General features: G+C 40.7%; 81 protein-coding genes, 8 tRNA genes and 1 rRNA gene. 29 read left to right on the plus strand and 61 right to left on the minus strand.

Annotated features, from left to right (window positions below; translation table 11 throughout):
• Positions 1-12: 12 nt before the first annotated feature.
• Positions 13-128, plus strand: a 5S ribosomal RNA gene (gene rrf / locus ACIPUA_RS15295).
• A gap of 62 nt (positions 129-190) precedes the next feature.
• A tRNA-Asp gene (locus tag ACIPUA_RS15300) sits at positions 191-267 on the plus strand.
• Between the two features lie 82 nt (positions 268-349).
• On the opposite strand, the gene ACIPUA_RS15305 is transcribed toward ACIPUA_RS15300, so the two are convergent.
• From ACIPUA_RS15305 to ACIPUA_RS15335, 7 genes are all read right to left on the minus strand, one after another.
• Positions 350-1,060, minus strand: coding sequence for an ArsR/SmtB family transcription factor (locus tag ACIPUA_RS15305; protein WP_042848416.1), 711 nt, complete (start codon positions 1,058-1,060; stop codon positions 350-352).
• The gene (locus tag ACIPUA_RS15310) at positions 1,020-1,445 is read right to left on the minus strand and encodes an amino acid-binding protein (protein WP_042848415.1); all 426 of its coding nucleotides are present in this window, start codon (positions 1,443-1,445) and stop codon (positions 1,020-1,022) included. Before ACIPUA_RS15310 ends, ACIPUA_RS15305 begins: the two co-directional genes overlap by 41 nt.
• Before the next feature lie 5 nt (positions 1,446-1,450).
• The gene (locus ACIPUA_RS15315) at positions 1,451-1,762 is read right to left on the minus strand and encodes an antibiotic biosynthesis monooxygenase family protein (protein ID WP_449059849.1); all 312 of its coding nucleotides are present in this window, start codon (positions 1,760-1,762) and stop codon (positions 1,451-1,453) included.
• A gap of 145 nt (positions 1,763-1,907) precedes the next feature.
• Positions 1,908-2,240 (minus strand): YfiM family lipoprotein, encoded by a 333-nt coding sequence (locus ACIPUA_RS15320; protein WP_094301226.1) that lies wholly within the window; start codon positions 2,238-2,240, stop codon positions 1,908-1,910.
• Positions 2,241-2,308: 68 nt separating this feature from the next.
• Positions 2,309-3,664, minus strand: a complete 1,356-nt coding sequence (pssA, locus tag ACIPUA_RS15325; RefSeq protein WP_042848412.1) for a CDP-diacylglycerol--serine O-phosphatidyltransferase — start codon at positions 3,662-3,664, stop codon at positions 2,309-2,311.
• Positions 3,665-3,823: 159 nt separating this feature from the next.
• Positions 3,824-6,469, minus strand: coding sequence for a bifunctional acetate--CoA ligase family protein/GNAT family N-acetyltransferase (locus ACIPUA_RS15330; RefSeq protein ID WP_048606336.1), 2,646 nt, complete (start codon positions 6,467-6,469; stop codon positions 3,824-3,826).
• A gap of 227 nt (positions 6,470-6,696) precedes the next feature.
• On the minus strand, positions 6,697-7,398 hold the full coding sequence (locus tag ACIPUA_RS15335; RefSeq protein WP_042848409.1) for a tRNA-uridine aminocarboxypropyltransferase: 702 nt from the start codon (positions 7,396-7,398) through the stop codon (positions 6,697-6,699).
• A gap of 172 nt (positions 7,399-7,570) precedes the next feature.
• On the opposite strand from ACIPUA_RS15335, the gene ACIPUA_RS15340 reads away from it, so the two are divergent.
• Positions 7,571-8,656 (plus strand): tRNA/rRNA methyltransferase, encoded by a 1,086-nt coding sequence (locus ACIPUA_RS15340; protein ID WP_131680476.1) that lies wholly within the window; start codon positions 7,571-7,573, stop codon positions 8,654-8,656.
• 89 nt (positions 8,657-8,745) lie between these two features.
• Here ACIPUA_RS15340 and ACIPUA_RS15345 read toward each other — a convergent pair whose 3' ends face one another.
• On the minus strand, positions 8,746-9,309 hold the full coding sequence (locus tag ACIPUA_RS15345) for an NAD(P)H-dependent oxidoreductase (protein ID WP_048606339.1): 564 nt from the start codon (positions 9,307-9,309) through the stop codon (positions 8,746-8,748).
• Between the two features lie 103 nt (positions 9,310-9,412).
• Here ACIPUA_RS15345 and ACIPUA_RS15350 point away from each other — a divergent pair, with 103 nt between their 5' ends.
• The gene (locus tag ACIPUA_RS15350) at positions 9,413-9,775 is read left to right on the plus strand and encodes a winged helix-turn-helix transcriptional regulator (protein WP_042848404.1); all 363 of its coding nucleotides are present in this window, start codon (positions 9,413-9,415) and stop codon (positions 9,773-9,775) included.
• A gap of 287 nt (positions 9,776-10,062) precedes the next feature.
• On the opposite strand, the gene ACIPUA_RS15355 is transcribed toward ACIPUA_RS15350, so the two are convergent.
• The 12 genes from ACIPUA_RS15355 to nrdH all read right to left on the minus strand — a co-directional run bounded on the left by ACIPUA_RS15355 (position 10,063) and on the right by nrdH (position 23,761).
• Entirely contained in the window at positions 10,063-10,236 is a 174-nt protein-coding gene (locus tag ACIPUA_RS15355) for a hypothetical protein (protein WP_230683844.1), read from the minus strand.
• Between the two features lie 109 nt (positions 10,237-10,345).
• Positions 10,346-11,881, minus strand: a complete 1,536-nt coding sequence (emrB, locus tag ACIPUA_RS15360) for a multidrug efflux MFS transporter permease subunit EmrB (RefSeq protein WP_042848401.1) — start codon at positions 11,879-11,881, stop codon at positions 10,346-10,348.
• A gap of 14 nt (positions 11,882-11,895) precedes the next feature.
• Positions 11,896-13,077 (minus strand): multidrug efflux MFS transporter periplasmic adaptor subunit EmrA, encoded by a 1,182-nt coding sequence (emrA, locus tag ACIPUA_RS15365; protein WP_042848400.1) that lies wholly within the window; start codon positions 13,075-13,077, stop codon positions 11,896-11,898.
• Between the two features lie 216 nt (positions 13,078-13,293).
• The gene (gene mprA / locus ACIPUA_RS15370) at positions 13,294-13,809 is read right to left on the minus strand and encodes a transcriptional repressor MprA (protein ID WP_042848398.1); all 516 of its coding nucleotides are present in this window, start codon (positions 13,807-13,809) and stop codon (positions 13,294-13,296) included.
• 663 nt (positions 13,810-14,472) lie between these two features.
• Positions 14,473-15,672 carry an MFS transporter gene (locus ACIPUA_RS15375; protein WP_042848397.1) on the minus strand — a complete coding sequence of 400 codons (1,200 nt, stop codon included), beginning with the start codon at positions 15,670-15,672 and terminating at the stop codon, positions 14,473-14,475.
• 135 nt (positions 15,673-15,807) lie between these two features.
• A complete protein-coding gene (proX, locus tag ACIPUA_RS15380) occupies positions 15,808-16,803 on the minus strand; it encodes a glycine betaine/L-proline ABC transporter substrate-binding protein ProX (protein ID WP_042848394.1) in 996 nt (331 codons plus the stop codon).
• Between the two features lie 94 nt (positions 16,804-16,897).
• A complete protein-coding gene (proW, locus tag ACIPUA_RS15385) occupies positions 16,898-18,061 on the minus strand; it encodes a glycine betaine/L-proline ABC transporter permease ProW (RefSeq protein WP_042848392.1) in 1,164 nt (387 codons plus the stop codon).
• A complete protein-coding gene (proV, locus tag ACIPUA_RS15390; RefSeq protein ID WP_042848391.1) occupies positions 18,054-19,253 on the minus strand; it encodes a glycine betaine/L-proline ABC transporter ATP-binding protein ProV in 1,200 nt (399 codons plus the stop codon). The genes proW and proV overlap by 8 nt, the downstream gene beginning before the upstream one ends.
• 727 nt (positions 19,254-19,980) lie before the next feature.
• Positions 19,981-20,967 carry a class 1b ribonucleoside-diphosphate reductase subunit beta gene (nrdF, locus tag ACIPUA_RS15395; RefSeq protein WP_261984780.1) on the minus strand — a complete coding sequence of 329 codons (987 nt, stop codon included), beginning with the start codon at positions 20,965-20,967 and terminating at the stop codon, positions 19,981-19,983.
• Positions 20,967-23,099, minus strand: a complete 2,133-nt coding sequence (gene nrdE / locus ACIPUA_RS15400; RefSeq protein ID WP_449059850.1) for a class 1b ribonucleoside-diphosphate reductase subunit alpha — start codon at positions 23,097-23,099, stop codon at positions 20,967-20,969. The genes nrdF and nrdE overlap by 1 nt, the downstream gene beginning before the upstream one ends.
• A gap of 12 nt (positions 23,100-23,111) precedes the next feature.
• Entirely contained in the window at positions 23,112-23,525 is a 414-nt protein-coding gene (nrdI, locus tag ACIPUA_RS15405; RefSeq protein ID WP_042848388.1) for a class Ib ribonucleoside-diphosphate reductase assembly flavoprotein NrdI, read from the minus strand.
• A gap of 8 nt (positions 23,526-23,533) precedes the next feature.
• Positions 23,534-23,761, minus strand: a complete 228-nt coding sequence (nrdH, locus tag ACIPUA_RS15410) for a glutaredoxin-like protein NrdH (protein WP_042848387.1) — start codon at positions 23,759-23,761, stop codon at positions 23,534-23,536.
• Between the two features lie 287 nt (positions 23,762-24,048).
• Between nrdH and ACIPUA_RS15415 the strand changes: the two genes are divergently transcribed.
• Together ACIPUA_RS15415 and cspE are read left to right on the plus strand one after the other, a co-directional pair.
• The gene (locus ACIPUA_RS15415; RefSeq protein WP_042848385.1) at positions 24,049-24,507 is read left to right on the plus strand and encodes a methylated-DNA--[protein]-cysteine S-methyltransferase; all 459 of its coding nucleotides are present in this window, start codon (positions 24,049-24,051) and stop codon (positions 24,505-24,507) included.
• A 217-nt stretch (positions 24,508-24,724) separates the two neighbouring features.
• Complete coding sequence (gene cspE, locus ACIPUA_RS15420) at positions 24,725-24,934, plus strand: transcription antiterminator/RNA stability regulator CspE (RefSeq protein ID WP_014657708.1); 210 nt, start codon at positions 24,725-24,727, stop codon at positions 24,932-24,934.
• Between the two features lie 156 nt (positions 24,935-25,090).
• Here cspE and lipA read toward each other — a convergent pair whose 3' ends face one another.
• From lipA to rsfS, 9 genes are all read right to left on the minus strand, one after another.
• The gene (gene lipA / locus ACIPUA_RS15425) at positions 25,091-26,056 is read right to left on the minus strand and encodes a lipoyl synthase (protein WP_042848383.1); all 966 of its coding nucleotides are present in this window, start codon (positions 26,054-26,056) and stop codon (positions 25,091-25,093) included.
• A gap of 124 nt (positions 26,057-26,180) precedes the next feature.
• A complete protein-coding gene (gene lipB, locus ACIPUA_RS15430; protein WP_370661216.1) occupies positions 26,181-26,795 on the minus strand; it encodes a lipoyl(octanoyl) transferase LipB in 615 nt (204 codons plus the stop codon).
• A 246-nt stretch (positions 26,796-27,041) separates the two neighbouring features.
• A complete protein-coding gene (gene ybeD, locus ACIPUA_RS15435) occupies positions 27,042-27,305 on the minus strand; it encodes a DUF493 family protein YbeD (RefSeq protein ID WP_042848378.1) in 264 nt (87 codons plus the stop codon).
• 135 nt (positions 27,306-27,440) lie between these two features.
• Positions 27,441-28,652 (minus strand): D-alanyl-D-alanine carboxypeptidase DacA, encoded by a 1,212-nt coding sequence (gene dacA / locus ACIPUA_RS15440; RefSeq protein WP_042848376.1) that lies wholly within the window; start codon positions 28,650-28,652, stop codon positions 27,441-27,443.
• Between the two features lie 188 nt (positions 28,653-28,840).
• Positions 28,841-29,812, minus strand: coding sequence for an endolytic peptidoglycan transglycosylase RlpA (rlpA, locus tag ACIPUA_RS15445; protein WP_048606341.1), 972 nt, complete (start codon positions 29,810-29,812; stop codon positions 28,841-28,843).
• Positions 29,813-29,825: 13 nt separating this feature from the next.
• Positions 29,826-30,938: a peptidoglycan glycosyltransferase MrdB gene (gene mrdB, locus ACIPUA_RS15450; protein WP_042848373.1), complete on the minus strand. Its 1,113-nt coding sequence runs from the start codon at positions 30,936-30,938 to the stop codon at positions 29,826-29,828.
• Positions 30,939-30,989: 51 nt separating this feature from the next.
• The gene (gene mrdA, locus ACIPUA_RS15455; protein WP_042848372.1) at positions 30,990-32,879 is read right to left on the minus strand and encodes a peptidoglycan DD-transpeptidase MrdA; all 1,890 of its coding nucleotides are present in this window, start codon (positions 32,877-32,879) and stop codon (positions 30,990-30,992) included.
• 32 nt (positions 32,880-32,911) lie between these two features.
• Positions 32,912-33,382 carry a 23S rRNA (pseudouridine(1915)-N(3))-methyltransferase RlmH gene (gene rlmH, locus ACIPUA_RS15460; RefSeq protein ID WP_048606343.1) on the minus strand — a complete coding sequence of 157 codons (471 nt, stop codon included), beginning with the start codon at positions 33,380-33,382 and terminating at the stop codon, positions 32,912-32,914.
• Between the two features lie 2 nt (positions 33,383-33,384).
• A complete protein-coding gene (rsfS, locus tag ACIPUA_RS15465; RefSeq protein ID WP_080750930.1) occupies positions 33,385-33,711 on the minus strand; it encodes a ribosome silencing factor in 327 nt (108 codons plus the stop codon).
• 321 nt (positions 33,712-34,032) lie between these two features.
• Between rsfS and ACIPUA_RS15470 the strand changes: the two genes are divergently transcribed.
• The gene (locus ACIPUA_RS15470; protein ID WP_230683845.1) at positions 34,033-34,704 is read left to right on the plus strand and encodes a YbgA family protein; all 672 of its coding nucleotides are present in this window, start codon (positions 34,033-34,035) and stop codon (positions 34,702-34,704) included.
• Here the strand turns inward: ACIPUA_RS15470 and nadD are convergent.
• Genes nadD through leuS form a run of 4 tightly spaced genes read right to left on the minus strand, consistent with a single transcriptional unit; the run spans position 34,692 to position 39,543 of the window.
• A complete protein-coding gene (gene nadD / locus ACIPUA_RS15475; RefSeq protein WP_042848367.1) occupies positions 34,692-35,366 on the minus strand; it encodes a nicotinate-nucleotide adenylyltransferase in 675 nt (224 codons plus the stop codon). The two genes, ACIPUA_RS15470 and nadD, sit on opposite strands and share 13 nt — an antisense overlap.
• The gene (gene holA, locus ACIPUA_RS15480) at positions 35,359-36,390 is read right to left on the minus strand and encodes a DNA polymerase III subunit delta (protein WP_042848365.1); all 1,032 of its coding nucleotides are present in this window, start codon (positions 36,388-36,390) and stop codon (positions 35,359-35,361) included. The genes nadD and holA overlap by 8 nt, the downstream gene beginning before the upstream one ends.
• Positions 36,390-36,929, minus strand: coding sequence for an LPS assembly lipoprotein LptE (lptE, locus tag ACIPUA_RS15485; RefSeq protein WP_042848364.1), 540 nt, complete (start codon positions 36,927-36,929; stop codon positions 36,390-36,392). The genes holA and lptE overlap by 1 nt, the downstream gene beginning before the upstream one ends.
• A gap of 31 nt (positions 36,930-36,960) precedes the next feature.
• Entirely contained in the window at positions 36,961-39,543 is a 2,583-nt protein-coding gene (leuS, locus tag ACIPUA_RS15490) for a leucine--tRNA ligase (protein WP_166685904.1), read from the minus strand.
• A gap of 374 nt (positions 39,544-39,917) precedes the next feature.
• Between leuS and ACIPUA_RS15495 the strand changes: the two genes are divergently transcribed.
• A complete protein-coding gene (locus tag ACIPUA_RS15495; RefSeq protein WP_042848361.1) occupies positions 39,918-40,334 on the plus strand; it encodes a GFA family protein in 417 nt (138 codons plus the stop codon).
• 310 nt (positions 40,335-40,644) lie between these two features.
• Here ACIPUA_RS15495 and ACIPUA_RS15500 read toward each other — a convergent pair whose 3' ends face one another.
• The 4 genes from ACIPUA_RS15500 to ACIPUA_RS15515 all read right to left on the minus strand — a co-directional run bounded on the left by ACIPUA_RS15500 (position 40,645) and on the right by ACIPUA_RS15515 (position 43,801).
• Positions 40,645-41,370, minus strand: coding sequence for an amino acid ABC transporter ATP-binding protein (locus tag ACIPUA_RS15500; RefSeq protein WP_449059851.1), 726 nt, complete (start codon positions 41,368-41,370; stop codon positions 40,645-40,647).
• On the minus strand, positions 41,367-42,047 hold the full coding sequence (gltK, locus tag ACIPUA_RS15505) for a glutamate/aspartate ABC transporter permease GltK (RefSeq protein ID WP_042848358.1): 681 nt from the start codon (positions 42,045-42,047) through the stop codon (positions 41,367-41,369). Before gltK ends, ACIPUA_RS15500 begins: the two co-directional genes overlap by 4 nt.
• Before the next feature lies 1 nt (position 42,048).
• The gene (locus tag ACIPUA_RS15510) at positions 42,049-42,789 is read right to left on the minus strand and encodes an amino acid ABC transporter permease (RefSeq protein WP_042848357.1); all 741 of its coding nucleotides are present in this window, start codon (positions 42,787-42,789) and stop codon (positions 42,049-42,051) included.
• 118 nt (positions 42,790-42,907) lie between these two features.
• Positions 42,908-43,801 carry an amino acid ABC transporter substrate-binding protein gene (locus ACIPUA_RS15515; RefSeq protein WP_042848356.1) on the minus strand — a complete coding sequence of 298 codons (894 nt, stop codon included), beginning with the start codon at positions 43,799-43,801 and terminating at the stop codon, positions 42,908-42,910.
• Positions 43,802-44,451: 650 nt separating this feature from the next.
• Here ACIPUA_RS15515 and ACIPUA_RS15520 point away from each other — a divergent pair.
• The 5 genes from ACIPUA_RS15520 to ACIPUA_RS15540 all read left to right on the plus strand — a co-directional run bounded on the left by ACIPUA_RS15520 (position 44,452) and on the right by ACIPUA_RS15540 (position 49,134).
• Complete coding sequence (locus tag ACIPUA_RS15520; RefSeq protein WP_042848354.1) at positions 44,452-44,862, plus strand: hypothetical protein; 411 nt, start codon at positions 44,452-44,454, stop codon at positions 44,860-44,862.
• Between the two features lie 48 nt (positions 44,863-44,910).
• Positions 44,911-46,989: a protein-disulfide reductase DsbD family protein gene (locus ACIPUA_RS15525; protein ID WP_449059852.1), complete on the plus strand. Its 2,079-nt coding sequence runs from the start codon at positions 44,911-44,913 to the stop codon at positions 46,987-46,989.
• Positions 46,986-47,717, plus strand: coding sequence for a DsbA family protein (locus ACIPUA_RS15530; protein WP_042848351.1), 732 nt, complete (start codon positions 46,986-46,988; stop codon positions 47,715-47,717). Before ACIPUA_RS15525 ends, ACIPUA_RS15530 begins: the two co-directional genes overlap by 4 nt.
• Before the next feature lie 278 nt (positions 47,718-47,995).
• Positions 47,996-48,496: a protein disulfide oxidoreductase gene (locus tag ACIPUA_RS15535; RefSeq protein ID WP_042848350.1), complete on the plus strand. Its 501-nt coding sequence runs from the start codon at positions 47,996-47,998 to the stop codon at positions 48,494-48,496.
• 110 nt (positions 48,497-48,606) lie between these two features.
• A complete protein-coding gene (locus tag ACIPUA_RS15540; RefSeq protein ID WP_048606353.1) occupies positions 48,607-49,134 on the plus strand; it encodes a hypothetical protein in 528 nt (175 codons plus the stop codon).
• A gap of 48 nt (positions 49,135-49,182) precedes the next feature.
• Here the strand turns inward: ACIPUA_RS15540 and ACIPUA_RS15545 are convergent, their stop codons facing one another.
• Positions 49,183-49,896: an NUDIX hydrolase gene (locus tag ACIPUA_RS15545; protein ID WP_042848348.1), complete on the minus strand. Its 714-nt coding sequence runs from the start codon at positions 49,894-49,896 to the stop codon at positions 49,183-49,185.
• A 151-nt stretch (positions 49,897-50,047) separates the two neighbouring features.
• Between ACIPUA_RS15545 and ACIPUA_RS15550 the strand changes: the two genes are divergently transcribed.
• Together ACIPUA_RS15550 and ACIPUA_RS15555 are read left to right on the plus strand one after the other, a co-directional pair.
• Positions 50,048-51,067 (plus strand): SPFH domain-containing protein, encoded by a 1,020-nt coding sequence (locus ACIPUA_RS15550; RefSeq protein WP_042848346.1) that lies wholly within the window; start codon positions 50,048-50,050, stop codon positions 51,065-51,067.
• Positions 51,067-51,990: a sugar kinase gene (locus ACIPUA_RS15555; protein ID WP_042848345.1), complete on the plus strand. Its 924-nt coding sequence runs from the start codon at positions 51,067-51,069 to the stop codon at positions 51,988-51,990. The genes ACIPUA_RS15550 and ACIPUA_RS15555 overlap by 1 nt, the downstream gene beginning before the upstream one ends.
• 49 nt (positions 51,991-52,039) lie before the next feature.
• On the opposite strand, the gene lnt is transcribed toward ACIPUA_RS15555, so the two are convergent.
• From lnt to miaB, 5 genes are all read right to left on the minus strand, one after another.
• Positions 52,040-53,572, minus strand: a complete 1,533-nt coding sequence (gene lnt / locus ACIPUA_RS15560; protein ID WP_449059853.1) for an apolipoprotein N-acyltransferase — start codon at positions 53,570-53,572, stop codon at positions 52,040-52,042.
• On the minus strand, positions 53,572-54,456 hold the full coding sequence (gene corC / locus ACIPUA_RS15565) for a CNNM family magnesium/cobalt transport protein CorC (protein ID WP_042848343.1): 885 nt from the start codon (positions 54,454-54,456) through the stop codon (positions 53,572-53,574). The genes lnt and corC overlap by 1 nt, the downstream gene beginning before the upstream one ends.
• A gap of 242 nt (positions 54,457-54,698) precedes the next feature.
• Entirely contained in the window at positions 54,699-55,172 is a 474-nt protein-coding gene (gene ybeY, locus ACIPUA_RS15570; protein ID WP_042848341.1) for an rRNA maturation RNase YbeY, read from the minus strand.
• Positions 55,173-56,225, minus strand: a complete 1,053-nt coding sequence (locus ACIPUA_RS15575; RefSeq protein WP_042848420.1) for a PhoH family protein — start codon at positions 56,223-56,225, stop codon at positions 55,173-55,175. It lies immediately after the preceding gene.
• 44 nt (positions 56,226-56,269) lie between these two features.
• The gene (gene miaB, locus ACIPUA_RS15580; RefSeq protein WP_042848340.1) at positions 56,270-57,700 is read right to left on the minus strand and encodes a tRNA (N6-isopentenyl adenosine(37)-C2)-methylthiotransferase MiaB; all 1,431 of its coding nucleotides are present in this window, start codon (positions 57,698-57,700) and stop codon (positions 56,270-56,272) included.
• Positions 57,701-58,144: 444 nt separating this feature from the next.
• Here miaB and ubiF point away from each other — a divergent pair, with 444 nt between their 5' ends.
• On the plus strand, positions 58,145-59,332 hold the full coding sequence (gene ubiF / locus ACIPUA_RS15585) for a 3-demethoxyubiquinol 3-hydroxylase (RefSeq protein ID WP_042848339.1): 1,188 nt from the start codon (positions 58,145-58,147) through the stop codon (positions 59,330-59,332).
• Between the two features lie 52 nt (positions 59,333-59,384).
• Here the strand turns inward: ubiF and ACIPUA_RS15590 are convergent, their stop codons facing one another.
• The 11 genes from ACIPUA_RS15590 to nagB form a co-directional block, all read right to left on the minus strand.
• Positions 59,385-60,761: a dicarboxylate/amino acid:cation symporter gene (locus ACIPUA_RS15590; RefSeq protein ID WP_048606364.1), complete on the minus strand. Its 1,377-nt coding sequence runs from the start codon at positions 60,759-60,761 to the stop codon at positions 59,385-59,387.
• A gap of 567 nt (positions 60,762-61,328) precedes the next feature.
• Positions 61,329-61,403 (minus strand) — tRNA-Gln (locus tag ACIPUA_RS15595).
• A gap of 31 nt (positions 61,404-61,434) precedes the next feature.
• Positions 61,435-61,519 (minus strand) — tRNA-Leu (locus tag ACIPUA_RS15600).
• Between the two features lie 6 nt (positions 61,520-61,525).
• Positions 61,526-61,602 (minus strand) — tRNA-Met (locus ACIPUA_RS15605).
• A gap of 51 nt (positions 61,603-61,653) precedes the next feature.
• Positions 61,654-61,728 (minus strand) — tRNA-Gln (locus tag ACIPUA_RS15610).
• Positions 61,729-61,759: 31 nt separating this feature from the next.
• Positions 61,760-61,834 (minus strand) — tRNA-Gln (locus ACIPUA_RS15615).
• A gap of 31 nt (positions 61,835-61,865) precedes the next feature.
• A tRNA-Leu gene (locus tag ACIPUA_RS15620) sits at positions 61,866-61,950 on the minus strand.
• 6 nt (positions 61,951-61,956) lie between these two features.
• Positions 61,957-62,033: transfer RNA gene (locus ACIPUA_RS15625), tRNA-Met, on the minus strand.
• Between the two features lie 374 nt (positions 62,034-62,407).
• Positions 62,408-63,631: a DNA-binding transcriptional regulator NagC gene (gene nagC, locus ACIPUA_RS15630; RefSeq protein WP_042848335.1), complete on the minus strand. Its 1,224-nt coding sequence runs from the start codon at positions 63,629-63,631 to the stop codon at positions 62,408-62,410.
• A gap of 11 nt (positions 63,632-63,642) precedes the next feature.
• Positions 63,643-64,806, minus strand: a complete 1,164-nt coding sequence (gene nagA, locus ACIPUA_RS15635; RefSeq protein ID WP_449059854.1) for an N-acetylglucosamine-6-phosphate deacetylase — start codon at positions 64,804-64,806, stop codon at positions 63,643-63,645.
• A gap of 76 nt (positions 64,807-64,882) precedes the next feature.
• The gene (gene nagB, locus ACIPUA_RS15640) at positions 64,883-65,686 is read right to left on the minus strand and encodes a glucosamine-6-phosphate deaminase (protein ID WP_042848332.1); all 804 of its coding nucleotides are present in this window, start codon (positions 65,684-65,686) and stop codon (positions 64,883-64,885) included.
• A 416-nt stretch (positions 65,687-66,102) separates the two neighbouring features.
• Here nagB and nagE point away from each other — a divergent pair, with 416 nt between their 5' ends.
• The 11 genes from nagE (at position 66,103) to ACIPUA_RS15695 (ending at position 79,506) form a co-directional block, all read left to right on the plus strand.
• Complete coding sequence (gene nagE / locus ACIPUA_RS15645) at positions 66,103-68,130, plus strand: N-acetylglucosamine-specific PTS transporter subunit IIBC (RefSeq protein WP_042848330.1); 2,028 nt, start codon at positions 66,103-66,105, stop codon at positions 68,128-68,130.
• 207 nt (positions 68,131-68,337) lie between these two features.
• Positions 68,338-69,696: a colicin E3/pyocin S6 family cytotoxin gene (locus ACIPUA_RS15650; RefSeq protein WP_225832868.1), complete on the plus strand. Its 1,359-nt coding sequence runs from the start codon at positions 68,338-68,340 to the stop codon at positions 69,694-69,696.
• A gap of 13 nt (positions 69,697-69,709) precedes the next feature.
• Positions 69,710-69,967, plus strand: a complete 258-nt coding sequence (locus tag ACIPUA_RS15655) for a colicin E3-like toxin immunity protein (protein WP_449059855.1) — start codon at positions 69,710-69,712, stop codon at positions 69,965-69,967.
• 175 nt (positions 69,968-70,142) lie between these two features.
• On the plus strand, positions 70,143-70,958 hold the full coding sequence (locus ACIPUA_RS15660; protein ID WP_449059859.1) for a sulfite exporter TauE/SafE family protein: 816 nt from the start codon (positions 70,143-70,145) through the stop codon (positions 70,956-70,958).
• Positions 70,959-71,122: 164 nt separating this feature from the next.
• The gene (gene glnS, locus ACIPUA_RS15665) at positions 71,123-72,790 is read left to right on the plus strand and encodes a glutamine--tRNA ligase (RefSeq protein ID WP_042848325.1); all 1,668 of its coding nucleotides are present in this window, start codon (positions 71,123-71,125) and stop codon (positions 72,788-72,790) included.
• A gap of 616 nt (positions 72,791-73,406) precedes the next feature.
• A complete protein-coding gene (locus tag ACIPUA_RS15670) occupies positions 73,407-74,201 on the plus strand; it encodes a class I fructose-bisphosphate aldolase (RefSeq protein WP_042848324.1) in 795 nt (264 codons plus the stop codon).
• A gap of 13 nt (positions 74,202-74,214) precedes the next feature.
• The gene (locus tag ACIPUA_RS15675; RefSeq protein WP_042848322.1) at positions 74,215-74,772 is read left to right on the plus strand and encodes a glycerol-3-phosphate responsive antiterminator; all 558 of its coding nucleotides are present in this window, start codon (positions 74,215-74,217) and stop codon (positions 74,770-74,772) included.
• Between the two features lie 38 nt (positions 74,773-74,810).
• Complete coding sequence (locus tag ACIPUA_RS15680) at positions 74,811-76,364, plus strand: FGGY-family carbohydrate kinase (protein ID WP_166687358.1); 1,554 nt, start codon at positions 74,811-74,813, stop codon at positions 76,362-76,364.
• A 15-nt stretch (positions 76,365-76,379) separates the two neighbouring features.
• On the plus strand, positions 76,380-77,141 hold the full coding sequence (locus ACIPUA_RS15685; protein WP_042848319.1) for an SDR family NAD(P)-dependent oxidoreductase: 762 nt from the start codon (positions 76,380-76,382) through the stop codon (positions 77,139-77,141).
• Between the two features lie 17 nt (positions 77,142-77,158).
• The gene (locus tag ACIPUA_RS15690; protein WP_449059856.1) at positions 77,159-78,154 is read left to right on the plus strand and encodes a 2-hydroxyacid dehydrogenase; all 996 of its coding nucleotides are present in this window, start codon (positions 77,159-77,161) and stop codon (positions 78,152-78,154) included.
• Between the two features lie 95 nt (positions 78,155-78,249).
• Positions 78,250-79,506 carry a PTS galactitol transporter subunit IIC gene (locus ACIPUA_RS15695; protein ID WP_042848317.1) on the plus strand — a complete coding sequence of 419 codons (1,257 nt, stop codon included), beginning with the start codon at positions 78,250-78,252 and terminating at the stop codon, positions 79,504-79,506.
• A 54-nt stretch (positions 79,507-79,560) separates the two neighbouring features.
• On the opposite strand, the gene ACIPUA_RS15700 is transcribed toward ACIPUA_RS15695, so the two are convergent.
• The 7 genes from ACIPUA_RS15700 to kdpF all read right to left on the minus strand — a co-directional run bounded on the left by ACIPUA_RS15700 (position 79,561) and on the right by kdpF (position 87,905).
• Positions 79,561-79,950 carry a DUF5329 family protein gene (locus ACIPUA_RS15700; protein WP_071547830.1) on the minus strand — a complete coding sequence of 130 codons (390 nt, stop codon included), beginning with the start codon at positions 79,948-79,950 and terminating at the stop codon, positions 79,561-79,563.
• A gap of 83 nt (positions 79,951-80,033) precedes the next feature.
• Positions 80,034-80,717, minus strand: coding sequence for a two-component system response regulator KdpE (gene kdpE, locus ACIPUA_RS15705; protein ID WP_071547831.1), 684 nt, complete (start codon positions 80,715-80,717; stop codon positions 80,034-80,036).
• Positions 80,718-80,733: 16 nt separating this feature from the next.
• On the minus strand, positions 80,734-83,421 hold the full coding sequence (gene kdpD / locus ACIPUA_RS15710) for a two-component system sensor histidine kinase KdpD (protein ID WP_449059857.1): 2,688 nt from the start codon (positions 83,419-83,421) through the stop codon (positions 80,734-80,736).
• Positions 83,422-83,429: 8 nt separating this feature from the next.
• Entirely contained in the window at positions 83,430-84,023 is a 594-nt protein-coding gene (gene kdpC / locus ACIPUA_RS15715; protein WP_042848309.1) for a potassium-transporting ATPase subunit KdpC, read from the minus strand.
• A gap of 10 nt (positions 84,024-84,033) precedes the next feature.
• A complete protein-coding gene (gene kdpB / locus ACIPUA_RS15720) occupies positions 84,034-86,097 on the minus strand; it encodes a potassium-transporting ATPase subunit KdpB (RefSeq protein ID WP_449059858.1) in 2,064 nt (687 codons plus the stop codon).
• A 13-nt stretch (positions 86,098-86,110) separates the two neighbouring features.
• Complete coding sequence (kdpA, locus tag ACIPUA_RS15725; protein ID WP_042848305.1) at positions 86,111-87,814, minus strand: potassium-transporting ATPase subunit KdpA; 1,704 nt, start codon at positions 87,812-87,814, stop codon at positions 86,111-86,113.
• Between the two features lies 1 nt (position 87,815).
• Entirely contained in the window at positions 87,816-87,905 is a 90-nt protein-coding gene (kdpF, locus tag ACIPUA_RS15730; RefSeq protein WP_042848304.1) for a K(+)-transporting ATPase subunit F, read from the minus strand.
• Positions 87,906-88,327: 422 nt separating this feature from the next.
• Between kdpF and ACIPUA_RS15735 the strand changes: the two genes are divergently transcribed.
• Both ACIPUA_RS15735 and ACIPUA_RS15740 read left to right on the plus strand, forming a co-directional pair.
• The gene (locus tag ACIPUA_RS15735) at positions 88,328-88,534 is read left to right on the plus strand and encodes a YbfA family protein (protein WP_042848302.1); all 207 of its coding nucleotides are present in this window, start codon (positions 88,328-88,330) and stop codon (positions 88,532-88,534) included.
• A gap of 257 nt (positions 88,535-88,791) precedes the next feature.
• Positions 88,792-89,535: a type 2 GTP cyclohydrolase I gene (locus ACIPUA_RS15740; RefSeq protein WP_042848301.1), complete on the plus strand. Its 744-nt coding sequence runs from the start codon at positions 88,792-88,794 to the stop codon at positions 89,533-89,535.
• Positions 89,536-89,851 lie beyond the last annotated feature (316 nt).

The raw sequence follows: 89,851 nt of genomic DNA on the forward strand, positions 1-89,851 counted from the left end.
AAACCGAATTTGTCTGGCGGCAATAGCGCGGTGGTCCCACCTGACCCCATGCCGAACTCAGCAGTGAAACGCCGTAGCGCCGATGGTAGTGTGGGGTCTCCCCATGTGAGAGTAGGGAACTGCCAGACATTAATTAAAAATTTATTGCTTATAAGAAGCAGTAAATTGCCGAAAGGCGAAAAGAATAAGTGGAGCGGTAGTTCAGTTGGTTAGAATACCTGCCTGTCACGCAGGGGGTCGCGGGTTCGAGTCCCGTCCGTTCCGCCACTTAATCAAGCCCCGTGATGAAAATCACGGGGCTTTTTTACATATATGAACCGAAGAATGCTAATAATATTAAATAGTTAAATTAGGTGATATCAATTTCAAAATAGCGCTTTAAGGCTTTTTTGCCCGTTGATGTAAAACTTACTTCCCTATAGCCTTTTATTCTGTTTATCCATCCGTTTTGCTCAAATATTTTTAATAATTCAGCGCCAGCGACTCCACTCAGATGCATACTTCGTTCGCTCCAGTCTAAACATTCACACACCATTTTTTTTGTTGTTTTTATTGGTAATTTGATGCCTAGCTGTTTAAAACCGTCAATGCCAAATGTAGAAAGTTTGTTCTCTTCGATTAATATCCAGCCTCTTTTTTGCATAGATTGATAGATTTTTACTGCGATTTCTCCTGCTAGGTGGTTATAACAGGTGCGCGCTTTGCGTAAGGTAATAGGTGTGGTGGTGGGGTGTTGACTCTTCATTTTCATTGAAACCCCCATTAAAGTTTCAATTAGAGCTGCGATATCTGTACCAGCGAGGCGATAGTAGCGGTGTCGCCCTTGAGACAGATAGGTAATTAATTGACTATTTAACAATTTTGCCAGATGGGCACTGGCCGTTGAAGGTGTGACCCCTGCAACGGTACTTAACTCTGTTGCAGTCCAAGCCTTGCCATCCATTAGCGCACAAAGAATACTGACCCTTGAGGGGTCAGCAATTGCAGAGGCAACATTTGAAATTGAGCGTTCTAAGTGTTCATTTTCCTCGGTTAGGAGGTCTGGCTGGGTTGATCTCACGGGGAACACTCCATTTTTTCGTGATTTTAATAGCGAGCTCATTGTTATCGGTTAATAGTATCAACCTATTGTTGTGATCACTATATTGCACAAGGATATTAATATGATAATGAGCGAGGTGTGCAGCTATTTTGCCAAGCTCTCCTGGGCAATCTTGATTGAGTTGACAAATTACAGGTTGTGAAATGCTTTCAAGCTGTAAACCTACGGAGAATAGAGCTTGATGAATATTTTCTGTGTGCTCAATTAAAAAATGTGCATGGCTTTTGCCCTCGACAGAAAAAACACCGCCACCTTCGAGACTGATGCCATGTTGGCCTAATGTAGCGCCAAGTATCGCTAATTTGCCCGGTTGATTATCAAGGATCACATAAATATCATACATAAAGGTTAGTCTCTTTTATTTAATGAATAATCTCTGATAACTTGTGCTACCCGAATATGGTACTGTGAAAAAATGGTGCTTTTCCCTTCAAATTGAGCATGTTGGTGTTGTATATTGTTTTTCCATTCAATTATGGCTTCTTCATTTTCCCACCACGATAGAGACAAAATCTTCCCAGTGGTTGTTAGGCTTTGAAAACGCTCAATAGAAATAAATCCTTTAATATTTAGCAACTCTGACTTGAGTTCAGCGGCTAGCTGAAAGTAACGGCTTTGTTGTTCAGGAATTGGATTTGCTTCAAATAGTACTGCGATCATAAAACCCCCTTCAGTTAGAAAGCCTTAATATAGTCAATTTTTTTAGGGATGCTTCGATAGAGAACGAAATGTATAAGATAGTGAAGAGGGGGCATCCGGTAAGGAATGATTTAGTGAAAGGGGACGATAAAGATGAAACCAAAGATTATTTAAATGATTGATATAAGCTATATCCTGCTACAGCTCCAGCAACGTCATAAGTGAAATCATGCCAGCTCCAACCTGTTCCTTCTGGCCGACTATCATATAATTCTTTTGCAGCACCTAGTGAGACTGAAAATAAAATACCGAATTGTGCTGCGTCTCTATGTCGCATATTTTGCCTATCAGCATATGCATTTCCTGCTGCAGTCATTGCTGCGGAAAATGCGAAGTGTTGGGCTTTATCTTTGCCTTTCCAGTTATCATTAGACCAATGATAACCACTACACCCAGTGATTAACATTATGAATATACTAATAATGAATGGCTTAAACATAGTAGGTATCATCACCGAGTCAACGGCCATAAAAAGCGCCACTAAAGTGACGCTGACTTGGACTGGGGTTATAAAATCCGGCTAATTAGCCTATCCACACGTATTCGACGTAATCTGCGGATAAGTTTTTTTACTTTTACTGGGTAGGTTTGAATGCTATCAAGTTCCCGAAAATGGCCTACCACTTTTGTGTGCGTGCGGATGCACTCTAATTCGTGGCTACGTTGATCTTGTAATTCTTGTTTTGGATCGTGGATAAGCACTGCATTTTCAAGATCTAGCCCCCATGCCCGAGGATTCAAGTTATTACCTGTTATTAACTGCCACTGATTATCTACCCACATCCCTTTTAGATGATAGGTATTTTCACCATCTTTCCACAGCCTAACGGTCAGTTGTTGATTATCGATAAAACGTTGCAGACGGCTTACAAAGCGGCGCAGGTTTATCTCATAGAGATAAGGTAGTGCACCTATAATTTTAAATGGTTCTTCAGGTGGGATATAGAAATCATTAGCTGTCTTATCACCAATAATAATTTCGACTTGCTTACCCTCTCTTAGCAACCGACTAATAATTCTAACTAAAACTGCTGGTAGATTAAAATAGGGCGTACAAATTGTGAGTTTTTTATTGGTAGAGCCCATTAAATGAGTGATCACACGGTTTAAATCATTCTTTTTACCAAGACCGACAAATGGAGTTACGGATAGCTCATCGTTTGAGGCATTCCCGATAAATTGATAAGAAGAACCCCTTAACCCCAAACGAAATTGTTTGATTAAGTGTTTAAATTCAGCTGTTTTAGGGCGAGTTGTTGTATTTAGTAAATGAACAGCCTCGGCTTGTAATAACGAGTCATCAATAAATTTTTTCATTGATGCGGTAAGTTGGCTATTTTTGATCAAATGATACCGATCATAACGGTACTTATCATGACGTTGTAAGTAAACATCATTAATACTTGCACCGCTGTACAGTAAAGTATCATCAAACAAGAAACCTTTTAGGTGCAACACACCTAAGGCTTCCCTAGTATTAACAGGAATGCCATAGACTGGAATATCGATATTAGGATAATGCTGAGCAACGTCATAGTACCAATCGGCGTTAGTTGCATTTGCTGCAACGCCTATTCTGCCACGTTGAGCACGGTGCCAGTCTACGAGAATTTTGATATCCAATGATGTATTAGCTTGTTTTGCAGCATATAACGCATGAAGTACGTCTTTGCCTGCATCATCTTTCTCTAAATACAAAGCGGTTATGTAGATAGTATTTTGAGCCTGAGAAATTTGTTTCAGCAGTTCATCACGAAAATCTTCTGTCTTATATAGCGTTTTTACATCAGCAATTTCTTGAGACAGTTTAGGTAAACTAACCAAATATTGTTGATGTTTTGCTTGTTTTAATTTTGACAACATCACAGTGTGAATTTTCTCTTATTAGTCCAATAGCAAATCGCTTTACGCACATTTTCAAGCGAATGATCTATGGATGATAGCATATTTAGCCAAACCATTTAGTACAAATTAACAGCCTGTTTAATTACCATACAAGTTATGTAGTTATACCCAGTTTTTTTACAGATAGAGTGTTAGGTTTACGACCCCATCCTCAAACTGAACATCAATTTCAAAGCCTAATTTTTTTGCCAAGCTGATCATATTTCTATTTTCAGGCATGGTTATTGCCGTCAATTTTTTTATACCGTGGTTACGGGTGTAATTAAGCAGCTTTTGCATTAGCTGGTAACCAAGAGTTTGCCCTTTCATATCTGAGCGCACTAATACAGCAAATTCAGCTTCTTGGTTATCTGGATCGGCCATTGCACGGGTAACGCCAATAATTTCAGGATTAGAACCTTGGTTTTTGACGGCCACGAAAGCCATTTCTCTGTCGTAATCAATTTGAGTCATGTTTGCGAGATCATCATGGGTGAATTCGCTGATCTCGCTAAAATAACGATAGTAAAGATCTTCTTTGGTGACTTGTTCGATAAAGGACTTCAGTAATGGTTCGTCTTCAGGAAGAATAGGCCGTAGCAGGCAGGTTAGGTCTTCTTTTAAGGCGATAGTTTCTTCGAGTTCGCTCGGATAAGGGCGAATAGCAAGCCTCGATGTTGTTGCACTATCTGTTGGACTTAATGTCATAGAGACATCAAGCAAGGTAAATTCGTCACCTGAAGCTAACAATGGATGAATGTCTAAACGTGTAATATTCGGGCAATCAATAATTAGATTTGAAACACGGACCAATAAGCTAGATAGCCCTAGTATATTTAAAGGTTCTAGGGCACTTCTGGATTTGATTTTATATCCTTTAATTGCATTGATTACCAGATAACGGGCCAAAGCCATATTAAGTGGCGGCAAGGCGACGGCTGCTTGGCTTTCTTGTTGCCATTCAATACCGCCTTCTCCTAACATAATTAAGGGACCAAATACGGGGTCTAATTCAACAGCAATTCTTAGCTCTTGGGCCCCAGCTCGGTTTGCCATACTTTGTACCAGTAACCCTTCAATGCGTGCATTAGGAAAATTAGTGGAAACACGCTCAATAATTGCTTTTGCGGCATCCTCGACTTCTTTCGCATTACGTAAATAAAGCATAACCCCCTGTACTTCAGATTTATGGACAATATCTGGAGAACGTAGTTTTAATGCAACGGGATAACCAATTTTTTCTGCAATTTCAATGGCCTCATCACTTGAATGGGCAATCCATGTTGGAAGGCTGTTTAAGCCATATGCCTTTAAGATAGGCTGGACTTCATGGGTATCTAAATGAAGGTTGTTGTTAGTTAATGCTTGTTGGATGTATTCATGAGCTTGCTGAGTGTTTGCCGTAATACCCACAGGGAGCGCTGGAGTTTCTTTGAGTTGTTTTTGATTACGGCGGTATTCCACCATATGCATATAGGCGGTAATAGCCCCTTCAGGAGTACGATAAGTTGGAATACCAGCTTCACTGAAAAGTCGGCGTGATTCTTGAGATGAATATTCGCCGCACCAATTGGTTAGGATGGTTAGCCATTTCCCCCTAGGGTGCTGCTTTATGGCCTTAATAATTTTTTCTGCCATTATTTTGCTTTCAGTGATCGCACTCGGTGTGTGGATCAATAACAAAGCATCGTGGTCGTGGCTATCAAGCATTTTATTTAGCACATTGATGTAGCGTTCAACCGTTGAGTCATCCCCTAAGTCGATAGGATTTTGCGTTGATAAATCAAGAGGCAATAAAGAGCTTAATTCATTTTCGGTTTCAATACTTAGCTTAGCCAGCTTACCATTACGTAACAGTAGTTCATCTAATGCCATCGCTGCGGGTGCTGAACCATTGCTCATGATAGACAGGCGTTCCCCCCGTAATGGCGTCATATAACTTAATGTTTCTACGGCGGAAAACATTTCATGAGTGTCTTGTACACGTAAAAGCCCTGCCCGTTGGATAGCCGCATCATAGGCGGCGTCTAAGCTAGGTTTATCACCGAGTAGTTCTTGTGCTTTACGCGTACGACCACTTTTTATGACTAAAATTGGCTTATTACGTGATGCACTACGAGATGAAGACAAAAAGCGCCTTGCATCACTGATGTTCTCAAGATAAAGCAAAATAGCACTTGTTTTACTGTCCCGAGCTAAGTAATCCAATAAGTCATCGATATCGATATCGATGCTATCACCAAGGGCAATAAAGTAGGAAAAACCGATTTCTCTGTGCCTGGCCCAGTCAAGAACAGTGTTTGAGACCGCGGCAGATTGAGAGATAAAGGCGAGTTTTCCTTTTAAAATTGGAATAGGTGAAAAACTGGCATTTAGCCCTTGCCATGGGGCAAGGAAGCCTAAGCTATTTGGGCCAAGTAACCGCATTTGGTACTGTTGAGCAACTTTTTTAAGTTCATTAAATTGAATAGAAGGGGATGATAAAACAATCACAACCTTACAACCAACAGCACCTAATTGATGCAAACAATCGATATTCCGTGAGTAATGAGTGCAAATTACAGCAAGATCAGGTTTAAGAGGGAGTTCATCAACTGATGGATAAGCAAATACACCAAGTACTGAATGACGGTTTGGGTTAACAGGAAGGATTGGCCCTTTGAAGCCACTGGTTAGGAGATTTTTCATCATCACCGAACCTGCACGGTTCGGATTTTCAGATGCCCCAATAACAACAATAGACTTTGGTCTGAATAAAGATTCTAGCTGACTCACTAAACCCATGATTGGTAACCTTCCGTTTTGCTGGAACGAACTAAAAGCTCAATAGATAAAATAGGCTGAGTAATACTTATGAATACTATGCCCTAACTTTGACTTTGCGCTAGTTTATCCTGCCAATTTAATTAATTTATACAAGCACGTTCACGTTTTATGATGATGATGGTCCGAAAGTTAAAATTTCTTGGTACTACGTGCGTAAAATAAATTAAAAAATTACCCAAAAATAGTTAGAGCGAGGTTTCATTTAGCATCATTTGTGCCATTGGATGGTGAGGTTTACCTTCAAGATATTTGTGGCGAAATAGGTTGAAGTGGCTGAACAATTGTTGAGATGCGTTGGTATCCCCAGCTAATTCTAAAACTGTTGCAGCAACTTCCGCTGTACAGTGTTGTTCTTCCCTTGATGGCGTCCGTAATAAATAATCAGTTCTTGCTTTGGTATTGATTGAAAGCATTGGAAGATTATTGAGATAAGGGCTTTTTCGAAACATTTTACGGGCTTCAGGCCAAGTGCCATCCAATAAAATAAACAACGGGGGTTTTTCAGAGATATTTGGTTGATTTACCACGGTGCGTTCACTTTCAGCGTAGCTCTCTGGAAAAATAAGATATGGTTGTTTTGTGGTGTCTTGTAATATAGCTAATAACTGCGCGTCCGGTTCAGTCCTTGACCATTGGAATGCGAGGGTATTAGGCAAAATATCTGCAATCAATTTCCCAGTATTACTTGGTTTAAATACTTCGCCATCAAACATAATTAAGCAAAATTGGCTTTTTGCTTGTGATGATACCGTGTCTTTGCATAAGCATTGTGGAACAGGTAACAAGCAATATTCACAGCGTTTTACTCGACAACCTCTGGCTTTAAAAGGCTTAGTTGATAATGCAAGGCGCTGCTGGCGAAGGTGATAAACTGCATTCGGGGTCATGGTTAATTAAGGTTTTTAGGGGGATTTAAAATGAGGGGCTTATTGTACGCAAAACGATTTCTATACGATAGAAGTATATTCAATAAGTTTTCGGTGAGATAATAGCGTGAATCGGTGGCGTAGCCTTGCAACATCATGTAATCTTCGCGCCATAGCTTAGTAGGGGATAGTGATGAACGACTCGAATGAATTTAGTGGTAAAAACGGCAAAGTAAAAGTGATGTATGTCCGTAGTGAAGAAGCGGACAACAATAAAAATAATGATAAACGCCGTGGCGGTCGTGACGGAGGGCGTGACGATAGACGTGGTAATGATAAACGCAGTAATGACCGACGTGATGGAAGAAATGACCGTGGTGGGCGCCCTAATCGTCCGGAGCGTCGTTCTGATAGCCGCGATGATGTATCTCGTGAGCGTTCACCATGGCGCACTGTTTCTAAACCAGATAGCGAAGAACTGGTTAACGACCATGGTGGAATTGCGGGTAAAAGCCAAATAGACCCGGAGCAATTACGTAAGCAACGTCAGGAAGAAACGCGTATCTATGGTGAAAACGCATGCCAAGCTATGTTTAAGAACCGGCCTGATGCGATTGTTCGTGCGTGGTTCTTACAATCTGTGACGCCACGTTTTCGTGATGCATTAAAATGGATGGCGGCAAACCGTAAAGCTTACCATGTTGTTGATGATGAAGAGTTATCAAAGGCATCGGGCACTGAACACCATGGTGGTGTCTGTTTTATCATCAAAAAGCGTGGTGGAATGAGCGCAGATGCTTATATACAGCAAGCGGCAGAGAAAGATTGTGTATTAGCACTAGAAGATGTAGGTAACCCACATAATCTAGGCGGAATGATGCGTAGCTGTGCCCACTTCGGTGTGAAAGGCGTTATTTTGCAAGATGCTGGCATGCTAGAGTCTGGTGCAGCAATTCGTACCGCAGAAGGCGGCGCTGAGCATATTAAAGCGATTGATGCTGACGGTTTAACCTCAACGTTGGATAAATTTCGTCAAGCAGGTTATACCATTGTGACTACCTCTAGCCATAAAGGAAGCCAAGATTTAGCGAAAGCTAAGTTACCCGCTAAAATGGTCTTAGTATTAGGCCAAGAAAGTGATGGCTTAAGTGATAGCACGTGGGATCAAGGGGATATGAGTCTGTATATTGGCGGTACAGGTAAAGTAGAAAGCTTGAACGTGTCTGTTGCAACTGGAATTATGTTGGCGCAATGGTGGCAGCAAAACCAAGTTAAGTAATAGCGCACTGAGTAAAAATTAAATCCAGGCTAGCTAAATATAAAGCTAGTTCTGGATTTATATTTAGCTCGTATAAAGTGAGAGCTAACTTAACAATTTATTGATTCAATAAATTCTAAATATTGGGTCATTTGTTTATCCGTAATATTCCCTTCAGGTGATAATTCAGTTAGTCCTTTTTCGTCATATGTTTCGGTACCATAAAACCCAAAAAAGCCGCCCCATTTAGCATTAATGTATAAGACGGTAACTTCGAACGGCCGCAATATCTCAGCGAGTGTATACTGATATTTTCCTTCAGCATGGTAGTCCTCATCCCTAATTCCAGCGGTAACGGCTAAAGCGATCGTTTTTTCTTTCAGTCTGTCGTGACTTTGTGAACCATATGCCCACCCATAAGTAAATACATCGTCTAGCCATTTTTTAAGTAATGGCGGAGAGTTAAACCAATAAATAGGAAATTGTAAGATCACATTGTCATGGGCTTCAATTAGCGCTTGCTCTCTAGCAACATCAATATTCCAATCTGGATAAGCTTCATAAATATTATGGATCGTAAAGTTATTGGTTTGTTTGGCGGCTTGTTCTAATAGATGACGATTAATAACAGAGTCTTGTATATTAGGATGAGCGACGACGATTAAAGTTTTCACTAAATTATTCCTTTGTTTGAAAGTATTGGCAGTATAAAATCCAATTTCAAAAAAGAAAATACGCACACTGACGACACATACTTACCTAAAGGATAGTGATAATATGAAAAATAGAGAGGAAATATTATGTGCTTTGAGTGGTATTAACCCGCAAGAAACTGGCTTCGGGTATACGCTTTCCGTTATCAATGGCAAATATAAAATGATCATTTTGTATTGGTTAGCCCAACATAAAGAAGTGATCCGTTTTAATGAGTTACAACGTTGTATCGGAACGATTACTTACAAGACATTAAGTTCGACGCTTAAAGAGTTAGAAAAAGATGGTTTAGTATTTAGAGAGGAATACCCTCAAATCCCCCCTAAAGTAGAATATAGTTTAACTCCCCGAGGAAAAACGTTAATTCCAGTTCTCAATATGATGTGTGAGTGGGGGGAACAAATACGTGACGAAATAGCAAATTAAAAGTCATGCGGGCTTAACTTCTATTATGGGGGGTATTTTTAGCAATAGCCGATTAATTATTTATGGCTTAATGAGTTTCACTCGTTGAGTTGTTATTGCGCTATAAGCCTATGACTGAGCAAATATGTAATATTTTTTGTATAAAGAATATTATTTATGCAATAAGCAAACTAGCTCAGTTAATTTAGGGGCTAAAAATTCCTCTTCGGAATAATTACATGAATAAGCTTCTAGCAAATGATTTGCGAATTGAATAAGGTCTAAGCGGGTTAATGGTGTTACTTTTGTCACGATTTTATAAGCTGCAGATAAGCCTGAACATCGTCCAATATATCGAAAGGGTAAATTTCTTGGTATTGATTGACATAGCAAATAAGTTTTTTGCGGTATTGCTCTGCTTGGAAGTCATCTAAGGTGTTGATCAGTTCTACTAGCTGGCTATTTTCAACCCATGATTTCATGATAATTTACCTGAGCAATCTGATTAGTGAATTAGTGTATTGGTTAGAAAGGCGATAAGCAAAAAAATAACCCCACATAAAAAGTGGGGCTAGGATGATAAAGCGGGGGCTAATGTGCACCACCACCTTTTGAACCTGCACCGAATGGGGGTTTTGCAAACCAAACAATGACCATTAATAAGATAAAAATCCCTGCGGATAACCAAAAGATCTCATTTGCGGAGATAATAAGCCCTTGGTCTGTAATGGTTTTCGCTAAATATGCAGCACTTTGTTGCTCATTCAAACCAATCTTTGCCAGTTCATGATACATATATTGGGCATTAGGGTTGTAAGGGTTGACAAACTCTGTGAGGTTTTCATGGTGCATTGATTCCCTTTGTGTCCACATCGTGGTAGTAATCGATGTCCCTATTGCCCCTGCTAATGTACGGGTAAAGTTGGATAGGCTGGATGCTGAAGCCATTTTCTCAGGCGGTAGGCCTGATAAGGTAATGGTTGTTAGTGGCATAAAGAAACAGGCGATGGCTAGGCCTTGTACAAATTGTGGCCATGCTGCTGCTGCGAAACTCATATCCGGTTCAAAGGTATAAGCTCGCCAATAGTAACAAACAGCATAGATAATAAAGCTGAATGTAACCAGATAGCGCATGTCAATTCGGTTACCAAAACGACCAATTATTGGGGTAATTAACAAGGGTAATAAACCAACGGGTGCAGAAGCCAAGCCTGCCCATGTTGCGGTATAGCCGTAAACCTCCTGCAATAATTGGGGCAGTAATACAATGGTCCCAAAATATAGCATGTAAGCGAGGCTTAGGGATAAGCAGCCAATAGTAAAATTCCGTTCTTTAAATAGTGAAAGGTCAATTACGGGGTGTTCATCCGTGAGCTCCCATACGATCAGGAAAGCAATAGCAACAACGGCAATTATGGTCAAAACAATAATTTCGGTAGAGTTAAACCAATCGAGTTCTTTGCCTTGGTCAAGCATGATTTGTAATGCACCAATCCCTACTACAAGCAATACTAAACCAATAGTATCAATGCGTTGTATCGATATTTTTGTTTCACGACCTTTTAGTGTTTTCATGATGGCAAAAATAATCGCGATACTAAATGGTACGTTGATAAAAAATATCCAGCCCCAATGATAGTTGTCACTAATGTACCCACCAAGAATTGGCCCGCAAATAGGCGCAATGACAATGGTCATTGACCAAAGAGCTAATGCCATATTTCGCTTAGCTGGTGGGTAGTTATTAAGAAGCAGGCTCTGAGATAATGGGATCAGTGGTCCCGCAACTAAGCCTTGTAATACACGGAATAAAATTAGCATTTCTAAACTACTAGAAATGCCACATAGCCATGAAGTTAAAGCAAATAGCCCTGTCGACCACAAAAATAATCTTACTTCGCCTATCCGGCGAGCTAGCCAGCCAGTGATTGGAATTGAAATTGCATTAGCGACACCAAAGGAGGTAATTACCCAAGTTCCCTGTGAGTTAGAAGCACCTAAGTTACCCGCAATAGTTGGGATCGCTACGTTAGCAATCGTAGAGTCAAGTACTTGCATAAAGGTTGCCAATGAAAGGGCAATAGTCATCCAAGCAAGTTTTGATCCTGTTAACGGTGCTGGCGTCACGGTTGCTCCCTCACTTATTTATTCCCTGAGTTATTATTAATTATCTCAGTAACTATTTTATCGGCAGGTGACATATCAACGGCTAATGCTGCAGTATGGTATGCAGGTGTATCGCGCATGCCTTTAGAAAGTACTTTGCCATCTTTATTTAAAGTATCGACGGTCACTTCAGTTGATAACCCTATGCGCAGGGGATGCTCTTCAACTTGATTAGCATCTAAGGCGATACGAACGGGGAGACGTTGTACGACTTTGATCCAATTACCGCTCGCATTTTGTGCGGGGAGTAATGAAAATGCACTTCCTGTCCCCATATCTAAACCGACGACGGTTCCATTGAAAACAATATCTTTACCGTAGAAATCAGTGGTGACCTTTGCAGTTTGGCCAATACGCATATCCGCAAGTTGAGTTTCTTTAAAATTAGCGTCAATCCACATGCCACTAGAAGGGACGATAGCCATTAATGGTGTTGAAGGCGTAATCTGTGAACCTACTTGTACACTGCGGCGGGAAACATAACCATCGACGGGGCTGACGATTTTAGTTCGTTGTAAGGTTAACCAAGCGTTTCTCACTTGTGTTGCGGCTTGTTCTACAGCGGGTTGTTTTGCTATTGGGGTGTTAAGAACAATGGCTTGATTGGCATTGTACTGTTCAATTGCCATATCTAATGCGGCTTTTGCACTGACGACAGCCTCTCTGGCATGTTGTAGTTCTTCTTTGCCGATAACATTGCTACTACCTAGAACTTCTCTGCGTTTTAAATCATTTTGTAATCGGTTAAGTTCTGAACGCTTAACGGCAATGTTCGCTTGCAATTGGCGGCTGTTAATTATGTGTTGGCGTGTTTGGCGCACACTATTGGCAAGTTCTGTTTTTGCTTTTTCAAGTGCTATTTCTGCATCCCTAGGGTCGAGCGTGACTAGCGTGGTCCCACTTTTGACGAAGTCAGTGTTATCAACATTGACCGTCATGACACTTCCAGAAACTTGAGATTGAATTTGTACTTGGTTACCTGCGACATATGCATTGTCTGTAGACTCATAATGACGAAGTACGAGATACCAGTAAACAGCCCAGCCAACGCCAATAGCAATAAAAATAATGGTTAAAAACACGAGCGCATTTCTACGTTGTCTTTTTTTATTTGGTTGGGGAGTCTGCGTTTGTTGCATTTCCTCAGGGGAACTCATACTCATATTCTCCATGTTCGATGGATAGGGATCACAATTGTTTCCAGTAGTTAGGGATTAACCACTGGAAACTAAGACTACAAATGATTTTGCTGCTCGATGGGATATCGCAAAGCATAAGAATGAAAGGATAACGAAATATTGTTAGCTGAAAAGTTTTTTTTCACCTTTGAGCGTAAGAATGCCTCAAATACATTAACCCTACAAAGATCATGGTTAATCTTTTATCGTATCCAGTTTGGTGAGTAATTTACGCATCAGCATATCCAGCTGTTGTTTTTCATTAGCATCCAAAACAGACCAAATATCAATAAGGGCGCCATGCTGAGGTGGCAATAAACCATTTAAGAATTCAGTTCCTTTCTCAGTCAAATGCAAGTGTAGGCAACGTCTGTCGTTATGGCTTTCTTTACGTTCAATCCAACCATTTTTTTCAAGCTCATCGGCTATGCGTGTGGCGTTGGTTCGTGAGGAACCGAGTGCTGCACTAAGTTCAGAGGGCTGGATACTACGGGAGTCTTTTGTATCAAGGATCATTAATGCCATGAATAAAGTTTCATTAATACCTTGAGCTCTTAACATGTTATTACGTGATTCAAGTAGCTTGCCATGAACATGCATACATAGGCGTGTTAAGAGAATTTCTTGATACGGAATCGGTGCTTCATGTGAATCTTGCTGTGCAACACGAGCGTTTAGTAGTTCTTCAGTCGGTGTAAATGAACTTTCCATTATTTGGATACCTTATTAGTTTCAGTTGGTAAGATTACAACTGTCATCAACCACCTAAATGGTATATTAAAAGATAGAATTAGCAATTATACTTACTTAATACCGTCGATTTTATTTTGATTATGATACATCATTCATAAATTTTATGAATGTAATTTACAGGTTTCAGTATAGCGTAACCAATCATTTTTGCTTTTTTAGACATGATTGGTTATGAAGCAACCAAAAATAAATCGATTTAGGCACTAAATATAATCATATAAAACAATATATAATCACATCACATTAACTCAATACCACTTTTTTTATTACTCAATAATTACAAGTTAGATGGAACATTTTAATTATTACGTATAAATACCGAGTTTTGTTTAATTTATATATTATTCTATGTGTTAATAATTGCCACAACTAACTATTAGTATACCTTTTAATTAAGATATAGTATTTGTTTAACAGTGTCATTTGCTAACTTTCGCCTTAGTTATTATAACAAATAAAACTATTTAATGAATATATGAATATTTATTAATTCAATATTCAAAATATTTATTTGATAAACTTATAGGGTATCACTTTGATATGTTAGGTTTGTTTATGTGTTAAAGCACTGCAGCTAGCATTTTGTCTGAAATGTTAGCTGCGTTTTTATCTGCAGAAACGTTATTGATCCTGCGCGGTGATGGTAGGGTCAAAACGAATACCAATTGCCCAAATAATTAAACTGATTGCAGTTAAGATAACACCGGAAATGGCTACGCCTTCCCATCCTGCATGTTCATAAGCATAACCCGAAAGTAGTGAGCCTAGCGCTCCACCAATAAAATAACTGGTCATATAACCGGCAGTAAGCCGATTACGAGCCTCTGGTAAAATACGGTATAACGTACTTTGACTTGTTACGTGAACAGCTTGTACTGCAAGGTCGAGAACTAAGACGCCAATAATAAATGCAACGAGAGAGTGTTTAGCTAACCCTATAGGTATCCACGATAACAACAACAAAACGAGCCCAATTGTGGTCAGGAGTTTGCCTTTCCCTTTATCAACAAGATGTCCTGCCTGAGATGCCATGAATGCTCCAGCAGCCCCAACCAGACCAAATAAGCCAATAGTGCCTTCAGAGTAATTAAACGGTGGGCTTGCCAATAAAAAAGCCATCGCTGTCCATAGTAAACCAAAATTAGCAAATGAAAGTGCTCCGAGCGAGGCTCTTACGGCAAGCACGGGAGTACCAAAAAATAAGCGACCGATAGAGCCAAGTAACTGAAAATAGTTCAGATTGGTTTTTTGGTGATAGCGAGGCAATTTGATGGCTAGCACAATCATCAATAGGATCAATAAAGCGAAAGCTACCCAATAGATAGCTCTCCAGCCACCCACCATGGCGACAGCCCCTGAAACTGTCCTTGCAAGTAAAATTCCAAGCAGTAACCCACTCATAATGATACCAACCGCTTTACCGCGTTGATGTGGTTTGGCGATAGATGCTGCTAGTGGAATAAGTACTTGAGCGACCACTGAAAATAAACCAGTGAGAGCTGTACCTAATAATATTTGCCATACATGATTTGATAAAGCTGTAATTAGGAGACCTAACGCGGAAAGAAAGGTCATAACCAAAATTAAGCGTTTACGTTCAAATAAATCCCCTAAAGGGACTAAAAATAGTAAACCAGCAGCGTACCCCAACTGGGCAGCGGTCACAATAAACCCAGCCATATTGGTGGTAAGGTTAAATTGCTCGGCAATAGTCTCTAACAGAGGTTGGGCATAGTAATTACTAGCGACAACTAAACCTGTTGAAATTGCCATTAAAATGGTTAGGCCAGTAGTGAGTTCAGCCGTTTGTGGTTGTTTCATTTTTTATTACCAATCATCAATTAGGCAAATACTATAAACAAAATTCAAAAGCTTGGTTTATTTCTTTTCGCTATTTATAAAAAAAAACCATCTTCAAGAAGAAGATGGTTTTTAGTTTTTGCTAAGTAGTTTAACTTATTTGGCAGCTTGTTTTGCTTCTTCAACCCAGCCATCGAAAGTGGATTGGTGTGCTTTAATCCATCCATTCACATGGCGTTCAATATCAGCTTGAGAAGCTTCTCCATTATGCATCCTTAAGTTTTGCGCATTCACATCGGCAATAGGTAATTTCATAATGGAAAACAATTTCGCCGCAGCAGGGTTATCGGCAGCCCATTTTTTATTCGCTACAATGTGCATTGTGTTTGGTGGGAAACCATAGTTTTTGCCATTAGGAAGCGTAGTATCTGTTTTTTCACCATTCGGCATTGCCGAGAAAGGCACTTCTAACCAAACTACATCACGGCCTGGTTTTAACACATCACTGATCCAGTAAGGGGTCCAGGTATAATAGAAAATAGGTTTCCCTTCTTTGTAGCGCGTGATGGTATCGGCCATCATAGCCGCGTAGTTTCCTTGATTGTGATCGATAGATTTTTCAAGGTCGTAAGCTTTTAAATGTGTATTGATCGCAGCTTCACAGCCCCAACCGGGGTTACAGCCAGTTAAGTCCGCTTTACCGTTACCGTTAGAGTCAAATAATTTTGCGATTTTTGGGTCTTTTAATTGCTCAATGTTGGTAATGTTATATTTATCAGCGGTTTTTTTATCAATTAAATAGCCTTGTGCTGCATTGACAACATAGTCCCCTTGGCGATAAAAGGCTTTATCACCACCGGCAGCTTCATATTGTGCATCATGTAAAGGTACCCAACTTACGGCTAGGAAAGTTGCGTCTCCATTGGCAATAGAGGAATAGGCAACGTTGTAATCCACTTCTTTGATAGGGTTAATATCATAGCCGAGCTTTTCAAGGGCTTTTGAGACAATTAAGGTTTGGAATGTTTCCTCACTGATGGTGCTTTGTACAGGGTTTATTTTAATTCCTTTACCCGGTAATGACTCCGCATACGCGAGTGAAGAGCTAAGAATAGCAGTCAGGGCAGTTGCAAGAATAATTGGCTTTCTCATTATGTTTATCCTTCTATTTTGGTTCGTCGCTTGGCTTTGCAAGCGAAGAGCCAAATAATGGCTCTATCGTGGATGGAGGATGTGTTGAACGTGTTTATTTTTTACTGAATGGGCGAGTGATTAACCCAATAGGGCCTTTTTGATACCAGCGTGATAGTGCTTTGCCACGTGTATCTTGGCCTAACGATTGTGTAAAGCGGTCTAATACGATAGCAAGGATGACGATCCCAACCCCACCAACAGAGGCTAATCCCATATCTAAGCGTCCTATCCCGCGTAGTACCATTTGTCCTAAGCCCCCGACAGCAATCATAGAGGCGATCACCACCATGGATAGTGCTAACATCAATGTTTGGTTTACCCCTGCCATAATTGTCGGCATAGCTAAAGGTAACTGGACTTTGAATAGCATTTGGCTAGGGCTGGCTCCGAATGACTCTGCGGCTTCAATTAAGTCTGCTGGGACTTGTTTAATACCTAAAATGGTTAAACGAATGATCGGGGGTAATGCAAAAATAATGGTGACCACCACGCCAGGTACATTACCAATACCAAATAACATCACAATGGGGACTAGGTAGACAAACGCGGGTGTTGTTTGCATGGCATCGAGTAGTGGACGGACTACTTTTGCTGCTCTATCACTACGTGCAAGCCATATTCCGAGGGGTAACCCGATAACAATACAAAATAACAGAGACGTTAATACTAATGATAATGTGACCATGGCTTCTGACCATGCTCCGATTGCCCCGATAACAATCATTGAAACGAATGTTGCAATACCCATTGCTCTTCCTGCGAATTGCCATGCTAATAAAGCAAATAAAATAATGGCAACGGGAGAGGGCAGGGAGGTTAAAAATTGCTCGAACCCACTGAGAATAAAATCAATTGGTGCACGAATAGCTTGGAATACTGGGCGAAAATTTTGTACTACCCAATCAATACCGTGAGTTACCCACGAATCTAATGGTAACAATGTGTGCTGAAATGGGTCCATAAAGTTAAATTGATCAATTGATACGCCATCTGTTGGCGCTGCATCTAACCAGTCGTTGCTGCCAGATTCCGCTGGTGCATCTGTTGTTGGGGCATTACCCCATGGGTCATCTGAAGATGTTTGGCTATTATCGGAGCTCGCAGCCCATGGATCATCAGCAGCAGTTTCTGGGGTTTGTGTCGGGGCTTCTTGCACTGAAGCATCCGCCCATGGATCTTGCTGGTTAGTTGTTTGTTCTTGATTATGTTTACTCATTTGGCGTCTCCTTATCCAGTGCTTGCAACAGCATTCCTTTTGAAATTACCCCCAAATAACGATTTTTTTCGTTAATGACTGGTACCGCACAAGGAGCTTGCGCTACAGTTGAGATAACTTCATTCAAAGATGTATCGCCTTGAATAGGCTCGATATCGGTTAAAATTGCAGATTCAATACCGGCTTTTTCACGGAGCGCTTTTTCGAGGGATTCAACAGAAACGACACCGACAAAGGTATGACCTCGAGAGATCAAATAACCATGATAGCGGTCCTCGTCATTTAGAACTTTAAGGGCAGAACGCGGACCAAAACCCGGTGCGATATGTAAAAGAGCATCAGGTCGCCGACGAGCAATATCTTTGGCGCTAAAGACTTGGCTAATATCAACGCCACGGAAGAATGTTTTGACGTAATCATTCGCAGGGTTATTCAGAATTTCATCTGGAGTGCCTATTTGAACAACGACTCCCCCTTGCATGATGGCAATGCGATCACCAATTCTCATGGCTTCATCAAGGTCATGGGAAATAAAAACAACGGTGCGCTGTTTATCCCCTTGTAAAGAGAGCAACTCATCTTGCATTTCAGTTCGGATCAAGGGATCTAGCGCAGAAAAAGCCTCATCCATTAATAGGATATCAGGGTCATTGGCTAGTGCTCTTGCCAACCCTATACGTTGACGCATACCTCCTGACAGTTCATCAGGGTATGAGTTAGCCCATTTCTCTAGGTTGACTTGTTGAAGGGCATCCATTGCTTTTTTATGCCGTTCTTCTTTCGAAATACCAGAAAGTTCCATACCAAAAGCAGTGTTATCAATCACGTTCATATGCGGCATAAGTGCAAATGATTGAAACACCATACTGATTTTAGTTCGTCGAACTTCACGCAGTGCTTTGTCAGTAATACCGGAAATGTCTTCTCCATCAATCATGACTTGGCCACTTGTCGGTTCTATCAGGCGATTGAGGAGGCGTACCAACGTGGATTTCCCTGAGCCAGAAAGCCCCATCACGACAAAGATCTCGCCTTCTTCAATCGTCAGATTAACATCTTGAACACCTACGGTTAGGCCTGTTTTTTCAAAGATATCATCTTTACTCATTCCTGATTTCAGTAGCTTGAAGGCCGGATCAGGATTTTCCCCAAAAATTTTATATAAATTTTTAACTTCTAATTTTGTTGCCATATATTATTTACCCAACTTTCAATCAATAAGGAAGAATGATTGCCCATATTGAATGTGATTAATTCTGTCGTGATAGCTTAAACAATATTTTAAAATTGCGACTATCGGTTGAAAATTATTAGGGCAGAAATTCCTATTTTAGTTTAATGGGTTCGATCATTATGGTTTAAATTTAATTATTCCTGTTTTAGTTATTAGCAAAACTTGCAAGCAATAAACCCTAGCATAATAAAATCGACTGACAACCCTCGGTTAAGCATAATTAATCAAAAAAATCACATGCAGAAAAGACGAATTATTCTTGCTGATTAAAGAAATAATTAGCCTAATTCGTTAGTGCGTTAATTTAAGATCCTATAGGTTAACTAACTGGTGAGACTGAATTTATTAGATAGCGCATTTAATACAATCTATTGGAGTAATAAGTTTTTAATTTATTATTAATACGGATAAAAATTAACATTTAGAGTAGAAAAATAAATGTAATATACACTAGTTTATATTAATTTATCTTATTAAAAATAATTGAAATATGGATTATTTTCAAATAATTTGCCAGATTGACTCATTAAAAATGAGTAATTAAACAGATATACATATAAAAAACGAAATAAATTGTCTGTTTTTTGAGCCAAAAAATATCATGATAAATAAAATCATTATTATTCATCATGATATAGTTTTTTAGGGGATTTGCCTTGATAGATAAACTAAATTTACTGGTTTATTAGAAGTTCCAATCATCATCCTCGGTACTTACTGCCTTCCCAATAATATAAGATGAGCCAGAGCCCGAAAAGAAATCATGGTTTTCATTCGCATCTGGGGATAATGCGGATAATATTGCAGCACTAACATCTGTCACTGTATCTGGGAATAATGCTTCATAACCTAAATTCATTAATGCTTTATTCGCATTATAATGAAGGAATTTTTTTACATCTTCTGACCAACCCACCGAGTCATACAGTTCTTGCGTATACTTAACTTCATTTTCATATAAATCAAGTAATAATGAAAAAGTGAAATCTTTAATTTCTTTTTGTACTTCATTATCATATTGTTGTAATGAGTTTTGAAATTTATAGCCAATATAATATCCATGTACAGCTTCATCCCTAATAATTAATCGAATGAGGTCTGCGGTATTAGTTAATTTACCTCGACTTGACCAATACATAGGTAAATAAAACCCTGAATAAAAAAGGAATGATTCTAAAAATACACTCGCAATTTTTTTCTTCAGTGGATGTGAATTGCAATAATAAGAAAGGATGATTTTGGCTTTATTCTGTAACGCTGTATTTTCTTCACTCCAACGGTATGCGTCATCGACATCAGTGGTCGAGCACAATGTTGAAAATATTGAGCTATAAGACCGAGCGTGTACCGCTTCCATGAAGCTAATATTAGATAATACGGCTTCTTCATGAGGGGTTTGAGCATCAGGCATTAAACAAGGAGCACCAACCGTATTTTGGATGGTATCGAGTAACGTTAAGCCAGTGAATACTCGAATAGTGAGCTGTTTTTCTGCCGCAGTAAGCGTGTTCCAAGATGGTGTGTCATTGGAGAGCGGGATTTTTTCAGGTAACCAAAAGTTGGTGGTTAACCGGTTCCAAACTTCTAAATCTTTATCGTCTTGAAGTCGGTTCCAGTTGATAGCTTTAACAGGTGTATAAGATGTGCTGGTGGTCATTTGATTTTTTCCTATTACAGAGTGCAAGATACGCAGCCTTCGACTTCGGTTCCTTCTAGGGCGGTTTGGCGTAACCTAATGTAATACAGTGTTTTTATCCCTTTTCGCCATGCATATATTTGCGCACGATTGATATCGCGGGTAGTGGCATCATCTTTAAAAAATAGGGTTAAAGATAAACCTTGGTCAACATGTTGAGTGGCCATTGCATAGGTATCAATAATTTTTTCTGGCCCGATTTGGTAAGCATCTTGGTAATACTCTAGATTTTTGTTATCCATAAAAGGAGCTGGGTAGTAGACGCGCCCAATTTTACCTTCTTTACGAATTTCTATTCGTGAAACGATAGGATGAATGCTAGATGTTGAATTATTAATATAGGAAATTGAACCTGTCGGAGGGATAGCTTGCAGATTTTGGTTGTAAATTCCGTGGGTCATAATTGACTGTTTCAAGGCTAGCCAATCTTCACGACTTGGAATTTCGATACCCGAACGTCGGAATAATTCCTGCACATTCTGTGTCTTTGGTAACCAAAGGTTGTTGATATATTTATCGAAATATTCACCAGAGGCATATGTAGAGTGTTCAAAGCCAACAAATGCAGTTTTTCTTTCTCTGGCTAATTGGTTGGATGTTTTTAGCGCATAATAAGTGACACAGTAAAAATAAATATTGGTAAAATCCAACGCTTCTTCAGAACCATAATGAATGTGCTCCCTTGCAAGGTAGCCATGTAAATTCATTTGCCCTAAGCCAATGGCATGGGATTGGCGGTTACCTTGTGCAATAGAAGGGACTGAGAGTATATCACTCATATCTGAAACTGCACTTAAAGCCCGCACAGCAGCCTCAATAGACTGAGCAAAATTAGGGGAGTCCATTGTTTTAGCGATATTCATTGAACCTAAGTTACAGCTAATATCTTTACCAATCTGTTGGTAGCTTAAATCATCTTCATAAGTACTAGGGCGATTAACTTGCAGTATTTCCGAACACAAGTTGCTCATATTAATTCGCCCTGCGATTGGGTTGGCCCGGTTGGCAGTGTCCTCGAAGAGAATATAGGGATATCCCGATTCAAATTGAATTTCAGCTAAGGTTTGGAAAAATTCTCGCGCATTAATTTTGTATTTTTTGATCCCCTTGTTATTTACCATTTCATGGTATTTCTCTGTCACACTAATTTCGGACATTGGAACACCATATATGCGTTCAATATCATAAGGAGAGAACAAATACATATCTTGATTATCTTTTGCCAACTGGAAAGTGATATCAGGAATAACAACCCCTAGAGAAAGCGTTTTGATGCGTATTTTTTCATCGGCATTTTCCCGTTTAGTATCAAGAAAACGCATAATGTCAGGATGATGCGCGTGTAAATAAACGGCTCCGGCACCTTGACGAGCCCCTAATTGGTTAGCGTAGGAAAAGGCATCTTCTAGCATTTTCATGACAGGGACTACACCAGATGATTGATTCTCAATCAATTTTATTGGAGCGCCTTGTTCACGTAAGTTGCTCATTAAAAATGCGACACCACCGCCGCGCTTGGATAATTGTAATGCTGAATTTACGGAGCGACCGATGGATTCCATGTTGTCTTCGATTCTCAAAAGAAAACAAGAAATTAGTTCACCTCTTTGCTTTTTACCGCAATTCAGGAATGTGGGGGTAGCAGGTTGAAAACGACCGCTGATGATCTCATCCACATATAACATCGCGAGGCTTTCTGAGCCTTGTGCAAGTGTTAATGCCACCATACAGACACGATCTTCATAACGCTCTAAATAACGTTTACCATCAAAGGTTTTTAGGGTATAGCTGGTGTAATATTTGAAGGCACCTAAAAAAGTCTGGAAACGAAATTTATGCGCATAAGCTTGTTTAAATAATGATTTAATAAACTCAAAATCATATTGACCTAATACGCTACTTTCGTAATAGTTTTCTTGCACTAAGAAATCTAATTTTTCTTTTAAGTCATGAAAAAATACAGTGTTTTGATTTACATGTTGCCTAAAATAATGATGTGCAGCTTCCTTGTCTTTATCAAATTGAATGTGGCCTTTGCTATCATATAAATTCAACATAGCATTAAGTGCGTGATAGTCTATATCAGTGGTATTTTGCATTTTATCCATTTTGAAATAACTCTAGTTGTCAGTACGCTGCCAAAATATTTGAAGGCCTTGCTTAACGGATTGAACATCTTTTTCTGTGCCAAGAAGCTCAAAACGGTAAAGGTAAGGAATACGGCACTTTTGCGCGACAATATCCCCAGCAATGGCATAGGCATCGCCAAAGTTGGTGTTACCCGCAGCGATCACTCCACGGATAAGTGAGCGATTGGCTTCAATATTTAGAAATTGGATCACTTCTTTTGGGACGGCACCCTTTAAGCCTCCACCACCATAAGTAGGCAGCAACAAAACATAAGGTTTTGTTGCAATTAGGCTGTTTTCTTGGCGACCAATGGGGAGCCGTGTTGCTGGAAGGCCTAACTTTTTAACAAAGCGATGGCAATTTCCAGAACGACTGGAAAAATAGATAAGCGCTTCCGTTGCCATAAGAACCTCTAGGCCGCTAATAAGCTAATCATATCTGGACGAAACCCAGACCAATGTTTGTCCCCAGCAATGACTACTGGGACTTGTTGATAGCCTAATTTTTTAACTAGCTCAAGGGCTTGGTCATCTTGAGTGAGGTCAATTACCTGATAGGAAATTTGTTTGCGATCTAGCGCTTGGTATGTTGCATTACATTGAACGCAATTAGGCTTACTATAAATGGTAATCTCAGTCATATTATTTACCTTTTGATTTTTTAACGTGTCATAGCCAACAAGATTAATAAGTGAATACTATATATGGGTGAGTTATTTATCAACCACACAATATGTAGTGGATATGAAAAGTTGAATGATAATTATTCTAATTATTTGCTAGGTTGTTATTAACATTGAAAATAAAAAATAAGTGGATTTAGTGATTCAGTTGGTGACACTAAGAAAAAAGATTATTGCAAAGCGGAAATAATTTACTCTATAACTGTATATACAATCAGGTAATTGATTCCTTTTAAGGAGATACTATGTACCATCAATATTTAGAAACACCGGAAAAGTTTCCTAAACCGTGGATCCATATTACGGCTGATGATGACGGAATAACGAGCCTGTACTTTGTTGAAGAAAAAACAGAAAAAGAAATTAAGAATGAACACTCCAAACTTTGCGTGAAAGAGTTAAAAGAATATTTTAGTCATAAAAGAAAAGTTTTTACGGTTGCTTTAAATCCTCAGGGAACTGAGTTTCAAAAGAAAGTTTGGAAGCATTTATGTGGGATACCTTATGGTGAGCGATGGAGCTATAAGGATTTGGCTTTAAAGTTAGGTTCTGTAAATTACTGTCGTGCTGTTGGAATGGCTAATTCACGTAACCCCATTTCTTTAATTGTACCTTGTCATCGTGTATTAGGGCATGATGGAAAGCTAGTCGGTTATACTGGCGGCCTAGATATTAAAGGTTGGTTACTATTGCATGAGAAGTAATATCTAAATAATTCACTATAGCTAATACTATTAGTTGTAATAATTGCTATTTGTAAGAATTATGGGTGGAATTTGCACAGATAATACCGATAAATAATATATTTTTACTTTTTTAGTCAATTTTCGTGATCTAGGTTGTAGACAAGTAACTTAGATATCTGATGTACTGAGCTTGATACAGATGGTGTGTCTATTTTATTTTAAAGGTAATAATTTGATGTCTAAAGTTAAAGGTAACGTTAAGTGGTTCAACGAGTCTAAAGGTTTTGGTTTTATCACTCCAGAAGATGGTAGCAAAGATGTATTTGTGCACTTTTCTGCGATTGCAAGCGAAGGTTTCAAAACCTTAGCGGAAGGCCAGAAAGTCGAATTTGAAATCACTGAAGGTGCTAAAGGCCCATCTGCTGTTAACGTTGTCTCTCTGTAATTTTAATAATTAACAATTAGAAACTAACAGCTATAAACTCGCTCTGGTTAACTGGGGCGAGTTTTTTATTAAGCAGTAAAAGACAAGAGCCGGATTTAAACAAATAGGTTGAATCCGGCTTTATAGAAATAATGTAGCGTACCAAAAAGCTAGGGGTTATTTGACCTCTTCACCTTTAGCTTGTAAGTCTGCATGGTAAGACGAGCGTACAAAAGGCCCACAAGCTGCGTGGGTGAAGCCCATTGCCATTGCCTCTTCTTTCATTTCGTCAAACTCTGCTGGGCTAACATAGCGTTTTACAGGCAGATGATGGCGACTCGGTTGCAAGTATTGACCAAGCGTTAGCATTGTTACGCCATGACGGCGTAAATCACGCATAACTTCAATAATTTCGGCGTTCGTTTCGCCTAACCCAACCATTAGCCCTGATTTAGTTGGGATATCAGGGTGCGCTTCTTTAAATTTTTCGAGTAATTTTAATGACCATTCATAATTCGCGCCTGGGCGAACTTGGCGATAAACGCGTGGTACGTTTTCAAGATTATGGTTAAAGACATCTGGTGGCGTTGCGGTCAGGATTTCTAGTGCGCGATCCATACGCCCACGAAAGTCAGGGACTAATGTTTCAATTTTAATTGAAGGGTTTTTTTCGCGAATAGCACGAATACAATCCGCAAAGTGCTGTGCGCCACCATCACGTAGGTCGTCTCGGTCCACAGAAGTAATAACGACATACCGTAATGCCATATCTTTGATTGTTTGCGCTAATTTTTCTGGCTCATTGGCATCTGGCGCGTTTGGACGACCGTGGGCAACATCACAAAATGGGCAACGTCGAGTACAGATAGCACCTAAGATCATAAAGGTTGCTGTACCATGGTTAAAGCACTCGGAAAGGTTTGGGCAGGAGGCTTCTTCACATACCGAATGTAGACCATTTTTACGCATAGCGGCTTTAATGCCTTGAATACGAGTTGAGTCAGCGGGAAGCCTAATTTTCATCCAGTCAGGTTTACGTAGAATTTCTTCTCGTTCAGTCACAACGTTTTTGACAGGGATCAGCGCCATTTTGTCGGCGTCACGATATTTAATTCCGCGTTCTATCTGAATTGGTTTACTCATAATATGACGGTTCCAGTTATCTTTTATGCTGATGGATAATTTTTAATTCTAAATAAAACCGAATGGAAAGCCGTAACCCATTCATTAAAAAATAGTTTAAAAATGTTAAAAAATTATAGCATTATTATTGAACAATATGAAATCCTAGTGTGTCACAGAATTGACGGATTAGCACAGGCTGAACATCAGATAATGACACTTTGGGAGCAAGATCACTAATCTGAGTCATCTTTAATTCACTGTAACCACAAGGGTTTATACGGTTAAATGGCTCAAGGTCCATATCGATATTTAAAGCAAGCCCATGGAAAGAACAGCCTTGCCTAATGCGTAAACCAAGAGAACAAATTTTGTCCCCGTTAACATATACACCGGGCGCATCGGGGCGAGGGTAAGCTTCGATATGAAAATGGGCGAGGGTATTCACAACCGTATTTTCTAGTGCGGTGACTAACTCACGCACACCAAGTTTATTGCGTTTTAAGTCTAGCATAACATACATGACTTGCTGGCCAGGGCCATGGTAGGTAACTTGGCCCCCCCGATCACTTTGAATGACTGGGATATCGCCAGGAGCAAGTACGTGCTCGGCTTTACCGGCTTGGCCTTGAGTAAATACTCGGGGGTGTTCAACGAGCCAAATTTCGTCGCAGGTTTCAGGCGTACGGCATTGCGTAAATTGGTGCATCGCATCAGAAACGGGTTGGTAAGGCGCGAGGCCAAGTTGGCGGATGATTATACTTCTGTCTGACAAAATTAAGCGTCCACGTTGTCATTATCGTTAGGTCAGTATAACGCCTATGTTTGTTACACATCAAGTTGTCAAGGTATTAGCTTGTTGTATATAAGTGAGTAGATACAGAATTAATGGTTAGCAATGATAATTTTTAAATCTCGGCTGTATTTTGGCATAAAAAACCCCCAGTAATTGGTTGTCCAGCTATTGGGGGTCACTTCACTATTTGGTTTTTTATTTTCTCGTTGATTAAAGCACAACTTTAACTAATTCTAATGCGCCTAATTCGCTATACAAGGTTTCAACCTGTTCGATATGTGTTGCATTAATAGTAATAGAAACTGAGTGATAGTTGCCTTTGCTACTTGGTTTCACATCGGGAGAGTAATCACCAGGCGCATGACGCTGAACAACTTCAATCACTTGATCAACCAACTCAGGCTGTGCCAAGCCCATCACTTTGTAAGTTAATGGACATGGGAACTCAAGCAGTTCACCTAATTTCGTTTTCATGGGCACTCCTAATTTTTTAAATTGTGTCGCTGGTTGAAAAAGATTGGCTGGTATTAAACCAGCCAATCAAAAGTATTCATCCAACAAACATTTCGATGCTTACTATATGGGGGTGATTTATTTTTGTTTCAAGCCCTAGCCAAACCAACGGTGAAATAATAGTTTGATATAGTCAATTAATCGGCTGAAAAAGCCACCTTCTTCAACATCTTTTAGAACGGCTAAAGGGTGTTGTTCTATAGTTTTTCCATCGAGCTGGAAGCTGATCGTACCGACTTGCTGACCTTTGGTCAAAGGCGCTTGTAATTCTGTCGTTGACAGTTCATAGCTGGCTTTTAAATCTTTTAACCGTCCCCGAGGTATCGTTAAGTATAGGTCATCCACTACACCTAATTTCACTTCATTTTCATCACCAAACCAAACAGGAACACTCGCAAAATCAACGTTAGCTTGTAATGGTTTAACTGTTTCATAGAAACGGAAACCATAAGTGAGTAATTTTTTACTTTCAGCATCACGTCCTTTGCTGCTTTTCCCACCCATCACAACGGAAATTAAACGCATATCACCATCTGTTGCGGATGCAACAAGGTTGAAACCTGCGGCATTTGTGTGACCTGTTTTGATCCCATCAACAGCAAGGCTCTTATCCCACAACAAACCGTTACGGTTAATTTGGCGGATGTTGTTAAAGGTAAATTCTTTTTCTTTGTAAATGGCATATTCTTCTGGTACATCACGTACTAAAGCTTGACCAATAAGCGCCATATCACGTGCGGAGCTATACTGGCCTTCTGCATCTAAGCCATGAACAGTTTCAAAATGGGTGTTTTTCAAACCTAATTTATTCACATATCCATTCATTAATTGAACAAAATTGGTTTGATCTCCAGCGATATAATCAGCCATTGCAACACAAGCATCGTTACCTGATTGCAGGTTAATCCCACGAGTCAGTTGAGAAACGCTGACTCGATCTCCTGGTTTTAAGAACATCAAGGATGAGCCTTTAAACACAGGGTTACCGGTTGCCCATGCATCATTACCCACGGTGACTATGTCATTTGCACCAATTTTACCTGATTTAATCGCCTGACCAATAACATAACTGGTCATCATCTTGGTTAAACTGGCTGGGTCACGACGCTGATCCGCATTACTTTCAGCGAGGACTTTTCCTGAATTATAATCAATGAGTATATAGGCTTCAGCATCTATGGCTGGTGCTGCGGGAATTGAAGTATTTGGAAAGCTGTCATTGGCATTTGCAATACTGGCAGTCAAAAGAAGCAGAGCAGAACCCAGCACTGTATAACGCACGATGCGTGATGGAGCGACATTATTCATGGTTTTACCATTTACATCCGAAATTCGGTTAACACAAGGAGGCGCAGTTTAGCAAAAGAATAGGGCAAGAAAAAAGCCACTTTTGCGCTCCACCAATTATTTTTGTCAGTTTGATACAGTCATACTTTAGGCCCCATCAACATCATCACAATGTTGAGAGACCTAAAATGTTTGGTATGTATTCAGATTTAAGGTGCGACTACCATCGAAGTTTGGTTTTTTTCTGATTGTAGACGACCCTGTACTTCAACAGCTTGTTGTCGAGTACTAAACGGCCCTAATTGAACCCGGTAGATACCATTGTAGGGTTGTAAACGCCCAGGAACATTAAATTGTGTTTTTAGTTCATCCAGCATTTTTTGTGCGTTCGGTTGGCTGCTAATTGCACCCGCTTGGACTAAAAAGCCACGCTCAGGCACCGCTTCTTCGGCCGCGGGTTGTGGCTCTGGCGTAGGGGTTTGTAAGCTCATATCTGGCATCACTGGTTGCATAGGTTCTTTGGGCTGTTGGACAGGCAACGCATTTTCTGGCGTTGGTAAGTTTTCCATCACAGGCGTTCCCATAGGGCCTGAACCTAGCTGTGGGCGCCCAGGTAGTGCATAGCTCTGCTTAACAAAATTAGAGCCGACAGTACCGGTACCAGAAAGTGTACCGTCTTGGGCGACTTGGATAGCGTCTATTTTAATCTTAGTGGTTGGTAATAAATTTAAGCGGTCAGCCGCAGCCCGAGAAATAGCAATGCTTTTACCTTGCATATAAGGGCCACGGTCGTTGACTCGAACCACCATCATGCGGCCATTCATCATATTGGTAATACGCACATAACTAGGGATTGGCAAAGTCGGGTGTGCTGCGGTTAATTCTACGGGGTTAACTCGTTCACCAATGGCAGTCATATTGCCTGTTGATTCAGCACCATAAATTGAAGCGTAGCCAACTTGGCTAAATTGTGCCGGGTCACGTACGATTTGGTATTGCTGGCCATTACGTGAGTAATCACTATTTGCTGTTGGGTGATATGGCTCATAATGAGGTTCAGCACCTAATACATCTTGAGTGGGCACATTGGTTGGCACTTGGGCGGGTTGCTTAACCTCTTCTGTAACACAGCCACTAAGTAGCGCGGCAGTGACACCAAGCATTATCCATTGTAAACGCATACTAAGCCTCATTTTATAAACTTTTTGAAAGGAATCTTCGGTGTGTATGTATCGACATGATAATACCGAATCCAGCCATTAAAACAATTAAGGCAGAACCGCCATAACTCACTAAGGGGAGGGGAACGCCAACGACAGGTAATATACCACTGACCATGCCGATATTCACAAACACATATACAAAAAGGATTAAGATCAAACCACCAACCATCACTCGACCAAAGGTATTTTGTGCGCTGGCGGCAATATAGAGCCCGCGGATAATCAGCAAAATATATAAGCCAAGAAGGATAAGAACACCGACTAAGCCAAGTTCTTCGGCTAATACAGCAAAAATAAAGTCAGTGTGCCTTTCAGGTAAAAATTCAAGTTGTGATTGTGTACCGTGCAGCCAACCTTTCCCCATTAACCCACCAGAACCAATCGCAATTTTTGATTGAATAATATGGTAGCCCGCACCTAATGGGTCAGTTTCTGGGTCCAATAACATCATGACACGAGCCCGTTGGTAGCCATGCATCAAGAAGAACCACAGCAATGGAATGAAGGCCGCTAGGGCGATAGCAGCAATAGCAATCAGCCGCCAACTCATCCCAGCAAGAAATAAGACAAATAACCCCGAAGCCGCCACAAGGATTGATGTTCCAAGGTCAGGCTGCGCAGCCACTAATAATGTCGGTACAAAAATGAGGACGAGTGCAATCAGTGTATTTTTAAATGAAGGGGGACACAAATCACGATTCATAAAGCGGGCAACCATAAGTGGCACCGCTATCTTTGCAATTTCTGAAGGTTGGAAACGAATAAAACCGAGGTCTAGCCAACGTTGGGCCCCTTTACTGATTTGCCCAAACACATCGACAAAAACTAATAAAATGACACAAAAGATAAACAGATGTGGAGCCCAATTTTCATACATTCGAGGGGGAATTTGAGCCATAACGATCATTACAATAAAGCCAGAAGCTATTTGCCCTAGCTTTCGCTCCATCATTTCAGGGTCTTGACCACTAGCGCTCCACATAATAAACGCGCTATAGGCAAGCAATGCCATGATAATTAATAGCATAGGCACATCTATGTGCAGACGTGTTGATAATGAAATTTTTTTCTTATCGTCTGTCATCTTTTTTATAGCTCACTGTATTTGGTTGAAGCTGATAGCTTGAACGGGACATCAGCGGTCCTCCCCAGCGCTAGTTGGTGAGGTGGCAATTTCTGTACGGTTATCACCAAGAAGAACATGGTCAAATATTTGCCGCACTATATCCCCTACAGAAGGACCTGCGCCGCCATTTTCTAAAATAATAGTGACAGCGATAGTTGGCTTATCATAAGGCGCATAAGCAATCATCAATTTATGGTCACGCAAGTGCTCGGCGAGTTTACTTGCATTATAGGTTTCATAACTAAAGACTTGAGCCGTTCCAGACTTCGCGGCAGCTTTATAAGGGGTACCGATAAAACTACGACGACCTGTACCATTAGGTGCATTGGCTACGCCATACATCCCCTGTTTAGCGAGTTCCCAATAACCCGAATGAATGTCCCCAATTTGAGTGGTTTCTTTATCTTCATAAGGCACCATGGCATTACCAAGTTTGGTGCCATAAAGTAAGTGAGGCGTTTTGACCTGACCGTCATTGATTAAGGTCATTAAGGCCTTTGACATTTGAATTGGGGTAGCAGTCCAATAGCCTTGGCCGATCCCGACTGGAATAGTATCCCCTTGGTACCAAGGTTTCTTATAACGTTTTTGTTTCCACTCACGAGTAGGCATAATGCCTGAACGCTCTTCGGCAAGGTCGATCCCAGTGTACTCGCCAAAGCCAAAGCGGGTCATCCATACAGAGAGACGGTCAATACCCATATCATAGGCAACTTGGTAGAAGAAGGTATCTGCAGACTCAATAATAGATTTCATCACATTCAGCTTACCATGGCCCCAGCGTTTCCAATCTCGGTAGCGTTTTTCTGAGCCGGGGAGTTGCCACCAACCGGGGTCGAATATTGTGGTGTTGGGCGTGATGACTTTTTCACTCAATGCGGCAACAGAAATAAAGGGTTTTACGGTTGAGGCAGGGGGGTAAAGCCCTTGGGTTGTTCGGTTAATCAACGGCCTATCAGGGTTATTCAGTAACGCTTGGTAATCTTTGTTTGAGATACCGTTGACGAACAGGTTTGAGTCATAGCTTGGGTTAGAAACCAGCGCCAGTATTTCCCCGTTGCGTGGGTCTGTCACTACGACAGCAGCACGGCTAGTGGTTAATAATTTTTCAATATAGATTTGTAACTCGAGATCAATCGTTAAATAGATATCCCGGCCGGCTTGAGGCGGTTGTTCATGAAGCTGGCGAATAACCCGCCCTCGGCTGTTAACTTCGACTTCTTCATAGCCTGTTTTACCGTGTAATACACTTTCATAATAACGCTCGATGCCTAATTTACCAATATCATGGCTAGCCGCATAGTTAGGTAATAACCCGTCTTTATCAAGGCGCTCGATGTCTTTATCATTAATTTTAGCGACGTAGCCGATGACATGGGTCAATGCAGAACCATATGGATAGGAGCGACGTTGATAACTTTTAACTTCTAAACCGGGGAAGTGGTATTGGTTTACGGCAAAGCGAGCCACTTGAACTTCATTTAATTGTGTTTTTAAGGCGATAGAGGTAAAACGACGTGAGCGCTTACGTTCTTTTTCAAAATTAGCAATATCCTCATCGGTTAAATCAACGATATCACGAAGTTTGTCTAAGGTTTCTTGTAGGTTATCGACTTTCTCTGGCACGATTTCTAACTGATAAAAAGTGCTATTTAGGGCGAGCTGTGTTCCTTGCCGATCGTAGATAATGCCACGGCTTGGTGCAATGGGCACCAATTTGATTCGGTTATCATTAGAGCGAGTTTGGTAATCCTCATGGCGAACAATTTGTAAATGGTACAAATTGGTCACGAGGATCGAGGTTAAAATGACAATCACGCCGAAAGCAATAAGCGCTCGGCGGATAAACAAAACAGATTCTGCGGTGTGGTCGCGAAAAGGGGTGCGTTGTGTTTTCATCCCATTGCCATTTTGAACTTATTCAAACCAAACTATTCCCTATGATAAGGGTGATTAGTCGTAATACTCCATGCGCGATAAAGACTTTCGGCAACAAGGACACGAACTAGTGGGTGAGGAAGCGTAAGTGGTGATAATGACCAACTTTGCTCAGCCGCCGCCTTACAAGCGGGAGCTAGCCCTTCGGGACCACCGATCAATAAGCTGACATTACGGCCATCTTGTTTCCACTTATCCAATTGAATGGCCAGTTTGGGAGTATCCCAGCGATCTCCTGGAATATCCAAGGTGACAATACGGTTTCCTTTACCCACGGCTGCGAGCATTAACTCGCCTTCTTTTTCTAAAATGCGTTTTATATCTGCGTTTTTCCCGCGTTTCCCAGCGGGGATCTCCGTTAATTCAAACGGCATATCTTTAGGGAAACGGTGGAGGTAATCCATAAAGCCGGTCTGGACCCAGTCCGGCATTTTTGTTCCAACGGCGATGAGTTGTAATTTCAAACTCAGCTCCAGAGTTTTTCTAATTCGTACATGCGGCGGCTTTCGTCTTGCATAATATGCACAATAGCATCACCTAGGTCTACTACGATCCAATCAGAAATGCCTTGCCCTTCAACACCTAATGGCATTAAACCATTTTTACGGCAGGCATCTATTAACCGGTCAGCGACAGACATCAGATGGCGGCTTGATGTCCCTGTACAGATGATCATCTGATCGGTAATACTTGATTTCCCTTGAACATCGATAGTGATAATGTCTTCTGCTTTGGCATCATCAAGCTGATCGATAATAAATTGTTGGAGTTCAGTTCCTTGCAAAAGGTTCACCTTTCATTCAAATAAACAGAATATTACATTAAACACTGTTTGTAGTTTGTAGATAAAGCGTTTGCTGATAGCTAATGAATCAAAATCATTCTCAGCGAAGCCATTTTACCCTAGATTTTAAGAAAAATCGGCTAAATTCTTTTTTATTCATTATGGAGTGAAATTTATAGGGATATCTGCTCACTTGAGCAAGAGGTTTGTGTTAACTTTACAAAATAACTCAACAAATTCGCACCCTAGCAAATATTTTAGAGTGAGATGGATATTGTGCAAATAATGAAGCCAAATATTTTCGTATTTGAAGGGGTTAGTCATCTCCCCATGAAAATTCAACCATGGGTAGAGCCTATTGTGGAATACCTAACGGCTGATGTTGTCAATTCAGCCCACAACCGCGTAGATGGCATTATTTGCACTGCGCAAGATAGGCTTCAATTGGCTGGGTTATTTCCAGCGAGTATTGCGGTGATCACTGACGAGCAATGGCATGATGTCGACTACTGGGATAGTTTCTTAACGAAACTGTATGTTTTGCAAAGGCTTAATAACTTATGCCAGCACCTAACACAGGCTGAAATCATCCAATTTCATAGCCGCCATAAATATTTGATAATGGCATATTCTCCTGTGGGGTATCAATTAACTGGTCGCTTAGTGGCAAGTATTCGTAAGGGAAGCGATCTCCACGGTTTTTTTAACCACTACAAAGCAGGGCTAATGGAAATATTTTCGTCCCTTCCAGCTAGAAATATTCAAGTAAATGCGCTTAGCCATATGCAAGGATATTTTAAACGTAAAGCAACCTCAGATGAAAAAAAACGGTTGTTATGGTTGATCAATGATTATCGAGAAGGGAATTTACCAATAAGCCAGCCGTTAGCAATGATGCGCCAATTATTGGTGCAATACCCTGATAACTATTTGAGTGAACAATATTTTTTTGAACCTTACCCTAATTGCATCCCCATAAGAGAACTTCCTTATCGTTGGTAAAGGTGCTGTTGGTAAATATATTGAAGAACGGTTTCAGGGATAAGCTCGCTACAGGTGTCCCCTGCATTTAGTTTTTCACGTATTTCTGTGGCAGAAATATTGATAAGAGGGGTGTCACCAATAAAAATATAACCATTGGCAGATTGGCTTAGTTGCGAGGGTGTTGTGGCTTGATGTTGTGCCAGCCAAGCTTGCATTTTGGGGTCGGTAAATTGCGTAGCATATCCTGGGCGGGCACAAACTAATAAGTGGCAATTATCAAGAATTTTCTCCCATTCGTACCATGTATTAATAGATAACAAGGAATCTTGCCCAATGATAAACGCAAGGGGTTGGGTTGGTCCCATTTCTTGGCGTAGTTGAGAAAGTGTTTCTATCGTATATGAAGGGCTATCTTTTTCTAGCTCACGAGTGTCGATGGCAAATAACGGGTTATTTTTAACCGCTAATTTTACCATTTCCAAACGCTGTAATGGGGTAGCCTCTGGTTGCGGACGGTGTGGCGGGACATGATTGGGTAATAAAATAATTTTTTCTAACCCAACTTGTTGAGCTAGAACCTGAACAGGGCGTAAATGACCGAAGTGGATCGGGTCAAATGTCCCACCAAATAACGCTTGAAGGTGATTGTGTTTATCTTTAGGCGAAAAATGGTCAGTCATGAATAAAATTCTCTGCAAATGCTTTACCACATAATAACATAGATAGTGATTGTAGGTCAGGCCATGCTGAGTGACTAAAATCTTGTTTAATATGGATTTCAGCTTGTGTTAATAACATTAGTGCAGATTGTAATTGATGCAACGTTAAACGCTGTAGTGCTTCAGAGATCATTCCACGGCGGTTTTGCCAAACTTTGTGTTGGTCAAATAACGTTTTCAATGGTGTTGTGACTGATTGGCGTTTTAACGTAATAAGCAGTATTAATTCACGTTGTATTGAACGTAACAAAATGACGGGTTCAACATCTTCATGTTGAAGTTGTTCTAAAATATGCCATGAACGGCGTGATTTACCTGCAAGTAACGCGTCGACCCAATGGTACGGTGTAAAATGGGCAGAATCATTAACTGCATTTTCAACTCGGGGGTAGGTGAGTTTGCCATCAGGGTACAGTAATGACAGGCGTTCAAGGGCTTGCGCCAAACCTAGTAAATTACCTTCGTAGCAATAACAGAGCAGTTGGTTGGCTTCGGCTTCTAAAGATAAGCGCATACTGTACGCGCGTTTCGATACCCACTGAGGGAGCCGTTGGTATTCAGGCGTCAGGCAACTGACATACACGGCCTCTTTACTGAGGGCTTTAAACCACCCGCTGTTTTCTTGGGCTTTTGTTAGTTTATGTCCACGTAGCACAAGGAGTAGATCTGGGTGAAGTAACTGCGACAACTGGCTTAATTTTTCCGCCATTGCTGCGTTGGGGCCATTTTCAGGTAATAACAGCGTCAGAGTTTGACGACTAGCGAATAAGCTTAGCGCCTGACATTGGCTAAAAATTTCATCCCAGTCAGTGTTCTGCTCAAGAGAATACACAAAATGTTCCTCAAAGCCTTGTTGTTGGGCAGCTTTGCGGATGGCATCTTGGCTTTCTTGAAGTAGAAGGGGCTCATTGCCCCAAATCAAATAGCGGCCTCTTAGCGTTTCTTGTAACGAAGAGGCCAGCTGTTCAGGGTAAATACGCGTCATTATGGTTGCGTGTTCGTATCAGCCGCTTGGTTTTTTGCTTTTTCAAGTTCGGCTGAGTGGACAAGCAGTAACTTACGAACTAAGTTACGTGCAGCTTGCTCCTGCATTTCTTGCCTAACAATTTCTTTTTCTGCATCTTTCGCAAGTGCTTCTAAAGGGTTGTCAAAGAAAGTACGCTCAACACGACTTTGTAGCGGGTAAATAGCGCCATCAGGCATCAATACTTGCGCATTCATAACAAGTGTAAGTTGCTTTTCTGCTGCTTTACCATCTTGATAAATCGAAACGGTTTCCGTGTTTTCATTGGAACCGAGGACTTTCAAAATAGGGACACTTGCGTTGCCTGTTTCAAGGATTGTTACGTTATTCAGCCGTAACTGCTCCCTAAGTGCCCTTGTAGGATAGCCATATGGGTCACTTGAACTCAGCTGCAACGTTTTCAGTTCTTCAGGAATTTGGGTGGTTCCTTGAAGGCGAAAACCGCAGCCTGCGGTGACTAGCACCGCCAGGCTCAAAAATAAAGTTATCAGATAACGCACCTGGCCTCCTTATCAGCCATCAACCTAACTATTAACCTACAACAAGGTTTAGCAATTTGCCTGGAACATAGATTACTTTGCGGATGCTAACACCTTCAAGGTATTTCGCTACGCTAGACTCTTTTTGTGCCATATCCAGTACAAACTCTTGGTTTGCATCAGCAGGAACTGTTATGCGACCACGGACTTTACCATTAACTTGAACAACAACCAGCTTGGTGTCATCAATCATCGCTTGCTCATCAGCAACTGGCCAAGAAGCAAAATCAATATCTTCATTATGCCCAAGCGCTTGCCACATTTCGAAGCAAGCATGTGGGATAATCGGTGACAACATTAACGTAATTGCTTCTAGAGATTCTTGAACTAACGCACGGTCCTGTTCGCTCTCTTGTGGGGCACGAACGAGTTTGTTCATGAACTCCATCACAGCAGCAATAGCAGTGTTGAATGCATAGCGGCGGCCAACATCGTCGGTAACTTTAGCAATCGTTTTGTGCAGGTCGCGACGTAAGTCTTTTTGCTCTGGCGTTAACGTGCTGATATCTAAAGGTAAGGTTGCCCCTTTTTGTGAGTGTTCGTGTACTAAACGCCAAACACGGCGAACAAAGCGGTTCGCACCTTCTACGCTAGATTCTTGCCATTCAAGGGTTAATTCAGGTGGTGCGGCGAACATCATAAACAGACGAACGGTATCGGCACCGTATTTTTCGACCATTAATTGTGGGTCAATACCGTTGTTTTTCGACTTAGACATTTTGCTCATACCGGTATAAACCAGTTCATGGCCTTCTGCGTCTACAGCTTTAATAATACGGTTCTTATCGTCACGTTCAACAATCGCTTCTGCTGGAGAAACCCAAACGCGCTGACCGTCACTCCCGGTGTAGTAGAATGCATCAGCTAATACCATGCCTTGGCACAGCAGACGTTTAGCTGGCTCATCGGAGTTTACTAAGCCTGCATCACGCATTAATTTATGGAAGAAACGGAAATACATTAAGTGCATGATAGCGTGTTCGATACCACCAATGTACTGATCAACCGGTAACCAATAGTTAGCCGCAGTTGGGTCTAACATACCCTCATTGTGTTGTGGGCATGTATACCGAGCGTAATACCAAGATGATTCCATGAAAGTATCGAAGGTATCTGTTTCACGCAGGGCTGGCTGACCATTAATCGTGATTTTAGCCCACTCAGGGTCGGCTTTAATCGGGCTAGTAATACCATTCATTACGACATCTTCAGGTAAAATTACTGGCAGTTGATCTTCAGGAATTGGAACGACTGTGCCATCTTCTAATGTTGCCATTGGGATAGGTGCACCCCAATAACGTTGACGTGAAACCCCCCAGTCACGTAAACGATAATTTACTTTACGTTGACCTGCGCCAAGAGCAACCAGTTTGTCTGATATCGCATTGAAACCAGCTTCGTGATCTAACCCGCTAAATTCACCTGAATTAATCAGAGAACCTTTATCCGTCATAGCTTCTTGCGATAAATCAGGCTCGTTGCCTTCTGCATCAGCAATAACGGCTTTGATAGGTAAGTTGTATTTGTGTGCAAACTCCCAGTCACGTTGGTCGTGAGCAGGAACTGCCATGACAGCACCCGTACCGTATTCCATTAAAACAAAGTTAGCGACCCAAATTGGCAGTTTTTCTTGGGTTAATGGATGCACAACGAATAACCCTGTTGCCATCCCTTTTTTATCCATGGTTGCCATATCCGCTTCTGCGGTTTTGGTATTACGGCACTCATCAATAAATTGAGCTAATTCAGGGTTGTTAGTCGCTGCCTCTTTAGCTAAAGGGTGACCTGCGGCAACAGCCACGTAAGTCGCCCCCATAAAAGTGTCTGGGCGGGTAGTATAAACGGTTAATTTTTCATCACGTTCGGCTACATTAAAGGTGATTTCAGTCCCTTCTGAGCGGCCGATCCAGTTACGTTGCATCGTTTTAACTTGCTCTGGCCAATCTTCGAGTTTATCGAGGTCATTGAGCAGTTCTTCTGCGTAATCTGTGATTTTAATAAACCATTGTGGGATTTCTTTGCGTTCAACTGGGGTATCACAACGCCAGCAGCAACCATCAACAACTTGCTCATTGGCGAGTACAGTTAAATCGTGTGGACACCAGTTAACCGCTGAGGTTTTTTTATACACTAAACCTTTTTCATATAATTTAGTGAAGAACCATTGTTCCCAACGGTAATACTCAGGGGTACAGGTTGTGACTTCACGGTTCCAGTCGTAACCAAAGCCCAACATTTTTAGCTGGCCTTTCATGTAATCGATATTGGCGTATGTCCAAGGTGCAGGAGCTGTGTTGTTTTTAACCGCAGCACCTTCAGCAGGTAGGCCAAACGCATCCCAACCGATTGGTTGGAGTACATTTTTCCCTAACATGCGTTGGTAACGAGAAATAACGTCACCGATGGTGTAGTTACGTACGTGGCCCATGTGTAGTCGACCAGAAGGGTAAGGTAGCATGGACAGGCAGTAGTATTTTTCTTTGCTGTTGTCTTCTGTCACTTTGAAAGTTTCTTTTTCATCCCAGTGACGCTGTACTTTAGGCTCTATATCTTCTGGACGATATTGTTCTTGCATGGCACCGATAATCCTATGGTGAATATAAATGCTACATCTGTAGCGTGGATGTCTATCTTTATTTAGATCCGCATAGCATAGCGGATCTGTACCGAAAACAACAATAGTTGATTAGCTGAACCTGCGGGGGGAAGCTGAATATTGCTTTTCGGGGAACGGGATCAGCATATTTTATGCCGATAACCAAACAACTTAACTAAAAAAACAGCTAAATGGTAGTGGTTTCTTGAACTATTTTGAATTCAGCAAGTTGTTGTTTATTTCTATAGAAAGAGTATTGTCTTTATTGTCCCGAATGAAAAAGCATGAATTCCTTAAATAAGATGAACTCATTGAACGTAAATTAGAGGTGATACCGATAAAAGGGGAAACAAATGAACGCGATTAAAGCTCAATGCCACTGTGGGGCAATAAAGTTTACAGTGAAATTAACCGATGGGTTAAATACGGCTAGGCGCTGCAATTGTTCTTTCTGTGCGATGAGAGGGGCTGTCGCTGTTTCTGCACCATTATCAGGGATTAAACTTTTGGAAGGAAAAGATAAGTTAACAGAATATCGTTTTAATACTCATCAAGCTGTTCATTTTTTTTGTTCGGTGTGCGGCATTTATACCTTTCATCAACGGCGATCAAACCCAGAGGAATACGGGGTAAATGCTGCCTGTTTAGAAGGTGTCTCACCATTTGATTTTGCATCTGTGAATGTAATGGATGGTGTTAACCACCCAAATGATGGTGGCGGTGGCGTAATGGGGCAGTTAATATTTAAAAAAATGACTAAAGAAGAATGACGAGCTAAAGCGCTTTATACCAAAATAGTGCGGTTTCATGAGCGTTTTTTGGTGCAACGGTATAGCGCTTTATTATAACCCTCGACACAACAATTCTTGTGTACATAATTCTTGTGTAAATAACGTGGTGAAATCGCAGTGAGTACAGTCTAATTCGTCGGGGTGAGTAATCTATAAGATGGAAATATTTTGTCGGTTGATTTTCATGGTTGTTAAGAAAAATGCGGTTAGACGATAAATTATGGAAGATTACGTGACAGCGACTCCAAGGGAGCCCTGCCACGTTGTTTAGATATATTATTGAGATGAATTAATGAAGTATTTTCGCAAGGAAATCTTTAGCACGTTCAGATTGTGGGTTAGCGAAAAAGTCTTCTTTTTTACTGTCCTCAACAATTTTCCCTTCATCCATAAAGATCACGCGGTTTGCTACTTTTTTGGCGAAGCCCATTTCATGGGTAACCACCATCATGGTCATCCCTTCATGAGCTAATTCAACCATGACATCAAGTACTTCGTTGATCATTTCAGGGTCAAGAGCAGATGTTGGTTCATCAAATAACATTGCAATAGGGTTCATACAAAGTGCGCGGGCAATGGCGACACGTTGTTGCTGTCCCCCTGATAATTGAGCAGGGAATTTGTTCGCATGGCTTGTTAAGCCAACTCGTTCTAAGAGTTTCAACCCTTTAGCTTCAGCGGCTTTTTTATCTCGGTTTAATACTTTGACTTGTGCCAATGTTAGGTTTTCTATAATTGATAGATGCGGAAATAGCTCGAAGTGCTGGAACACCATTCCCACCTTAGAACGCAACTTTGCAAGGTCAGTTTTTTTGCTATTAACTTGAATATCATTCACAAAAATTTCACCCTGCTGAATAGGTTCTAAGCCATTCACTGTTTTTATTAATGTGGATTTACCAGAGCCAGATGGCCCACACACTACCACGACTTCGCCTTTTTTGACTTCAGTTGTGCAGTCTGTAAGCACCTGAAATTGGCCATACCATTTAGATACATTTTTCAGGGTAATCATGAAACAGTCCTTTTCTTAAGATAATTCACTAACATGGAAGCGCCAAAACTGATTATAAAGTACACCAGACCTGCGAATAGTACCATTTCCACCTGTGTGCCATCCCGTTCGCCAATGTTAGTGGCTGTCCGGAAGAAGTCCGTCAAACTTAGGACGTATACCAATGAGGAGTCCTGAAATAAGACAATACCTTGAGTTAGTAGCAATGGTACCATTGCTTTGAAAGCCTGTGGTAATACAACTAGCCTCATGGTTTGCATATTTGTCATACCAAGTGCTAATGCTGCTGATGCCTGACCTCGGGAAATACTCTGTATACCCGCACGAATAATCTCTGAATAGTAGGCCGCTTCAAAAAGGGAGAAGGCTATCATTGCTGAAATTAAACGAATATCATTTTTTGGTGATAAGCCTAGAACATTTTGTAATAAGCTAGGCACAATCAAATAAAACCACAATAAAACCATGACTAACGGGATAGAACGAAAGGTATTAACATATAAGGCAGCAAACCAACTGATAGGCTTGAAAGGCGATAGCCGCATAACAGCTAAGACTGTTCCCCATAAAATCCCGACGACAATGGCGGTAAGTGTAATTTTAGCGGTGACAATAAAGCCATCAATTAAGAAGGGGATACTCGGTGCAATTGAGCTCCAGTCAAATTCGTAAAGCATCTTATCGCCCTCCAATAGTGCCAGGTAAACGAACTTTTCGTTCGAGTAGCGACATTAAAATCATAATGATGACGTTAATACCAACATAAGCTAATGTTATGGCTGTAAATGATTCCCATGCATGAGCAGAGTAATCCAGTAGTTTCCCCGCTTGTGCAGCCATATCAACTAAGCCGATTGTTGATGCGATTGCTGAGTTTTTGACCAAATTCAACATTTCTGAGGTCATTGGTGGCAATATTACTCGGTAAGCATTCGGCAATAAAACGTAACGATATGTTTGTGGGAGAGTTAGCCCCATCGCCAGAGCTGCGCTTTTCTGCCCGCGAGGGAGCGATTGAATAGCGGCTCGAACTTGTTCGGTCATCCGTGCGGCTGTGAATAACCCAAGGCATAACATTGAAGAAATAAAAAATTGGTAGTTAGGGTCTAACTCCATTTTAAACCAATCCCCAATGGAGCGAGGCAGCAGCTCAGGGATCACCAAATACCATGTAAAGAATTGCACAATCAATGGTACATTACGGAATAACTCAACATAGGCAGTGCCAATAAAGGCTAAGTAACGATTAGGTACGGTACGTAGAATACCAAAAATTGAGCCGACTAAGAATGCGATAATCCATGCACAAATAGAAAGTGTAACGGTGACTTCAAGGCCAGATATTAACCACCCTAGATAGGTGGTATTCCCAAACGGGGCTTCCTGAAGGAAAATCCCCCAATTCCAATCAATAGACATAATGTTGACTTCCTGTGGGCAATTAGATCCCCGAATACTGTTATCGATAAGTATGCAAGGCGGGGAACGACCGCCTTGCCACTATCTACTTCACAGTAATACCCTGTTTGTCTTTTTATTAGTTTAATGCTTTGTCATTCGGTGCTTTAAATAGGGCTTTCATTTCATCGGATAACGTAAATTTCAGGTTGAGATTTTTGGGTGGAATTGGCTGGTTGAACCAACGCTCAAAGGACTTCTCTGCGACGCCTGATGTTTGTGCATTGGCGATAGTTTCATCAACGAGAGCTTTAAACTGAGGGTCATCTTTACGTAACATGCAGCCATAGGCCTCTTCAGTTTGCGGTGTACCGACTATCTCCCAGATTTCAGGTTTTTTAGCTTTAGCACGCTCACCCGCTAACAGCGCATCATCCATCATAAAGGCAACTGCACGACCGGATTCTAAGGTACGGAATGAATCACCGTGGTCTTTGGCGCTAATAATGCGCATCTTCATATTTTTTTCGTCATTTAACTGATTGAGTAGAATTTCAGAGGTGGTACCAGAGGTAACCACGACGTTTTTCCCAGCTAAATCTGCGAAATCTTTCACACCTGAATCACCTTTGGTTAACAAGCGTGTGCCGACCACGAAGATAGTGTTAGAGAATGCAGCTTGTTTTTGTCTCTCTAAGTTATTGGTGGTTGAGCCACACTCGAAATCAAATGTGCCATTTTGCAGTAATGGAATACGATTTTGTGAAGTAATCGGGATCAGTTTGACCTGTAAATCAGGCATATTGAGTTTTTTCTTTACTGCATCGACAATTTCGTTGGAATAATCTTGTGAGTAACCAACGACTTTTTGGCTATTATCATAGTAGGAAAATGGGACAGAGGATTCACGGTGACCAACAACAATTACACCGTTGTCTTTGATTTTTTTCAGAGTACCGTTTAGCTCTTCTGCTTGAACAGCGCAGGTTGCACCTAAAATCATCATTGATAATACAAGCTTACTTATACGCATAATTACAGCTCCTTTAGACCATCGGTGTAAACCCATCGTATTTCAAACGCTATCTTGACGGGCGAGCGTCAGTTGGGCTAATTGCGGTTAAAGCTGCTGTTAGCTAAACTGTTGTTCTTCCGTTAGATACCCCTTGAATGACTTTGGCTTTGTTGTGTTGTGTTTGCGGATATTTTGCTGATTTAGACAATGCCGCGATTATCCGCTATATGTTTTATTATTGTTAAAAAGTAATTAAATTTGTTAATTAATGAAAACAAATTGTTTCAATTTCGGGAGCTGTCTCGCATATTATTTGGCGATTTCTTGAATTGCTGCACTAACATGATAAACAGCGGCTAAAATTTGTTTAAATCCGACAATCATGCACCGTTAGAGTGCAAATCATTTCGTTTTCACTCGATGATTAAAATAAAGCAATTTTTGTGCCTACTTTTAGATGTGTTTAGATTTTCATTGAGCTAAAAAGGAATGTTTTTTTGTAAAGTTAGATGATGATACTTGTACGGAATGTTTTGCTGTGTAAGATGTAACCTCTATTTAACTTATAGATGGTGTAATGGTATTAATCAAAGCATGGTTTTTATCATTGCTACTAGCGTGTAAACCATATAATTGGTGTTATTTCAGGAAGATATACCGAGATACGCATGAACAGGCATTTGAAATTAGGTAAAGGATTAGTGATACTCGCCTGTCTGATGGTGTTGGTTTGTATGAACCAACGTGCTGTCGGAGAGCGTCTGTTCGCCAATTTTTTTGTGCCTAATGTGTTAGTACAGGCGCAAGACCCTACCGGGTATAGCTTTAGCTATGTCGAACAACCTCAAATAGAACAGAGTGATAACAGTAGCACTCAACTTTCCAGTTGTGAACTTAGCGCGAAGTCATTAATGACATTGTTGCCTGCTGTTATTGAACCATTCTTCTTTATGTTTCTTTCTTTAGCTGCATTAACTCTATTTTGCACTAATCTATTTATATCTAGAGCTAACAACGAAGAGAAACATGCCCCCCCTCGTGTCAGACGACATTTACAGTTTTGTAATCTTCGGAATTAGCACACAACAAATAGGGATCTGTTTGTGTAATTTATTCTGGAGGAAACAATGCGTTTTTTGATTAATTCATTTTTAATTTTATTTGCTCTTTTTTCGAGCAGCATTCATGCTGCGGATACGGGGTGGTTGCAACCAGCGAATAACGGGTGGATGAGAGATAACACCCCAAGGCATGCACAAGTGAGGTTACTCAGTTCTACCCAAGAACAGGGTAAAATCGATATTTTGCTTGATGTGAAACTGGATGATGGCTGGAAAACTTATTGGCGCTCACCGGGAGAGGGGGGCGTTGCACCTGAAATTGTGTGGTCATCACCTGTAGAGTCCACCGATTGGCAATGGCCAACGCCTGGGCGTTTTGATGTCGCAGGGGTATCAACTCAAGGCTATATGGGGGATGTTGTTTTCCCTATTACAGTCAAAAGTACTGAAAAACTAGATAAACTGGCTGGGACATTAACATTATCGACTTGTAGTAACGTTTGTATTTTAACGGATTATCCGTTTGAGCTCGATTTAACTGAGCCTGTTCCTGCTGATTTTACTTGGGCGTTTAACCAAGCGAAAGGGGCAGTACCGCCAACAAGTGGTTTAGTTGAGCAAACTAAAGTTGGTTTTGCCCATGACAAGCTCGTTATTGAATTACAAAAAAATTCAGGTAGCTCGTGGGGGAAACCGAATATCTTCACTGATGTTGTTGAAGGTGCCACATTAGGGGTGCCTGAGATTGAAGTCTCAGGGGAACATTTAACAGCAACTATCGACGTTGGTGATGATTGGGGTGGGGAATCCCCAGATTTAACCGGTAAAACTGTTTCATTTGTTGTGAGTGATGGTGATATTTCTCAGCAAATTAATAGTCAAGTTGGTTCATTTTCAGGAACTATTGGTGGAAGTAGCGCTGGAAGTGCAATTTCCTTATGGCAAGTGGTGGTATTTGCCTTGGTTGGTGGGTTAATCCTTAACTTAATGCCATGTGTTCTTCCTGTGCTTGCGATGAAGCTGGGCTCTGTATTGATGGTGCCTCAAGGTGAACAAAAAACCATTCGTCGCCAATTTTTATTATCTTCCTTAGGAATTTTAGTTTCCTTCTGGTTACTTGCTTTACTCATGACGCTGTTACGTGTTGGGCAACAAGCCGTTGGCTGGGGAATTCAGTTTCAAAACCCATGGTTTATTGGTTTTATGGTGCTAGTTACAGCACTGTTTACTGCTAATTTATTTGGCTTATTTGAAATTAATTTAGGGAGTAAGGCTAACACTCGTCTTGCAACCGCTGGTGGGCATGGAAACAGTGGGCATTTCTGGCAAGGCGTTTTTGCAACCCTGCTAGCGACCCCTTGCTCTGCACCATTTTTGGGCACCGCAGTTGCTTTTGCACTTACCGCCCCGATGGAAGAGTTATGGTTGATTTTCACGGCTCTGGGAGTCGGGATGAGTTTGCCTTGGTTATTAATCGCCGCTTTCCCAGTAATATCAAGGTTATTACCAAAACCTGGCATGTGGATGCTAAAATTACGTGCTGTGCTTGGGGTGATGATGCTCCTCTCCAGCTTGTGGTTAATTAGCTTATTAATTCCTCATTTTGGTGTCACAGTATCAACAGCTATAGCGGTAATTTTCTTAGTACTGCTGGTGGTTTTTATTGCGATAAAAAGAGGGGTACGAGCTGCGTTCTTGCCATTGTTGTTATTTGCTGTTTTCGCTATTGGTTTTGTGTGGATGACGCAAGAGCAACATACCGGAAGCCGTTCTTTAGTAAAGGATAGTGTAGATTGGCAGCCATTAACTGAGCAGGCAATTACAGATGCACTGGCCGATAATAAACGTGTCTTTATTGATGTAACCGCTGAATGGTGTGTGACTTGTAAGGCGAATAAATACAATGTGTTATTGAGAGATGATATTCAGCAGCTTCTTAGTGAGCCTGACGTCGTCGCTTTACGTGGTGATTGGACGAAACCATCACCAGAAATTACTGCCTTCTTACAAAAACGTGGGCAGGTAGCTGTTCCATTTAATCAAATTTATGGCCCTAACTTGGCCGAAGGCGAAGTACTGTCAACTATACTTGACCGTGAGTCGTTAATATCAGTTATGAATCAGGCCAAAGGAGCCACAAAATGAATAAAACAATTTTAGCTGTTCTATTTTCATCACTTATGTTTGGTGCAATGGCACAAGCCGCGCCACTAAATGCAGAACAGGAAGCACAAGTTCGTAAGTTAGTCAGAGATACGTTAGTAGAAAACCCTGAGATTTTAGAAGAGGCGATCGTCGCACTGCAAGCCAAACAGGGTGAGAAGCAACAAGCGCAGATGAAAGAAACGCTAAAAATGGAAAAAGAGGCATTATTTAATGACCCAACTAGCCCAGTTTTAGGTAATAAAAATGCGAAGCTAGTTTTGGTCAACTTTACTGATTTTAACTGCCCATTCTGTAAACGTTTTGACCCACAACTAGAGGATATCGTGAAAAAATATCCAAATGATGTTGCTGTGGTTATCAAATATCTGCCATTTAAAGGCCAGACTTCAATGGATTCGGCTCAATTAACGATGACATTATGGCAAGAGAATCCAAAGGCGTTTGAAGCGTTACATCATAAATTTATGCAAAAGCAAGGCATGCTGTCTGATGCGAATATCAAAGAAGCGCTGAAAGCGACGGGTAATGATAAACTGAAAGCGAGCGAAAAAAGCCGTGAAGGTATTCGTACTAATATGATGTTAGCTGAAAAACTGGGAGTTAATGGGACACCAGCGACACTAGTCGGTGAAGAAATGATCCCAGGGGCTATTGATGCGCAGCAGTTTGAAGCGATAGTGAAAGAGCAGTTGGCTAAGCTCAAATAATATCCTTGTTATACTTCGCGCTGTGGCGTTGTTGGCTTGGCATACTAACCCTAGTCACATACTGATGTATGCTCCTAGGGCTTAGTTTCACTTGCCGCCTAGCCACAACACGAATTATTTAGGGGATAAAGCTAAGCTTAAGATTGACTTAGAAAAGTATTAGCGAATCAGCAAAGAAAGCATTTTAACTTAATGACAAAGCATTAATTTCGATTAAATGCTTTGCTTTGCTACACTTTAAATTTGTACTATTTGATAACAAATAGGTTAATAACCGTATGAATAGACTGAAAAAGTGGTCTAAAGAAATTATCGTTTTAGCCATTATATTGTTTGTTGCCTTTACAGTAATGGACTTGTGGCGTAAACCACAAACTTTAGCCCCTGCATTGTTGGAACAACATACTTTAGTTAATGGTGAAACGGTTTCATTAGCTGAGTTAAGTAAAGAAAAACCGATATTGGTTTATTTTTGGGCTACATGGTGTGGTGTGTGCAATCTAACTTCGCCAACAGTTTCAGATTTAAATCAATCAGGTATGCCGATTATTTCTGTTGCCATACGTTCCGGTGAAACGGCTCGCTTAGTCTCAGGGATGGAAAAAAAGGATTTAAACTTCCCTGTTATCAATGACAGTAGTGGGCAGCTCTCGAATGCGGTAGGAGTCAGTGCAACACCGACGTTTATGGTAATTGATAACGGCGAGTTAGTTAGTTTTACTTCAGGCTGGACTAGCTCTTATGGTTTAAAAATGCGTATGTGGTTAGCCTCATTTTAATATTTTTATGATCCCCTCGCTCGTTAAAAGGGGATTTTTCTGTCTATAAGTTTAATTTATCATTATGGTAAACTCATCCTGCTATATAAATAATAAAATAGGTGGATGGGATGGTAGTGTTCAAAAAAACAGTATGCTTACTGTTAGGTGCAGTATTAATGGTTGGGTGCTCGCCTGATACGGAAGAAAAAGCAAAATCTGAGCCGTCTTCTGTAGCAACTGCGAATTCAGAATTAAAACAGCGCGTTGATGAAATTAAAAGCAATTCGACAGAAGATAAAATCAATGCATTTAATGCCAAGTCAGATGATGACCCGACAATGCTGCGTGGCATTTTTTTGTCTGAAATGGCGAAATCATTACCTATGTTGATTGATGATGTAACATTATTAACAGAGGTGACAGAAAAAAATGGCATGTTGTTTTATCAATATACTATCAAAGGGATCCCTGACAATGTGCTAGAGAGTAATAGCTGGCAGCAGAACATGCGTAAGGTCTTAGATATAAATTACTGCGGTAAGGATGCAGGAATGAAAATTTTACATGAAATGTTCCCTGATGGGATCACACATAATTATTATAAATCCAATAAATTAATTTTTACCTATATTGTTACTCCTGCTATTTGCCTCTGACCTTTATCATTGCGCCTGATAATCGCTATTTATCAGGCGTACTCATGATTAAAACTCTAAATTACGAATAAAACGGTATTCAGCCGATTGGGGTTTTAAGCGGTATAAATTGGCTGGTCGGCCGCGTTCATGGCGTTTTTCCCCTGTATCGATAAGCAAGTCTGCTTGTTCTAAACGACGTCTAAAAGACTTATTTTGCAAAGTCTTACCAATTAAAACCTCATGGACATGCTGCAATTCAGACAGTGTAAAAACGTCAGGTAAAGCAAAGCCGGGTACGATGGAATAAAGTGATTTTTGTTGTAAGCGCTCACGAGCCTGTTGATAGAGTTGTAAATGGTCAAATGCCAGAGGCAATGTAGCGATGTCATCAATAGATACCCATTTTACTGATTCGACGGTCTCAATATGAGCTTCACAATCTTGATAAGCAATTAAAGCGGTATAACAGACAGTGACAGACCAACCCCGAGGATCACGTTGTTTATTACCTACCGTACAAAGTTGTTCAACATAAGGCGGAATAACCCCAGTTTTTTCTTTTAGCTTACGTAGGATTGTCTCTTCGATAGTTTTATCATTTTGTTCATCAACGAAGCCACCAGGTAACCCCCATTTCCCCTTTTCAGGGAAATTTGCCCTTTCGACTAATAAGACTTTGAGTGTGTTTTCATGATATGTGAACAAGACGGCATCAACAGTCAGCAGTGGTGAGAGATATTCATTTTTGTTATATCCTGCTAAAAATTCTTTTTCATTCATATTGTTACCTACTTTAAATTGCACTCAAATCAATAGAGCTATCATACGCTAAAAGCCAATTAATGTCATTAAGACATTTAGTGCTTGACTTGTTTGTGTCTATAGGACAATAATTAATTAAAGTCATAAGGACATTAATGAGAGGTGGACTATGTTCAATTTTAAATATTTCAAAGCAGACTCATCTACATTTGTTATTCAGTCAGTGAATGGGAAAGTGCGTAAGCAAGGAAAGGGGATTAGTTTTTGGTATAACTCGGATAAGACATCTATTGCGGCATTACCGTTAAGCGCTCAAGAAGCTCCTTTTATTTTTAATTTACAAACTGCGGATTTTCAAAGTTTACGCATTCAGGGGCAAATTTCATTTCAAGTGAAGAACCCAGAAAAAACAGCAAATGTATTAAATTTCAATTTAACTAAAGATGGAAAAAATCACGCTTCTGAAGACCCACTTAAATTGAGTGATAGAGTAGTGAGGGCTGCGCAAACTATTATCCAAGCCAGAATTCAAACGACTTCATTGCGTGATGCATTACTTATTAGCCAATCATTAGTGACTTTAGTCACTCAACAACTGGCAGAACAAACGCTAATTGAATCATTAGGCCTTGAAATTTTAGACGTCTCTTTTGCTGCAATAGCGCCTTCACCTGAAACTCTTAAAGCGTTAGAGGCGCAAGCGAGGGAGTCAATTCTAAAAGAAGCGGATGATGCTATTTACGCAAGACGCAAATTTTCTGTTGAACAAGAAAGAACGATTAAAGAAGCGGAATTAGAAACGGATTTATCTGTTCAAGCAAAAGAACAACAAATTGAAGAAGCTCGCCTTGATAATGAACGTAAGCTATTACGTGAACGAGCAGAAATAGAGCAAGAAGAGTTGGTTGCGCAAGTTAGTGCGGAGGCAAAGCGCCAAGAGTTAGTCACACTCAGTGTGGGAAACCAGCGTATTCAATCAGAAGCAGATGCTTATGCTATTGAAACCAAAATGAAAGCCTATAGCCAGTTACCCGTTGAAAATTTAAAAGCGCTAGCGCTGGCAAAAATGAACCCAGAACAATTAATGGCAATGGCTTTTGAGTCACTGGCTCAAAATGCAGGGAAGATAGGGGAACTTAATCTATCACCTGATCTATTTGGTCAATTAATGAAAAAAGGAGGGAAGTAATGGAAGGAATGGATAATGCTAGATTTGTATTAGTAACACGTAAGACGCGCTTACAGGAATTGATTGAACGCTTTAATACATGGCCACAAGCGAAATTCTATTTAGAGCATAACCATGTGGAAGTTGATGATTATCTTAATGAGCATGATCTTTATCAGAGGCAATTAATCCAAGCTGAATCAATATTAAAACCATTAGGTAGGTTTCAATTATTAGAAAGAAAACTATTACCCAGTTACCAATTTTCTAAGCAAGATATTGTGGTTGTGATCGGGCAGGATGGCTTAGTTGCCAATACGTTAAAGTATCTGAATGGGCAGCCTATTATTGCGATTAACCCAGACCCAGCGAGATGGGATGGCAAATTATTACCTTTTGAAATAGGCCAACTAAAGGAAGTTGTACAAAAAACAATACAAGGCAAGGCAGAGCAAAAAACAGTTACTTTTGCACAAGCAACAACCAATGATGGTCAATCATTATTAGCGGTGAATGACTTGTTCATTGGCCCGAAAAGCCATACCTCTGCGCGTTATTTATTGAATTGGAAAGGGGAGAAAGAGTTTCAATCTTCTTCTGGAATTATAGTTTCAACAGGGTTGGGTTCAACGGGGTGGTTTCAATCTATTTTAGCTGGAGCTAAAGCGATTACAGGCGTGGCACATCATCCCCTTTCTAATGGATTTGGTTGGGGAGACAATAAATTGCAATTTAGCGTTAGGGAGCCTTTTTTAAGTAAAACAACGGGCACGAAATGGGTGTTTGGCACGATAGAAACAGAATCACCTTTAATGCTTGAATCGTTGATGCCTGATAATGGCGTTATTTTCTCAGATGGAATAGAAGATGATTTTTTACAGTTTAATGCGGGCTGTATTGTTACAGTGAAAATCTCAGATTTACGAGGGTTACTTGTTGGTTAGTTTAGTTTCATCAGCCTCAATATTTTTGCTTATTGAGGCTGATGACAGATTAAATTTTTCTACGTCGGTTCATTGTGAAACCTAGTAAGCCAAAGATGACAACCACGGCCCACATTGGGTAATTGCTCCAACGTGCATAAGGCGTTAACCCTGTCGTCGGGATGACATCAGTGGCAAGTACCGCTGTTTTAAACTGAGGCAGTATATCTTGGATTGTCCCGTCAGCGCTGATCACAGCAGTAATTCCATTATTGGTTGAGCGTAGTAATGGGCGACCTAATTCTAACGAACGCATTCGAGCCATTTGGAAATGCTGCCATGGACCAATCGATTTTCCAAACCATGCGTCATTCGATACGGTAAGTAAGTAATCGCTATCTGGCTTAAAGTTATCTCTAACTTGCGTACCTAAGATTATCTCATAGCAAATTGCGGCTGTAAGATGCATATTCCCTACCGCTAGCTGAGCTTGTTGATAATCACCTCGGCTAAAACCTGACATAGGTAAGTTAAAGAAAGGGGCAATAGGGCGTAGTATATCCTCTAAGGGAACAAACTCGCCAAATGGAACTAAATGGTGTTTGTTATAACGATTTTTAGAAGGGTAAAGATACGGCGTTTTATCACCTAATACGATAATAGTATTAAAAAATTCATACTCACCATTCGCTGGCCTTGCATCGACAATTCCGGTTATTAAGCGCGTATTAGAGCCTGCCAGCAGTTGATCGAGGGATTTTAACCAAGCTTGGTTATCGAGTTCAACGGAAGGGACGGCAGATTCGGGCCAAATGATCAGTGAAGCTTTACCTATATAAGGCCTTGATAACTCCATATAGGTGTCTTTGGTCTTTTGTAAAAAGCTGGCTTCCCATTTCATCGATTGGGGAATATTGCCTTGTACTAAAGCGACTTGCATTTTTTTGGCTTCAAGAGGGGTGAACCATTGAATATTTTTGGCAAGTAGGGGGGCAAACAATAAAACCGCAGCCGCTATTAAGGCCATAAAACTGCGGCGTATTATCGCTAGCACTAATAGGCCACTGATACTAAATAGCAACAAGGTAACCATTTCAACACCAAAAACTGGTGCTAATGCTTTCATTGGCCCATCAATTTGGCTATAACCAAATTGGAGCCATGGGAAGCCAGTTAATACCCAACCTCGTAGGAATTCAGTTAACTGCCAAAGTGCAGGTGCAAGGAAGACTAAACGCCAGATATTGGCACTGGGAGCAAATTTAGTGAGTAATGCCCCAAATAGACCGGTATAAAGAGAGAGATATGCCGCCAGAAGAATAACGATAAGTACATTAACAGGGCCAGGCATTCCACCAAAGTCAGCAATACTCACGTAAACCCAATTGACACCGCTACCAAATAAACCAAACCCCCAAGCAAAGCCAATCGAAAAAGATTGCTTAACCGTCCGCTGTAAGGTGAGTAATTGAAGGAAAAGAATAGAAAGTAGTGCAGCGGGCCAGATATCAAAAGGCGAAAAAGCCAGTGTTCCACTGGCTCCAAATAGTAAAGCCAGCAGTAACCGTAACCGCTGACTTTTATAAATAGACGTTGAATTCATTAAGTCTGTTCTTCTTCCAAAGTCGGAACTGGCGCGTCATCTGGAATTTTCACGTGAAGCAGAAGAATTCGACGACTGTCTGCCATGGCAACTTTAAATTGGTAATTGTCTATAGTGATAACTTCACCACGGGAAGGTAAGTGACCAAAGGCTTGCATAACTAAACCGCCCACGGTATCAACTTCTTCATCACTAAATTGTGTATTAAAAGCATCATTGAAGTCTTCTATCTGCGTCAGCGCGCGGACAGAATAAGAATGCCGACTGAGTTGACGGATATCAACGTCATCTTGGTCGTCATATTCGTCTTCGATTTCGCCAACAATAAGCTCTAAAATATCTTCAATGGTAACAAGCCCTGACACACCACCAAACTCGTCAATGACGATAGCCATATGGTAGCGTTGAGAGCGGAACTCTTTGAGTAGCCTGTCTACTCGCTTACTTTCAGGTACAACAACTGCTTGACGTAAGACTTTATCGATACTAAAAGGTTCTGCGTCAGTGCGCATAAATGGCAGCAAATCTTTTGCCATTAATAAACCTTCTATGTGGTCTTTATCTTCACTAATAACAGGGAAGCGTGAGTGGGCTGAATCAATAATGACATCAAGGCACTCATCAAGCGTTTGATTGCGTTTTAAGGTAACAATTTGGGAACGCGGGATCATAATATCGCGTACGCGTTGATCCGCAATGTCCATTACCCCTTCAAGCATTTCGCGGGTATCAGGATCAATCAAATCGTTTTGTTCAGAGTCGCGGATTAATTCGACTAAGTCATCACGATTTTTAGGTTCACCGTGGAACAGGTGATTTAATAGTGCAAAAAACCCTTTCTTAGGACCAGGGTTATCGCTACTCGAAGAGTTATCGTCGCTCATGGCGGTTAATTTTGTATTCCTCAATAAAATACTCGACATACTTTGAACTACAGCGCTGTTAGCTGTACTCGGCTATGGGTTTAATAGCACAAGTTAAAGTATTTAGAGCTAGGTTAGTTAATAAAAACAACTTGCTTGATTCTTTTTTAGCATAAAACTGACGGTTTATCCTCATAATTACCGTCAGTTTTTTGTAAAATAATGCTTTTTTATAAAAGATAACTAGAAAAATTATAGTTAGATCATGCTTTCTCTGCAAGATAGGGGTCGTCATAACCTAATTCTGCTAAGATTTCAGTTTCTAAGCTTTCCATTTCTTCAGCTTCATCATCTTCAATATGGTCATAACCTAGTAGATGTAAGCAACCGTGGATCACCATATGTGCCCAGTGCTCTTCAGCACTTTTTTGTTGTTCAATCGCTTCTTGCTCAACAACTTGACGACAAATAATTAAATCGCCTAATAATGGCAGCTCAATTTCCGGCGGTGCTTCAAAAGGAAAAGATAATACATTTGTGGGCTTATCTTTTCCTCGGTAGGTTAAGTTTAAATGATGGCTTTCCGCTTCGTCTACAATGCGAATGGTGACTTCACTTTGCGCTTGAAATTTAGGCAGTACTGCGGCTAACCAGCGTTCAAATAAAGCTTCAGAGGGTAAGCCGTCCGGATTTTCACATGCAATTTGTAAATCGAGAATAATATCGATGCCACTCATTTATTGGTTTTCCTGCTTTTCAAATTGCTGTTGTCGTTCTTTTTCTTCACGTAACTGCTGGCGGCGCTTATTGTCTTGCTCTTCCCATGCTTCATAAGCCATAACAACTTTAGCCACTACTGGGTGACGAACAACGTCTTCACTGTGGAAAAAATTAAAGCTTAAATCATCAACCCCAGAAAGGACTTCTATGGCGTGACGTAAACCCGATTTACTGCCGCGCGGTAAGTCAACTTGAGTAATATCCCCTGTTACCACCGCTTTGGAATTAAACCCAATACGCGTCAAAAACATTTTCATCTGTTCGATGGTCGTGTTTTGGCTTTCATCTAAAATAATAAAAGCATCATTTAAGGTGCGGCCGCGCATATACGCCAATGGCGCAACTTCAATCACGTTTCGCTCAATCAGTTTTTCAACTTTTTCAAAGCCTAACATTTCAAATAAGGCGTCATAAAGGGGGCGAAGATAAGGGTCAACTTTTTGGCTTAGATCCCCCGGTAAGAAACCGAGCTTCTCACCAGCCTCAACAGCTGGACGAGTTAGCAATATTCGGCGAACTTCTTGGCGCTCTAGTGCATCAACAGCAGCGGCAACAGCTAAGTATGTTTTCCCTGTCCCAGCAGGGCCAATCCCAAACGTAATATCATGGTCTAAAATATTTGCGATATATTGCGCTTGGTTTGGTGTACGAGGCTTGATTACACCACGTTTTGTTTTGATATTCACGGCCTTACCGTAGTCTGGCACGCTGTCAGCGGATTGCTCTAAGACACGGCTATCGAGTATCGCTAAGTGAATGTTTTCAGGGTCTATATCCGGAATAACACCGCGCACAGGGGAGGTATCCACATACAGCTGGCGTAAAATTTTACTTGCCGCTTGTACATTAAGTGGTTTGCCCGATATTTTAAAACGGTTATCGCGTCGGTTAATTTCGATGGCAAGACGGCGTTCAAGTTGCTTAATATTGTCATCAAATGGCCCGCAGAGGCTCATTAAACGCTGGTTATCTGCGGGTTCTAGAAAGATTTCTTGTGTTGCGATTTGCAAAGTTGTTGTATCGGTCACTGAATATCCTATCGTTAGATTATTACTTAGGGTTGATAGTTGCCAACACCTAGCTCATCTTCTTTACGAGTACGTGCAATGACAGATGCAGGGGATTCGTGAACACGAAGATCCATTTGCTCCTCTGTGCGGATCACTTTGCCGCGTAGGGAGTTTGCATAGACGTCCACGATTTCTACATCCACAAATTTACCAATCATATCCGGTGTGCCTTCAAAATTCACAACGCGGTTATTTTCGGTACGGCCAGAAAGTTCCATGAGGCTCTTACGTGAAGGGCCTTCCACTAAGATGCGTTGTACAGAGCCTAACATGGCACGGCTAAAGCTCATGGCTTGTTGGTTAATGCGCTGCTGTAATAAGTATAGACGCTGTTTTTTCTCATCTTCACTGACATCATCTGGAAGGTCGGCCGCAGGTGTACCGGGACGCGCTGAGTAAACAAAGCTAAAACTCATATCAAAATCCACATCAGCGATTAACTTCATGGTTTTTTCAAAATCATCGTTAGTTTCGCCAGGGAAGCCAACAATAAAATCTGAACTAATAAGAATACCAGGGCGAGCTTCACGCAGTTTGCGAATAATGGCTTTATATTCTAGTGCGGTATGAGCCCGTTTCATCATGGTAAGAATACGGTCAGAACCACTTTGCACTGGAAGGTGTAAATAGCTCACCAATTCAGGGGTATCACGGTATACTTCAATGATATCATCTGTAAATTCAATTGGATGACTGGTTGTAAAGCGTACACGGTCAATCCCATCGATAGCAGCAACGAGGCGTAATAATTCGGCAAATGAGCAAATTTCACCATCAAAGGTTTCACCACGATAAGCGTTAACGTTTTGCCCTAACAAGTTAACTTCACGGACACCTTGTGCTGCTAATTGTGCTATTTCAAATAAAATATCATCACAAGGGCGGCTAACTTCTTCGCCTCGTGTATAAGGCACTACGCAGAAAGTACAATATTTATTACAGCCTTCCATAATTGAAACGAATGCGCTTGGGCCTTCTGCTCGTGGTTCAGGTAAGCGATCAAACTTTTCAATTTCAGGGAAACTGATATCAATCACAGGGCTACGGGTACCTTGCACCTGATTAATCATTTCAGGCAAGCGGTGTAAGGTCTGTGGACCGAAAACAATATCAACACTTGGTGCACGCTGACGGATAAAGTCCCCTTCTTGTGAGGCTACGCAACCGCCGACACCAATAATGATATCTGGGTTTTTATCCTTAAACGTTTTCCAACGCCCGAGTTGATGGAAAACCTTTTCTTGCGCTTTTTCACGAATTGAGCAGGTATTTAGCAGTAATAAATCAGCTTCTTCTGCAACTTCAGTGAGTTGGTAACCATGGGTGTTTTCCAATAAAGAAACCATTTTGGATGAGTCATACTCATTCATTTGGCAACCCCAAGTTTTAATGTATAGCTTTTTATTCGTCGACATGTCGTATATCCGGTGTTTTCGAAGCGGCTAGTGTAATGGACCTCGAAACTCGTTGTAAATCCAAAGTCCTACCCTCTTTTTGGGAACTTGCATGCATTTTGATGAAGAACATCATTGTATGATGGGATAAATGCAAAGATATTTAAAATAATATCACTACACCAAATTTAAGGGCAGGCAATTTGCCTATTGTTTTAAAGTTAGGGCGTATTGTATTCATTTGAGGCATCAGTGACTAGAGGATGTTGAGTATTTGTGGTTAATTTTTATGCAAATTAACGGCTTTTAAGCAAAACAGGCCACTTATGGCGTCGCGGTATTCACTCAATGTAGCACTCTTATGGGTTTCTAACATGGATATTTTCTGTGAGAGCCGCAAATATTGGGTACAATAGCTTAATCAAATAATAATCCCATCAAACAATGAATAGTGTAGCTAATGTGATGAATAAATTAATCGAATCTTATGATGTTGTCGTGGTGGGAGCCGGTATGACGGGTGCCGCGGCAGCATTGGGCTTTGCCCAAGAAGGCATGCGAGTCGCTTTGCTTGAAAAGGCAAAACCAGCGGCATTCGATCCACAAAGCGCACCTGATGTCCGTATTTCTGCGATTAGCCGTGCATCCGTTGAATTATTGCAACAATTAGGTGCTTGGCAGCATGTAGAGGCCATGAGGAGTGCCCCTTACAGGCAGCTAGAAACATGGGAAGAACCGGGTAGCAATGTTCTTTTTGACGCTCAAAGCCTTGGGTTGCCAGAACTCGGGTTTATGGTTGAAAACCGCGTACTGCAACTTGCACTATGGCGTGAGTGTGAAAAATACGACAATTTAGAATTGGTTTGCCCTGCGCAGTTGGTTAATTTATATCGGCCTCAGAACCAAAAAACGTGGTGTATTGAATTAGATGATAACCGAACTATAGAAGCGCAACTTGTTGTGGGAGCCGATGGCGCTAACTCCCAAGTGCGTAAAATGGCGGGGATTGGCAACCGTGGTTGGCAATATCGCCAATCATGTATGTTAATTACTATTCAAACACAGCAACCTCAGCAAGATAAAACATGGCAACAGTTTTTTCCATCGGGCCCTAGAGCATTCTTGCCTTTATATGATCACTGGGCTTCTTTGGTTTGGTATGATAGCCCTGACAAAATTAGGCGTCTGCAAGGGATGTCGATGGAACAGTTAACAGGGGCGGTTTCAGAGGCCTTCCCTGAACGTTTAGGGCCAATAACCGCAGTGGCTTCAGGGGCTTTCCCATTAACACGTCATCACGCGAACCGCTATGTTCTTGATGGTCTAGCACTGATTGGCGATGCGGCGCACACCATTAATCCATTAGCGGGGCAAGGCGTCAATCTTGGGTACCGTGATGTAGATGCGTTGTTAAAAGAAGTCATTTATGCACGTGAATATCTACAGCCTTGGTGCTCCATTGAGGTATTAAAACGTTATCAGCGTCGTCGTTTACCTGACAACTTAGTTATGCAAGCAGGGATGGATGTTTTCTATATGGCATTTAGTGAAAGTTTACCGGGGTTGAAAATGTTAAGAAACCTCGGGTTAATGGCAGCTCAGCGCGCTGGAGAAGCTAAAAAACTGGCATTGAAATATGCCTTAGGGTTATAACGTTGATGTGAAATGGACAATAAAATAGGCCGCTACCAGCGGCCTATTTTATTTAAGGTAATAAATGTGGTTTATTGTTAACTAGATCAATAGGTTGTATATCATTTGATTTATTGATATTGATAATGCTATCACCTTCAGTTAGCTCTGGGTCAAATGTCGCATTTTTATCTGAAAATGCATGTGCTAACTTTTCGGTATCTAATTCTTTTTCCCAACGGGCGACGACAATACAGGCGCATGCGTTACCAACTAAATTAGTTAAAGCACGGCATTCTGACATAAAACGGTCGATACCGAGGATTAATGCCATACCTGCAACAGGGATGCTTGGTACTACCATTAATGTTGCTGCGAGAGTAATAAACCCTGCGCCAGTCACCCCTGCAGCTCCTTTTGAGCTGATCATTGCGACAAGCAGTATAGAAAGTTGCTGCCAAATTGTGAGTTCAATATTAGTGGCTTGGGCAATAAACAGTGCAGCCATGGTCATATAGATATTGGTACCATCAAGGTTGAATGAATAACCTGTTGGGATCACTAAACCTACAACTGATTTTTCACAGCCAGCCCGTTCCATTTTTCTCATCAAACTTGGTAGTGCAGCTTCAGAAGAAGAAGTCCCTAAAACGAGCCAAAGTTCATCCTTGATGTATTTAATGAGTTCGATGATTGAGAAGCCGTTGTATTTTGCGACAGCGCCAAGAACAACTAAGACAAAGAGCAGGGAGGTAATGTAGAAAGTTACTATCAGCATCATTAAGTTACCGATAGATGAAATACCATATTTACCAATGGTAAATGCCATTGCCCCAAATGCCCCGATAGGTGCTAGTTTCATTAGCATCGCAACCATTTTGAACACAGGTTCAGAAAAGTTTTGCAGCAATTTAACTATTGGCTCACCATGTTTACCTGTTGCGGCTAATGCTAACCCGAAAATAATCGCAATAAATAAGACTTGTAGGATATTACCATTCACTAATGGGCTAATGACCGTATCTGGAATGATGTTCATCAAAAAGCCAACAATGGAAGACTCATGGGCTTTTTCGACATAGCTAGCAACTTTTGTGCTATCGAGCGTTGCTGGGTCGATATTAAGCCCAGAACCTGGGCGGATGACATTCGCGACAATAAGGCCGATAAATAATGCAATGGTTGAGAAAGTCAGAAAGTACAGCATAGCTTTACCAGCGACACTGCCGACCGCTTTCATATTAGACATCCCTGAAATACCGGTTACTACGGTTAAAAAGATGACGGGTGCGATGATCATTTTTACTATTTTGATGAACCCATCACCAAGTGGTTTTAATGATTCTCCGGCCTCAGGGAAAAAGTGACCAAGTGCAATACCGAGCAAGATGGCTACGATCACTTGAACATATAAAATCTTATATATTGGTTGCTTTATCATGTTTCGCATAAATTTTCTCTGTAAAAATGTTACGTTTGGCAATTTATAATTATTAGGTTTTAAAACTTTTATTAGAGTTTTTGAGAGCTAATCAATTGGAATGGAAGATGGGATTGAATGTACTAATGACCGCAGCTAGAAAGGATCTTACCCGCCATTAATCACACCTAACTACAATTCGTCGGAAGATTATCACTTTCACTGGTTAATAAAAAATGACTTAAGTCACATATTTGATATAAAAGTTAAGCAAAGGTAAATTTTATGCGTTAAATGTTGACCTATTTTAACTGTAAGGAACTAAATTTGTTATTTGTCGGATAATGATGATTTGTAAAAGGCAGGCAATGAAAAGAAATTTTTCAGCTAATAACCAGCATGAAAATATGGAAAATTTATAAAAATAGCGTGTGTAGAAAGAGATGTATGGATTTATTCGTGGAATGCCAAATTGTTTCTATTTAAGTTTTTAATAAAAAGAATAAACCAAAATAGCATGGCATCGAGTTGATATTATAGGAGAAAATCAATCAGTAAACTGAGATAGGAAAAATGAAAGAAGGAAGTGAAGAAAGATGGCTGGGGTACCAGGATTCGAACCTGGGAATGCCAGGATCAAAACCTGGTGCCTTACCGCTTGGCGATACCCCAATCTTAAATTTTGTTCTACCAAGAAGGTAGATGGTGCGGGAGACAAGACTTGAACTTGCACACCTTGCGGCGCCAGAACCTAAATCTGGTGCGTCTACCAATTTCGCCACTCCCGCAAACAATGGTGGCTATGACGGGATTCGAACCTGTGACCCCAACATTATGAGTGTTGTGCTCTAACCAGCTGAGCTACATAGCCATTTTATGTTTTTCAAAATGAAGTTTTTGACAATCTAGATAGGATAGTAGATGGCTGGGGTACCAGGATTCGAACCTGGGAATGCCAGGATCAAAACCTGGTGCCTTACCGCTTGGCGATACCCCATCCGGGAATTCTACTACAGATTGTATTAAGATGGCTGGGGTACCAGGATTCGAACCTGGGAATGCCAGGATCAAAACCTGGTGCCTTACCGCTTGGCGATACCCCAATCTTAAATTCAATGCTACCGAGAAGGAAAATGGTGCGGGAGACAAGACTTGAACTTGCACACCTTGCGGCGCCAGAACCTAAATCTGGTGCGTCTACCAATTTCGCCACTCCCGCAAATAATGGTGGCTATGACGGGATTCGAACCTGTGACCCCAACATTATGAGTGTTGTGCTCTAACCAGCTGAGCTACATAGCCATCTTTTTTTGCATAACCTTCGTCGGCGTTGCGGGGCGCATTATGCTAATTACAGACACGACAGTCAACAGCTTTTTGCACTATTTTTCAGAAAATGCGTCTGTTTGTCTGATGAATAATCATTTTGTCGATAAAGCCAGCAAAAAACAAGCCCATATTTGAAAAAATCTTTTTCGGGAGGATCAAGATGGAAGGGGAATTATTCGAATGATAGCAGCGTTGAAAACGTATACTTAGTGAAAACAGAGTGGAACCCAGCTTTAAAATTTAAGTTATTTAAGTTTAATCAATCCAATGAATTGCTGAGTTTTCGCGTTAGGGGAAAACAAAAAAGCAGGCATAAAACCTGCTTTTATGAAAAATAAACGGAGAAATTAATTTTCAAATAATTTTTGCAGTAACTCACCATTAAGCATAGCTCGTTTGGTGAGGGCAAATGCGCCTATTGCTGAGTTATGGACAAGTTGTGATGTGACAATAGGTAAGTTTTCTCTAAAACCTTTAAGGGCTTGAGTGTCAATGCAGCTTTGGATCGCCGGAATAAGAACCAATTCGGCTTCTGTGATGTCACCTGCAATAACCACTTTTTCAGGGTTGAAGAGGTTTATTGAAATAGCAATGGCTTTACCGATCTGACGACCGACATGTTGGATGACTTCAGTCGCTAGCGGGTCACTTTTGTTGGCCGCTTGGCAGATATGAGAAATTGTACAGGTTTCTGCGGTCAGAGAACTTGAATAACCTTGTTCTAGGCGCTGTCTTACGCGGGCTTCGATAGCTTGGTTTGAGGCAATGGTTTCTAAGCAACCAAAATTACCACAGTGGCATAGTTCACCCAGTGGGTCTACTTGGATGTGACCAATCTCCCCTAAGTTCCCACGGTGATTGAGCAGGATTTCTTTGTTAATAACTAAGCCTGCTCCAGCGCCTCTGTGGATACGTACTAGAAGTGAGTCCTCACAATCACGGGTTGCACCAAAATAGCTCTCAGCAAGGGCTAGGCTGCGAATATCGTGGCCAGCATAGCAAGTGATATTAAAATGTGATTGTAAATTATCAATAAGGTGCCAGTTATCAACTTTAATATGCGGCATGTAATAGACAATACCGCTGTGAGGGTTAACCAACCCCGGAAGGATAACAGAAATTGCGATTAACTCTTTAAGGCGACGATGGTTTTTATCAATAAAGTCTTCAAGGGCAGCAATTAACTTTTCTTCGACAGCCTGCTGAGAAGGCGCTGTAATAGGATAATGACCATCAATAATCATTTTACCACCTAAGTCGTATAAGGCTATGGTGGCATCATAGCGCCCTAAACGGACACCAATAGTATGGAAATTTTTATGTTCAGAAACAATTGAAATGGCACGGCGGCCCCCAGTGGAGGCCTGCTGGTCAACTTCCTTGATTAAACCACGTTCGAGTAGTTGGCGAGTGATCTTAGTCACACTGGCTGGGGCAAGCTGGCTTTGCTCCGCTATTTGAATTCTTGATATCGGACCTTGTTGGTCAATCAAGCTATAAACGACGGCACTATTTAATTGTTTGACGAGATCAATATTACCAATTTGCTTTAGCGAGTGGCTTTGATTCATTAGCTAGTTACTCATTTTTTGTAGACTTCGTCTCCGTTAACGTAGGTTGCGAGGACGTTGAAGTCGTGGTTAAACGCGGTCAAATTCGCAATTTTACCAGGAGCAATCGACCCTAAGGTGTTATCAACTCCAATGGCTCTTGCGGGGTAGAGCGTTGCCATTCTAAGTGTTTCATCCAATGCAATGCCGACGTGTTCTACACTGTTTTTGACTGCATCAATCATAGTCAGTGATGAACCGCTGAGTGTGCCATTTTCATCCACACATAATCCATTACGGTAGTATATGGTTTTACCTGCAAAGATAAAATGATCCATTTCACCAGTTTGCGGATCAATCCCTGCTGGTGCAGTTGCATCTGTGACTAAAATTAATTTATCACCTTTTAAATGCTTACTGTTGCGAATATTTGCCCATTGTACATGTAAACCGTCAGCAATAATTCCAGCATACACTTCCGGTGTGTCATAAATGGCACCGACTAACCCTGGTCCTCGGCCTGAAATATATGGCATAGCATTGAAAAGGTGGGTTGAGAAATTTATACCCGCTTTAAAGCCCAGTCTGGCTTCTTCATATGTGGCATTAGAGTGCCCTGCTGAAATAACGATACCCGCGTTTTTTAATTGACGGATATAACCCTGTTCAACCATTTCAGGTGCTAAGGTGATTTTAGTGATAGCGTCTGCGTGAGAAGCTAAGTAATCAATCATTTGTGCTGTTGGTTGACGAATAAACTCGGGGTTATGTGTGCCTTTTTTGATGACATTAATGTAAGGGCCTTCTAAATGAAGCCCAAGCGCTTGGTTTTTATGTTCTTTTAAGTATTCAGTCATGACTTCAACGCCATGTTTCATTAGCTCATCTGAACAAGTGATCAATGTCGGTAAATAACTTGTGCAGCCTGTGCGCTCGTTGGCTTTTTGCATGATATCCAAGTTTTTCAATGTAACATTTTCTTTATTATCATTGAATTGAACACCGCCACAGCCATTGACCTGCAAGTCAATAAAACCAGGGGAGAGAATAGCCCCTTGTAAATCATGCTGTGGAATATTGGCAGGCAGTTCAGCGACAGGACAAACATCCTTGATGATTTTACCATCAATGATGACAGCATGGTTATCCAGTCTTTCATGACCTGTATAAATAATGCAATTAGTTAGTGCATACATGGCTTAAAACTCCTGACCTCTGGGGATTTGGGTCACCGACCAGCTTTCGCTGATCGGGTGATTGATAAATATAATCTTAGTTAAACTTCTCAAGAATTTCAGATTCTAGCTGTTTGAAATATTTAAGTGTTTTGACTTTCAATTCGAGTGTTGCGGGTTCATCACAAACAATCAGTGCTTTCGGGTGCATTTGCACACAACTGATTGTCCACATATGGTTAACAGAGCCCTCAACGGCAGCGTGTACGGCATTCGCTTTATTGGCACCAGTAGCTAAGACCATCAGTTCTTGGGCATCCATTAATGTGGCAACACCTACGGTTAATGCAAACTTAGGTACTTGGTTAATATCATTGTCAAAAAAGCGCGAATTTGCTTGGCGAGTTTCTGGTGTTAACGTTTTAATTCGCGTGCGAGAATTCAAAGATGAACCGGGTTCATTAAAAGCAATGTGGCCATCATTGCCAACGCCGCCCATAAACAGGTTTATTTTACCAAAAGATTTAATTTTATCTTCGTAGCGTTGACATTCGGCATCAACATCAGGGGCATTGCCATTAAGTAAGTTGATATTTTCAGCTTGGATATCAATATGATTGAAAAAATTTTCATGCATAAAGGTATGGTAGCTTTGAGGATGATTAGCTGGAATACCAATATATTCATCCATATTGAATGTTACTACGTGCTTAAAACTCACTTTACCCGCTTTGTATAAAGCAATCAGTGCCTTATATGTTGCTAGGGGGGTACCACCTGTTGGCAAACCAAGTACAAAAGGTTTCTCTGCAGTTGGGTTGAATGCATTGATTTTATCAGCGATGTACTGTGCGGACCAGATTCCGACATCATGTGCATTGTTAAGTGGGATTAGCCTCATGTCTCTATTACCTCTAATAAGTCTGTGAAATCTTTCATGTATATATGTATCCCTGATGTTATTCATTAGATATAGGAATACTCGTTATACTTCAAATTTATTGTGCGTTATCACTTGGTTGCCATGTTATTTTTATCTCATAACATCGTTTCAAGTGTGCTGAGAATATACAGGTTAATGGCTTAAATAAGTTATTTTTAATCATAAAATAAGTTTTCAATAATAGCTACTAATTTAGTCATATCAGGAACTATTTCGTTGACATTTATCACAAATCACACCTATTTATTTTGCATCGCGAAACAATTAATTTAGACTATGAAATTGATACTCTCAATAACCTAAATTATGATTTAGGTGTGTGAACAAGAAGATCCCGTAAATGGGGCAAAAATAGGGCGATAAAGGGGGAGTTTGTGAATATTCTTAGCTACTTACAGCGGATTGGTAGGGCACTTATGGTGCCAGTTGCTGTACTACCAGCCGCAGCAATCCTTATGGGGATTGGCTATTGGATCGACCCAGATGGTTGGGGAGCGAATAGTGCAATCGCGGCGTTACTGATTAAATCTGGTGCGGCAATTATTGATAATATGTCCGTACTGTTTGCAATTGGTGTTGCTTATGGAATGTCAAAAGATAAGGATGGTGCAGCTGCACTGACCGGTTTTGTCGGCTTCTTAGTGGTGACAACACTGTGTTCTCCTGCATCTTATTCCATGATTATGAATGTTCCGTTGGAAACGGTTCCTGCGGCATTTGGTAAAATTAATAACCAGTTCGTCGGTATCTTAGTTGGGGTACTGTCTGCTGAATTGTACAATCGTTACAGTGGTGTTGAGCTACCGAAAGCATTGTCGTTTTTCAGTGGTCGTCGCCTTGTCCCGATTTTAACTTCTTTCTTAATGATCATCTTAGCCTTCATACTGATGTATGTTTGGCCGGTGGTGTATAACGGTTTAGTGTCTTTCGGTGAAAGCATTAAAGATTTAGGCTCAGTTGGTGCCGGTATTTATGCCTTCTTCAACCGTTTATTAATTCCTGTTGGTTTGCACCATGCACTTAACTCTGTGTTCTGGTTTGACGTTGCAGGGATCAATGATATTCCAAACTTCTTAGGCGGTGCTAAGTCTATTGAAGCAGGTCTTGCAACTGTGGGTATTACTGGCCGCTACCAAGCTGGTTTCTTCCCAATCATGATGTTCGGTTTGCCGGGTGCAGCATTAGCGATTTACCACTGTGCACGTCCAGAAAACAAAGCAAAAGTAGCGGGTATCATGATCGCGGGTGCATTCGCGGCATTCTTTACTGGTATCACTGAACCTCTTGAATTCTCATTTATGTTCGTGGCGCCAATACTGTATGTTGTTCATGCATTATTAACGGGGATTTCGGTATATATCGCAGCCACCATGGAGTGGATTTCTGGGTTCGGTTTCAGTGCAGGTTTAGTCGATATGCTGTTGCAATCACGTAACCCATTAGCTGTTCAGTGGTATATGTTGATTGTCCAAGGTTTAGTATTCTTCTGTATTTACTATGTCATTTTCCGCTTTATGATCCGCAAATTTAACCTGTTAACGCCAGGTCGTGAAGAAAGTGCGGGTGACGAAACCATTGACGGTTATGACGAAAGCATTAGCCCTGCTGATAGCAGTGACAGCGATATCCAAAAAGAAGCGCGCCAATATGTTGCCGCAGTAGGTGGTAGCGACAATATCGTCAGTATTGATGCCTGTATTACGCGTTTACGTTTAGGCGTTAAAGATTCAGCAGTTGTTAATGATGCCATGACCAAACGTTTGGGCGCTTCAGGTGTTATCCGTTTAAGCAAACAGAATGTTCAAGTGATTGTGGGGACTCGAGCTGAATTGGTCGCAAAAGCAATGACTGAAGTGATTGCAAAAGGCCCAATTGCAGGTTCTGCGCCAGTTGCAGCGGCAGAAGAGAAAAAAGCCGCAGAGCCTGAGAAAGCAAAAGGTAATGCGATTCTATCCTTAGTTGCGCCAGTAAGTGGTCAAGTTTTCTCCCTTGACGACGTACCAGATGAAGCATTCTCTAGCCGCATTGTGGGTGATGGTATTGCTATCAAACCAACAAGCAGCGAAGTGTTAGCGCCGGCATCAGGTACGGTGGTGAAAATTTTCGAAACTAACCACGCATTCTGCCTTGAAACAGAAAACGGTGTCGAACTCATCGTTCATATGGGGATTGATACGGTTGCACTGAAAGGCGAAGGTTGTGCTCGTTTAGTGGAAGAAGGTGCAGAAGTGACTGCGGGTACACCTATCCTGAAATTAGATTTACCGTTCCTTGAAGCTAATGCTAAATCAATGATTAGCCCAGTTATCATCAGCAATATCGATGATTTTGCTGGCATCGAAATTTTAGTTGAAGGTGACGTGAAAGCAGGTGAAACCGTTATTTATAATGTTCTGAAATAATTCAGTTTAATATTATAAGTGAGTAAGAGGGTGGCTTAGGCCACCCTCTTTGTTTATGCAGTTTAAATAAGAAAAAGATAATCATATAGGGCATAACAAATAATGATAATCAGTATCAATTGAGTCCAGTGTATAAAGAAAATATAATTAATTGTTAGCTTTGTGGGCAGTGTTTGGGATAACACACTCTTTTGATAAGGAACATCTATGCAGCAAAATGATGACATCATGAACATATTGAAGTGTAACCTTTGCCCTAGGTGTGGGGAACAAGATTGCCCTTTTCTGACATATGATAAGCGTGCTAAACAGATGATGGATGCATTTAGGCGAGGTGATTTTTTAGAAGCACAAAAAATATATATAAAAACATTTGCACAAACACTATCTATGCTCAGGGAGGATTTTAAAAGTAAAATAAAAATATATGAGTCAGTAACAGACAGCCTAAGATATAAAATTTTTGATAATCAAGCAGTAACAATTCCTCCTGTACTTACTTCAGCATTAAATGCTTCTTTATCAACCTTAAAACCGTCCCCTCTAATAATCAGCCATGCTGCACCAGTCAGTACTTTCAAACTCGGTGTCACCCCTCTTTCTAACAGTGACCCTCTAGGTACTGTTATTGGGCGGTCGGTGGGATTAGGTATTGGATTACTAACATATTCGCCACCAGCGGGTGCACCCGGAATAGATACATTACATGGCTTTTCAAAACATGATTTTGATTATTTAACAAGGAATACAAATACAGCAAGGACACCCGTTGGGGAACAATTAAGAGTACCAGAGGAACGAATATTAAGAGAGGTGAGTCGTAACAAGGGCATTGTTGAAACTTATGCCGTTCCTACAGAGCATATAAGTAATGGACAAAAAATTATTGAATTAACACCAACAAATTCACCAGTCGAGACTCGAGTTATACCAGCAATCCCCACTGAACAAAAAGGGCTTTTTAGTTATTCACTGCCAAATGAACAAAAAGATAGATATATACAGATAGGAAAACCTGAGGTTTTCACAGGTACTCCCTTACCTAACCCGAAGAGATTGAAATCGTTACCTGGTGAAATATATGATATTCAACGGCCTTCAGGCATCCCGATTAGTTCACCTTCTTTTCCAACTTCCGTTATAAATTCAAGTTCTAACCCGCAATCTCCTTTTATTATTGTTTTTTCTGAGAACATCGGTGTCAAGCCAATTTATATTGCGGCAAGCAAAGGCGGTAAGAAAAATAAAGGGAAGGGAAAAGATGATGAAAGAAAAGGTGTTAAAGAAAAAGGTCATTCTTATCATCCTGCACCTAAAGTTGATGAAATAAAAGGCTTAGGTGAATTAAAGCCAGTGCAAGGAAAAACGCCAAAACAAGGTGGTGGGGGACGGCGTAATCGGTGGGTTGGTGACAAAGGGCGTAAAATCTATGAGTGGGATTCTCAACATGGAGAATTGGAGGGATATAGAGGTAGTGATGGGCAGCATATAGGTGCATTCGATCCAAAAAGTGGTAAACAATTGAAACCAGCAGATCCTAAACGTAATATAAAAAAATATCTATGAAGAGGAATAAACAATGGGATTAAAACTACATACTCAATGGTTTGATAAGCAAACTGGTGAATTTATGGGTGAAGAATATTCAGAAGATTTTGGAGATGATGATTTTCTGATAGATAAAACAATTGCTCCTAAAGATGAAAATATTATTAACAACGGAGTATTTGATTTGCAAAAAGAATGGGTAATTGAAATTCAAAGTCATGTCATTCATCAAATTGATTTAGATAAATTTGTGTATCAAGTTTCATTTGATTATCGGAACGAATGGTAATTATTATTCATGTTTGAATGATGTTAAATAAAGGGAGTTGAGCTCCCTTTATTTGTATTCATCAAGTAGTGTTAATCATATTGGCGAAATCTCAAACTAGGTTGTCTAATTTGCATAAGCAAGGGGCTTTTTTCATCGATAAGATAACTTTTCAATGACTCATGAGGACTTATCTGTGGATTGGCTACTGTGTTTGTTTGGATTTATTTCAGGAATAACAACGGCATTATTCGGTTTTGGTGGCGGTTTTATTACGGTTCCACTGTTATATGCTTTGATTATTTTAGTGTGGGGGCCGCAAAGCGAGGCAAGCAGTGTAGCAATGCAAATTGCGGTAGCAACATCAACCTGTGTAATGATCTTTTCATCGGCGCTTTCTAGCCGTACTCATTACCTTAAAGGCAACCTGAGTTGGCCGATTATACGTCCCTTTGTTATCCCTATTTCAATTGGTGGAATTTTTGGGGCAATAGTGGCGCTATCAATAGATAGTGCGTTGATCCGTTGGATATTTATAGGTTACTTAGTCATTACTATTTTAGATTGCTTTATCCGCCCTGGTTTTATGAATACACAGGCAAATGGTGTAACCGCATCACAAGGGGGCATTTTTGCAGATACCCCCATTGGGGTGGTGATTGGTGCTGTGGCTGCATTTCTTGGGGTCGGTGGGAGCGTGATGACAGTCCCTTTAATGCGACGTAGAGGCGCGAGTATGATCCAAGCGGCTGCATTTGCCAATCCATTGACATTACCAATGGCGATTACAGGAACATTGACGTACTTCTTTTTTGCTATCGACCAACACATTGACCTTGGCGCGGGTTTCCTTGGGATGATCTACATTAAAGGTGCATTGATTTTAATCGCAGCGTCATGGCTGGGAATTCGCTTTGCTGGTTTACTAATGCCTTATCTTAGTGATAAACGTCATGCACAAAGTTATCCGCTATTATTGCTAGTGGTGTTAATGGTGATGTTGTTCACTTAAAAATGAATTGGGCTGATGTCGGGAGTTTTTTGCCCTAAATTCCAGTTTGTTGCACCTTTTGGTGGCTAAGCGCAATCAAACGGTTGTTTCCTGATTGATTATGATAGAATATATTCAGATACTACACGCTTTTAGCGCGCTTTTGGCATTGAGGAATGATGACAATGAATGAGGCAGATGCTCGCCCAACAAATTTTATCCGTCAGATCATAGATGAAGATCTGGCGAGCGGAAAACACACATCAGTGCATACACGTTTTCCACCAGAACCGAATGGCTATTTACATATTGGTCATGCGAAATCAATCTGCTTGAATTTTGGCATTGCCAAGGACTATCAGGGACAATGTAATTTACGTTTTGATGATACCAACCCTGTAAAAGAAGATGTCGAATACGTTAACTCCATTCAAGAAGACGTTAAATGGCTAGGTTTTGAATGGACGGGGAATGTTCGTTATTCCTCTGATTATTTTGATACTTTGTATCAATACGCAATTGAACTGATCAACAAAGGTCTTGCTTATGTTGATGAGCTCAGCCCTGATGAAATCCGTGAATATCGCGGGACTTTGAAAGAGCCGGGTAAAAATAGCCCATACCGTGAGCGTTTAATTGAAGATAACTTAGCATTATTTGAAAAAATGCGCGCAGGTGGCTTTGAGGAAGGTAAAGCGTGTTTACGTGCTAAAATTGACATGGCATCCCCATTTATGGTGATGCGCGACCCGGTTTTATATCGTATTAAGTTTGCGGAACATCACCAATCTGGTAATAAGTGGTGCATTTATCCGATGTATGACTTCACACATTGTATTTCTGATGCGTTAGAAGGTATTACACATTCTTTATGTACACTTGAGTTCCAAGATAACCGTCGTTTATATGATTGGGTATTAGATAACATCACGATTGATTGTCATCCACGTCAGTACGAGTTTTCTCGTCTGAATTTGGAATATACGGTGATGTCTAAGCGTAAACTGAACCAATTAGTGACAGAAAAACATGTCAATGGTTGGGACGATCCACGCATGTTAACCATTTCAGGTTTGCGCCGTCGTGGTTATACCGCTGCTTCTATCCGCGAGTTCTGCCAACGTATTGGTGTCACTAAGCAAGACAACAACGTTGAAATGGCATCATTAGAGTCCTGTATTCGTGATGACCTGAATGAGTCAGCTCCGCGTGCAATGGCGGTTATTGATCCAGTGCGTGTGGTGATTGAAAACATGCCTGCTGGTGAAGAAATCTTAACGGCACCAAATCACCCAAATAAACCTGAGATGGGCACTCGCCAAGTGCCATTTAGCAATGAAATTTATATTGACCGTGCAGATTTCCGCGAGGAAGCAAATCGTCAATATAAACGTTTAGTTTTAGGTAAAGAAGTTCGCTTACGTAACGCTTATATCATCAAAGCTGAGCGTGTTGAGAAAGACGCAGAGGGCAATATCACGACTATTTATTGTACCTACGATGCAGGTACATTAAATAAAGACCCTGCGGATGGGCGTAAAGTCAGAGGGGTTATTCACTGGGTTAGCGTAGCACACGCACTGCCAGCGGAAATTCGTTTGTACGACCGCTTATTTACAGTACCAAACCCGGGTGCAGAAGAGGATTTCCTGTCGGTAATCAACCCAGAGTCATTGGTTATTCGCCAAGGGTTTGTTGAACCAAGCTTAAAAGATGCAGCCCCTGAAAAAGCATATCAGTTTGAGCGTGAAGGGTATTTTTGTGCAGATAACCGTTTAAGTAGCGCGGATAACTTGGTCTTTAATAGGACGGTAGGGTTGCGTGATACTTGGGCTAAAATAGAGTCCAACTAAAAAATGTTGTAAGCCAATGCACATTAGGTGCATTGGCTTTACCCTCTAACCCTAGTCACATACATATGTATATTTCTAGGGGGGATTTTTTGTTTTCTCTGTGATATTGAATAGAGAATAATAAAAAATAATCAACAGAAAATGAGGTTATTTAATCAGTTATTACCCTTGTAAATAAAGTGGTTTATTGCTGTATAGAAAGAACTACGCTAAATTAATTATGGTTTCTTGTGGTTATTAACCAATAATATCTGAAAATACTGAAATCAAAAATTGATTACGGGATTTAAATCACAAAACAATAAAATCGGTTAGACAGTTTGAAAGATTGTATGATAAAGATATACTCCAGTTAAGATTAATAAAGATATATAACACACAAAGTGATTAATTTGTTTTTATTAATCTTAATAACTAATGTTTTTTCAGGTTAAATTGAAAAACCATTAGTTAGGTTAAATATAAATTGAATTTATATTTTTAAAAAAGATCAAATAATCTATTACTTGGTTTTAATAATTAAAAATATAAATAACAGGGTCAGTGAACTGAAAGCCCTCAGAGATCTTAATCAGATCTCTGAGGGCTTTTTTTGTTTTTATTCTAAGGAAATATTATGTCAAAACAACGTCGTTTATCTAAGATTTTTGCTCAGGATGGGAAATCCGTTACGCTAGCATTAGATGGTTATTTTTTCTCGACAAAAACAGAAGGTATCGATAATACAATAAAACAAATGCCAGAATTAGTCGCTAATGGGTTGGATTGTGCGCTGGTAACTTACGGTATGGCAAGGAATTACCAGAAGGAGTTTAAAGACATTTCGATTGTGCTGCGTGTTGATTCAACGGTGAATGTATATGATAACAGTGTACCTGACACGCAACAGGTATTTACGACAGAGGACGCACTAAAAATAGATGCTGATGGCATGGTTTGTATGACCTTTCCTGGCGCATTTAATGAAGAAAAAACCCACGCTATGGTCGCTAGATTGGTAAAAGAAGCAGAACAATGGAATATGCCTTTCATTGTAGAATCATTGCCTTATGGTTACCCAGTGACTAGTCCAGAATCCAATGAAGCCAAAGTTATTGCGGATGCCGCCCGTATTGCCGTAGAGCTGGGTGCTGATGTGATCAAAACGCGTTTTTCAGGTACCGAAGACGACTATCTGATTGTTGAAGCTTCGATGGTCCCTGTTTTAGCTTTGGGTGGACCAAAAACAGATACACTTGGCTACTTTAAATTTGTAGAGCATTGCATGAATATGGGGGCTAAAGGTGTTGCGGTTGGGCGTAACATTACACAAGACCCTAAACCTATCGCAATGGTTGCAGGTTTAAATGCCATTATTCACCAAGGGGCATCACCTGAAGAAGCTTATGCTCTATATCAAAATACAAAATAATTGGAATTAAATAATGAATTTAAATAACACCGTTATTCCATCAGTCAGAAATTACAAATATTTTGAGAAGGCATTAAATTGTCGTTCTGAATATATTTTATTACCAGATGCCGATATTGGTAATTTGCAATCTATGATTGGAAAATGCCATAAGGCAGGGAAAAAAGTTTTAGTCCATTTAGAATTATTAGGTGGATTTAAACCTGACCAATCAGGTATTACGGTGCTTAAAAACTTTTATAAAGTTGACGGTGTTATTTCTTCAAATTTTACAGCTCTACGTTATGCAAAAAAAGAAGGGTTAGACACAATATTCAGAGTATTACTAGTGGATTCTCGTTCATTAGAGCAAGCAAGTAATATGGTTAAAAACAATTCAGTTGATGTTGATGCTATTGAATTATTACCAGCTGAATATGCCTGTAGTTGTTTTGATTTATTAAAAAGAAGCTTTAATCAAAGTAATAAACCATTCATTGCAGGTGGATTTGTAAAAAGAAAATATATTGTCGATAAAATTTTCTATACCGGCTTTAACGGAATTACAACCAGTGAACATACCCTTTGGTAAACAACAATTATAAAAATCCGATTACAAAGAGGCTCATAATGAAAACACAATATGTCATGGGCATTGATAATGGTGGAACCGTCACCAAAGCAGCTATCTATAACCTAGAAGGCCAGGTCGTCTCTATTGCTTCAAATACGACACGAATGATCACTCCAAAACCTTTTTTCACTGAAAGGGATATTGCAGAACTTTGGCAATCAAATCTTTTAGTTATTAAAGAGGTGCTAAAAAAATCCGCTATAGATGCTGAGGATATTATTGGTATATCTGTGACAGGTCACGGAAATGGGTTGTACCTCGTTGATGAACAGGGAAATGCGACGCGTAATGGTATCGTATCCACAGATAATCGAGCAAAACAATATGTCGAAAACTGGTATCGGTCACCTCGATTTGAAAGTGATATTTTGCCAAAAACGATGCAGTCCATCTGGGCAGGGCAGCCTGTTGCGTTGCTTGCATGGTTGCGTGATCATGAACCTGAGAGCTTACAAAAAGCCCGTTATATTTTTATGGTCAAAGACCTGATCCGTTTTTATTTAACAGGTGAGGCATACCAAGAGCTGACAGATATTTCAGGGACTAACTTAATTAATGTACGTGACCGTTGTTATGACGATGAAATTCTTGAATTTTGGGGCGGTTTAGAGTGGAAAGACAAGCTGCCACCAATCAAATTATCAACAGATTGTTGTGGGTATATCACCCCCGAAATTGCTGAGTTGACGGGGCTAAGTGCGGGTACTCCTGTATCAGGGGGGATATTTGATATTTCAGCATCATCTTTAGCATCGGGTGTTAACCAAATTAATAAATTAGCGATTGTGGCGGGGACGTGGAGTATTAATGAATACGTAACAGACAAGCCAGTCGTTGATAAAAACCTATTTATGACATCTATTTATCCAATGGAAAATAGATGGCAAATTACAGAAGCCAGCCCAACCTCTGCCAGTAATTTAGAATGGTTTATTACACATTTTATGGCAGCGGACAAACAACTCGAAGAATCGAAGGGTGGTTCAGTTTATGAGCTTTGTAATCAACTCGTTGCTGCAACAACACCAAGCGAAAGCCAACTCATGTTTTTTCCTTTTGTTTTTGGTTCCAATACCATTCCAGATGCAACAGCAGGGTTTGTTGGTGTCACTAGTTTTCATCATCGTGGGCACTTTTTGCGTGCTATCTATGAAGGGGTCGCGTTTAGTCATCTTTATCACGTTGAAAGGTTAAGAAAGATTAACCCACAACTCAGTGATGTGGTTCGTATTGCTGGAGGGATAACGCATTCCCCAGTTTGGCTACAAATTTTTGCTGATATCTTCCAGTGCCAGCTTGAAATTGTAGATGTTCAAGAACACGGCACACTGGGTGCGGCCATGACAGCGGCCGTGATGGAAGGGCATTTCCCAGATGTATTTGCTGCCTGTGAAGTGATGGTCAAAGTAGCCGATATCATCAAGCCGGATACAGCGAATAAAACCGTTTATCAGCAAAAGTACGCACTGTATAAACGCATGCTTGATGATATGCAAGCTACATGGAAATCCCATAGTCGTTCACCAATGCATATGTTAGCTACTGAATAATAAAAGGAATTAATTATGAAACTTCACTTACAAGGAAAAAACGCATTAGTGACAGGTGGGGCGACAGGGCTTGGACGTGAGTTTGTTCGTTCATTAGCACAAGAAGGCGTTAATGTCTGTTTTACTTACCGCAGTCATCCTGACGATGCAGAGTCATTAGTGAAAGAAATCAATGGGAAAAGTGGTGTAAAAGTCCAAGCCATTAGAACCGATTTAAGTGATAGCGAAGCTATCGATACCCTATTCGATAGTGGGTTAAGTGAGTTCGGGCAGTTTGATATTTTGGTCAATAATGCGGCTGTTTGGCTATCAGGTAAAGTGAGCGAAATCTCATTGGAGGATTGGGATAAGGTGATGAATGTGAATTTGAAATCAGTTTTTCATCTAAGCAAGCTATTTGTTAACCAATGTTTAGCTAAGGAAATAACAGGTTCGATTTTGAATATCACCTCACAAGCAGCTTTTCATGGTTCAACAACTGGGCATTCTCATTATGCGGCCAGTAAAGCAGGGTTAGTGGCTTTTTCAATCTCATTAGCTAGAGAAGTGGCAAAACAAAATATTAATGTGAATAACATTGCAGTAGGCATTATGGATACGGAGATGATCCGCGAGAATTTGCGCAATAATGCGGAATATTATCTTAATCGTATACCAAATGGTCGCGTCGCTTCTCCATCCGAAATTGCAGATATCGGGGTATTTTTAGTTTCACAAAAAGCGAGTTATATGACTGGTGCAACCATTGATGTGACCGGTGGCATGTTAATGCGTTAAGTAAAAGGGGAAAGAAAATGAAATGCCTTGCGATTGCCGATTTATTCATTAAAAAGAATACGATGGATTTAGGCTTAGAGAAATTACGTAATAACGGTATTGATGTGACGGTTAATCAGTGGACTCACGGCTCCATCGAAAAGCTTCAAGAAGATAACTTACAAATTGAGCAGCATGGTTCAGAAGCGGTAATTTTACCCGTTGAACTGTATACAAGTGCACAAGATGCTGAATTAGTGGTCACCCAATTTGCGCCAATAAATAAAGCGGTGATTGATAGTTTGCCAAAACTAAAATATATCGGGGTACTGCGTGGCGGTATTGAAAATATTAATGTTGAATATGCGAAAAGCAAGGGAATTAAGGTGTTCAATACACCAGGGCGTAATGCGCGTAGTGTCGCTGAGTTTACTGTCGGGTTAATGTTATCTGAGACGCGTAATATTGCCCGAGCACATGACGCACTTAAAGATAAACATTGGCGTAAAGATTTTCCTAATGCAGATGTTATTCCCGAAATAGGCGGGAAAATAATAGGATTAGTCGGTTTTGGGCATATTGCACAGTTAGTTGCTAAATTTTTATCCGGTTTTGGGTGTACAATTTTATATTATGATAAATATGTGAGCGATATTGCTGGGTTTACTAAAGTTGAAACCTTAGAAGAATTAGTTTCCCAAGCGGATATTATTTCCTTACATGCAAGGCTATCCAGCGAAACACAAAATTTAATTAATAAAAAACATTTTGATTTAATGAAAAAGACCACCACTATTATTAATACGGCGAGGTCAGGTTTAATTAATGAAAGTGATTTGATTGAAGCATTAAAGAATGGAAGAATCATGGGGGCGGCAATTGATACCTTTGATGATGAACCACTAAAAGATAATAGTGAATTTTATTTATTAGATAATATCACTATCACACCTCATATGGCGGGGAGTACTCTTGATGCATTTAGCAATACACCAAAATTATTTTCAGAGTTATTTCTGAAAGAAATAAAATAGAGTTATTAAATTAAAATAAAAATTTAATATTAAACGATAGAATGCGTGCTATTACCATGCATTCTATTTCAAATCCTTTTACGTGAGAAAATGCTATGGATATTATCAATAGTATTATAGGCCTTGGTGCATCTGTCATGATGCCCATTATTTTCTTTATTATTGCATTATGTTTTGGCGTAAGAGTAGGTACAGCATTTAAAGCAGGAATGCTTGTGGGAATTGGCTTCGTCGGCGTTGGATTGGTAATTAATTTATTATTATCTAATCTTGGCCCTGCATCGCAATCAATGGTAGAGAAAATGGGATTAAACCTAACGGTTGTTGATACAGGTTGGCCTACGGCATCAACGATTGGGTGGGGTTCTCCGATTATGTTACCGGTAGTCGTAGGCTTTATTGTGATAAACCTATTAATGGTTGTTTTTAAAATGACAAAAACCATTAATATCGATATTTTTAATTATTGGATCTTCTTACTTGTTGGTTCAGTCGTTTACGCAGGTACTGAAAGTTATTGGCTCTCAATTGGTATCACCTATGTTATTTTTATTTTAACATTAGTTGCTGCGGATATTACTGCGCCTTATTTACAGCGAAACTATAATTTAAAAGGAATTTCGTTCCCGCATTTAACTTGTATCATGTATGTTCCCTTTGGAATAGCAACTAACTATATTATTGAAAAAATACCGGGGGTTTCTAAAATTAATTTAGAACCCGAAACGATCAATAAAAAATTTGGTGTTTTTGGCGAGCCATTAACACTCGGGTTTATTCTTGGTTTAGTTTTAGCATTAATGGCAGGTTATAGCATTAGTGAGTCTGTTGCGTTGGCCGTTACTGTATCTGCTGCAATGTTATTGCTGCCTAAAATGATCGAAATATTAGTTCAAGGTTTATTAATTGTAAGAGATGCCGTTGAAGCTAAATTGAAAAAAGTATTTCCTAATCGAGACTTCTATATAGGAATGGATACCGCTTTATTAATTGGGGAGCCATCAGTATTAGCGACAGGGCTTTTACTCATCCCAATGGCAATTGTGCTCGCATTTATTTTACCGGGTAATAAAGTATTACCTTTCGTTGACCTTGCTTCATTAATGTTTTTATTAGCAATGGTTACGCCTTTCTGTAAGCGTAATATGTTTAGAATGTTTATTTGTGGAACACTTGTCCTTACATCTATTTATTATGTTGGGACAGATATTTCTAAAGAGTATACACAGGCGGCAGTTAATTCAAATATCCCTGTCCCAGAAGGTATTTCTGAAATGACAAACATTGTCGGTGGGGCAACAACACCAGCAGGTTGGGTGGCTGTTAAAGTCGGGGAGATGATAGCAAACTAGTCAATCATCCAGTAGGTGTTTTTATTTATGGTTAAAAACACCTACTGTGACTTCTTAATTTTTATCCACACTGTTTTTCAATAAATCATGTAAATATTGATTGGCAGGGAAAACATTACCTTGTGCATCCTTGACTTGGTATTCTTCCCCTGTAACCGATGATTTTGAAGCAACGTTATCGATAAATTGTTCAGTAGTATTGAGGCGTTTCTCAGTTTTACGCAGTTTTAATCTCAAGTGAGATTCAGCATCAGTTGCAGAATGCTCCGTACCATTACGAGTAAAAGTCAGGTTTTGTTGTTTACCGAGTTCTGCTAATAATGATTCAGTACGAATTTTTTCTTCAGGGCTTAATGCTAGAGCTTGAGTGGTGACAAAAACACTTAAAAAAAGCACTAAAGCAGAGGAAAAGCGGTTTGATAGTTGGGCTGTAAGTGATTGCACGAATTTCTCTCCATAGAAAAAAGGTGAGTGAATTATAAGCAGCCGTTTAATTTAAACTATCGGTAAGATTCCTAGAATTCAATTTAAGGCATAAAGCGATAACCAATGCCTGTTTCTGTAAGTAAATGAATTGGGCGAGTTGGGTCATTTTCTAATTTTTGCCGCAAATGGCCCATATAAATTCGCAAATAATGGTTATGCTCAATATAGCTCGGCCCCCATACTTGTAATAATAAATGCCGTTGGGTTAATACTTTGCCGCTGTTAGCAACTAACTCGCTGAGCAAGCGGAATTCAATGGGAGTAAGGTGTAATTCTTCATTTTGCTTAGTGACAACCCGATTAATAAAATCGACCGTAATATCACCAAATTGAAATTGTGAGTTTTCTTGTGCCGCTTTGCCAAAACGACGCAAGGCGACACGGACTCGTGCGAGTAATTCGCTGATGCCAAAAGGCTTAGTCAGATAATCATCAGCACCTGCATCAAGGGCGGCAACCTTTTGAGATTCGTCTTCTCGAGCGGATAAAACGATGATAGGAATACTGCTCCATTTGCGTAAATCACGAATTAAATCAAGCCCATCGCCATCAGGCAACCCAAGGTCTAAGATAAGCAAGTCGGGTTGCCGTGTCCCAGATTCAATCAACCCGCGTTGGTAGTTTTCTGCTTCAAAAACTTTCCAGCCTTCACCTTCCAGCGCAAGGCGAACAAAGCGGCGGATCTCTTTTTCATCTTCAACGATCAGGATTTGATGAGTACTCACAATAGTGGTTGTGCTCCTAAATTTCGGTTTCAATATCAGGTAGTTGTTTTAAAGGTAAAACAAAGTGGAAGCTGGCTCCACCTTTATTATTGTTCTGAGCCCATATTTCCCCTTCATGTAATTGAATAATGGCACGACAAATAGCAAGGCCTAAGCCAACTCCGGGAATGGCTGATTCTTTTTGCGCTCGAGAGAATTTATCGAAAATAGTTTTTTCTTGTCCATCAGGGATTGCATTGCTGGCATCCCAAATTTCAATATGAATTTTTTGCCCTTCAACCCTCGCCTTAATACCAATTGGGGTATCTTCATGGCTATATTTTACGGCATTTTCTAATAGGTTGATAAGCACCCGCTCTATCAAATTGGCATCACAATAGAGTAATAAATCAGCTGGGATATCAATATCTAAAGGATGACTATGTAAAGTATAGTCTAATGTTCTGACAGCGCTACTGGTAATTTCTTGTAGTGATTGCCACTCTAAATTAGGTTGAATGCCACCAGATTGCAGCCGTGCCATATCGAGTAAATTATTGACTAATCGCGAAGTACTCAGAACTTGTTGGCGCATTTTATTAACTTGCTCAGTAAGTGGCGAGTTTTCAGCAGACAAATTCAACATTAATATTTCAGTTTGCCCAAATAAAACGGTTAATGGTGTTTTTAGGTCGTGTGAAAGGGCCGCGAGTAATGAATTACGCAATTGCTCACGTTCAATATCTAATTTTGCGGATTCGGCTTGTTTGGTTAGCTCTAACCGAGCAAGGGCACTGGCAATTAACCCAGTGAAGGTTTGTAACATACGTTGTTGTTCTGGGATCAACAACTGGCGCATATTTCTAGGTTCAATCGCTAAGACGGCAAGTGTTTGATCTGCGGTTGTTATAGGTTGCAATTGATAGGGGACGCTGGGAAGAGTATCGGTGCCAGCTCCTGCGGGTTGGCGTTTATCAAAGCTCCATTTGGCAATTGCATTATCAATTTGCATTGCACTGTGCCCCTCACATTTTAAGGGCAATAATTGCCCCTCAGCATTGGGTATTAATAAACAGCTTTTGGCTTGGAACGCGTTATTAAGGAAGTGATAGCCTGTTCTGTCGATGTCATCGGTGCTGAGTGCTTGCCCTAATTCTTTTGTCATTTCATATAAATGTCGCGTTCGTTGTTCACGATAACGGGCAATTCGGGCTTGATAGCGCATGCCAGCAGTTAAATTCCCCACAACGACGCCAACAATTAGCATAACCGTAAAGGTGACTAAATATTGCATATCCATTATAGCAAGGGAAAAATGGGGCTGAACAAAGAATAAATCAAAGCTAATAACATTAATTAGTGCCGCAAAGACAGAAGGGCGCCTGCCATAAAATAGCGCGATAAGTACCACGCCGAGTAGATAGAGCGTGACTAAGTTGGCTTTATCTAACGCTAACAAAAATGTGCGTGAGAACACGGTAATTGCAGCACACATCACAATCGCCATCAAATAACCGTTCATGTCTGAACGCCATTTTTCAGAGAAAGGTTTTCTCTCTGGTTCTTTATCCCATTCGCTTTTTTCTTCTAGCGCGACGATCACCAAGTCAAGGTCTGGCCCTAATTTGCCAAGACGGTCAGCAAAGCCAGGACGTAAATTAAATATGGGCCATTTACGTTGCTTATCGCGACGACCAATCAGTATTTTGCCCAAATTATGTTCTCGAGCATAACGTAATATGGCTTTTTCTTCAGAAGGGTCAGATAACGTGGCGGTTTCAGCGCCTAAATCTTGAGCAAGACGTAATGCCTTTAAAATGGCTCTGCGCCGAGCCTCGGGTAATTGATGGAGCGCAGGAGTTTCCACATATACAGCATGCCATACACTGCCAAACTTTGCGGCAAGGCGAGCCGCGGTGCGAACCAACTTTTCATTACCCATATTATGACCAATACATAATAGAAGGCCATCCCGGGTATGCCAGACAGGGGCTTGTCCCTTACCATCACGAAATTCCCGCATCTGGTCATCAACGCGATCGGCAGTTCGACGTAGAGCCAGCTCACGTAGCGCGATGAGATTCCCTTTACGGAAAAAATGTTCGATTGCTCGCTCTGCTTGCCCAGAGATATAAACTTTGCCTTCTTTTAGGCGTTGCCGTAAGTCATCAGGAGGCAAGTCAACTAATACGACTTCATCTGCGGCATCAAAAATATGATCAGGAACCGTTTCACGCACTCGAATACCAGTAATGCTTCCGACGATATCATTTAAACTTTCAATATGTTGAACGTTAATGGTCGTAAGGACATCAATACCAGCATTTAATAGCTCTTCGACATCCTGCCAGCGTTTAGGGTGTAGGCTGCCATTAGGATTACTAAATGCTAATTCATCCATTAAAATAATGGCTGGGTGCCTAGCAATTGCGGCGTCAATATCAAAAGCAGTTAAACGGCGTCCCCTATGTTGGATACGCTTTGGTGGTAACTGTGAGAGACCTTCAAGTAACGCAGCTGTTTCTTCGCGTTCATGGGTTTCTACTACACCAATAAGCACATCTAATCCTTGTGACCTTAGTCTTTGGGCTTCTTGAAGCATGGCATAGGTTTTCCCGACGCCAGCACAGGCGCCGAAAAAAATTTTTAATTTGCCACGGCCTGTTTCATTGGCCTTTACCAATAAATCGTCGGGATTAGGGCGACTAGGTTCCTGATTTTTCATAATAGGCCTTAGTGAGTTTGGCTATTGGCTTGTTGCTGATATTCATCAAGAGCAAGGTTTAACTTTAAGACATTAATAACAGGCTCGCCTAAAAAAGCGAATACACTATTTTCAGTATGAGTATTAATTAATGATTTTACCTCTTCTAGTGGGATCTGTCTGTGTTTAGCAATTCGCGGGGCTTGATATAACGCCGCATCAACAGAAATATTGGGGTCTAATCCACTGGCAGAGGCTGTTAATAAATCAACAGGGATGCTCTTGTCAGCCGCTGGGTTTTCTGAGCGAAGTTGGGCACTTCGTTGTTCCATTGTTTGTAATAGTAATGGGTTGCTAACGGCTAAATTACTACCGCCAGATGCTAATGTATTATAAGGGGCTTCAGCGGTTGCAGAGGGCCGCCCATGAAAGTAATTTTCACTTTGTATATTTTGTCCAATCAGTTCAGAACCGATAACCTGATCATCTTGAGTGAGTAAGGAGCCATGAGCTTGCCAAGGGAAAAAGACATTAGCAAGCCCTGTCACCATCAATGGGTAGGCGATCCCTGTGAATAAAGTGAGAATTATTAACATAATAATAGAAGAGCGGATCATGTTCATTATCAATTCCTTATATCCCAAATAAGCGAATAAACATATCAATTAATTTAATCCCAACAAATGGCACTATTAACCCACCTAAACCATAGAGGCTTAAGTTACGTTGCAACAATGATTGGGAGCTCATAGGGCGATAATTGACCCCTTTAATCGCCAATGGGATCAAGAAAATTATAATTAAAGCGTTAAAGATCACCGCTGAGAGAATCGCAGATGCAGGTGAATGTAACTGCATAATATTTAATGCATTAAGTTGAGGCCAAGTGACAGCAAAAGCGGCTGGAATGATGGCAAAGTATTTTGCAATATCATTGGCTATACTAAAGGTTGTTAATGAGCCTCGTGTCATCAACATTTGTTTACCAATATGGACGACCTCAATTAATTTGGTTGGGTTAGAGTCTAAATCAACCATGTTACCTGCTTCTTTGGCCGCTTGTGTCCCTGAGTTCATCGCTACAGCCACATCCGCTTGCGCTAATGCTGGGGCATCGTTGGTACCATCACCCGTCATGGCAACTAGTCGGCCTTCTGATTGATATTGGCGGATTAATGCGAGCTTGGCTTCGGGGGTTGCCTCAGCGAGGAAGTCATCGACACCGGCTTCTGCAGCAATAGCGGCGGCTGTTAAGTGGTTATCTCCGGTGATCATAACTGTTTTGATCCCCATGCTACGCATTTGAGCAAATCGCTCTTTCATTCCCCCTTTAACAATATCTTTTAATGCTACAACACCGAGTACTGTTTGGTCGTCCACAACAACAAGAGGGGTTCCCCCTAAATGAGCGACTTTTTCAACTAATTGGTCGGCTTCTATCGGGAATTTACTGTGGTTTGCTTCAACGTAGCGGCGTATCGCATCCGCAGAACCTTTGCGGATCATTCTTTCTCCAATGTTGACACCGCTCATACGAGTCATTGCAGAGAACGGAACAAAGGTAGCATTCAGGCCATGAATATCTCTTTCACGTAAATTAAACTTTTGTTTCGCCAACACGACAATACTACGCCCTTCAGGGGTTTCATCGGCTAAAGAAGAAAGTTGAGCTGCATCTGCTAGTTGCTGTTCAGTCACACCCGTTAAAGGCAAAAACTCAGATGCTTGTCGGTTACCAAGGGTGATAGTACCGGTTTTATCGAGTAATAAGACGTCGACATCACCCGCAGCCTCCACTGCACGACCGCTGGTGGCAATCACATTTGCACCTAACATACGGCTCATCCCTGCCACACCAATAGAAGAGAGTAACCCGCCAATAGTGGTTGGAATTAAACAAATTAATAAAGCAATAAGGACTAGAATAGAGACCGCACTACCTGCGCCTGCATAATCGGCAGCAAAAACCGTGAATGGGTACAAGGTGGCGCATACCAACACGAAAATAATCGTCAGGGCGGTTAACAGGATCGTTAAAGCGATTTCATTGGGGGTTTTACAACGTTGTGCGCCTTCAACCATTGAAATCATTCGGTCTAAGAATGTTTCACCGGGGTTTACGGTACATTCAACAATTAACCAATCAGAAAGAACGCGAGTCCCTCCGGTGACTGAGGAAAAGTCACCACCGGATTCACGGATCACAGGAGCTGACTCACCAGTAATTGCACTTTCATCGACAGATGCACCACCTTCAAGCACTTCACCATCGCAAGGGATTGTTTCTCCAGCATGGATAAGCACGATATCCCCTTTACGTAACTGGCTTGAAACCACGATTTCTTGAGCCGCATCCATTGATGCAGAAGCCAAACGAGTTGCGTTACTTTGCTGTTTTACCCCTTTTAAACTTTGGGCTTGTGCCTTACTTCGCCCTTCAGCTAGCGCCTCGGCAAAATTAGCAAAGAGCAGTGTAAACCATAGCCATAGTGTCACCATTCCACTAAACCAAGCGTTACCCTCAGTGTAATGAGTTACCATTGCTAACCATAAAAGGGTGGTGATAATACTGCCGATATACACCACGAACATCACGGGATTTCGCCATTGTGCTTGCGGTGTGCATTTTTTGAATGCTTCAAAGATAGATTGTTTGATTAATTTATTATCAAATAATTTGATGTTATTACTTTTCATTTTCTTCCCCTCATTATCCCGCGAAACCGATGTGTAGTTGCTCTGCAATTGGACCTAACGCAAGGGCAGGTACAAAGGTCAGCGCACCAATGAGAAGTACAGTGAATACAAGCAGACCAATAAATAACGGACCTGTTGTGGGTAATGTTGCATTACTTTGCGCTTGAGGTTTCTTGCTTGCCATCGAACCTGCAATGGCGAGAACTGGCAGAATGACGCCAAAACGTCCTAAGAACATGGTGACCGCCAATAGCAGGTTGTAAAACGGTGTATTTGCGCTAAGTCCAGCAAACGCGCTACCGTTATTATTCGCTGCGGAGGAAAAAGCGTATAACACTTCACTAAACCCGTGAGCACCTGGGTTTAAGATCCCTGCACGCCCAGCTTCAGTCATTAATGAAAGTGTGGTACCCAGTAGTACTAAAGTGGGAGTCACTAAAATAGCCAGTGCAACCATTTTCATTTCGCGCACCTCGATTTTTTTACCGAGATATTCAGGAGTACGACCAATCATTAGCCCAGCAAGGAATACGGCGAGTAAAACAAATAGCAACATGCCATATAAGCCAGATCCCACACCGCCGAAAACCACTTCACCGATTTGCATTAACCACATCGGCACCATGCCACCCATCGCAGTAAAGGAATCATGCATTGCATTAACAGCACCGCAAGAGGCAGCTGTTGTTACAACAGCGAATAATGCGGAGCCTAAGATACCAAAGCGGCTTTCTTTTCCTTCCATATTGGCAGTGGTAGTCGCATGGAATTCACTTAAAAATGGATTACCAACATACTCTGCTTTGATAACCGCTATGGCAGCAACGACAAAAATAATCCCCATCACCCATAGCAGAGTGTGACCTTGTTTGTTGTTGCCAACGACACGCCCAAAAGCAAAACATAACGCTGTTGGAATTAGAAAAATGGCTAACATTTGTACGAAATTGCTTAATGCCGTTGGGTTTTCAAATGGGTGTGAAGAATTAGCTCCAAAGAAACCGCCTCCGTTAGTACCGAGTAGCTTAATTGCTTCTTGAGAGGCGACAGGCCCCATTGGTAATAACTGGTTGCTATTATTTAGGTTATTAACTAATAGGTAATCTGAGAAGTTTTGGATAACACCTTGGCTAACAAAAAATAGAGCAAAAATAATCGCTAATGGGAAAAGTAGATACACAGTAATACGGTAGATATCCACCCATGCATTACCAACCGTTTTACGACCATGGCGTGAAAATGCTCGGATAAGGGCGAAAACAACGGCAATCCCTGTTGCAGCGGAAAGGAAATTTTGTACTGTTAACCCAGACATCTGGCTTAGATAACTTAATGTGTTTTCACCGCTATAGGATTGCCAATTAGTATTTGTGACAAAGCTAATTGCGGTGTTAAAGGCTAAATCCCAACTCATTCCCGGAAATTGTTGTGGGTTAAGGGGCAAATGACCTTGGAATATTAATATAGAAAACAGCAATATAAAGCCTAAAATATTGAACAGTAAAATCGATAAGGCATATTGTAGCCAAGTCATTTCCGCCATTTCTCGCCCTGGCTTTTTTACGCCGCCTAAGCGCCAAAGAAGGGCTTCGCTTTTTATTAGCGTACTCGGTATATCGCTATCAATTAACCGAGCAATACCATTGCCTAATGGTTTTGCCAAAATAAACAGCACGAGTAAAAAGCTACCGATAATTAAAATTGTGGTAGTGGTCATATTAAAAATCCTCCGCGCTTAGCAGGGCATAGACCAGATAAACCAGCAGTAACACAACGAGAACTGCCCCAATAATGGAAAGTAATGACACAGTATTTTCTCCTTATTATTTCCATGCAATAAGGCTAAAACTTCCGTTGTAAAGAAGCTGATAAAAAATAGACCTTCGGTGTAAAAAAAGTATAAAAATGTATTTTTATACGAGGGAATAAAATAAAACAGGGATGGCGAGTTAAAGTGAATAATTGTTATGTAAATGTTGCTGGTTTGTTTGTTTTTGACGCAACCAGGTTAAATAATGTAATAAAACAACGGAATTTATCATTTTATTATGTAAATTTTAATTTATAGTGGTCAGATGAGTAGTTTTATTACACAGTTTGCGCTATGATATTGACAGTTAATTTTTATATTATCTGTTCGGTTTTAGTCGCTCTTCTAAACAGTCATTATTTGGGGTTTTAGAGCAATTCTGGAATCGACAAATAGAGTGGCAACTGAAGGAGGATACCGATGTCCACATATCGCGAATATTCCCGTAATCAGGTACTTGCACGCCGCACTGCTGCTGTTACAGCTGGCATTATTGCGTTTCCGGTTATGGTTTTTCATCCGCAACGAGCAAAATTTTATAGCCATTTACACAAAGTATGGGCTAAAACCAGCGATAAGCCCGTTTGGTTAGAGCGTTCAGAAGCCACGTTTGAAAGCCATCATTAATAATTGCTTTGCTTTTAAGTGGTAATGCCATATCCCTGCAATGACCTATTGTGGGGATATTGTTTTTTTTATCCCTCATCCTGTTTTTCTTTTCCTTATTGCCTTTCTTTATTACCTTTCTTTTTGGTTAGCATCCTTATTTACAGCAAATAACACAGAAAAAAAGCATGTTTCCGTTTATGCTTATTGATTATCAGTAAATTACATTCAAAATGATGGGGTTGACCCTATAGCGGTGTAGTAAAAAGGACCACATAATGCATAATTTAAGATTAGAAGAAATCATTAATGATGAGCTGAAAATTAGTGAATTCCAAGATTTTGCACCAAATGGATTGCAGGTTGAGGGGCGCCCTCATGTGCATAAAATCATCACCGGTGTAACAGCCTGCCAAGCACTACTGGACGTGGCAGTTGAAAAGAAAGCAGATGCTGTGATTGTTCACCATGGCTATTTTTGGAAAAATGAGCCCGCAATTATTAAAGGTATGAAAAAAAATCGCTTAAAAACATTATTAGCGAATGATATTAACCTTTATGGTTACCATCTTCCTTTAGATGCTCATCATCAATTAGGTAATAATACTCAGCTTGCGTATATCATGGGTGTGCAAGTAAATGGCCAAATTGATCCATTAATGCCATTCGGTTTCTTTGATCAACCGATTACACCACAGGAATTAACCCAGCGCTTAGAGTCCCGCCTTGGTCGCAAAGTGTTGCATTGTGGTGACAATGCTAAAGATGAAATTCGCCAAATTGCATGGTGCACAGGGGGCGGACAAGGCTTTATCTTACAAGCCGCCGAGTTTGGCGTAGATGCATTTGTGACAGGTGAAGTTTCAGAGCAAACAATCCATATAGCAAGAGAAATGGGTATCCATTTCTACAGTGCAGGGCATCATGCGACAGAGCGTTACGGGATTAAAGCGCTGACTAAGTGGCTAGTTGATCACCATGGGTTAGACGCAGAGTTTATCGATATCGATAACCCAGCCTAATTCTCGTCATATTTCGAGCTGTGGCGGTGTTGGCTACACTCGCGACCCCTAGTCACATACTTGTGTATGCTCCTAGGGAGTCGCTCATTTGCCGCCTAGCCACAACTCGAACTATTTAGAGAATTAAATTTTCAAGCTAATCTTCATTGATTTTCTAAATCTAACCTCGGCGGTGTTGGCTACACTCGCGACCCCTAGTCACATACTTGTGTATGCTCCTAGGGAGTCGCTCATTTGCCGCCTAGCCACAACTCGAACTATTTAGAGAATTAAATTTTCAAGCTAATCTTCATTGATTTTCTAAATCTAACCTCGG

It is taken from the genome of Providencia sp. AGC89 (genome assembly GCF_053543535.1).

Bases quoted from the DNA above. Each gene is read 5' to 3' on its own strand.
- ACIPUA_RS15310 (WP_042848415.1), bottom strand. From the start codon at position 1,445: ATGTATGATATTTATGTGATCCTTGATAATCAACCGGGCAAATTAGCG.
- ACIPUA_RS15315 (WP_449059849.1), bottom strand. From the start codon at position 1,762: ATGATCGCAGTACTATTTGAAGCAAATCCAATTCCTGAACAACAAAGC.
- ACIPUA_RS15320 (WP_094301226.1), bottom strand. From the start codon at position 2,240: ATGTTTAAGCCATTCATTATTAGTATATTCATAATGTTAATCACTGGG.
- pssA (WP_042848412.1), bottom strand. From the start codon at position 3,664: ATGTTGTCAAAATTAAAACAAGCAAAACATCAACAATATTTGGTTAGT.
- ACIPUA_RS15330 (WP_048606336.1), bottom strand. From the start codon at position 6,469: ATGGGTTTAGTGAGTCAGCTAGAATCTTTATTCAGACCAAAGTCTATT.
- ACIPUA_RS15335 (WP_042848409.1), bottom strand. From the start codon at position 7,398: ATGACCCCGAATGCAGTTTATCACCTTCGCCAGCAGCGCCTTGCATTA.
- ACIPUA_RS15340 (WP_131680476.1), top strand. From the start codon at position 7,571: ATGAACGACTCGAATGAATTTAGTGGTAAAAACGGCAAAGTAAAAGTG.
- ACIPUA_RS15350 (WP_042848404.1), top strand. From the start codon at position 9,413: ATGAAAAATAGAGAGGAAATATTATGTGCTTTGAGTGGTATTAACCCG.
- ACIPUA_RS15355 (WP_230683844.1), bottom strand. From the start codon at position 10,236: ATGAAATCATGGGTTGAAAATAGCCAGCTAGTAGAACTGATCAACACC.
- emrA (WP_042848400.1), bottom strand. From the start codon at position 13,077: ATGAGTTCCCCTGAGGAAATGCAACAAACGCAGACTCCCCAACCAAAT.
- mprA (WP_042848398.1), bottom strand. From the start codon at position 13,809: ATGGAAAGTTCATTTACACCGACTGAAGAACTACTAAACGCTCGTGTT.
- ACIPUA_RS15375 (WP_042848397.1), bottom strand. From the start codon at position 15,672: ATGAAACAACCACAAACGGCTGAACTCACTACTGGCCTAACCATTTTA.
- proX (WP_042848394.1), bottom strand. From the start codon at position 16,803: ATGAGAAAGCCAATTATTCTTGCAACTGCCCTGACTGCTATTCTTAGC.
- proW (WP_042848392.1), bottom strand. From the start codon at position 18,061: ATGAGTAAACATAATCAAGAACAAACAACTAACCAGCAAGATCCATGG.
- proV (WP_042848391.1), bottom strand. From the start codon at position 19,253: ATGGCAACAAAATTAGAAGTTAAAAATTTATATAAAATTTTTGGGGAA.
- nrdE (WP_449059850.1), bottom strand. From the start codon at position 23,099: ATGGATAAAATGCAAAATACCACTGATATAGACTATCACGCACTTAAT.
- nrdI (WP_042848388.1), bottom strand. From the start codon at position 23,525: ATGGCAACGGAAGCGCTTATCTATTTTTCCAGTCGTTCTGGAAATTGC.
- nrdH (WP_042848387.1), bottom strand. From the start codon at position 23,761: ATGACTGAGATTACCATTTATAGTAAGCCTAATTGCGTTCAATGTAAT.
- ACIPUA_RS15415 (WP_042848385.1), top strand. From the start codon at position 24,049: ATGTACCATCAATATTTAGAAACACCGGAAAAGTTTCCTAAACCGTGG.
- cspE (WP_014657708.1), top strand. From the start codon at position 24,725: ATGTCTAAAGTTAAAGGTAACGTTAAGTGGTTCAACGAGTCTAAAGGT.
- lipA (WP_042848383.1), bottom strand. From the start codon at position 26,056: ATGAGTAAACCAATTCAGATAGAACGCGGAATTAAATATCGTGACGCC.
- ybeD (WP_042848378.1), bottom strand. From the start codon at position 27,305: ATGAAAACGAAATTAGGTGAACTGCTTGAGTTCCCATGTCCATTAACT.
- dacA (WP_042848376.1), bottom strand. From the start codon at position 28,652: ATGAATAATGTCGCTCCATCACGCATCGTGCGTTATACAGTGCTGGGT.
- rlpA (WP_048606341.1), bottom strand. From the start codon at position 29,812: ATGCGTTTACAATGGATAATGCTTGGTGTCACTGCCGCGCTACTTAGT.
- mrdB (WP_042848373.1), bottom strand. From the start codon at position 30,938: ATGACAGACGATAAGAAAAAAATTTCATTATCAACACGTCTGCACATA.
- mrdA (WP_042848372.1), bottom strand. From the start codon at position 32,879: ATGAAAACACAACGCACCCCTTTTCGCGACCACACCGCAGAATCTGTT.
- ACIPUA_RS15470 (WP_230683845.1), top strand. From the start codon at position 34,033: ATGAAAATTCAACCATGGGTAGAGCCTATTGTGGAATACCTAACGGCT.
- nadD (WP_042848367.1), bottom strand. From the start codon at position 35,366: ATGACTGACCATTTTTCGCCTAAAGATAAACACAATCACCTTCAAGCG.
- holA (WP_042848365.1), bottom strand. From the start codon at position 36,390: ATGACGCGTATTTACCCTGAACAGCTGGCCTCTTCGTTACAAGAAACG.
- leuS (WP_166685904.1), bottom strand. From the start codon at position 39,543: ATGCAAGAACAATATCGTCCAGAAGATATAGAGCCTAAAGTACAGCGT.
- ACIPUA_RS15495 (WP_042848361.1), top strand. From the start codon at position 39,918: ATGAACGCGATTAAAGCTCAATGCCACTGTGGGGCAATAAAGTTTACA.
- ACIPUA_RS15500 (WP_449059851.1), bottom strand. From the start codon at position 41,370: ATGATTACCCTGAAAAATGTATCTAAATGGTATGGCCAATTTCAGGTG.
- gltK (WP_042848358.1), bottom strand. From the start codon at position 42,047: ATGCTTTACGAATTTGACTGGAGCTCAATTGCACCGAGTATCCCCTTC.
- ACIPUA_RS15510 (WP_042848357.1), bottom strand. From the start codon at position 42,789: ATGTCTATTGATTGGAATTGGGGGATTTTCCTTCAGGAAGCCCCGTTT.
- ACIPUA_RS15515 (WP_042848356.1), bottom strand. From the start codon at position 43,801: ATGCGTATAAGTAAGCTTGTATTATCAATGATGATTTTAGGTGCAACC.
- ACIPUA_RS15520 (WP_042848354.1), top strand. From the start codon at position 44,452: ATGAACAGGCATTTGAAATTAGGTAAAGGATTAGTGATACTCGCCTGT.
- ACIPUA_RS15525 (WP_449059852.1), top strand. From the start codon at position 44,911: ATGCGTTTTTTGATTAATTCATTTTTAATTTTATTTGCTCTTTTTTCG.
- ACIPUA_RS15530 (WP_042848351.1), top strand. From the start codon at position 46,986: ATGAATAAAACAATTTTAGCTGTTCTATTTTCATCACTTATGTTTGGT.
- ACIPUA_RS15535 (WP_042848350.1), top strand. From the start codon at position 47,996: ATGAATAGACTGAAAAAGTGGTCTAAAGAAATTATCGTTTTAGCCATT.
- ACIPUA_RS15540 (WP_048606353.1), top strand. From the start codon at position 48,607: ATGGTAGTGTTCAAAAAAACAGTATGCTTACTGTTAGGTGCAGTATTA.
- ACIPUA_RS15545 (WP_042848348.1), bottom strand. From the start codon at position 49,896: ATGAATGAAAAAGAATTTTTAGCAGGATATAACAAAAATGAATATCTC.
- ACIPUA_RS15550 (WP_042848346.1), top strand. From the start codon at position 50,048: ATGTTCAATTTTAAATATTTCAAAGCAGACTCATCTACATTTGTTATT.
- ACIPUA_RS15555 (WP_042848345.1), top strand. From the start codon at position 51,067: ATGGAAGGAATGGATAATGCTAGATTTGTATTAGTAACACGTAAGACG.
- lnt (WP_449059853.1), bottom strand. From the start codon at position 53,572: ATGAATTCAACGTCTATTTATAAAAGTCAGCGGTTACGGTTACTGCTG.
- corC (WP_042848343.1), bottom strand. From the start codon at position 54,456: ATGAGCGACGATAACTCTTCGAGTAGCGATAACCCTGGTCCTAAGAAA.
- ybeY (WP_042848341.1), bottom strand. From the start codon at position 55,172: ATGAGTGGCATCGATATTATTCTCGATTTACAAATTGCATGTGAAAAT.
- miaB (WP_042848340.1), bottom strand. From the start codon at position 57,700: ATGTCGACGAATAAAAAGCTATACATTAAAACTTGGGGTTGCCAAATG.
- ubiF (WP_042848339.1), top strand. From the start codon at position 58,145: ATGAATAAATTAATCGAATCTTATGATGTTGTCGTGGTGGGAGCCGGT.
- ACIPUA_RS15590 (WP_048606364.1), bottom strand. From the start codon at position 60,761: ATGCGAAACATGATAAAGCAACCAATATATAAGATTTTATATGTTCAA.
- nagC (WP_042848335.1), bottom strand. From the start codon at position 63,631: ATGAATCAAAGCCACTCGCTAAAGCAAATTGGTAATATTGATCTCGTC.
- nagA (WP_449059854.1), bottom strand. From the start codon at position 64,806: ATGTATGCACTAACTAATTGCATTATTTATACAGGTCATGAAAGACTG.
- nagB (WP_042848332.1), bottom strand. From the start codon at position 65,686: ATGAGGCTAATCCCACTTAACAATGCACATGATGTCGGAATCTGGTCC.
- ACIPUA_RS15650 (WP_225832868.1), top strand. From the start codon at position 68,338: ATGCAGCAAAATGATGACATCATGAACATATTGAAGTGTAACCTTTGC.
- ACIPUA_RS15655 (WP_449059855.1), top strand. From the start codon at position 69,710: ATGGGATTAAAACTACATACTCAATGGTTTGATAAGCAAACTGGTGAA.
- glnS (WP_042848325.1), top strand. From the start codon at position 71,123: ATGAATGAGGCAGATGCTCGCCCAACAAATTTTATCCGTCAGATCATA.
- ACIPUA_RS15670 (WP_042848324.1), top strand. From the start codon at position 73,407: ATGTCAAAACAACGTCGTTTATCTAAGATTTTTGCTCAGGATGGGAAA.
- ACIPUA_RS15675 (WP_042848322.1), top strand. From the start codon at position 74,215: ATGAATTTAAATAACACCGTTATTCCATCAGTCAGAAATTACAAATAT.
- ACIPUA_RS15680 (WP_166687358.1), top strand. From the start codon at position 74,811: ATGAAAACACAATATGTCATGGGCATTGATAATGGTGGAACCGTCACC.
- ACIPUA_RS15685 (WP_042848319.1), top strand. From the start codon at position 76,380: ATGAAACTTCACTTACAAGGAAAAAACGCATTAGTGACAGGTGGGGCG.
- ACIPUA_RS15690 (WP_449059856.1), top strand. From the start codon at position 77,159: ATGAAATGCCTTGCGATTGCCGATTTATTCATTAAAAAGAATACGATG.
- ACIPUA_RS15695 (WP_042848317.1), top strand. From the start codon at position 78,250: ATGGATATTATCAATAGTATTATAGGCCTTGGTGCATCTGTCATGATG.
- kdpD (WP_449059857.1), bottom strand. From the start codon at position 83,421: ATGAAAAATCAGGAACCTAGTCGCCCTAATCCCGACGATTTATTGGTA.
- kdpC (WP_042848309.1), bottom strand. From the start codon at position 84,023: ATGAACATGATCCGCTCTTCTATTATTATGTTAATAATTCTCACTTTA.
- kdpB (WP_449059858.1), bottom strand. From the start codon at position 86,097: ATGAAAAGTAATAACATCAAATTATTTGATAATAAATTAATCAAACAA.
- kdpA (WP_042848305.1), bottom strand. From the start codon at position 87,814: ATGACCACTACCACAATTTTAATTATCGGTAGCTTTTTACTCGTGCTG.
- ACIPUA_RS15735 (WP_042848302.1), top strand. From the start codon at position 88,328: ATGTCCACATATCGCGAATATTCCCGTAATCAGGTACTTGCACGCCGC.
- ACIPUA_RS15740 (WP_042848301.1), top strand. From the start codon at position 88,792: ATGCATAATTTAAGATTAGAAGAAATCATTAATGATGAGCTGAAAATT.